Genomic DNA, 111493 nt, shown 5'->3' on the forward strand with positions numbered 1-111493 from the left:
ATCTCGCGCTCCTCGACCTGCGCCGGGGCCTTTTCCTCTACGGGCTGCTGGTGCGGCGCGGCGTCGGCGCGCGGGGCGGCGCCGCCCCCCCCCCCCCGCCGACGAGGTGCGCCGCCGGCGGGGGCACCCGGCCGCGCACGGTACGCTGACCCCGCTATGGCCTACCGTGAACCTGCCGACTCCGGCGATCGCGACCCCGAGCAGGGTCGACGGAGCTGGGTCGAACGCCGCCGCCAGAAGATCGCCGACGAGATCGCCCGGAACCGGCGCGGCGAGTACACGGTGCCTACCTGGGTCCTCACCCTGATCCTCGTGTTGATCGTGGGCGGCTGGCTCGCGCTGATCTTCCTGGTCTGAGCCGACGCGGCGTCTTCCTGGTCCGGGCCGATCCGGGGCCGGCGGGCGACCCGGGCCGCCCGACCGCTCGTCACCTCGCGGCGCTGCCGGCCGGTGCCGCAGAGCCGCCGGCCAGTGTCGCGGCGTGCCGGCCGGCCGCCGCGGCCGTGAGGAAGTACGCGTGGTCGGCGTCGAGACCCCGCCCCATCGTCGACAGCGGGACCGGGCTCGCCCGCAGCGCCTCGTCCAGCCCGTCCACGGGTACCCGGACGATCCGGTGCCGGGCGGCCAGCGGCGCCAGCGCCTCCTCGACGGCCCCGGCCAGCTCGGCCGGCAGCGCGGCGGGGACGACCAGGTCCGCGCCCGCGAGCGCGACCCGACCGTACGCGGTGACGCTGTGGTGGGAGAGCCCCCGGTGGCGGGTACGCGCGTCGGCATCCGAGATCCGCAGCGAGCCGACCGCCCGGCCGCCCAGCGTGGCGACCGCGTTGACCGTCTCGCCGACGCCGACGCCGGAGAAGCCCCAGCGGGTACCGGTGCCGAGGTTGCCCGGCCCCTGCGCGACGACCACCACGTCGGCGGCGAGGACGTGCCGGGCGGCGAGCAGCCCGGTGTACACGTTGGTCGCCTCCAGGTCGCCGCCGAACGCCTGGCCGACCGTCACCGTCCCGACCAGCTCGTCGCGCAGTCCGTCGAGGGTGCGGGAGAACCAGGCGGGCAGCGCGCCGCCGTCGGTCAGCACGTACGCGACGCGGGCGCCCGGCGCGTCGGCCCGGATCCCGGCGAGGACGGCGGGCAGCGCGGAGTGCAGGTCGGCGGTGACCACGGGCAGCCCGTCCAGGTCGTCGGCGTCGACCAGCGCCGCCCGGTGCGGCGAGGCCTCCTCGTCGACGCCGAGCAGGATCGGTTGCAGCGGCGTGTAGCGGGCCTTGACCAGGTGCCCGCCGTCGCGGGTGTCGCCGCTGCCCGGGGGGTCGGCGGGCAGCCGGTCGGGGATCGCCACGACCAGGGCGTACCCGCCGGTGCCGAGCCCCATCACGAGCGCGCCCACGTTGAGCAGCACCCGGTCGCCCGGCTCGGGCCGGCCGACCAGCTCCGGGTAGGCCAGGGCCCGTACGGTGCCGCCGGCGTCGGCGAGGGCCACCTCCAGTTCCACCGCGCCGCGCCAGCTCCGCCGTACCGCCGTCACCGTGCCGGATCGCCATCGCACCATGGCCGGCACGCTAGCGGCAGCCGGAAGCGGCCGGCCCGCCGGGGCGACCCGCCGCGCCGGGGCGGTCGCGGTGGTCGGATCCGTGGTCCGGGCCCGCCGGTCGCGGCGCCGCGCGGCCGGTCAGAGGTCCTGTTCGGCCGGACCGCGGGGCAGGCCGCCGCGGGTCGGGTCGAGGAAGACGTACCGGATGGCGGGGTAGCGCACCCGCAGGCGCCGCTCGGCCTCGTCGGCCGCGTTCTCGATCTCGGCGCCGCTCGCGTCGTCGGCGAAGTCGACCTTCGCGGCGACCAGCACGTCGTCCGGACCGAGCTGCATGGTCAGCAGGGTCTCGACCCGTTGCACCACCCGCATCCCGGTGAGCTCCTCGCGGATGGTGGCCTGCACGCCGCGAGGTACCGCCTGGCCGACCAGCAGGGAGATGTTGCTGCGGGCCAGGATCGCGGCCGTGACCAGCAGGAGCAGGCCGATGGCGACCGAGGCGACGCCGTCCCAGGCCTCCACGCCGGTCAGCTCGGTGAGGACCAGGCCCACCGCGGCGAACGCGATGCCGATCATCGCGGCGGTGTCCTCCAGGAAGACCGCCTTCACGGCGGTGTCCGCGGTGAGCCGCAGGTACCGCAGCGGGCTGATCCCCCAGCGGCGGGCGGCGCCGCGCACCTGCCGTACCGCGCGGGCCAACGAGACCGACTCGATCGCGGCGGAGACCGCCAGCACGAGGTACGAGACGAGGAAGTCGCCGCTCGGCTCGCCCCTGACGATGGTGCCGATGCCGTGCGTGATGGAGAAGCCGGCGCCGGCCACGAACGTGAAGATGGCGGCGAGGAAGGCCCAGACGTAACTCTCCTTGCCGTAGCCGAACGGGTGCCGCGCGTCGGCCGGCCGGGCGCCGCGGCGCAGCGCCACGAAGAGCAGCACCTCGGTGGTGGTGTCGGCGACCGAGTGCGCCGCCTCGGAGAGCATCGCGGCGGAGCCGGAGAGCAGGCCGGCCACCAGCTTCGCCAGGGCGATCGCGAGGTTCGCCAGCCCGGCGACGATGACCGTACCGAGGCTCTCGGAGTTCTCGGGACTGTCCGCTGTCGCCGCCGCTTCCGCCATGATCCCCAGCCTAGGCCGGCCGCCCGATCGCCGATCAACCGACGCCCGATCGGGCCGGCGGCGGGGCGGACGCGGCGGTGACGTGCCGAATGCCGGACGCGTACCGGCGCGGGTGCGCGCGGCACTGGCCGACACTGCTAGCGTCTGGTATGTGTCGCGGACCCGCACCGAACGCCTGGTCAACCTGGTGATCTGCCTGCTCTCCACGCGGCGGTTCCTCACCGCCGCGCAGATCGCCGCGACCGTGCCCGGCTACGAACATGATCCGGAGGACCCGCGCGACCACGAGGCCTTCCAGCGCAAGTTCGAGCGCGACAAGGCCGAGCTGCGGGAACTCGGGGTGCCGCTGGAGACCGGCACCGCCAGCGTATTCGACACCGAACCCGGCTACCGGATCGCGCACCGGGAGTACGCACTGCCGGAGATCCCGTTGGAGCCGGACGAGGCCGCCGCCGTCGGCATCGCCGCCCGGCTGTGGCGGCACGCCGGCCTCTCGGCCGCCGCCACCTCCGGGCTGGCCAAGCTGCGCGCCGCCGGCATCGACGTCGACCCGGACGCCACCCTGGGCATGGAGCCGGTGGTCACGGTCGACCCGGCCTTCGGTCCGCTCACGGCCGCGGCCCGGGACCGCCGCACGGTCAGCTTCGACTACCGCGTACCGGACCACGACGCCGCCACCAGCCGCCGGCTCCAGCCCTGGGGCGTGGTCTGCTGGCGGGGCCGCTGGTACGTGGTCGGGCACGACCTCGACCGGGACGCCACCCGCTGTTTCCGGCTCTCCCGCATCGTCGGCGCGGTCCGGGTCACCGGCCAGCCGGGCGGCTACAGCCCGCCGGCCGGGGTGGACCTGATCAGCCACGTGGCGCACTTCTCCGGGCCGGTCGAGCGCAGCGGCCGGGCCACCGTGCTGGTGCGCCCCGGTCGGGCCGCGGGCCTGCGGCGCTGGGCCCGCGAGTGCCGTACCGGTCCCGACGGTGACCGGCTCGTGCTGCCGTACGCCGATCCCGAGTCGCTCGCCGGCAAGCTGGTCGGCTACGGTCCGGACGTGCGTGTGCTCGATCCGCCGGAGGTCCGCGAGGCGGTCATCCAGCAGCTCAAGGAGATCGCCGCGCGGCACGACGAGGTCGTCACGGCGGGGGCGCCGGCATGACCGGGCCGAACCCGGAGCGGAGCGCGGCGGCGCCCGCCCCGCGTACCGCCGCCTCCCGCAACTCGGCCGACCGGCTGGCCCGGCTGCTCAACCTGGTGCCGTACCTGCTGGCCCGCCCCGGCATCGAGATCGCCCAGGCGGCGGCCGACCTCGGGGTCACCGACCGCCAGCTGCGCGAGGACCTGGAGCTGCTCTGGGTCTGCGGCCTGCCCGGCTACGGCCCGGGCGACCTGATCGACATGGCGTTCGACGGTGACCGGGTCACCATCACCTACGACGCCGGCATCGACCGGCCGCTGCGGCTGACGCCGGACGAGGCGCTGGCGCTGGTGGTGGCGCTGCGGATGCTGGCCGAGACGCCCGGGATGGACAACCGCGACGCGGTGGAGCGGGCGCTCGCGAAGATCGAGCACGCGGCCGGTGACCTGGCCGGCGCCCCGGTGGCCGTGCGGATGCCCGGCGACGGCGACCGGGTGGAGGCGCTGCGGGGCGCGGTGCAGCGCCGCCGGGCCCTGCGCATCACCTACTACACGCCGGTACGCGACGAGAGCACCGAGCGCACGGTCGACCCGATGCGGGTGCTGATGGTGGACGGCCGGGCGTACCTGGAGGCGTGGTGCCGCCGCGCCGAGGCGGTACGGCTGTTCCGGGTCGACCGGATCGACGCGCTCACCGAGCTGGGCGAGCCCGCGGCCCCGCCGCCGGAGGCCCGCCCGCACGACGTCAGCGGCGGCGTGTTCCGCCCGGACCCGAGCCTGCCGCTGGTGACGCTGCGGATCGGCCGGGGCGCCCGGTGGATCACCGAGTACTACCCGTGCGAGTCGGTCGAGCCGGGCGTCGCGTCGGCCGACGGGAGCCCGGCCGGCGAGCAGTGGCTGGTCTCGCTGCGCGTCACCGACCTGGCCTGGGCGCGCCGCTTCGTGCTCGGCCTCGGCCCGGAGGTCACCGTGGTCGCCCCCGCCGAACTGGCCGAGCGGGTACGTGACTCCGCCGCCGCCGCGCTCGACGCCTACGGCGCGTACCCGGCGCCGGCGGTCACCACCCACTAGGCTGACCGCGTGGTGAAGTGGATCGTGCTCGCGGTCGTACTCTTCGCGCTGCTCGTCCTGGCCCTGGCGGTCCGACCGGTGCTGGGCCGGTTGGCACCGCTGCGGCGGGCGGCGCTCGGGCTGCTGCGGCGCCAGGAGCAGGCGGAGTCGTTGCAGGCGGGCGCGCTGGCGCTGCAGCAGCGGATCGAGGAGCTGCAACGGCAGGCCGAGACCACCCAGGAACGGCTCGTCACCATCCGCGCGAAGCGCGGTCACTGACGGGTTCCCCGGACGGGTGAGGGGAGCCGCCGGGCGCCGGGCGAACGGCGCCGAGCCGGCCCGGAACGGGATCGTGTCGCCGACGGAAACGGCTGGTCGAGTGGGTTGACGTGACCTCGACGATTGGTCAACACTTCATCGGCTGGTCAAACCCGTCATACGCCCAGCCGGTGGCACGAGCCCGCGCCCCACGTACGATGGGCTCGTAACACCCCTCACACTTGCCGACGATCGACTGGAGCTTTCCATGGGTGCCCTCAAGCCGTGGCACATCGCCGTACTGGTGGTCGTGTTGATCCTGCTGTTCGGCGCGAAGCGGCTCCCCGACGCGGCCCGCTCGCTGGGCCGCTCGCTGCGGATCATCAAGGCGGAGACGAAGAGCCTCGCCGACGACGACCGCGACCTGGCCGAGAAGGCCGACGCGCAGGCCGCCCGGCAGCCGCTGCCGCCGCAGCCCGCCCAGCAGCCGCCCGCCGCGCCGCCGGTCGCCGACCAGGTGCAGCGCGCCCGCGACAACTGACGCGGAGGCCCGAGCGTGGCCTTCGGCCTCAAGAAGCGCGGCCCGAGCAACTTCGAACGGGCCGCCGACGGCTCGATGACACTGATCGAGCACATCCGCGAGCTGCGTACCCGGCTGTTCCGTGCCTCGTTGGCGATCGTGGTCGGATTCGCGGTGGGTTTCTGGCTCGCGGATCCGGTCTTCGAACTGCTCAAGCAGCCATACTGTGACCTGCCGGGCATCCTGACGCCGGAGGGCAAGTGCCCGATGGTGCAGCTCGGGCCGGCGGACGGGTTCCTGCTCAAGCTGAAGATCGCGCTGTGGGTGGGCCTGATCGTCGCGGCCCCGGTCTGGTTCTACCAGCTCTGGGCCTTCATCGCGCCGGGCCTGCACCGGCACGAGCGGCGCTACGCCTACTTCTTCACGGCGATCGCGGCACCGCTGTTCGCCGGCGGCGCGGTCCTGGCCTACTTCGTGGTGCACAAGGGCCTGGAGTTCCTGCTCTCGTCGGGCGTCACCGGCCTGGACACCCAGCTCGAGGTGACCCGCTACATCTCGTTCGTCACGAACCTGATCCTGCTCTTCGGGGTGGCGTTCGAGTTCCCGCTGGTCGTGCTGATGTTCAACTTCGTCGGCCTCGCCAGCGCCCGGCGGCTGCTCGGCTGGTGGCGGGTCGCGATCTTCGTGTTCTTCCTCTTCTCGGCGGTCGTCACGCCCACGCCGGACCCGTTCGGCATGACCGCGCTGGCGTTCTGCCTCTCCGTGCTCTACTTCGGTGCGGTGGCGGTGGCCTTCGTCAACGACAAGCGGCGCGGCCGGGGCCGGGAGGTCTACGCCGGGCTGAGCGACGACGAGATCTCGCCGCTGGACGACGAGCCGGAGCCGGTCGAGGCGGCACAGCGGGTGGAGAGCACCACCCCGGTGGCGCCGCCGCAGCCGATCGAACGGCGCTACGACGACATGACCTGAGCGGTCACGCCGCCGACGGAACTCCCACCGCCCGGTGCCCGGGGCAGAAAACCCCGGACACCGGGCGGTACCGTGCTCGCCGTGACCGCACCTGATCAATGTCCGGCAGCCGTACCCGGTGCCGCCCCGCCCGCCGGTCCGGTCGCGGTACTGGTCAACCCGGTCGCCGGGCGCGGACGGCACGCGGGGCTGCTCCCCGTGGTGCTGGACCGGCTCGGCGCGGCCGGCCGGGGCGTACGACTGCTGACGCCCGCCTCGCCGGCCGAGGCGCTGGCGCAGTGCCGGGCGGCGGTCGCCGACGGCGTCGCGGCGCTGGTGACGGTCGGCGGCGACGGTACGGTGCACCTGGCCCTCCAGGCGGTGGCCGGCACGCCGACGGCGTTCGGGCCGGTGCCCGCCGGTACCGGCAACGACTTCGCCGTCCAGACCGGGTTCCCGGCCGATCCGCTGGCGGCGGTCGAGGTCGTCGCCTCGGCGCTGGCGGCCGGGCGGACCACCCCGGTCGACCTGGCTCGGATGACGGGCCCCGACGGCGCCGAGCGCTGGTACGGGGCGGTCCTCGCGGCCGGCTTCGACGCGATCGTCAACGAGCGGGCGAACCGGATGCGCTGGCCGCGCGGGCCCCGCCGGTACGACCTGGCGATCCTGGTCGAGCTGGCCCGGCTCCGGCCGCGCCGCTACCGGCTGAGCCTGGACGGCGTGTCGCACGAACTCGACGCGGTGCTGGTGGCGGTGGGCAACTGCGCCAGCTACGGCGGGGGAATGCGGATCTGCCCGGACGCCGATCCCACCGACGGGCTGCTCGACGTGGTGCTCGCCGGGCGGGTCGGTCGCGGCACCCTGATGCGGATCAAGCCGAGGGTGTACCGGGGCACCCACGTCGAGCATCCCCTGGTCTCCAGCCACCGGGCCCGTACGGTCGAGCTGGCCGCCGACGGGATCGTCGGGTACGCGGACGGGGAGCGGGCCCTGCCCCTGCCGCTGACGGTGACCGCCGTCCCGGGCGCGGTACGCCTGCTGCGCTGAGCGCCGCGCGGCGCGGTGGCCCGCCGGCCGGCCGGGGTGCGCCGCGTCGGACGGCGGACGGCTCCGTCGTCTGCCGCGCTGAGCGCCCGCGCCGGCTCAGTCGTCGCCCGCCGCGGGCTGGGCGGGCGCGCCGGGCGGATCCTCGGCCCCGGCCGGGCCGGCGAGCAGCGCCTGGAAGGCGGGGCGCAGCGCCTCGGTGATCTGCTCGGTGGTGGCCTCGCGCAGCGCGTCGAGCTGGAGCAGCTGGTGCCCGATGGTCAGGCCGACCATGCTGGTGACGACCAGGGCGGCGCGCAGCCGGGCGTCCGGCCCGCCGATGGCCTCGCTGGTCCGTTCCACCTGCCGGTCGAGGGCCGCCCGGACCGACTCGTTCGCCTCGGGATGGGTGAGCATCGAGCGGAGCATGGCCAGCGAGGTCTCCGGCAGACCGCTGATCTTCATGCCGAGGGTGGCGAGCATCAGCTCGGTGAGCTGTTCCGGGCTGGCCGGCAGCGGCCGGTCGTCGGCGCCCTGCGCGGCCCGGCTGAAGAGCTCCTGCTTGGCCCCGAAGTACTGCATCACGAGCGCGGGGTCGACGCCGGCGGCGGCGGCGACGGCGCGGATGGTGGTGCGCTCGTAGCCGCGCTCGGCGAAGAGGGCGCGGGCGGCGGCGAGGATGCGGGCCTCGGTCTGCCGGCGGCGCTCCGCCCGGCTGGTCGGTGCGGTGCTCACGGCGCCGACTCTACCGGTGTTGAGCGCGTTGACCGTTCGCTCTACACTTGTTGAGTCAACGCTTGTTGAGCGAACGGAGAGTCCTTCATGCCCGGAACCGCCCCGACCCTTCCCGGACCCCGCGAGGTCCTGGCCCGCTACCACCGGGCCATGCTCGACAAGTCCGCCGACGACCTCGCCGACCTCTACGCCGAGGACGCGCTGCACGAGTTCCCGTTCCTCTTCCCGCGCATGCCGAGGCGGTACCGGGGGCGCGAGGAGGTGCGCGCGGGCTACCGCGCGGCCTGGGGCGCCACGCCGGCCCGGCTGGAGGAGATCCGGGGCGTGGTGGTGCACGAGACCGCCGATCCCGAGGTGATCGTCGTGGAGCAGGAGGTGGCGGGCACGCTCAGCACCACCGGCCAACCGTTCGCCGCGGCCGGGCTGCTGGTGCTGCGGGTACGCGACGGCCGCCTCACCCACGTGCGCGACTACCTCGACGGCGTGGCCCTACTCGCCTCCCTCGGCGATGGCGAGGTCCAGCACGGCGGTCAGACCGTTCGCGAGACCGGCCTCGGCCGCGGGTAGCAGCAGCGTGGCGCAGCCGGCCCGGACCGCCCCGGCGTCCGCCGGCGTGTCGCCGACCATCAGCGTCCGCTCCGGGTCCACGCCGAGCATGCCGCAGGCGCGCAGGAAGATGCCGGGATCGGGCTTGCAGCGGCCGATCTCGTACGACAGCGCGAACGCGTCGACCAACTCGGTGAGGCCCCAGGCGTCGAAGAGCGGACGCGGATCGAAGCCGATGTTGCTCACCACCGCCACCGGTACGTTCACCGCCCGCAGGGCGCGCAGCGTGGCGGCGGTGTCCGCGTACGGCAACCAGCCCTCGGGGCGCAGCAGCCGCTCGTAGAGGGCCTCGGGCAACCCGTCGATCCCGGTCTCGACCGTGGCCGCCAGCCCGGTGTAGGCGGCCCGGTGGGCGTGCGGGTACAGGTCCCGGTCGGCCCAGACCTCGGCCAGCCGGGGTGGCACCCGGGCCGGCAGGGGCCCGCCGGCCCGGCCCGCCATCACCAGCCGGTCGGCCAGCGAGGTGGCCCGGGTGCGGTCGAGGATCACCCCGCAGTCGGCGGCGGCGGCGAGCACCCAGGCGACCGGGTCCTCCACCTGCGCCAGGGTGCCGTGGAAGTCGAAGAGCACGGCGTCCAGCGGCCGGCGCGGCGGCTTTCCGGCGGTGTCGCTGGCGGGCCCGCTGGGCGTACGAGGCTTGGGCGGTTCGGCATGGTCCGGCACGTGGTGCACCCTACCGACCGGGTCCGACCGGACCGCTCCTCGGCCTCGCTGCGTACGGCGGGCGACTACGCATTAATCTTGCTGGTATGTCGAGCCCCGCCGAGCGGTATGCCGCGGCACGCCGCCGGGCCGCGCAGGCCAGCAGTTTCCCCGCGCTTGAGGAGTTCGCCCTCGATCTCGGGTTCGACCTCGACGACTTCCAGCGGGAGGCGTGCCAGGCCCTGGAGCGGGGCAGCGGCGTGCTCGTCTGCGCCCCGACCGGCGCCGGCAAGACCGTGGTCGGCGAGTTCGCGGTACACCTGGCCCTGCGGGCCGGGTCCGCCCCCGGCGCGGACGTCTCCCGCCCCACCGCGGCACCCGGGCCGGTCGGCGCCGACGCGGCCCCCGCCGGCGCGGCGCCCGCGCCGGCGGTCACCGGCGGCCGGGTGCCGGCGGCCGGCATCCCCGGCCCGGTACGCAAGTGCTTCTACACCACGCCGATCAAGGCGCTGTCGAACCAGAAGTACCACGACCTGGTGGCCCGGCACGGCGCCGACCAGGTCGGCCTGCTGACCGGCGACAACGCCATCAACGGCGACGCCCCGGTGGTGGTGATGACCACCGAGGTGCTGCGCAACATGCTCTACGCCGGCTCGGCCACCCTGGAGGGCCTGGCGTACGTGGTGATGGACGAGGTGCACTACCTCGCCGACCGGTTCCGCGGCGGGGTCTGGGAAGAGGTGATCATCCACCTGCCCGAGTCGGTGACCCTGGTGTCCCTGTCGGCCACCGTCTCCAACGCCGAGGAGTTCGCCGACTGGCTGGTGACCGTACGCGGCGAGACCGAGGTGGTGGTCAGCGAGCACCGCCCGGTACCGCTGTGGCAGCACATGCTGGTCGGCCGGCGGATGTTCGACCTGTTCCACGACGCCGACGCGGCCCGCAAGCACGACGTGCACCCGGAGCTGCTGCGCTACACCCGGGAGACGATGCGTCGGCTCGACCTGGGCGAGGGGCGCGGCGCCAGCCCGGGCTGGGGCCGGCGCGGGCCCCGGTGGCGCGGCCCGCTGCGCGCCGAGGTGGTGGAGCGGCTCGACCGCGAGGGACTGCTCCCCGCCATCCTGTTCATCTTCAGCCGGGCCGGCTGCGACGCCGCCGTGCAGCAGTGCCTCGCCGCCGGCCTGCGGCTGACCACTCCGGACGAACGCGCCGAGATCCGCGAGGTGGTGGAGCGGCGGATCACCACCATCCCGGGCGAGGACCTGTCGGTGCTCGGGTACTGGGAGTGGCTCGACGGCCTGGAGCGCGGCCTCGCCGCGCACCACGCCGGGATGCTGCCGGCGTTCAAGGAGGTGGTCGAGGAGCTGTTCGTCCGCGGGCTGGTCAAGGCCGTCTTCGCCACCGAGACGCTGGCGCTGGGGATCAACATGCCGGCCCGCTCGGTGGTGCTGGAACGGCTCGTCAAGTTCAACGGCGAGGCCCACGTCGACCTCACGCCGGGGGAGTACACCCAGCTCACCGGTCGGGCCGGCCGGCGCGGCATCGACGTCGAGGGGCACGCGGTCGTCATCTGGTCGCCCGAGGTGGACCCGCGGCACGTCGCCGGGCTCGCGTCCACCCGTACCTATCCGCTGCGCTCCAGCTTCCGACCCTCGTACAACATGGCGGTGAACCTGGTCGGCTCGGTCGGCGCGGCGCCGGCCCGTACCCTGCTGGAATCGTCGTTCGCGCAGTTCCAGGCGGACCGGTCGGTGGTCGGCCTGGCCCGGCAGGTGCAGCGCAACGAGGAGACCATCGAGGCGTACGGGGCCGAGGCCGCCTGCCACCACGGCGACTTCGACGAGTACTTCGGGCTGCGGGTGGCGATCGCCGACCGGGAACGCGCGCTGAACCGGCAGGGGCAGAGCCAGCGCAAGGCCGCCGCGGTCGAGTCGCTGGAGCGGCTGCGGGTCGGCGACGTGATCCGGATCCCGTCCGGCCGCCGCGCCGGCCTCGCGGTGGTGCTCGACCCGGGTACCGGCGGGTTCGGCGAGCCCCGGCCGCTGGTGCTGACCCAGGACCGTTGGGCCGGACGGGTCACCGCCGGCGACTTCACCGTTCCGGCCGAGGTGCTGGCCCGCATCCGCGTACCGAAGCACTTCAACCACCGCTCCCCGGCGGCCCGCCGCGACCTGGCGGCGGCGGTGAGCGGTACCGGCCTGGACCGGCACCCCGGGCGGCGCCGGCGCTCCCGGCCCGCCGGCGACGACGACCTGCTCGCCCAACTCCGCGCCGACCTGCGCCGGCATCCCTGCCACGCCTGCCCGGAGCGGGAGGAGCACGCCCGCTGGGCGGAGCGGCGCTGGCGGTTGCAGCGCGACACCGACGAGCTGCGCCAGCGGGTGGCGGGGCGGACCGGCTCGCTGGCCCGCACCTTCGACCGGATCTGCGCCCTGCTCGCGGCCCGCGGCTACCTCTCGGCGGACGGGGAGGTCACCGACGCCGGCCGGATGCTCGGTCGGATCTGGACCGAGGCGGACCTCCTGGTGGCCGAGTGCCTGCGCCGGGGCGTCTGGGACGGGCTGGCCCCGGCCGAACTCGCCGCCGCCGTCTCCGTGATCGTGTACGAGGCCCGGCGCGACACCGACGAGCGGGCCTCCGTACCGCGCGGCGGGGTGGCGGAGGCGGTCGACGAGACGCTGAAGCTCTGGGCGGAGATCGAGACCGACGAGGCGTCCCGCGGCCTGGAGGCGACCCGCGAGCCCGACCTGGGCTTCGTCTGGCCCATCTACCGTTGGGCCCGCGGCGAGGCGTTGGCGAAGGTGCTGGCCAGCGGCCACAGCCTCGACGGCGAGATGCCGGCCGGCGACTTCGTCCGCTGGGCCCGGCAGGTGGTCGATCTGCTCGGCCAGCTCGCCGACTCGGCCGGCGCGTCCGCGGAGCTGCGCGCCACCGCGCGCTCGGCGATCAGCGCGGTCAACCGGGGCGTGCTCTCCTACAACGCGGTCAGCTGAACAGGAGCCTCGCGCGGTCGCTCGGGATCCTCCCGCTGCTCAGCGGGGACTCCCGCGCGGTCGTGCGCGGTCCTCTCGCTGACCAGCGGAGTCCTCTGGCGGGCGGGCTCGGCGCCCCTCACGCCGCCGCGTCGGTGAGCGCGTCGACCAGCCGGCGGCACGGGCTGGCCAGATTCCACTTCTCGGCCAGCTCCAGCAGTCGGGCCTCGTCCACCGGTGCCGCGGGCAGCGCGGTGGAGAAGTCGGGCAGGGGCACGTCGAGCGCGACCCGGACCACCTTCGGCGCGACCGCCAGGTAGTCGCGGGCGGCCTCGAGCTTGGTCCGCAGGCCCGGCGCGAACCCGGAGGCCGGGTCGCCGAGCGCGGTGAGGATGCCGTCCAGGCCGCCGTACCGGTCGACCAGGCGGGCGGCGGTCTTCTCGCCGACGCCGGCGACGCCCGGCAGGCCGTCGCTCGGGTCCCCGCGCAGCGCCGCGAAGTCGGCGTACCCGGTGGCCGGCACCCCGTACCGGGCCCGCACGGCCGCGTCGTCGTAGTCCTCCAGCTTCGCCACGCCCCGGCCGCAGTAGAGCAGCCGGATCGGGTGCGCGTCGTCGACGAGCTGGAACAGGTCCCGGTCCCCGGAGGCGACCTCCACCGGGCCGGGCTGGGTGACGGCGAGCGTGCCGAGCACGTCGTCGGCCTCGTAGCCGGCGGCGCCGACGGCCGGGATGCCGATCGCGGCCAGCACGTCCAGGATGAGCGGCACCTGGGGGACCAGGGTGTCCGGTACCACCTCGCCGCCGGCCGGCGCCACCCGGTGCGCCTTGTACGACGGCAGCAGCGCCACCCGCCACGCCGGCCGCCAGTCGTGGTCCAGCGCGCAGACCAGCCGGTCCGGTCGGCGGGTACGGATCAGCGTGGCGAGCATGTCCAGGAAGCCGCGCACGGCGTTGACCGGGCTGCCGTCCGGCGCCTTGGCGGCGGACTCGGGGATGCCGAAGTAGGCCCGGAAGTACAGGCTCGGCGCGTCGACGAGGAGCAGGGGGCGTGGCGCGTTCACACCGGACAGCCTGACACAACGGCGGCCGGCCGGGGTACGCGGTGCCCACCGCCGGCCGGGGGTGTCGGGCGGCGCCGGTCCGGCGGATGTGCCGCCCGGGTGCGCCGGCCGCGTCACCGGCTCGGGCGGTGGCGACGCATAGGTTAGGGTGCATCGGAGGCGACGAATATCCGGAGTAGCTGGTTTGCGGAGAACGCTGAACCTCCCGCGCGCCGGGGCGCCGAACGGCACCGGCGCCTACGCCGGGCTGCTGCGGCACCGCCACGGCCGCCGGGTCGCGCTGGCCGCCCTCGGCGCGCGCCTGCCGCAGGGGATGACCGGTATCTCGGTGCTCTTCCTGCTGGTGGAGCGGGAGGGCGTACGGGTGGCGGGCGCGCTGGCCGCCGCGTACACCCTGGCGCTGGGGCTGGCCGTGCCGGCGACCGGCCGGCTGGTCGACCGGTTCGACCCGGGCCGCGTCGTCCGCTGGAGCGTGCTCGCCCACACCGCCGCGACGGCCCTGCTGCTCCTGGCCGCCTTCGGCGCCGCGCCGCCACCGGTGACCGCCGCCGCCGCGGCACTGGCCGGCGCGACCACGCCGCCGCTCGGCCCGGCGGTACGCGCGCAGTGGACGCGGCTGCCCGGGGCCGTGCAGCGCGCCGGGTTCGCCCTCGACGCGATCTTCCTCGACGTCTGCCTCATCGCCGGCCCGGTGCTGGCGTCCGCCCTGGTGGCGGTGCACGCCGCGCTCGGTGTCTGCGCCATCCTGCTGGTCACCTGGGTCGGCGCCGTCCTGCTCGGCCAGCTCGTCCCCTCGGCCGGCGCGGCCTCGTCGACCCCGCCGGCGGCGGGTGGTGCGGTGCTAGCGTCGGCGGGCCGGGACCGCCCGACCGGCCGGCTCGGACCGCTGCGCGTCGCGGCCTACCGCCGGGTGGCCGGCCTGATGGTGCTCGCCAGCTGCGCCATCGCCGCCGTGGCGGTCGGACTGCCGGCGCTCGCCGCCGTCCGCGACGCGCCGTGGGCGGCCGGTCCGCTGGTCGCGGCGTTCTCCGTGGGCAGCATCCTCGGCGGTCTCTACTGGGGCCGACGCGGGCACCGGGCGCCCGGCGGCGAGCGGAGGGCCGGGGAGCGGACCGGCGGCCTGGTCCCGCCCTTCGCCGCGCTGGCGCTGACGCTGGCCGTCCTGCCGCTGGTCGGCCCCCATCCGGTGGCGCTGCTGGTGGCCGCCCCCGTCGCCGGGTTGCCGGTCGCGGCGGTCCTGGCCAGCCTCGCGGTCGAGGCGGCGGCACGGGCGCCGGAGGGTACCGCGACCGAGGCGCAGTCCTGGCTCGTCTCGGCCAACACCCTCGGCTCCGCCGCCGCCGCGTTGCTGGTCACCACCCTGCTCGGCCACGGCCATCCGAGCTGGGCGCTGCTCGCCCCGGTCGGCCTGGCGCTCGTGGCCGCGCTCGCGGCCCCGCTCCTCGTTCCGGGGCGGGACGCGGGCCGCCCAGATCAATAGAATGTCCTCCATGTCTCTCGCAGCTCTCGCCGCCGTCGCCATCGACGAGGTCACCCGTCTCGGCCCGCAGTTCGCCGACGTCCGGGCGGTCGACGACGAGTCCGAGTCGGTGGACGTACGCGACGGCCGGGTCGAGCGGGTCAGCCGGTCCGCCAGCCGGGGGGTGGGTATCCGGGTCCTGGTCGACGGCGCCTGGGGGTTCGCCGCGACGGCGGACCAGGACGGCGGGGCGGTCCGCGACGCGGCCCGGCTGGCGGTGGAGCTCGCCCGGGCCAGCGGCCGGGTGGCACACGAGCCGGTCCGGCTCGACGACTCCCCGCCCTGCCAGGGCGGCTACGTCACGCCGCACCGGACCGACCCGCTGGAGATGCCGGTCGCCGAGAAGACGGAGTACCTGCTTGCCGCCACCGCGGCGGCCCGCGAGGTGCCGGGGGTGTCGCTCGTGGAGGCCAGCACGGACGCCTGGCGGCGTCGGACCGTGTACCGGTCCAGCGCGGGTGCCGCCATCGAGCAGACGGTGCTGCACGCGGGCGGCGGGCTGGTCGCGTACGCGGTCGGCGGCGGGGAGTCCCAGCGCCGGTCGTACCCCACCGCGTTCCGGGGACAGTTCTTCAGCGGCGGGTGGGAGGGGGTGCTCGCGCTGGACCTGCCGGGGCACGCGGCGGCCACGGGACGCGAGGCCGTCGCCCTGCTCGACGCGCCGGAACTGCCGAGCCGGCCGGAGGCGACCGTCGTCCTGGACTCCTCGCAGCTCGCCATGCAGATCCACGAGTCGATCGGGCACCCGTTGGAGCTGGACCGCATCCTGGGCATGGAACAGGCGTACGCCGGCGGCTCCTTCGTCCGGGTCGGTGACCGGGACCGGCTGCGGTACGCCTCCCCGATCGTCTCCGTCACGGCCGACGCGACGACCCCGGGGGCGCTCGGTACGTTCGGCTTCGACGACGAGGGGGTCCGGGCCGGCTCCGCGCCGCTCATCTCCGGGGGCGTCCTCGTCGGTTTCCTCAGCAACCGGGAGACGGCGGCGGCGGTCGGGCTGGCGTCGAACGGCACCGCCCGAGCCGACTCCTGGGGCAGCATCCCGCTCATCCGGATGAACAACGTCTCGCTCGCGCCCGGCGCCGACGACGCCGCGGGCCTCGCCGAGATCGTGGCGGCGACCGACGACGGTTTCCTGCTCCGCACCAACCGCTCCTGGTCGATCGACGACCGCCGGACGAACTTCCAGTTCGCCTGCGAGGCCGCCTACGAGATCCGCAACGGGTCGCTCGGGCGGCTCTACCGCAACCCCACCTACGCCGGCCGTACGCTCGACTTCTGGCGCTCCTGCGACGCGCTGGGCGGGCGCTCGGACTGGCGGGTCTGGAGCGTGCCGATCTGCGGCAAGGGGCAGCCGTCGCAGCTGGCCCGGGTCGGGCACGGGGCGCCCACCGGCCGGTTCCGGGCGGCGGTGGGGATCCGATGATCCGCCACGGGGCCGACCGCCTCTTCGCCCTGGCCGAGGCGGCGCTGCGCCACCCGGGCCCGGACGAGGTCGAGGTGACCCTCGCCCGGGAGCAGGTGGCGCTGACCCGGTTCGCGGACAGCCGGATCCACCAGAACGTCCACCGGCTCGACCACCACGTCCGGGTGCGGGTGGTGCTCGACGGCGGCGCGGCGGGAGCGCGGGTCGGCTCGGCCACGTCGGGCCTGCTCACGCCGGAGGGCGTACGCCGGGCGGTGGACCGGGCGTACGAGATCGCCCGTACCGTTCCCGGAAATCCCGACTTCGCCGGCCTGCCGGACGGCGGGGCGGCCTACGCCTCCGTACGCCGGGACGACCTCGACACGGCGGGGTGCCCGCCCGCGCGCCGGGCCGACCTCGTGGCCGCGGTGCTGCGGTCGCTGCCCGGCGGCGTCAACGGCGCCGGCGCCCTGGAGACGGGCGCGAACGAACTGGCGGTCCTCAACAGCCGCGGCGTGCGGGCCTACCACGCGGGCACCCGGGCGGCGCTGAGCGTGCTCGCCACGGCGGCCGACTCCACCGGATACGCCGAGGGCGTGGCGGTCGGGCTGGACGGTATCGACCCGGTGACGCTGGGCTCCCGGGCGGGGGAGAAGGCACGGCTCGGCGCCCGGCCCAGGGAGCTGGCGCCGGGCAGCTACCCGGTGGTGCTGGAGCCGGGCGCGACCGCCGTGCTTCTGCACCGGCTGGCGCACGCCTTCGCGGGCCGGGCGGTACGCGAGGGCAGCTCACCGCTGGCCGACCGCCTGGGCCGGCCGATCTGCGCGCCGTCGGTCACGCTCGTGGACGACCCGCTCAGCCCGGCGCTGCCGGCCGCCCCGTTCGACGCCGAGGGCGTTCCCCGGCGCCGGACCAGCCTCGTGGACCGGGGCGTGGCGGCGGGCCTGACGTACGACTCGGCGGCGGCGCGGCTGAGCGGGGTCGCCTCCACGGGCCACGCGCTGGCGCCGCCGAACCCGCTCTCCGGGTTGCCGACCCACCTGGTCATGGCGGCCGGGTCCGAGACGACGGAGTCGTTGGTCGGCCGGATCGACCGCGGCATCTACGTCACCCGGTTCCACTACACCAACGTGGTGCATCCGGTACGCACGACCGTCACCGGTACCACCCGTGACGGCACCTTCCTGATCGAGAACGGCAAGCTCGTCGGCGGGGTCCGCAACCTGCGGTTCACCCAGTCGGTGCTGGCGGCGCTGTCCGGGGTGGAGGCGATCGGGCGGGAGGGGCACGTGACGAGCGAGCGGTTCTACGGCGACGCCTACGCGCCCCCGCTCTGCCTCTCCTCGTTCACGTTCACGTCGGCGTCGACGCACTGAGCCGACGCGTCCCGCTCCCACCCGGTCGCCCGTACCCGCTCGGTTCCGGTCGCCTCACGCGCCGCGGCGCCGCGCCGAGACGTCCTCGACGTCGCTGGCGAACCGCCCCACGGCCCACGCCACCGCCTGGCAGTTGCGGTCGAACTCGGCGACGTTGATGTTCAAGAGGTCGTCGCAGGGCTGGTGGTAGCAGGGGTCGAACATCTCGCCGGCCGTACCGCCGTACCGCGCCGCCTGCTCGGCGGACTTCGCCTGGTAGGTGCCCCCGTCCAGGCCCCCGACCGGGATGCCGGCGTCCGCGAACGGCCAGTGGTCGGATCCGATGCTGTACAGGTCCACGGTCTCGTAGGCCAGCCCGCGGCTGCCGTAGTAGTCGGTGAGGACCCGCTCGACGGCCCCCGAGCCGGCCGGTGGCGGCGTCCCGCCGGGGTGCTCGGCGTCGTCACCGTCGACGATGAAGCGCGCGAAGTTCGGCGACGCGATCAGCTCGTAGTTGAGGTACAGCGAGATCCGTCCGCGCTGCTCGGCGTCGAGCTGCTCCAGGTAGTACCGGGAGCCCACCTCGATCAGCTCCTCGGCGCCCCACCAGGCGAACCGTACCTTGTTGCGGACCGCGCGCTGCTCGGGCGCCAGGCGGATCGCCGTCTCCAGCAGGGCCGCCGCGGCGGCGGCGTTGTCGTTGATGCCCGGCGCCTCGGTGACGCTGTCCAGGTGCGCTCCGGCCATGACGACCCGGTCCGGCCGACCGCCCGCCGTCTCGGCCAGGATGTTCTCGGTCACCGCCCGTACCGGGTGCGCCGCGATCTCCAGCCGGATCCGCACCTCGCGGACCGCCGTCTCCCCGGCGAGCCGCTCCGCCGCCCGCTGCGTCACGGTCCCGACCGGCACCGAGACCGCGGCGGGGTCGAACAGGTACGCCCGGTAGATGTTGTCCGGCCGGACCGTCGGCATGTAGAACAGCACCGCGACCGCCCCGAGCGCCACCGCGACCTGCTGCTGCACGACGAAACCGCAGCTGGCCCTCGGCAGCACGACCACCGCCCCGGTGACCCGCACGCCGGCGTAGTCGGCCTGCTCGCACCCGGGCGTGGGGTCGACGACGCCGTCGTGCGAGGTCGGCAGCACCCGTACGGGTGCCTCGACGCCGCCCGGCGGGGTCGTCGGCGACCACGTCATCGCGAGCACCCGCAGCGGTACGGGCGGCTCGGACAGGGTCACCGCGCGCTCGGTGTCGACCCGGTAGTACTCGAACGGCACCGGCTGGCGGGTCACCTCGTACCCCGCGCGCCGCAGCCGTCCCACCAGGTAGTCGGCCGACGCGGCGAAGCCCGGGGTGTCGGCGGCGCGGATCCCGCCGTTCGCGTCGGCGGCCGACTGCCAGGCGCGCAGGTGGCGGAGGGCCCCCGCCGCCCGCGTCGACCGTTCCAGCCGGTCGGCGAGCTGGTGGCCGGAGCTCGCCGCCGTGCTGTCCGCCCGACCGTACGCGGGGTCCCCGGCGGCGCCGGACGCGGCGACGACGAGGGCGACGACGACGGCGGTCAGGGGTGTGGACCAGCGCATGTCTTCTCCTTCCGGTGGTCGGGGCGGTGCCGCGGGGCGCGCCCGCGACGGATCACCGCCCCCGCAGGGGTTCGTGCTGCCGGACGGGCCCGCGGCGGGGCGCCGTCCGCGCAGGGGTTCGTGCCAGGCCCTGGCCGGCGGTCGGTCACCGTCCCGGACGCGGGGTTCGCGTGACGTCGCGGCCGGCGAACGCGGCCAGCCGGTCGGCCGGGTGGAGCGCGTCGGTGGCGGGCCGCTCCTCGGCGAACGGGCGGCCCGGGCCGCGCGGCAACGAGCGGCGGCGCAGGATGTCGAGGCAGGCGCGGCAGAGCGCCGGATCGAGTTCGGCGTTCTGACCGGTCGCCCGGGCCAGGTCCCAGCCGTGTACCAGCAGTTCGATGAAGCGGGTCCGCACCAGCTGGTGACCCGGTTCCGGTCCGCCGGGGGTGAGGAACTCGCCGGTTGGCACGTCGTCGCGGGCGAACTCCGCGACCAGCGCGGCGAGGGTGGTGTGGAACGCCTCGACCGGGTCCTCGCCGAGCACGAACTCGTCCCGGTCGGGTACGGGCCGGCGCGTGACGATCGCCAGGAACCGGAGGTTGCCGTTGACGACGTGGTTGACGAGGCCGCGTACGTCCCAGTCGGGGCAACCGGTCGGGTCCGTCCACTGGCCCGGCCGCACCCCGGCCAGGAGGTCGGCGAAGACGACGGCGGCGTCCTGGTGCAGTTGTCGCGGATCGCGCTGCGCGTCCACGGGTGGTCCGGAAGGCTTCTCCATCGCTGCGCTCCGTTGCCGGGTCGTTGTGGTGGTCATGGCCTGGCGGGCCGCGGTCGGCGGGGGCCGTCGGCCGCCGGGGTGATCACGGCGCGCCCGCGACGTGCACGGTCGTCGCCGCGAGCAGGAAGACGTCCGGGCGGCGCAGCACCCCCTCGGCGGCCTCCGGATCGAGCAGGCGCGCCAGTTGGGCCCGGTCGTCGGCGTCGATCCGGTCGCCGAGCAGGTCGCGCATCCGGGCGAGCATCACGCGTACGTGGTCGCGGGCCTCGTCGTCCAGGGGAGCGGGCAGGTCGACCAGGAAGCTGCGGCTGCGGCGCGGCCGCAGGCCGGCCGCCGCCAACAGGGCCGGCCAGTCGTCCGCGCGCCGGACGCTGCCCGGCGCCGCGTCCCGGCGTTCGGTGAACCAGTCCTCCATGAGCGCGTCGAGGCGGGCCTGGAGACCGGGTCGGCCGATCCCGGTGTCGCGGGGGAGGAAGCGGCTCGGCAGGCCGCCCTCGGCGACCGCCAGCAGCCCGCCCGGCGAGAGCCGGCTGCCCAACCGGGTCAGCATCGCCACCTGGTCGCCGAAATGGTGCACGATGCTGCTCGCCCAGACCAGGTCGGCGACGGGCAGCTCGGTGCCGTCGGTGAGGTCGAGCTGCCTGGTGCGGACCCGCCCGCCGAGCCCGAGGCGGGCGGCCCGGGCCTCGGCGCGGGCCAGCAGCTCCGGTCGGATGTCGACCGCGATCACCTCGGCCTCCGGGAACTCCCGGGCCAGCAGGCAGCTGGTCACCCCGGGACCGGATCCCACGTCGAGGACCCGTCGCGGCGGTGCGCCCGCCGTCAGCTCCGCGAGCCAGCGGGCCGCGGCGAGCTGCCAGGCGGAGCGTACGTGCGCGAGCTGCTCCAACTCGTCGGCGACGGCGGCCCAGTCGACGGTCTGCGGCCGGCTCATCGGCGGGTACCCACCCGTCGCGCCGCGGCGGGCCGCCGTGGCGGCCGGGTGTACCGGAACGCCGGGCCGTTGACGAACGGGTATCCATCGATACCCTTCTGGGTACGGGGAGCCGGATCCATCATCTCGGCCACCTGGTCACGACCTCGGGGAGACGAGTATGGATCATCCGATCGGGCAACTCTCGGTTCCTTCCTCCAACGGATCCTCCGAATTCGCGGCGCTGGCCGACGCCCTGACCGAGGCGCAGCTGCGCCGCAAGCGGGGGGCCAAGTGGGGCGAGACCCCGCCGGGCGTCCTGCCCGCCTGGGTGGCCGACCCCGATCTCCCGATCGCCCCGCCGGTGGCGGCGGCCCTCCGGGCGGCGGTCGACGGCAACGACCTCGGCCATCCGTACGAGGATCCGGCGCCCGCCCGGGCCTGGGCGCGCTGGTCTGCCCGGCGGTACGGCTGGGAGCCGGACGTCAGCTACGCCAGCGGGCACGGCAACGTGGTGGCCGCCATGGCCGCCTGCATCGACCTGCTCACCGCCGCCGGGGAGCCGGTGATCGTGCCGGTGCCCACGTACCCGCCGTTCCTGCTCGCCGTCCGGGACCTCGGCCGCACGCCGCTGCCGGTGCCGTTGCGCGTCGACGAGTCGGGTCGGGACGTGTTCGACCTCGGCGCCGTCGCGGCGGCGCTGCGGGACGGCGCGCGCCTGGTGCTGCTCTGCTCGCCGCACAACCCGACCGGTCGCTGCTGGTCCGCCGACGAGCTGGGGGAGTTGGCGGAGCTGGTGGTCGCGCACGAGGGCTGGCTGGTCAGCGACGAGGTCTTCGCCGACGTGACGCTGCCCGGTGCGCGGCACGTCCCGACGGCGTCGCTCGGCGACGCGATCGCGGCCAGGACCGTGACCGTGACCTCGGCCAGCAAGGCGTTCGGGACCGCCGGCCTGCGGTACGCCCTGGCCGTGGCGCCCGACGCGGACCTGCACGCGCGGATCTCCCATCGCCGGTACACCCGCGGGGCGACCGCCAGCCTGCTCGGCGCGGTGGCCGCCGAGGCCGCCTGGCGGCACGGCGACCGGTGGATGGACGACGCGGTGCGCTACCTCGACGCCCGCCGTACCGACCTGCTCGACGCGCTGCCGCGGTTGCCTGGGGTGCGGTGCCGCCCGCCGGAGGCGACCTATCTGTCGTGGTGGGACCTGCGGGAGACCCGCTTCGCCGCCGCGCCCGCCCGGGAACTGCTCGCCCGGGCCCGGGTCCAGCTCTCCGACGGCGAGCCGTTCGCCGCCGCGGGCTTCGCGCGGTTCAACTTCGCCCTGCCGCGCCCCCTGCTGGCGCAGGCCCTGGACCGGCTCGCGGAGGCCTTCCGGGCGTGAACCCGCCCGGGGGTCAGTCATCGGCCCGGAGGCACACCGGTAGCGTCGCCAGCCCGCGCAGGGTCGGGTTCGGTTCCCGTACGGGCGGCGCCGTGAGCCGGACCACCCGCAGGGCCGCGAGTTCGGACAGCAGCACGTCCGCCTGCGCGAAGGCGAGCGCCGCGCCCAGGCAGGCGTGCGCGCCACGACCGAATCCGAAATGCGGATTCGGTGTGCGCGACAGGACGAGGTCGTCGGGATCGGCGAAAATCGCCGGGTCCCGGTGCGCCGCCCCGAACAGCACCACGACCCGGTCGCCGTGCCGGACCTGGCGTCCACCTATCCGGGTATCCGTGGTGGCAATTCGCTCCTGCGCCTGGAAAGGGGTGTCGTAGCGGAGCAGCTCGTGCAGCGCGACGGTCCGTTCGCGGCCCGGGAGCCCGGCGAATTCCCGCATTTTTCCGGGATGTCGCAGCAGCGTGTGCACGGCATTTCCGAGGAAACGTTGCCCGGTGTTGAGCCCGGCCAGCAGGACGGCGCGCAGCGAATTCATCAGCAGGTCTGCCCCGACTTCGCGGTGCGCGTCTCGGCTCCGGAGGAAACCGAGTATTCCCTCCGTCGGGCCGGATTCGTACTCCGCGCGTATCAGGTCGGTGAGCAGCGCCCGTGCTTCGAGACCCGGCCGTTCCCGTTCCGGCGCGACTCCGGCGATCATGCTTCGCACCACCGCGGTGGAGGCCGTGCGGAACTCCTCGCTGCGGGAGAGGTCACCGCCGAACACCGCGCTCACGGAGAAGGTGGCGAGCGGCACCGCGAGTTCGGTGACGAGGTCGACCTCGTCGCGGTGGGCGAGTTCCGCGAGCCGCTGCCGCACGTACGGCACCAGCTCCTGCCGGATGGCCGGTACCCGCTGGGCCCGGAACGCCTCGGCGAGCAGCCGCCGGACGGGTAGCTGGTCGGGCGGGTCGAGGGTCTGGACCGTGATCGTCTGGGGCTCCATGGGCACCCCGGCGCGCCGGTAGTCGGCGGCGAAGGTGGCGGAGTCCTCGACCACCCGCAGGCAGTCGCGGTACGTGGTGAGGACCCACGCCGAGAGTTCCGGGTGCCAGTGCACCGGGTCCACCGAACGCATTATCCCATAAACCCGATAGGGATTATCGATGAATTCGGCCGACAGCGGATCGAAGAGCCCGCCGCCGGCGGCGTCCGAAGTGCCGGCCGGACCGTACACTTCTTCGCCGGTAATATCCATCTCCTGCCTCCGCAAATCCGTCCGTCCTCCGTGTGTGGCCGCTGGCGCCCCGGATCGGGGCACGCCGCCACAGCGGGCGTATTCGAGCGTCGGTCGTGGTAATGGCGCGCAGGCCCCCCGTCGGTGATGATCGCATCCTGCGTCGGCGGTCGGCCGGAGGCAAATTGAAAGGCTCCATCGTTCATAACATGAAAAAACCGCGCGGGGTTGCATTGACACCAATCGCTTGCGGGGGTAAGCCTGGCGGCAGCTCCTCGGCCGTGGCGTGCAACGTGCCGACGGGGGCAAAGGGTTATCTGGGGAGTCAGGGGAGCGCCCCTTTTCACCCCGCTTGTCCGCCGACAGAGAGGGGTCTTCGCCATGCGCCACTACTACTGATCAAAACGGGTGTGCCGCCACGTGTGCGAGGTCGCCGCGTGGCGGCATGCCGCTCGGTTTCCGCACCGTGCGTGCCCATCGGCTGCCACCGCAGGACCGCTGTGCGCCCATCGACCACCGCCGCCGGACCGACCCGAGTCGGGGCCCGCAGCGCCCCGTCGCGCGTTCCGGCCCGAGACCGAGGATGCCCCATGACCGCACTCCCGCCACCTCCGCCGACGCTGCGGGGCGACGCAGCCGCCGTACGCCTCGCCACCGACATCGACCCCGCGCCGCTGCGGGACGACCTCCGCGCCATCGAGCAGGGGCCGTGGGACCACCAGCGTCCCTACTCGGCGGGTCGGGTCGGCGACCCGATCGCCGCCGGATGGACCTGTTTCCCGCTGCACAGCCCGGGTGGCCGGGCGGACCGGACCGACCCTGGCGGTCCCGGGACGGTGCGCTTCGGCGCGACGCCAGCGCTGGCGCGGATGCCGTCGTTCGCGCGGCTGCTCGACCGCATCCCCGGGGAGCTGCGGGCGGTGCGCCTGCTCGCGCTCGACCCGGGGGCCAGCCTCGACGAGCACTCGGACGAGTTCATCGGCTTCGGCTACGGGCAACTGCGGCTGCACGTGCCGATCGTGACCAACCCGGACGCGCTGCTGTTCATCGAGGGCCGCAGCTACCACTGGCGCCCGGGTGAGCTCTGGTACGCGAACTTCGCCCTGCCGCACTACCTGCGCAACGGCGGCGCCACCCGCCGGATCCACCTGGTGGTGGACTGCATGGTCAACGACGCCATGGTGGAGCTCTTCCCCGACTGGTTCCGCCGGAACCTCGAATCGATCCCGTACGTGAGCAACCGGCCCCGGCTGCCCGTGGATCCGGAGCTGGAGGTCCCGCCGTTCCTGCTCCCCGCGGTCCTCGGCAAGGACCTGCTCGCCCACGTCACCGACGCGCCCAGCGGCGACGCCGACGGGGTGCGCACCGAGGTGACCACCGGTCCGGACGGCCCGCTGCTGCGTACGGCGGAGGGGGTCGAGTGCCTCCTGGTCCGGGTCGGCCCGGCCGAGTACCGGTTCGAGGGCTGGACGGAGGAGCGGACGCTGGACTTCGGCGCGCTGCCGGACCGGGTGCTGCTGCACGACCGCAGGAACTGGCGGCACCGCGTCTGGGAGTGCCCGCGGCTGCCCGCGTAGCCCGGGCGGCGGCCGTCGGGGGATGCTCCGGGGGGTCGGTCCGCGCCGCGCGCCGTCGCGGGGAACCCGGTAGGGCACCCGCGACGGGGACCCTCAGCGAGGTCGCCGGTGTCGCGGGTGCCCCGCCGCCGGGTCAGCCGAGGGTGAGGATGCCGTCCGGCAGTCCGGGCATCTCGACCGCCAGCCAGATCGGGCGCCAGGCGGGCAGCTCGTGGTAGCGCCGCAGCTCGGCGAGGCCGCTGAGCCAGCCCAGCCAGCCGTCGTACGGGGGCCGCTTCTCGTCGAAGCCGCTCTCCACCAGGGTGAGCCTGGTGGCGCCGCCGGAGTCCGCCAGCTCGAAGGTGGAGACCTGGTCGCTCCAGGCCAGGCTGATCCGCCGGCCGTGTTCCAGCGCGACGATGCGGGCCGGCTGCGGGTCATTGTCGAACCCGCCCATCGCCCATCGCCCACCGACGTGCGGTTCGAGCTCCATCCTGGCGCCGAACCACCGGCTGAACTCGTCGGGGTCCGTCAGCGACCGGTACACGTCCTCGGGCGGGGCGGCGATCGTGACCTCGGCCCGCAGTTCGGGCGAGGTGAGGTCGACCGGCCCGGTGAGCGCGCGCCCGGCGAGATGGTCGACCAGGTTCGCCAGGGCCAGCGACCAGTAGGTGTGCATGAGGCCCCGGCTGCCGGTGTCGGTACCGGAGAGGACCTCGGTCCAGCTCGGCAGGTCGGTCTGGCTCAGGGTGAGGATGGTGGCGTCCGCGTCCTCCTCGGCGAGGTCGATCTCGACGACCGTCTCCGTGCCGTCGAGCGTCCAGGCGAACCGGACCGTACGCTCGTCGACCCGCAGCGGGTGCTGGCGGGGCTCGTCGCCCTCGGGCGTGGAGCGGCCCCAGAACTCGTACCGGCTGGGCAGGTCGACCTCGGCGTACTCGGCCAGCCAGGCGCGCAGGGCGGCGCCGTCGGTCAGCGCGTGCCGTACGCGGGCCAGGGGCGCCGGGACGCGCAGCCGCAGCCGCATCGTGCCGCCGGTGGCGTGGTCTTCGCTCATGTCTCTCCCTTGGGATATAGGGCCACGGCGAGCTTGAAGGCATCCCCCTCCGCGCCGCCGTACCGGGTGAACAGGTCCTGCAGGGTGGCGCGCAGCTCGGCGAGGAACTCCGGCCGCAGCTCCGGGCGGATCCGGATCTCGCCGGAGACGCCGATCGAGGGGAGTTCGGGTGCGTCGCGGTCGAGCGCGGCGATGTCCGCCTGGACCTCCTCCATGAGGTCGAGCAGGTAGCCGAGGCTGAGCTCGTCGCGCTCGCGGCGCCCCCCGAGTCGGCCGACCAGGCGGGGCGAGAGCCAGTACGCGCGGGCGCTGGCCTGGTAGACGCCCTCCTGTACGCCGCGCACCTTGTGCGTGGCGACCTGGCTGACCAGTCCCGCCTCGACCAGTCGTCGTACGTGGTAGTGGACCCGCTGCGGGGTCTGGTTGAGCGCCGCCGCGACCTCCGTGCAGGTGTGCGGTTCGGCCAGTTGCCGCAGCACCTCGATGCGCTGCGGCTTGAGCAGGGTCTCGGCCTGCTCGATCTGCTCCAGGTACAGGACGTCTCTCATCGCAAAAAGTATCCTGAACGTTCAAGAGAACTTTTGCAATAGCTCCCCTCGTCGATCTAGGGCAAATCCTCGTTGTTTGATCTCCAATCACGCCGATTTGCCCTAGATCGACGAGGCTGTCGGGCGCCGGCGCGCAGGCTCCCGAAAGCGGTGTGCCGAAAACACCCGAACGACCGTTAAGCTGACCGCGTGCGGATCGACGACCTCTATCCACCGGAGCGGCTGGCGCGCGCGCAGCGCGCCACCGCCGCCGCCGGCCTCGGCGCCCTGCTCCTCACGCCCGGCTCCGACCTGCGCTACCTCACCGGCTACAACGCGCACGCCCAGGAGCGCCTGACCTGCCTGGTGCTGCCCGCCGAGGGTGAACCGACACTGATCGTGCCGACCCTGGAGCGCCCGGCGGCCGAGGCGTCACCCGCCCCCGGCACCGGCGTACGCATCGTCGACCATCCCGACGGCACCGACCCGTACCCGTTGGTGGCCCGCGCGCTCGGCGGACCCGCCGGCACGGTCGGCCTCGGCAACCGGATGTGGGCCGAGCAGGTGCTGGCGCTGCGGGCCGCGCTGCCCGGCGCCGAGCAGCGCCTGGCGGGTGAGGTCCTGCGCGAGCTGCGGATCCGCAAGTCGGACGCGGAGGTGGCGGCGCTGCGCGAGGCGGGCGCGGCGATCGACGCGGTGCACGCCCGGATGGGCGAGTGGCTGCGCCCCGGCCGTACCGAGACCGAGGTCGGCGCGGACATCGCCGCGGCGATCCGGGAGGCCGGCCACGCCACCGTCGACTTCGTCATCGTCGCCTCCGGCCCGAACGCGGCGAGCCCGCACCACGAGACCTCGCACCGCCGGATCGAGGCCGGCGACCCGGTGGTGGTCGACATCGGCGGCACCATGCCCTCCGGGTACTGCTCCGACTCGACCCGCACCTACCTGGCCGGCGGCGACGTGCCCGGCGACTTCGCCGGGTACTACGCGGTGCTGCACGCCGCCCAGCGGGCCGCGGTCGCCGCGGTACGCCCCGGCGTCACCGCCGAGGCCGTCGACGCGGTCGCCCGGGACCTGATCACCGAGGCCGGCTACGGCGCCGCCTTCCTGCACCGCACCGGGCACGGCATCGGGCTGGACGGGCACGAGGAGCCGTACCTGGTCACCGGCAACCCGCGCCCGCTGGAGCCCGGCATGGCCTTCTCCATCGAGCCCGGCATCTACCTCGCGGGCCGGCACGGCGCCCGGATCGAGGACATCGTCGTCTGCACCCCGGACGGCGTCGAACGGCTCAACACCACCGCCACGGAGCTCGTCCCGCTATGACCGTCGACCGGATCCTGCCCAGCGAGGAGGCGTACGACCTCCTCGCGCTCGCCACCGAACTCGCCGACCGGGAACTGGCCCCCCGCGTCGCCGAGCACGAGGCGCGCGGGGAGTTCCCCCGCGAGCTGCTGCGCACCCTCGGCCGGTCCGGGCTGCTCGGACTGCCGTACCCGACCGAGTACGGCGGCGGCGGCCAGCCGTACGAGGTCTACCTGCAGGTGCTGGAGGTCCTGGCCGGGCGCTGGCTGGCGGTCGCCGAGGCCGTGAGCGTGCACACCCTCTCCTGCTACCCCGTCGCCGCCTACGGCACCGAGCAGCAGCGCAAGCTCCTGCCGGACATGATCGGAGGCGAGCTGCTCGGCGCGTACTGCCTCTCCGAGCCGCAGGGCGGCTCGGACGCGGCGGCGCTGGCGACCCGGGCCCGCCGCGACGGTGACCACTACGTCGTGACCGGCACGAAGGCGTGGATTACCCACGCCCACAGCGCCGACTTCTACAACATCTTCTGCCGCACCGGCGGATCGGGCGCCGGCGGCATCTCCTGCCTGCTCGCCGACGCCCGCACCGCCGGCATCGTCCCGCAGGCGGCCGAGAGGACGATGGGGCTGCGCTCCTCCCCGGTCGCGCAGATCGCCTTCGACGACGCGCGGGTACCGGCCGACCGGCTGGTCGGGCCGGAGGGGCACGGCTTCACCATCGCGATGACCGCGCTGGACTCTGGGCGGCTCGGCATTGCGGCGTGCGCGGTCGGTCTGGCCCAGGCAGCCCTCGACCACGCGGTCGGCTACGCCCGGGAACGCGAGCAGTTCGGCCACCGGGTGATCGACTTCCAGGGGCTGCGGTTCATGCTCGCCGACCTGGCCACCCAGGTCTCGGCGGCGCGGGCGTTGACGCTGGCCGCCGCCCGGCTGCGCGACGCCGGCCGGCCGTACTCGGTCGAGGCGGCCAAGGCGAAGCTCTTCGCCACCGACACCGCGATGCGGGTGACCATCGACGCGGTCCAGGTGTTGGGCGGCGCCGGTTACGTCGCGGACCATCCGGTGGAGCGGTACCTGCGTGAGGCGAAGGTGCTCCAGATCGTCGAGGGCACCAACCAGATCCAGCGCCTGGTGGTGGCCCGCTCGCTGGCCGCCTGAGACACCCGTCCACCCGGCGCCCGGCCGCCGGGTGAGCCGGGCCGCCGGTCACCCGGCGACCGAGTCCTCCCCGGGGGGCCCGACCGCCGGGTATCCGCGACGGCGCCGTACACCGACCGCCGGGTACGCGCTCCCGAGGGTTCACCGACCGGCGCGGTGCCGCAGCGCCGGGGCCATCCGCAGCAGCACCACCGCGCCGAGCACGCCCGTGGCGGCCGTGCCCCACCACAGCACCGCCGGCCCGGTCGTGGCGAACAGCCCGGTGGTCACGGCCGGACCGAGCAGCCGGGCCAGGGAGCCCGTCCACATCAGGGCGCCCTGGTAGCGACCCTGCGCGCCGTCGGGCGCCAGGTCGGCGCCGATCCCGCCGGCCACGATCCCGCCGATCACCTCGCCCACCGACCAGACCGCGGTCGTCGCCACGTACTGCCAGGCGCTGTGGGCCAGGCCGGTGGTGGCCACGCCGACGCCGACCACGCACCAGGCGGCCGCGAGCACCGGGATCCGGGGCAGCCGGGACAGCCGGGGGTAGAGGAACGGCTGGAGCCCGACCACGAGCAGCGCGTTGACCGCCGCGGCGGTGCCGAAGACCGCGGGGGAGAGGCCGTCGAGGCGTACGGCCAGCGGGATCGCGAACTCGGTCAGGCTGTAGACCGTCTCCTGGGCGAGGCTGAGCAGCACGAAGAGGATCATCAGCCGGTCGCGCAGCAGCAGGCCGTAGCCGCTGCCGTGCGGCCGGCCGGACGGGTGACGGGCCGCCCCGGCGGCCGGTCGGGACCCGTCGCGCGGGATCCCGACCGCCACCAGCAGGGCGAAGGCCAGCGAGGTCGCCGCGTCGATGAGGAAGAGCAGGAGGAAGCCGTGGGCGGCCAGGAAGCCCGCCAGCGCGGCGGCGCAGGCCGCGCCGATGTTGATGGCCCAGTGCAGCAGGCTGAACGCCCGGGTACGTCGCGGCCCGGTGACCGAGCCGGCGAGCAGCGCCCCCGCCGCCGGCGGGTAGATCTTCCCGGTCGCGCCGACCGCGAGCGCGGCGGCGGCCAGCAGCGGCAGCGTCGGCGCCGCGAAGAGCGCGCCGAGGCTCGCGGGGGCGAGCAGCAGGCCGGCGAGCAGCGCGGAGCGGGCCCCGATCCGGTCCGCGAGCCAACCGCCGAGGACGGCGCCGGCCGTGCCGCCGAGCCCGAGGGCGAGCACCACCGCCCCGGTCGCGCCCGGTGCGATGCCGCGCGCGCCGAGGAAGAAGACGAGGAACGGTACGACGGTGGCCCCGACGCGGTTGACGATCGTCCCGGCGATGACGATCCAGAACGGGCGGGGCAGCCCGCCGAAGCGCAGCGCCAGCGCGGCCCGCAGCGCTCCCGCCGCGGCCGGTGGCCGTCCGGCCGCACGCGGCCCGTCGGTGGCGCCGGCGGCCGGGGTGGTGGTGCGCACGGCCTCGGGCGCCGGCTCCGTGGTGAGTTCCGTGGTGGTCATGGCAGCAGCTTCGACGTTCGCGCCGGCCCGCAGTAATGTTTCAGCCGTGGCTGAATCTTCGGTACCCGGGGGGTCTTCCCGGGCGCGGGCGGGGCAGCGGCGGCGGGCCGGTACCCGGGGGACGCGGTGCTGACCGTCGAGCTCTCCGCGGGTGACATCGGGCGGATCCGGTTCGGGCTCTCCTGCCTCTGGGAGGTCGCGTCCAGCTTCCACGTGCTCCGCAGCCCACGGGAGCACGCGGTGCACCTGCCCTGGGCGCGCCGGGTGGGGCCCCGGCTGGCCGCCGCAGGGCTGGCGCCCGGCGGCGGCAGCCTGCTCGACGGCCTGATCCCGCCCGGGCCCCGCTACATGCCGGACTTCCTGACCCCGCCGCCGGCGACGCTCGCCCCGCAGCTCGACGCGGAGCTGGAGGTGCTGCGCGCCACCCCGGCCGAGACGGTCCGCGCCGAGCTGGACCTCCTGCAGGTGCCGCACTCGCCGGCGGTATGCGCCATGTACGCCGATCCGCCGGCCGGCCTCGCGCGCCTGGTCGAGGAGATCCGGGCGTACTGGCCGATCGCGCTGGCCGAGGAGTGGCCGCGGCTGCGCGCGCTGCTGGAGGCGGAGGTCTTCCACCGGGCCCGGCTGCTGGCCGAGGTGGGCGCCGCCGGCCTGCTCAACAGCCTGCACGATCGGGTCGGCTGGAACGAGAACACCCTGTCGGTGGCGCACGGGTGGTGCTCGGGCGCGACGGTGGTCGCCGGCGCCGGGCTGCTGCTGGTGCCGAGCGTCTTCGTCTGGCCGGCGGTGCGTACCGTCGCGTCGCCCAGCAACCCGCAGCTGGCGTACCCGCCGCGCGGCGTCGGTACGCTCTGGGAGAGCGCTTCGGCCGCGCCGCAGGCCCTCGCGGCGGTGATCGGCCGGTCGCGGGCGCAGTTGCTGGTGGAGCTGGAGTCCCCGCTGTCGACGACCGAGTTGGCGCGCCGGACCGGGCTGTCGGCCGGCGGCATATCCCAGCACCTCGGGGCGCTGCGCACCGCCGGCCTGATCAGCGCGCACCGTGCCGGGCACGCGGTGCTGAACATGCGTACCGCCACCGCGGACGCGTTGATCGCGGCGGCCGTCACCGGCTGACCCGGCCGCGTTCCCGGGCCCGCGCGCTGCCCGGGCACCGCGCCGGATCGACGCCCGCGACGGCGTGCGGGCCGTGTCCGGAAATCGCCGGGTCCGGGCGCCTGTCGCCGTCCGCCGCGACCGCCCGGTAGGTTGCTCGCGTGGAGGAGATCGATCGGGCCATCGTCGCCGCGTTGTCCGCCGACGGCCGGCTGTCCTACACCGACCTCGCGGAGCGGGTCGGCCTGTCGGTCTCCGCGGTGCACCAGCGGGTACGCCGCCTGGAGCAGCGCGGTGTGATCAAGGGGTACGCGGCGCGGGTGTCGCTGGAGGCGCTGGACCTGCCGTTGAGCGCGTTCGTCGCGATCCGCCCCTTCGACCCGTCCCAGCCCGACGACGCGCCGGAGCGGCTGGCCCACCTGCCGGAGATCGAGTCGTGCTACTCGGTGGCGGGGGAGGACTTCTACCTGCTGCTGGTCCGGGTGGCCAGCTCGGCCGAGTTGGAACGGCTGCTGCAGGAGATCCGTACCTCGGCGAACGTCACCACCCGGACGACGGTGGTGCTCTCCACCCCGTACGAGGGGCGGCCGCCGCGGATCAGTCTCGCGCCGGAAGCGGGGGAGCGGGCTGGTTCCACCGCAGGATGACCGGGCGGTCGTGTTCGTAGCCGAGCGCCGAGACGGTGGCGGTGTCGAGCCGCAGCTTTCCGCCGCCGGCGGCGGTGAGCCCGATCCAGCGGGCGCCGGCCACCCGCAGGCTGTGCCCGTGCGCGACCAGGGCCACGTCGCCGTCCGCCAGCGCGACGCGGGCGCGTTCCAGCACGCGGTCCAGCCGGGGGCCGACCTCCTCCGGTGACTCGCCGCCGGGGCAGCCGTCGGTCCAGAGGTCCCACCCGGGCCGGTCCTGGTGGATCTCCGCGGTGGTGATCCCCTCGTACTCGCCGTAGTTCCACTCGCCGAGGTCCTCGTCGACGTCGGTGACGGCCAGCCCGGCGAGTTCGGCGGTGCGCAGGGCTCGGCCGCGCGGGCTGGAGATGACCGCGGCGAAGGTACGCCCGGCCAACCCGGCCGCCAGCGCGAGCGCCTGCCGCTCGCCGACCTCCGTGAGCGGGATGTCGGTGTACGAGGTGTGCCGTCCGGTACGGCTCCATTCGGTCTCGCCGTGCCGGACGAGGATGATCTCAGCCACCCGGCCAGTCAATCACGGATCGGCCGGGGCGGCCCCGCATTACACCTAGCATCCTAGGATGGGTTACGCGGCGTGCCCCACCGCACACGGTCAGAGGTTTTCACCGGGCCCGACCGGGCACACCAACGGAGAGCGACATCGGGCCCCGGACTGGGGGGCCCGACCAGCCAGAGGGAGTCGAGATGAGCCTCACCGACAAGGCGAAGAACAAGGCCCAGCAGCTGATGGGCGCCGCGAAGGAGAAGGCCGGCGACCGGACCGACAACGAGCAGATGCGGGGCGAGGGCGCCAGGCAGCAGAGCGAGGCCCGCGCGAAGCAGGCGGGCGAGAACGTCAAGGATGCCGGCCGGAACGTGAAGGAAGCCTTCGACCGCTGACCGCGCGGTGGGATGGACTTTTCGCGGTGCGGATACGACGTGCCCCCCGGACCTGGTCCGGGGGGCACGTCGTATCGGGCGGCCTCAGGCGGCGGGTTCGGCCGCCCGCCGGGTCCACCAGGCGCGCCCGGACTCGGGGAGCGTGTCGATCGGGTCGTAGTACTCGTACCGCTTGCTGAGCGCGCCGCCGTCGGCGGCCTCGATCGAGGTGCGGTAGTTCTTGGTCCAGTACGAGATGCCGCGCTCGCGGTCGTACTCGGTGAGCATGTGGACCCAGCGCTTGCCGACGAAGGGCACGTCGCAGACGATGCGCGGGGTGGCGTAGCCGGGCAGGTAGCCCATCATGTCGTGCTGGAGCTGCTGGGCGTGCCAGACCGGTACCCGCCAGTGCTCGGCGTTGGGGATCATGTCGCACATGTAGAAGTAGTACGGCAGGATGCCCGCCTCGCCCTGGAGGGCGAAGCAGAGGTCGAGCAGGTCGGGTGCGGTGGCGTTGACGCCGCGCATGAGCACGCCCTGGTTGCGGACGTCCCGTACGCCGACTTCGAGGGCGGTCTGGGCGGCCCGGGCGACGAGCGGGGTCAGCGACTGGACGTGGTTGACGTGGGTGTGGATGGCGAGGTTGACGCCGCGGCGGGCGGCGGTGCGGGCGACGCGCTCCAGTCCTTCGACGACGTCGGGTTGGAGCCAGTGCTGGGGCAGGCCCATGAGCGCCTTGGTGGCGAGCCGGACGTCGCGGATGGTTTCGATCTCCAGTAGCCGCATGAGGTACGACTCGAGGTTGCGCCAGGGGACGTTGGCGACGTCGCCGCCGGAGACGACCACGTCGCGTACGCCGGGGTGGGCGCGCAGGTAGGTGATGTGCGCGTCGTACCGGTCGACGGGCTTGAGGGTGAGTTTGAGCTTGTCGACCTGGGGGGTGGAGTTGCCGACGAGGTCCATCCGGGTGCAGTGCCCGCAGTACTGGGGGCAGGTGGAGAGCAGTTCGGCGAGGACCTTGGTGGGGTAGCGGTGGGTGAGGCCCTCGGCGACCCACATGTCGTGTTCGTGGAGCGAGTCGCGGGTGGCGTAGGGGTGTGAGGGCCAGTCGGTGCGCCGGTCGGAGGCGATCGGGATCATGTAGCGGCGGACCGGGTCGGCGCGGAACGTCTCGGTGGTGACGGGGCCGTCGGGCACCATGGTGTTGATCATTTGTGGTGGTACGAGCATCGACATGGTGGCCCGGGTGGCCTGGTCGGTGGCGAGGTCGGCGTAGAAGCTCTCGTCGACGAGGTCGCCGAGGACGGCGCGGAGCTGTTTGGCGTTCTTGACGCAGTTGGCGCGCTGCCACTGGGCGGATTCCCACTGTTCGCGGGTGACGTGGCGCCAGCCGGGGTAGCGGGTCCAGTCGGGTTCGACGAGTTGGCGGCGCCGGTATTCGTATGGTTGGCCGGCGGTGGGTGTGGCCGTGTGGTCGGTGCCGTTGCGGGGTCGGGGAACGGCCTCGATCGGCTGGGTCTGGGTCATGGCGCCTCCTCTGTCCCGCGGTTGATCACCCGGGGGAAGGCTACTGGAGAATTTGCGGTACAGAAACTATCCTGCCGGAAGTTTTCCCGTCGCACGAGCGGCGCCGGACAGACTGTCCGGCCCGGGCGGTGGTCTGGAGTACGGGCAGTGGTCACGAGGAGGTCGCCATGACGTCACCGGTCGGTCTACATCGCGTGCTCGAACCGGCGGGGGTGCTGCCGCAGGCGGCGTGGCGGCTCGACGCGCGTGCGGAGGTCGGCGCCGACGAGGTGCGGATCCGGGTGGAGCGGCTCAACCTGGACGCGGCGAGCTTCCGGCAGCTCGCGCAGAAGCACGGCGGGGACGGGGCGGCGGTACGGGCCGAGGTGCTGGAGATCATCTCCACGCGGGGCAAGATGCACAATCCGGTCACCGGTTCGGGCGGGATGCTCATCGGTACGGTCGAGGAGGTCGGCCCGGACTCGCCGCTGCCGGTGCGGCCGGGTGACCGGGTGGCGACCCTGGTGTCGCTGACGTTGACGCCGCTGGCGGTGCACGACGGGCTGGCCGGTTGGGACGGGCTGGGCGAGCAGGTGCCGTGCGCGGGGCACGCGATCCTGTTCGCGCGGTCGATCGTGGCGGTGCTTCCGGACGACCTGCCGGCGGAGTTGGCGCTGGCGGTGCTCGACGTCTGCGGCGCGCCGGCGTTGACGGCCCGGGTGGTGGGCGGTCACGTGGTGGCGGGCGCGGGGACCGGCGCGCTACGGCGGGGCGTGACGGTGGCGGTGTTGGGCGGTGCCGGCAAGAGCGGGTCGTTGGCGCTGGCCGCGGCGTCGCGCGCGGGTGCGGCCCGTACGGTCGGGGTGGTGCCGGTGGCGGCGGAGCGGGACCGGCTGGTGGCCGCGGGGCTGGCGGACGAGGTGGTGCTGGCCGACGCCCGGGATCCGGTGGCGCTGTCGGCGGCGGTGCGGGAGGCGTTGGGCGGGCCGGCGGACGTGACGGTGGTCTGCGTGGACGTGCCGGGGTGCGAGCACGGGGCGGTGCTGGCGACGGCCGACGGCGGCACGGTGATCTTCTTTTCGATGGCGACGAGCTTCGCGGCGGCGGCGTTGGGTGCCGAGGGGCTGGCGGCGGACGTGACGATGCTGGTGGGCAACGGGTACGTGCCGGGGCACGCGGAGTTGGCGTTGTCGTTGGTGCGGGAGGTCACCGGCGTGCGTCGGTTGTTCGAGGCGCGCCTGCGGGCAGACTGATCACATGACGATTCCCTCGATGCCCTCCGGTGGTCCTTCGGTGCTGTACCGGGGTGGGTTGCTGCACTGTCCGGCGGATCCGGGGGCGACGGCCCTGTTGGTGCGCGACGGGCGGATCGCGTGGGTGGGTGCGGACGCGGACGCGCCGGCCGCCGACGAGGTGGTGGAGCTGGACGGGGCGTTGGTGACGCCGGCGTTCGTGGACGCGCACGTGCACACGACGGACACGGGTCTGGCGTTGTCGGGGCTGGACCTGTCGGGGACGCGGTCGGCCGCCGAGGTGTGTGCGGCGGTGGCGAGGTTCGCGGCGGGGTTGCCGGCGGACGCGGTGGTGTTGGGGCACGGTTGGGACGAGTCGGGGTGGGCCGATCGGCGGCTGCCGGACGCGGCGGAGCTGGACCGGGCGGCGGGGGGTCGGCGGGTGTACCTGTCGCAGGCGTCGATCCATTCGGCGTTGTGTTCGTCGGCGTTGCTGGCGGCGGCGCCGCAGGTGGCGGCGGCGGCGGGGTACGACGCGTCGGGGTGGTTGCGTCGGGACGCGCATCACGTGGTGCGGGCGGTGGCGCTGGGTTCGGTGTCGGCGGCGCAGCGGCGGGCGGCGCAGCGTACGGCGTTGCGGCGGGCGGCGTCGTTGGGGATCGCGGCGGTGCACGAGTGTGGTGGTCCGGGTACGTCGGACGAGGCGGATTTCGCCGGGGTGCTGGCGTTGTCGGGCGACGGCGGGCCGGAGGTGTACGGCTACTGGGGTGAGCTGCTGGGGGCGGCGAAGGCCCGGGAGTTGGGTGCGGTGGGTGCGGGTGGGGACCTGTACGCGGACGGGGCGTTGGGGTCGCGTACGGCGCACCTGTCGGAGCCGTACCTGGATGGTGAGCCGGGGGGTGTGGGGTTCGGGTACGTCTCGGCGGATCAGGTGCGGGCGCATCTGGTGGATTGCGCGTCGCACGGGGTGCAGGGGGGTTTCCACGCGATCGGTGACGCGGCGATCGGGACGGTGTTGGCGGGGTTCGCGGCGGCGGCGTCGGAGCTGGGGGTGGACCGGTTGCGGGCGGCGCGGCACCGGATCGAGCACGCGGAGATCGTGAACAAGCGGCTGATCGCGGGGTTCGTGGATTTCGGGATCGTGGCGAGCATGCAGCCGGCGTTCGACCGGTTGTGGGGTGGGGCGGACCGGATGTACGCGTCGCGGTTGGGGGTGGCGCGTTCGCTGGAGTCGAACCCGATGGGGGCGATGCACGGGGTGGGGGTGGCGTTGGCGTTCGGTTCGGATTCGCCGGTGACGCCGTTGGATCCGTGGGGGTCGGTGCGGGCGGCGGTGTCGCATTTCAATCCGGTGTTGCGGATGAGTGTGGCGGCGGCGTTCGCGGCGCACACCCGGGGTGGTTGGCGGGCGGTGCACCGGGACGCGGAGGGGGTGTTGGCGCCGGGTGCGCCGGCGACGTTCGCGGTGTGGTCGGCGCCGGCGGGTGTGTCGCGGGGGTTGCCGGTGCTGGTGGCGGAGGATCCGGAGGTGCGGGGGCCGCAGGATCCGACGCCGTTGCCGGTGTGCCGGCGCACGGTGCTGCGCGGTGCGGTGATCTACGAGGAGGGTGTGCCGTCGTGATGGTAGGTCTGGTCGGGGTGGTGTCGGTTCGCCGGGGTGCGGGCCGGTCGGGTCGCGGGGTGTCGCGGTGAGCGGCGGCGGGCCGGTGGGCGGGAAGTTGGGTCTGGATCCGGCGGTGGTGGCGCGGGCGCGGGAGTTGGCGCGGCGGGCCGGTCAGCCGGTGGTGGATCTGGCGCGTAGCCACACGACGGTGTCGGTGGAGCGGGCGGTGTTGCGGCTGGCCGGGGTGGGTGGTGCGGATCCGGACGGGATTCCGTGGGTGAACCGGTTGGTGGACGCGGTGGTCGCCGATGTGGGGTTGTCGCACGGGGTGGCGGTGCCGGTCTTCGACGCGTTGGCGCGGGAGTCGCTGGACGATGTGACGTTGTTGGCGCAGCGGGCGGCGGCGGGGTCGGTGCGGTTCGAGGTGCCGTCGGGTCGGGCGGCGACGGCGGCGCGGCGGGCGGCCCGGCGGGCGGTGGCGGCGGGGATCCGTCGGGTGGACCGGCGTCGGGTGGAGCGGGAGCGGTTGGTGCGCCGGTGGGGGGATCCGCCGCGGCGGCCGTGGGTGTATCTGATCGTGGCGACGGGCGACATCTACGAGGACATTCCGCAGGCGCAGGCGGCGGCGCGGGCGGGCGCGGACGTGATCGCGGTGATCCGGTCGACGGGTCAGTCGTTGCTGGACTACGTGCCGGAGGGGGCGACCCGGGAGGGTTTCGCGGGGACGTACGCGACGCAGGAGAATTTCCGGCTGATGCGGGCGGCGTTGGATGCCTCGTCGCGGGAGTTGGGTCGGTACGTGCGGCTGACGAACTACGCCAGTGGGTTGTGCATGCCGGAGATGGCGGTGCTGGCGGGGTTGGAGCGGCTGGACATGATGCTCAACGACTCGATGTACGGGATTCTGTTCCGGGACATCAATCCGATCAGGACGTTCGTCGACCAGCGGTTCTCCCGTCAGGTGCACGCGCGGGCGGGGATCATCATCAACACCGGTGAGGACAACTACCTGACCACCGCGGACGCGGTGGAGGAGGCGCACACGGTGACGGTGTCGCAGCTGCTGAACGAGTTTTTCGCGCACGAGGCGGGGTTGGCGGACTGGCAGTTGGGGTTGGGGCACGCGTTCGAGATCAATCCGGAGGTGCCGGAGTCGCTGCGGCTGGAGTTGGCGCACGCGTTGCTGGCGCGGGAGTTGTTCCCGGACGCGCCGTTGAAGTGGATGCCGCCGACGAAGCACATGACCGGTGACGTGTTCCGGGGCAACCTGTTGGACGGGTTCTTCAACCTGGTGGGGGCGCTGACGGGGCAGGGGATCCTGTTGGTGGGGATGATGACGGAGGCGGTGGTGACGCCGTGGCTGTCGGATCGGGACATCGCGCTGCAGAACGTGCGGTACGTGTTGGGTGCGGCCGGCGGGTTGCACGAGGATTTCGTGCCGGCGCCGGGTGGGTTCGTCCAGCGGCGGGCGGGGTTGGTGTTGGACGAGGCGGTGCGGTTGCTGGAGCGGATCGTGGACGATTCGCTGTTGACGGCGATCGGGGAGGGCACGTTCGGGATCATGCGGCGGCCGGCGGACCGGGGTAAGGGTCTGGACGGGGTGGCCGCGCACGCGTCGGACTACTACAACCCGGCGACGGAGATCCTGGAGGCCGACGCGGCCGGGGGTGCCGTGGTGGCGGCGGGGGTGTCGGCGTGAGCGGGCCGGTGGTGCGCCCGTACGGGGACACCACGGGCGACGGCATGGTGCAGGTGTCGTTCACGTTGCCGGTGCCGCACGACAAGCGGGCCGAGGGTGCGGCGCTGCAGTTGGCGGCGAAGATGGGGATGGATCCGGCGCTGCTGGTGCACGCCAGGGCGATGGGGGACGGGTTCACCTTCTTCGTGGTGTACGGGCGGGTCAACCATCTGGTGGACCTGTCGGCGGTGCGGGTGGTGGAGCGGGACTTTCCGTTGCTGCCGGCCAAGGAGATAAACGCGCTGGTGAAGCGGCGGTTGCGGCGCAAGCTGACGGTGGTGGGGGCGTGTATCGGTACGGACGCGCACACGGTCGGCATCGACGCGATCCTGAACGTGAAGGGCATCGCCGGGGAGAAGGGCTTGGAGTACTACCGGGAGTTGCGGGTGGTGAACCTGGGTGCGCAGGTGAGCGTGCCGGATCTGGTGGAGGCGGCCCGGGCGGAGCGGGCGGACGCGGTGCTGGTGTCGCAGGTGGTGACGCAGCGGGACGCGCATCTGCACAACACGCGGGAGATGTCGGCGGCGTTCCGGGAGGCGTTGCCGGCGGGGCGGCGTCCGCTGCTGGTGGTGGGTGGTCCGCGGTTCGACGAGGCGATGGCGGCCGAGTTGGGGGTGGACCGGATCTTCGGTCGGGGTACGACGCCCCGGGAGGTGGCCAGCTACCTGGTGCACGCGTTGGTGACGGGCAACGGTCGGGGAGGGCGGTCGGGTGAGTGATCCTCGGGTGGGTGTGTCGGTGACGCACCGGCGGTACGTGCCGTACTCGCACGCGCACTACGCGGGTTCGCTGGTGGACGGGGCGTACGCGCTGGGGTTGTTCGGGGACGTGGCCACGGAGGTGTGCATCCGTACCGACGGCGACGAGGGGTTGTTCGCCTCGTACGCGGACGTGCAGTTCCGGGCGCCGGTGCGCGCCGGTGACGTGGTGGAGGTGACGGCGACGGTGCGCCGGGTCGGTACGCGCAGCCGGACGTTGGACTTCGAGTGTCGGGTGGTGTGCCGGGGGCGGCCGGACCGGGGCGGGTCGGCGGCGGAGGTGTTGGATCCGCCGCTGGTGGCGGTGACGGCGACCGGCACGGTGGTGGTGCCGCCGGCGGGGCAGGCGCCGGGCGCGGTGCCCCGGCCGCTGTGACCCCGGCCGGGGACGGCGCGGGGCCGGGCGGGGCGACGGCGGCGGCGGGCGGGTACGCGGTCTGCGCGGACGTCGGTTCGACGTGGACGAAGGTGGCCCTGGTGGGGTTGCCCGACGGCCGGCTGCTGGCCACGGCGGCGCGTCCGACCACGGCCGGCACGGACGTGCTGCGGGGTCTGGACGCGGCGGTGGCCGCGGCGACCGCGGCGCTGCCGCCCGGGGCCGGTACGCCGGTGCCGGGCGGCTGGTACGTCTGCTCGTCGGCGGGCGGGGGGCTGCGCCTGGCGGTGGTGGGTTACGAGGAGTTGGTGACGGCGCGGGCCGGGCAGCGGGTGGGCCTGTCGGCGGGCGCGCGGGTGGTGCACGTGGCGGCGGGCCGGCTCGACGGGGCGGGGCTGCGGGCGGTACGGGCGGCCCGCCCGGACGTGTTGCTGCTGGTGGGTGGTACCGACGGCGGCGACGCGGAGGTGTTGACGCACAACGCGACCCGGTTGGCGCGGGCGCGGTGGCGTACGCCGGTGGTGCTGGCCGGCAACGTCGACGCGCGCGAGGAGCTGGTGGGGCTGCTGGCCGGGGCGGGGGTTCCGGTGACGGTGGCCGACAACGTGCTGCCCCGCATCGGGGTGTTGGCGCCGGCCTCGGCGCGGGCGGCGATCCGGCGGGTGTTCCTGCGGCACGTGATCGGCGGTAAGGGGTTGTCGCGGGGTGGGCGGTTCGCGTCGCTGGTGCGCGCGGCCACCCCGGACGCGGTGCTGTCCGGTGTGGAGCTGCTGGCCGACCAGCTCGGCGGGGACCTGGCGGTGGTGGACGTGGGTGGGGCCACCACCGACGTGTACTCGGTGCTCACCCCGGACGAGCGGGACAGCGGGCCGGGTCGGGCGGCGGCGGGGACGCTGTGGCGGGCCCGTACGGTCGAGGGTGACCTGGGGATGCGGTGGAGCGCGCCGGGGGTGGTGGCCGCGGCGGTCGCGGAGCGGCTGCTGGGCGCGGACGAGGCGGCGGGGTTGGCGGCGGAGGCGGCCGTACGGGCGGGTGAGCCGGGGTTCGTGCCGGTGGACGAGGCGCAGCGGTCGACCGACCGGCGGATCGCGGCGCTGGCGGCGACGGTGGCGGTGCGTCGGCACGCGCGCGGCGACGGTACGGGGGTGCCGGCGCGGGACCTGCGGGACGTGCGGCTGCTGATCGGGTCGGGGGGTGTGCTGCGTCACTGCGCGCCGGGGGAGGCGGCGGCGGTGCTGTCGACGGTGTTGACCGACCACGCCGGTGGGTGGCCGCTGCCGCGGGCGGCGGGTGTCGTGGTGGACGGCGCATACGTGCTGGCGGCGGCGGGTCTGCTGGCGGCGGAGCATCCGGGTGCGGCGTCGGCGCTGCTGCGGCGGCACCTGGCCGGTGGCTGAGCCCGCCTCCGGGGGAAGACTCGCCGGGGCCGACACGCCGGGCGGCGGGAATCGACTGGCCCGGGGCGGTTGACAGTCATCGGGGGGCATAACGTACCGTCTTTGAGTCCTACTACGGGAAGCGGCTGTTGTTCGCTTCGTCCCTTCGTCCGCTGGCCGAGCGACCGGTACGTGTGTCAGTGGTCGCGGCGGCCAGGTCCAGCGGGCGGGGGTCGGCGGGGCGGCGCGAACCGGCCGCGCTTACCGGTGTACGGGCAGGGCGATGTGCGCGGCCAGTAGACAACGGCCTGACGGGGACAGCCAGTCCGCGTCCGGTCGGTCCGAAGGTCGTGGCGGGTCTGCGCTGCCGCACCGGCCGGGGAGGGCCTGGGAGCATCGGGGCGTGGCCGTCGGCCGCGCCCCGATTTTCGTTCCCGCCCGCCGGGGTCGACGAGGAGCGGCTTTTCCCGCGTGTCCGGTCGGCCCGTGGCTGGGCCGGGGTCGGCGCGGTGGGTAGCCTTCGGCGGGTGATTTCTGCGTCGCCGGCGGGCCGGTGACGCCCGGGTGGAGCGGGTGGCGCGGGTGACGATGGTGGTCGACACAGCCGGTGAGACGGCCGGTACGGACGGGTCCGGGCGTACGCCGCGGCCGGCGCGGGGGGCGTTGCCGCTGCCGGTGGCGGTGGTGGCCGCGGTGGCCGCCGGGTTGGCGCTGCTGGTGGCGTTTCCGCCGTACGGCTGGTGGTGGCTGGCGCCGGTCGGGGTGGCGTTGCTGGCCGCCGCGACGCACCGGCGGCGGTTGCGCGGCGGTGCCGGGCTGGGCGCGTTGACCGGTCTGGTGTTGTTCGCCCCGCTGCTGGAGTGGACGAACCTGCACACGGGGCTGCTGCCGTGGCTGCTGTTGTCGGCGTTGCAGGCCGGCTACCTGGCGCTGCTGGGGTTGGCCGGGGCGCTGACCAGTGCGCTGGTGGAGCGGGCCCGCTGGTCGTGGCCGCTGGTCACCGGGCTGCTGTGGGTGGCGCAGGAGGCGCTGCGGGACCGCACCCCGTTCGGGGGGTTCCCGTGGGGCCGGTTGGCGTTCAGCCAGGACGACTCGCCGCTGCTGCGGCTGGCCGCGCTGGGCGGGGCGCCGCTGGTGACGTTCGCGGTGGCGCTGGCCGGCGGGTGCCTGGTCGCGGCCGGTTGGGGGCTGTGGCGCCCGCCGGCGCCGCGACCCGCGGCGGGCGTCGACGGCGGGAAGGTCTCCGCTGCGCGGGCCGGTGCGGCGCGCCGCTGGGGGTGGCCGGTGGGGGCGCTGGCGGCGGCCGTGGCGGTGGTGCTGGCGGGGCTCGCGACGCCGGTGGGTGGCGCGGGCGGCGGCGGCACCGCGGTGGTGGCGGTGGTGCAGGGCAACGTGCCGCGCCTGGGGCTGGACTTCAACGCCCAGCGCCGCGCCGTGCTGGACAACCACGTCAACGCCACCGTGCAACTGGCCGAGCGGGTCGCCGCGGGCCAGCAGCGGCAGCCGGACCTGGTGGTCTGGCCGGAGAACTCCTCCGACATCGACCCGCTGACCTATCCGGACGCGGCGGCCCGCATCTCCGAGGCCGCCGACGAGATCGAGGCGCCGATCCTGGTGGGCGCGGTGCTGCTGGGACCGGGCAGCGGACAGGTGCGCAACGCGGGACTGGTGTGGCGGCCCGGTACTGGCCCGGACGAGCAGCAGTTGTACGTCAAGCGGCACCCGGTGCCGTTCGCCGAGTACGTGCCGCTGCGCAAGGTGGCGCGGATGGTCAGCAAGGAGGTCGACCGGGTCCGGTCGGACTTCGTGGCCGGCGACCGGCCGGGGGTGCTGCGGGTCGGCCCGGTGGTCCTCGGTGACGTGATCTGCTTCGAGGTCGCCTACGACGACGTGGTCCGCGACACCGTCACCGGCGGCGCGCAGGTACTGGCGGTGCAGACGAACAACGCCACCTTCGACGAGGCCGAGGCGCGCCAGCAGTTGGCGATGGTGCGGCTGCGGGCGGTCGAGCACGGTCGGGACGCGTTGATGGCCTCCACGGTCGGGGTGTCCGGGTTCGTCAGCCCCGACGGGCGGGTATCCGGGGCCACCGGGTTCAACACCGACGCGGTGGTGGTCCGGCAGATGCGGCTCGGTGACGCCCGCACGGTGGCCACCCGGGCCGGGGTGTGGCCCGAGGTGGTGCTGGTCGGGTTGGCCGTGGCGGTGCTCGTCGCGGCGGTGCCGGGCCGGCGCCGGTGGGGGCTACCCGGATAGCCGACGGGGGACGCCGGGGCGCCGGCAGATGCGGAGGAGCGGTGAGCGAGGCAATCGGGGGGGATGGCCGGCTGACCGGTTATCCGGGCGTCGGCCGCGTCCTGGTCGTGATCCCGACGTACAACGAGGCCGACAACGTCGAACCGATCGTGCGGCGGCTGCGCCTGGCGGTGCCCGAGGCGGAGGTCCTGGTCGCCGACGACAACAGCCCGGACGGTACGGGGGACGTCGCCGCCGGCCTGGCCGCCGCCGACGAGCGGGTGCACGTGCTGCACCGGCCCGGCAAGCAGGGGCTCGGCGCGGCGTACGTGGCCGGGTTCGGGTGGGCGCGTGACCGGGGTTTCGACGCGGTGGTGGAGATGGACGCCGACGGTTCGCACGCCCCGGAGGAGTTGCCCCGGCTGCTGGAGGCGGCCCGCGACGCCGACGTGGTGATCGGTTCGCGCTGGCTGCGGGGCGGTCGGGTGGTGAACTGGCCGTGGCACCGGCAGGTGTTGTCGCGCTGCGGCAGCCGGTACGCGCGGATGGTCCTGGGCATGCCGGTGTCCGACGCCACGGGCGGTTTCCGGGTGTACCGGGTACCCGCCCTCGAAAAGATCGACTTCGAGTCGGTGACGTCGCAGGGGTACTGCTTCCAGGTGGAGCTGTCCTGGCGGGCGCACCAGGCCGGGTTCCGCATCGCCGAGGTGCCGATCACGTTCGCCCAGCGGGAGCGGGGCGCCAGCAAGATGAGCCCGGCGATCATCGGTGAGGCGCTGTGGCGGGTGACGGTCTGGGCGGCGCGGGACCGGATCTCCGCGCGCGAGACGCGGCGGGCGGCGGCCGAGCCGGTACGGTGGCCGTAGCGGCCCGGTGGCGCTCGGGTGGCCGGGGTCGCGGGGTGGCGCGCACGTGTCATGCTCGATGGGCGGGTCGTGCCGGTTCGCCGGGTCGGGGCCCGCGCCGGGTGTCGTGCCGCGGATGCGGATGAGGTGAGATGCGCCGAGGACTGAGGCTGGTACCGGCGGGACTGCTGATCGGGGTGGTCGTCGAGATCGCCGTCTTCGTCCTGCTCGGCCGGTGGATCGGGTTCGGGTGGACGTTGCTGCTGGTGCTGGCGGTGTCCCTGACGGGGTTGGCGCTGCTGCGGCGGGAGGGAATCCGCGCCTGGCGGGGTTTCCGGGCGGCGCTGAACGCGGGGCAGCCGCCGGGGCGGCAGGCCACCGACGGGCTGGTGGGGCTGGCCGCCGGGCTGCTGCTGGCGGTACCGGGGCTGGTCAGCGGCGCGGCCGGCCTGCTGCTGCTGGTGCCGCCGGTGCGGCGGCTGGCGCGGGGGCGGGTGCAGGGCGCGGCCGAGCGGCGGGTCTCCTCCGCCGTCGCCGGTGACCTGTTCGGCCCGCGGCGGGTACGGGTGCGACGCGGGCAGCCGGACGCGGCCGGGCCCGGCGACGGCGCGCCGCCACCACCGCCGGCGGCGGGGACCGGTCCGGCCATCGAGGGTGAGATCGTGGAGCCGCGCGGCCGCTGAGGCCTGGTCATCGAGACGGGCTCCGGACCGGCGCGGCCACTGGCCCGCCCGGCGCTCGGGCAGGGGTCGAACCGGGCGCCGTCGCGGTGCTTTCCGGCACCGGGTGGGGTTCGGGCAACCAGTCGCGGCCGGGGGTGTACTCCAGCCAGCGGTTGCGTTCGGCCTCGGCCACGAAGGCGCTCACCACGGTGTCCATCAGGGGATGCCCGTAGCTGGGCCACAGCAGCGACCACGCGTACAGCGGGGTGGGGTCCTCCAGCGGAACCAGCCGGATCCCCGGGGTGTCGGGAAGCGGCACGTCGGCTGGGAGCAGTGAGAAGCGGCGCGGGTCGGCGGCGACCTCGGCGAGGAAGTGTTCCAGTCCCAGGTTGGTCCCCTCGGCGTGGTCGCGGACGCCGAAGTGCGCGGCGAAGTGACGCAGGAAATCCAGCCGGTCCAGCGCTCCTGGGGTCCACAGCACGCTGCCGCGCAGCTGCTCGGGCCGCAGCACGGGCTCGGCCGCCAACGGGTGGTCCGCGCCGAGGATCGCGTCCACCGGTTCCAGCCGTACCAGCCGGTGCGTCAGTCCGACGGGCAGGGGCGGGTGGACGCGGCCGAAAGCCGCGTCGACGTCGCCGCGCAGCAGCGCGGCCGTCGCCGACGGTTGGTCGCGCGCGTGCCCCAGTTCCAGCCGCAGCTCACCGGAGCGGGCCGCCACGTGCGCGACCGTGCGCATCGGAGCGTACAGGTGACCCCAGACGTCGATCCGCAGCGGCCGGTGCGGATCCCGCACCGCGGCCACGGCCAGGTTCGCGGCGGCCAGTGCCTGCCTGGCCGGTCCGAGGAAGCGTTGCCCGGCCTCCGTGAGCCGTACTCCGTGACCGAGACGATCGAACAGCCGCGCGCCGAGCCGCGATTCCAGGCCCGCGATCCGTTTGGACAGCGCCTGCTGTGAGATCGACAGCTCCTCGGCGGCCCGCCCGAAGTGCCGCCGCTCGGCCGCGAACAGGAACGCGCGAACCTGCGCCATGTCGAGATCCATGGCTCGGACCTTAGGTGACAACCGATGGTTGTCGCTTGTCTTCGATCGTTGTTGGCTCCGCCCGCGGGGGCGCTCGTACGGTCGCCGGCATGAAGAGATTGGTTCCGACCGGCGACCGGGCTCGTCCGGTGGTGTTCGCCGAGGACGCCCAGCCGCTCGCGGCGCCGCACGAGGCGTTGATCAGGGTCGAGGCGTTCGCGCCGAATCGCGGCGAGACGTTCCTACTGGAAGATCCGCGTCCGGGCGTCGTTCCCGGCAAGGACGTCGCCGGACTGGTGGTGCAGGCGGCGGCGGACGGCTCCGGGCCGCCCGTCGGCGCCCGGGTGGTGGGCCATCCACCGTCGGGTGGCTGGGCCGAGTACGCGGCGGTGCCGACCCACTCGCTTGCCGTGCTGCCCGACGACATCAGCGCCGTGCGGGCCGCCGCGCTGCCGCTGGCCGGGATCACCGCGCTGCGGTTGCTGCGCGTGGCCGGCGCGGTGACGGGCCGGCGGGTGCTGCTGACCGGCGCCTCGGGCGGGGTGGGGCACTACCTGACGGAGTTGGCCGCCGCCGCGGGTGCGGACCTGACCGCGGTGACCGCCACAGCCGCGCGCGGTGAACGACTGCGTGAGCGTGGCGCGGCGGCAGTCGTGCACGCGGTGGCCGACGCGCCGGGCCCGTTCGATCTGGTGTTCGAGTCCACCGGTGGTGCTGATCTTCCGGTCGCGCTGTCGAAGCTGGTCCCCGGAGGCACGCTGATCTGGTTCGGTCAGGCCAGTCGCGCGCCGGTGACGCTGAATTTCTTCGACATCCTGGCCGGGCCGCAACGGGCCGTGATCCGGCATTTCCACTATGCGGGCGCGCCGTACGGCGAGGATCTGAACACGTTGGTCCGGCTGGTGGGCGACGGGCGGCTGCACCCGGAGATCGACCGCGTCGCCGACTGGAGCCAGACCGCCGAAGTCCTGGTCGACCTGCGCGAACGCCGCATCCGCGGCAAGGCTGTCCTGACCACGGGAGGGGTGCGATGAGCGTCGAGGAGTTCGTCGCCGCCAATTTCACGCGCGCCACCGGGGCGGGCCTGGACCCGCACGAGTACCAGCGGGTGACCGGCGAACTGGCATCACTGGACGGCTGGGGTGAGGCGTTCGTCCGCGCCGGGCGCTCGCACCTGGTCCGCGCGCGGGAGGCGGCCTCGCCGATCTCGGCGGGCGAGCACTACCAGGTGGCGGCGCGATGGTTCCACTTCGCCACCCTGGCGCCGCAGGCCGGGCAGGCGCTGGCCGCCGCCGAGGCCGACGCCGCCATGGGCCGCGCCCTGGCTGTCCTGGAGCCGCACGCCCGGCGGATCGAGGGGCCCGGCTTCACCGGCTGGCTACGCGGTCGCGCCGATTCCCCGATCACCGTCATCGTCGTGCCCGGCCTGGACTCCAGCAAGGAGGAGTTCCACGCCGTCACCTCGGCCCTGCTGCGCAGGGATGTGGCGGTGTTCGCGATGGACGGTCCCGGACAGGGCGCGCTCGCGTCCACCTCGACCGTCCGGCCCGACTACCATCAGGTGATCGGCCGGGTCATCGACGCGCTCGGTGTCGACCGGGTCAGGCTCGTCGGGCTCAGCCTGGGCGGCTACTACGTGGCCGAGACCGCTGCCTGGGAAACCCGCGTCGCGGCCGTCGCCACCGTCAGCGGCCCCTTCCGCCTGGACTGGGATGGCCTTCCGACCCCGGTACGGGACCTCCTCACCCGGCGCGCCGGCGGGGCCCGGCCGGCCCGCGACTTCGCCCGCCAGGTCGACCTGTCCACGCTGGCACCACGCATCACCGTCCCGCTCCTCGTGGTGGACGGCGGCCAGGACCTCATCCCCGGCGTGACCAACGGCGAGCGGCTGGCCCGCCTGGCGCCGCACGGCGAATACCTGCTCGTCCCGCACGGCGACCACCTGCTCGGCAACGCCCGGCCCGACTGGCTGCCCGCGACCGCCGACTGGCTCTCCGGAGAACCCAAGTGAACCGATTCGTCGACAAGGTCGCCCTGATCACCGGCGGCACCAGCGGCATGGGACTTGCCACCGCGCACCGCCTCATCGCCGAAGGCGCCCACGTGATCGTCACCGGTCGTACCCCGCGACGCGTGGACGCCGCCGTGGCCGAACTCGGCCCACGCGCCCTGGGCGTGGCGGCCGACGCCGCCGACCCGGCCGGGCTCGACGCGGTCATGGACAAGATCAAGACGCGCCACTGCCGCCTGGACGTCCTCTTCGCCAACGCTGGCGTGGGCACCTTCCTACCCTTCGCCGACATCACCGAGGCGGACTTCGACCACGCCGTCGGCGTCAACTTCAAAGGTGTGTTCTTCACCATTCAAAAGGCGCTGCCGCTGCTGGCCGACGGCGGCTCGATCGTCATCAACGCCTCCTGGACCCTGACCGGGGCAACGGCGTCCTGACGCTGTACTCGGCGACCAAGGCGGCGGCGCACAACCTGGCTCGTACGCTCGCCGCCGAACTCGGCCAGCGCGGCATCCGGGTGAACTCCATCAGCCCGGGATACATCGACACGCCGATGTATCCCGCTGCCGCGTTGAGCGAGGCGGAGGTGGCGGCCGTGACGGATCGAGTCGTCGCGCGCCGGTTCGGCCGTCCGGAGGAGATCGCCTCAGTGGTGGCGTTCCTCGCCTCCGCCGAGGCGTCCTACATCAACGGCCAGGACCTGGTCGTCGACGGCGGCCTGGTAGCCGCTGTTCCCGCCGCGTCCGTCAGCTGACGAGACGGGAGCATCCCCCGCCCGGGTAGCCCTCCGGCCCGGCCACCCGAAAACCCGTACGCCCCGCCGGCGAGGTCGCCGGCGGGGCGTACGAAGGTCTTCCCGGTGTGCTCAGATGCGCCCGCGGCGGGTGCGTACCTCCTCGAGCCGCTCGGCGAGGATGTCCTCGAGTTCGGCGATCGAACGACGCTCGAGGAGCATGTCCCAGTGGGTGCGCGGCGGCTTGGCCTTCTTCTGCTCCGGCTCGCTGCCGTCCACCAGCCGGGCGACGCTGCCGTCGAACTTGCATTCCCAGGTCATCGGTACCTCGGCGTCGACGGCGAAGGGCACCTCGAACTGGTGACCCTTGGCGCAGAGGTACTCGCGGGTCTGGCGCGGCGCGAGTTCCGTGTTGCGGTCGGACTCGTAGCTGACTGCTCCCAGACGGCTTCCGCGAAGCATGCGCTCGCCCATGATCGGCTTTCCCCTCGGTCGTGGTGCTGTTCCAACAGGTGTAACGATGTGCACCGGGCGGGCGATTCCCCGCCGCCCGGTACGGACGGTGCGGCTGGCCGGGGACGCCTCCGGTCGACCCGCCATCACCCGACGTGATCGGCCCCCCGCGTCCCAAACCCTCCGAGCTTAGCCGGAGCCGTGGGACGGGCGGCCACTTCACCGGCCAAACCAGGACTCGCGGGCGCGAATCGCGACCCAACCGTTATCACGGGCCAACCGGCGGGGTCCGGTCGCCGTGACCTTCCGGTCACCTGACGTCCCCGGCGGCCCCGGCTATTCCCGTATCGCGCCCGAGACGGTGGCGGCCAAAACGTAGCGGCGGACCGCCGCGCGGTGGCACCGACGGTCACCGGGGCGGGTCGTGCGCCGTCCCGACCGTCCGGCCGGCGCGCCGGGTCAGGCGTCAGCCACTGGTGCGGATGCTGCCGATGGTGCCGGTGGTGCCGATGCGGCGTCGGGGGCGCGCAGGCCGGCCAGCGCCGCGGCCAGCTCCCCGACCTGCGCGGAGAGCTCGCCCACCCGGGCGTACGCGCGGTCGCGGTCCCGCTCGGCGGTGGCGAGCCGGTCGGCCACCTCGGCGAGGCGCGCCTCGGCGGCGACGGTCGCCTCCCGGGCGGCGGCGGCCCGCGCGGTCAGCTGGTCGCGTTCGGCGGCGAGCCGGTCGAGGCCGCGACGGGCGTCCGCCAGCGTGGCGGCGGCCTCCTCGGCGGCCCGGCGGGCGTCCGCGTCGCGCCGCCGCGCCTCGTCGGCGGCCCGCTGCGCGTCCTGACGCGCCGCCGCCTCGGCCGCGCGCGCCTGGCCGGCCTCATCGCGCAGGCGTTCGGCCTGGGCGAGGGCCTCGGCGGCGGCCCGGCCGGCCCGTTCGGCGTCGGCCCGGGCCGTGTCGCGTTCGCGGGTCAGCTCCGTGACCGCCCGTTCGGCGGTCTCGGCCCGCTGCCGCTGGCCGCCGGCGTCGCGGCGGGCGGCGTCGCGGTCCTGTTCGGCCTGGGCGCGCAGCGCGTCGGCCGCGCTGGCGGCGTGCCGGGCCTCGTCGCGGGCGGAGCGGGCCGCCTCGGCCTCGGCCCGCGCGGCGGCGGCGGACGCGCCGGCCCGCTCGGCCTCGCGGCGGGCGGCGTCGCGGTCGGCCGTGGCGTGCCGCGCCGCCTGCTCGGCGGCGCTGGCCGCGTCGCGCGCCGTGTCGGCCTCGCGGCGCGCCTCGTCGCGTTCGGTCTGTGCGGCGGCCACCGCCGCGGCGGCCTCGGCGCGCACCTCGGCCAGTTGCCGTTCCACGCCCGCCGGGGAGAGTTCGGCGTGCAGCGCCTCGGTGAGGGTCTCCACCATCTGGTCGAGCCGGTCGACCACCTCCCAGGTGCGGGAGACCTGCCCGGCCAGGCCGGGGGCGCCGCGGTGCCGCATGCGGACGTTGCGCGAGGCCCGCTGGCAGGCGCCGTCGTTGTCCCGGCAGTAGCGGAAGGGCCGGCCCGCGCCGGCGCGCTGCGGTACCGGCCGTCCACAGTGGGCGCAGGGCCGGGTTTCGGTGGGACCGTCCGGGGTGGTGACCTCGTCGCGCATAGCCGAGGCAGTCTAGGCCATGCCGGCCCGGCCGCCACCCGGGCCGACCCGGTGGGCGGCCGGGCGGGTGCGGCGCCGGCCGGCGGGCGGCTCAGATCTCCCGGACGAAGACGATGGCGTCGGCCCGGTCGATGGTGGCCGGGTCGAGGGCGAGGTAGGTGTGGTCGGCCGGTACGCGCGCCGGCGGCGTGCGGTCCAGGGCCGCGGCGAGCCGGCCGGCATCGACGACGGCGCGGGCGTGGGGCAGCCGCGACAGCAGCCCTTCGAGGGTGTCCGGCGCGGGCACGTCGTCCCCGCGCGAGCCGAAGGTGGCGGCGGCGAAGGCGTACCGGTCCCCGAGGCGGGCACCGACGATGGCACCGGCGCTCCACCACTGCCGCCCCTCGCCGGCGAAGTGCAGGCGGCTGCGGTCCCGTTGCAGGTGCAGGTTGTGGGCGAAGGCGAGGGTGGGGCCGCGACGGGTCTCGTGGCCGAGGATGGCGTCGAGGTTGTCGGCCATCATCGCGTCACGCAGGCGCATGAGCGCGTCGATGCGGGTGGGCCCGGTCTCGGCCATGCCGGCGTGGTAGCGCAGGAGCCCGGCGGCGGTACGGCCGTACAGGTCGGCCCGCCACCAGTCGTCCGGGGAGGTGGCCGCGCTCAGCTGCGGGGCGTACGCGGTGAGCAGCGCGCGCAGGTCGTCGGCGAGCAGGCGCAGGCGCATCGCCTCGGGGGTGCGGCCGACGGAACGGGTGGGGTCCGTGAGGGCGGCCGGGTCGATCCAGCGCTCGTCGGGACCGAGCAGTTCGTCGAGGGTCTCGCGGTCGCCGGCCAGATCGAGGTGGGCGGCGAGGTAGTCGTGCAGCCCGGTCAGCGCCGGGCGGGGACTGTCCGGACCGGTGATCTCCAGGGGGCCGTCGAAGCCGTAGAAGCGCACCCGCTCGGGCCGCGGACGCCCCTCGTTGTGGGCGCGCATCCAGCGCAGCAGTTCCCGGTTGGCGGGCGAGGCGCCGAAGCCGTGGCTGAAGCCGAGGTCCATGGCGTCGTCGAGGGTGCCGACGCCGTCGGTGACGTACGCGTCGGCGACCAGGGCGCCCAGGCAGTCGGTCTCCAGGGCGATCGAGCGGTAGTTCTGGTGCGCGACGAGGTGGCGGAACAGCTCGTTGCGCAGCTCCAGGAAGGCCTCGACGCCGTGGGTCGGCTCGCCGAGGCCGAGCAGGCGGGTGGCGGGGGACAGCAGCGCGGTGAGGGCCTCGCCGGTGAACTCGCGCGCGGCGGCGCGGATCGGGTCCGTCATTCCTTCAACTGTATCGTTGAACCACGTGTGTAAGCTTTCGCGCGATCTCGTGCCGTCCGACCGGGACGTACCCTCAACGGCACGGTACAGGAAGCGGCGGCCCGCCCCCGCCGCCGACGGGTCGGGGCGGCGACGGTCGGATGTGGACGGAGCGTGGGGGATGGGCGATCCGGCGACCGGACTGCGGTCGGTGGACCTGGCCCGGCTGGTCGGGGTCTCGACCCAGCAGATCCGCAACTACGTCGACGCGGGCGTCCTGCCGCCGGTGACGCGCAGCCCGGCCGGCTACCGCCGCTTCGAGGCACGCCACCGCCGGGCCCTGCTCACCTACCGGGCGCTGGGCCGGGGGTACGGGTGGGAGACGGCCAAGGCGGTGCTGCGGGCGGTACACGCCGGTGACGTGCCGCAGGCGCTGGCGCGCGTCGACGCCGCGCACGCCGGGCTGCACGAGCAGCGGCTGTCGCTGCGCGCCGTCGGCGAGGCGCTGGAGGCGGTCGCCGCGCGAGGCGCGGGGGAGGCGGTCCCGTCCCGTGGCCCGCTGCGGGTCGGGGAGCTGGCCCGGCGGCTCGGGGTACGCGCCTCGGCGCTGCGGGTGTGGGAGTCGGCGGGGCTGCTGGCGCCGGCCCGGACGCCCGGCACCGGCTACCGCAGCTTCGGCCCCGCCGACGTCCGCGACGCCCAGATGATCAAAATGTTGCGGCAGGGCCGCTATCCGCTGGCCCAGATCCGACCCATCCTCGACGGCCTGCGCCGCACCGGCAGCAGTGAGGCGCTGCGCGCGGCGATCGCGGACCGCCAGCGGGAGCTGGCCCGGCGTACGAAGGGCATGCTCGCCGCCGCCGGTGCGCTGCACGGGTACCTGGAGGAGTTCCCCGACCCGCCGCCGGGCGCCGGCCGGCGGAGCGAGGGCTGACGGCCGGCGGAGCCGGGGAACGCGAACCCGAGGCGGGCGTCGTGGCGGGTCAGAGCAGCGACCGGCCGGTCGGGGCCAGCCGCAGCACCTGCGGGGCGGCCCGCTCGACCCGGGCCAGCGCGGGAAGGATCTCGTCGCGTACCTCGGGGTCGTCGGCCAGGCGCGCGCGGTGCCGCCGGTGGGTCTCGTCGTCCGGGTACGACCCCAGGGTCACCACCACGTTCTCGCCGGTGCGCACCGGCAGTCGCGGGAACGTGTTGACCGCCGGTTCCGTGCCGAACACCGCCAGCGGCGCGGGACCGGTGCGGCCCAGCGCCGGCACGAGCCGGTCCCGGACCAGGCCCGGCCCGGGGCCGGGCACCTCGGCGCGTTCGGCGTCCGGCGGGAAGGACCAGACGGTGGCGACCAGCAGCCGCCGTGGTGCCGGGGCCCCGACCGGGGGCCGCCGGGCCGGGTCGACCGTGACGCCGGTGCCCGGCCCGGCGGGCCGCAGCAGCAGCACGTCGTCCGAGTCGACCATCGTCGCGTTGGCCTGGTCCCGGTGCGCCGCCCAGACGGGTCCGTCGTAGAAGGCGGTCAGCGCGCGCTGTCGGCTGGTCATGTCCGCGAAGCCGCGCAGCCAGACGAACCGGTCGGGGTCGTCGAGGTCGCGGAACTGGCCGAGTACGGTCATCCCGACCCGCTCCTGGCTCTCCACGAACTCCCGGTCGAACAGGTCGATCAGCTCGTCGCGCCGGCCCGGCCGCAGCGTGTACCGGCGCAGCTCCACCACCGCGGGCGAGGCGGGCGCGCTCATCCGACCGGCTCCGAGCTGGCCGGCGTCCGATCCGTGGCGGCCGGCGCCCCGACCCGGGCGAACTCCATGATCCAGTTCGTTTCCCAGGTCGCCCCGCCGTCGACCGAGAAGGCCTGCTCCCAGCGCGCGGAGACGGGCGTGATCCGCGACCAGATGAACCGGCACCGTACGGGTCGGCCCTCGTGGCTGTCGTCGCCGTGGAACTCGCCGTACCCGTCGGCGGTGAACCGGCCGACGATCGGGGGCGTCAACCGCCCGTCCCGGCTGCTGACCCAGTTCAGCGACCACAGCCGGGTCTGCGGGTCGTACAGGCGCAGCGTCAGCCCGGAGAGTCCCTTCGTCGGGAAGCTGATCTCGTCGAGGTTGGCGGCGCCGCCGAAGAGCGTGCCGTGGCAGACGGCCACGCCGGGGAACTCGTCCCAGTCGGACCCGCCGGACAGCGGCGATACCAGCCGCCGGTTCGTCACCTGCCAGCTGCCGATGAGGAAGTCGAAGTCGCCCACGCCCGGGCGGTCGGGGGAAGAGCTGCTCATCCGCGTCGTCTCCTGTCGGTCGATGATCCCGGGCCCGCTGGCCCGGCCGGGAACGCTAACCCCGCTCCACTGACATCCGCTGTCAGTGGAGACCGGCATACTTCCGAGGTGCGCGCGAGCCGGTTGCTGTCGATCCTGTTGCTGCTGCAGGCGCGCGGCCGGCTGACCGCCCAGCAGCTCGCCGACGAGCTGGCCGTCTCGGTCCGCACCGTGTACCGGGACGTGGAGGCGCTGGGCGCGGCGGGCATCCCGCTGTACGGCGAGCCCGGTCACGACGGCGGCTACCGACTCGTCGACGGCTACCGCACCCGGCTGACCGGTCTCACCGGCGGTGAGGCCGAGGCGCTGTTCCTGGCCGGCCTGCCCGGCCCCGCCGCCGACCTGGGGCTCGGCGCGGTGCTGGCCACCGCCCAGCTCAAGCTGATGGCCGCGCTGCCGGAGCCGTTGCGCGACCGGGCCGAGGAGCTGCGGCGGCGGTTCCACCTGGACACCTCCGGCTGGTACGCCGAGGCCGAACCGACCCCGCACCTGGCGGCGGTGGTGGAGGCGGTCTGGACCCAACGGCGAATCCGGATGCGGTACCGCCGCTGGGCCGAGCCGCAGGAGGTGACCCGTACCGTCTCGCCGTACGGGCTGGTGTGCAAGGCCGGCCGCTGGTACCTGGTCGCGGGCGAGCCGGAGTCGATCCGCACGTACCGCGTGTCGCAGATCCTGCGGGTCCAGCTGCTGCCGGGCCCGTGCGAGCGGCCCGATGGGTTCGATCTCGCCGCGCACTGGGCCTCCTACCTGGGCGACTTCGACGCGCGGCGGCACCGCGGCCAGGCCCGGGTGCTGCTCGCCCCGGGGGTGCTGGAGCGCCTGCCGGACCTGGTCGAACCGGCGGTGGTTCGGGCCGCGCGGGCCAGCGTCGGCACCCCGTACCCGGACGGGCGGGTCCCGGTGACCATCCCGATCGAGTCGGTCGGCCACGCCGCCGGCATGCTGCTGCGGCTCGGCACCGACGTGGAGGTGCTCGCCCCGGCCGAGCTGCGCGCCACGATCGCGTCCACGGTCGCCGCGCTGGCGGCCACCTACGCCGACCCGGCCACCTACGCCGACCCGGGCGGCGGCGCCGGCCGGGCGTAGGCGCGCGGTCAGGCCGCCTGGGCGGCCATGGCGAGGCGGGTCTCCTCGGCGACCAGGTCGGCGTTGATCGCCGCCCCGGCGCTCAGGCCACCCGCCGCCGCCGTGACCACCTGGGCGAGCGGGTCCGCCGCGTTGCCGGCCACCCAGACGCCGGGCACCTCGGTGGCGCCGGTGGCGTCGGCCGGTATCCGGCTGCCGATCACGTGCTCCCCGCGCCGCTCGTCGACCGGCCGCAGGCCCAGCGTGGCCGCCACGCCGGCGCGCGCGGTGAACCGGGGCGCCACCACCAGGGCCTGGCAGGCGACGGTACGGCCGTCGTGCAGCCGTACGCCGGTCAGCCGGTCGTCGCGCACCTCCACCCCGGTGACCTCGCCGGCCACCACCGCGATGCCGCGGGCGGCCAACTGGGCGCGCTCCGGTTCGGCCGGTGGGTCCGCCACGTGCCGCAGCAGGGTCACGTCGGCGCTCCACTGCCGCCACAGCAGCGCCTGGTGCACGCTCGCCGGGCCGGTCGCGAGCACCGCGATCGCCTGGTCGCGTACCTCCCAGCCGTGGCAGTAGGGGCAGTGCAGCACGTCGCGGCCCCACCGCTCGGCCAGGCCCGGCACCGGCGGCAGCTCGTCGACCAGGCCGGTGGTCACCAGCAGCCGGCGCGCCCGCACCGTCCGACCGTCGGCGAGTTCGACGGTGAAGTCGCCGTCCGGGCCGTCGGCGCGCCGGGCCGCGGTCACCGTGCCGGTGACGGTCTGCCCGCCGTAGCCGGCGACCTCGGCCCGGCCGGCGGCGAGCAGCTGCGCGGGCGCGACGCCGTCGCGGGTCAGGAAGTTGTGCACCCCGTCGGCCGGGGCGTTGCGCGGCGCGCCGGCGTCGACCACGAGCACGCGCCGCCGGGCCCGCGCCAGGGCCAGGGCCCCGCTGAGCCCGGCGACGCCGCCCCCGACGACCACCACGTCGTACCGCCGGGCCAGCTCCGTACCGTTGTTCGTTGTCATTGTCTCCGCCCTTCCGTCGTGACCGGCCCGACCGGCGGGCCGGGACCGTGCCCCGGGGGCGCGGCGTGCGCCCCGGGCTGGCAGAACCGTCCCGCGCCGGCCCTCGGCTTGACAAACAACGTTGCCGGATCGGCAAATGAACGGATGAGTGACGACGATGCCGGACCGGACCGGGACGACTCCCTCGACCAGGTGCTCGGGGCGGTCGGCCCGAGGCTGCGGGCGCTGCGCCAGCGGCGCGCCACGACGCTGGCGCAGCTCTCCCGCGCGACCGGCATCTCGGTCAGCACCCTGTCGCGGCTGGAGTCGGGCCAGCGCCGCCCCACCCTGGAGCTGCTGCTGCCGCTGGCCCGCGCCCACCAGGTGGCGCTGGACGAACTGGTCGGCGCCCCGCCGACCGGCGACCCCCGCGTGCACGCCCGCCCGGTGACCCGGCACGGCCGGACGTACCTGCCGCTGACCCGCCGGCCGGGCGGTCTCCAGGCATTCAAGATGATCATCCCGCCGACGCCGGCGAGCGAACCGCAGCCGCAGGTGCACGAGGGCTACGACTGGATGTACGTGCTCTCCGGGCGGCTGCGCCTGGTGCTGGGCGAGCACGACCTGATCCTCGCCCCGGGCGAGGCCGCCGAGTTCGACACCCGTACCCCGCACTGGTTCGCCAACCCCGGTCCCGGCACCGCCGAGGTCCTCACCCTCTTCGGGCCGCAGGGGGAGCGGCTGCACGTCCGGGCGCGCCCGCGTGACCGCTGAGTCGGCCGCCGTGGGCTACCAGGTCGGTCCCGAGGGCAGGTCCGCCAGTCCCGGCGTGGACAGGTGCAGTACCTGGTAGCGCTCGGTGGCCGCCGGATCGGCGGTGACGGTCTCGCGCCACAGGACGAACCGCAGCAGCTGCCAGTGGTGCGGGTCGACGGCGAGGGCCGCGGTGTGCACGTCCTCGTGCCGGGCCAGCGTACGAAGCTCCTGGATCTCCCGCTCGATGCGGGCGGCCAGGCCCAGGCCGGTGCCCTCGGGGTCCGGATCGGCGGGGATCGGGACGAGCCGTCGCGAGGCGGCCCGGGGAAGGCCGGCCCGGGCGGGACCGGGGTGGCAGGCGACCCCGGTCCAGTGCCGGACGACCGGGCGGCCGAAGTCGCGCACGATGTTCTGGAATCCGCCGCCGCCGAGCAGGAACCGGGCCATCTCGCCGGTGTTGTGCCAGAGGTAGAACGGGGCGTACTGGTTGACCGGTGAGTCGTCCACGCCGCGTTCGCGGATCACGTACGCCTTCAGCCCGAGCCCGGCGCGGTCGTCGAGGACGCGCCCGCCGACGGCCACGCGCTCGCGGATGATCCGCATGTCGTAGTCGGCGGGCAGGGTGATCTCGTACTGCTTCGCATACATGAGCGCCTACCTGTCGCCGGGGGAGGTGTGGGCGGCGAGCAGGTTCAGCACGCCGGTGATCGCCTGCTCGAACGGTGCGGTGGAGTCGGCGGCGCGGGCCAGCACGTAGCCGCCCTGCAGGACGGCGACGACGGTCGCGGCGGTGGTCGCCGGGTCGAGCGCGGGGCCGAACTCGCCGCGGTCGCGTCCCTCGGCCAGTACGTCGGCGAGCCGTTCCCGCAGCCAGGAGAGGGTCTGCTCGACCGGCGCCCGCAGGTTCGGGTCGGCCATGACGTCGGGGTCCTGGGTGAGGCGTCCGATCGGGCAGCCCCGGAGTACGTCCCGTTCGCGCCGCAGGTAGGCGGTGACGCGTTCGACGGCGGTGCCGGGGGCGGCGAGCTGGGCCTCGGCCTTGGCGCGCATCTCCTCGGCGGTGCGGTTGATCGCGGCGAGCGCCAGGTCGGGCTTGCCGCTGAAGTGGTGGTACATGCTGCCCTGCCCGGCTCCGGCGCGTTGCTGGATGGCCCGAGGGCTGGTCCCGGTGTAGCCGCGTTCCCACAGCAGTTCCCGGGTGCTCTCGACGAGGCGTTCGACAGTGTCCACGCGAGCACTATACATACTAGTAGGTACACCGCCCGGCCCTCACACACCTGCCGCCACCGCGGCGCCCAGCCCCAGCAGCACCACACCGGTGGTCACGGTGATTCCCCGCAGGGCGGTCGGCTGCGACACCAGGGCCCGCCCTCGGCTGACGGCCCAGGTGAGCAGCATGTACCAGGAGGCGCTGACCAGCGCCCACAGGGCTCCCAGGGCGACGGTCGACAGGAACACCGGGCCTTTCGAGGTCACGAACTGGGGCAGCACCGAAACGGCGAACACCCCCGCTTTGGGGTTGCCGAGGTTGGTCATCAGGCCGGTGAGATATCCGCCCGCGAAGCCGGTACCGCGACCGCCCTCGTAGGACGGACGGGTGGAGACGGTGGTGGTGAGCGCGGTCCATAGCGTCTTCGCCCCGAGGACCATCAGCACGACGCCGCCCGCGATCCGGAGCAGCGCGTACGCGGTGGGGCTGGCCAGCAGGACGGCGGACAGCCCGGCCGCGGCGGCCGTGGACCACAGCAGGAAGCCGCTGGCATTGCCCGCGAGCGTGCCTCGGAGCGTACGTTGGCCGCCTTCCAGAACCTGCCGGATCATCAGGGCCGAACTCGCGCCGGGCAGCATCGCCAGCAGCAGGGTGGTGGCGACGAAAACGGGCACATGCGTGGGCATGGCAAAGAACCCCTTCCGGGATTGCGGCCGATGGGTGTACCACCAGGCTTCCCGCCTCGCGCCCCTAAGAGAAGTTAAAAGAGAAGTGTGCAGCGTTAGGATTAGTGAATGCTGGTGGATCCGGGACAGCTGCGGCTCATCGCGTTGATCGAGCGGCACGGCTCCCTGACGGCGGCGGCGCACGCACTCCAACTCACGCCCGCGGCGGTCACCCAACAGGTGGCCAAGGCCGAACGCGACTGGCAGGTACCCCTGGTCATCCGTGGTCCTCGCGGAGCGACGCTCACCGCGGCCGGTGCGCTGCTCGCCTCCCACGGTCGAACTGTCGAGGAGGCATCGGACCGGGCCGAGGCGGAACTGGCCGCACTGCTCGGCCACCTCTCGCTCCGTCTGCGGATCGGGACGTTCCAGGCGGCTGCCCTGCACCTGCTGCCACCGGCCCTGACGACGCTGAGACACCGCCATCCAGACGCCGACGTCTCCGTCGTAGACGTGGTCTCCGGACGCGGAGTGGACGAGATCAGCGCGGGGCGCCTGGACGTGGCCATCGTCGCGTCCTGGGGCACGCCGCTCGCGCCGCCCCCGCACGTACGGGCCCACTCGCTCCTGTTGGATCCGATGGTCGTGGTTCTCCCCGATGACCATCCACTGGCCACCGGGCAGCCCACGGGCGCCGAACTTCACCTGGAACAGCTGCGCAACGAATCGTGGGTCTCCATCCTGGCCGGCCATGCCGCCCGCGAGCAGTTCCACGACGCGGCCCGCGAGGCCGGCTTCACTCCCACCGTGCGGTTCGAGACCGAGTCCTACGACGTCGCCCAGGCCCTCGTCGGCACAGGCATCGCGGTGGCCCTGGTCTCGCGCCTGGCCCTGACCCACGCGCCCGGCACCACCCATCGCGAACTGGCCCGCCCGAGGCCCTACCGCCAGCTCTACGCCGTGACCAGAACCGACGCCAGCCTCACCCCGCTCGCGGACATGCTCATCGACCTCCTGCGTGATGTCGCCCGCGACATCACCGCCACCTGGGCGTCTCCCCGGCGGGAGAAGCAACGCCGATCGAACTCACCGCGCAGGCCCTGAACGGCCCCCGAGCCGGCCGGCAGCCGCCCGCCCCGCCGGCCGGCTCGGACCTGCCCGGTCACGCCACGCGTCGTCGCGCGATCGCCGCCTCCAGGTTGTCGAGCTCGTCGCCGCGGTGGGCGCGGTGCTGCCGCGTCCAGGTCTCGTCGTGCAGCGGATCGACCGTCAGGACCACCCGCGTACGGTCGCCGGCGGGCGCGATGTCGACGGTCGTCAGATGCTCGTACGGCTCGTGGCCGGGCACGAAGTCGACCAGTGACAGGTAGGCGAGGCGGCTCCCCGGCACCACCTCGGTGAACGTCTTGCGCACCTCGCTCGACAGCGGCATGCCGGCGTCCCGCAGGAACGCGACCTGCGCCGGCGCGGTCGCGGTCATCGTGTACCGCAGCCCTCCGCCGGGCCGCAGGTCGAGTTCGCCCACCCGGGTCTCGAAGCCGGCGGGGGCGAACCACTCGTCGAGGCCGGCGGCGGTGGTCCACAGGTGCCAGACCAGCTCCGCCGGAGCGTCGTAGCTGCGCTCGAACCGGGCGGCGTCCGGGTGGGGCGTGGGCTCGGTGGTCATCGGGGTCCTCCAGAGGGTGCTGCCGCCTCGTCCCGGGCGGGTCCGCCGTCATGACGAACGGCGACGCGGCCGACGGACACCACCGGCGCGGAAATCTTCCCGACGCCCGCTGTCCGTCCACGGCGAGGCCGTTCGTCCGATACTCGATACCGGCATCGACCCGCACCGGGAGGACTCATGCAGTACGCGTTGTTGGCCTACTCCCCACCGGAGGAGACCGACCGGGCGACGCGTCCGATTCCGGCCGGCCTCGCCGACCAGCTCGCGCGGCCGAGCGTCACCGGCTGGGCCCGCCTGCACGCGGACGCCTCGGCCACCACGCTGCGCAGCGACGACGGACGGACGCTGCTGACCGACGGGCCGTTCGTCGACAGCAAGGAGTACCTCGCCGGCCTGATCCTGATCGAGGCCGACGACCTCGACGGGGCACTGGCTATCGCCGACGAGCTGCTCCAGGAGGCCAGGCCCGGCACGGCGATCGAGGTGCGGCCCGTTCTCGCCGGACGTTTCCGTGGCGCTTGACGCGGTCTTCCGCGATCAGTGGGGCCGGGTGCTGGCCACGCTGGTCGGGATCCTCGGCGACCTCGAACTGGCCGAGGAGGCGGCCGCCGAGGCGTTCGCGATCGCGGCCGAACGCTGGCCACGGGACGGGGAACCGACGAACCCCACCGGCTGGCTGGTCGCCACCGCGCGCAACCGCGCCATCGACCAGCTGCGCCGCCAGCGGACCCTGGCCGCCAAGACGAGGCTGCTCGTCCGCGACGTCGAGACCGGGCCACGGGAGGCACTCATGGACGACGCCGCCACCATCCCCGACGAACGGCTGGAGCTGATCTTCGCCTGCTGTCATCCGGCGCTCGCCCTGGAGGCGCAGGTGGCGCTCACCCTGCGCACGCTCGGCGGCCTGTCCACCGACGAGATCGCGCTGGCCTTCCTCGTCCCGCCCGAGACCATGAGCAAGCGACTGACCAGGGCCAAACGCAAGATCCGCGACGCGGGGATCCCGTTCGCCGTACCGCCCGCCCACCGGCTGCCCGACCGGCTCGCGGCCGTCCTCGCCGTGGTCTACCTCGTCTTCAACCAGGGGTGGGGCGGCGGGCGGGTCGACCTCGCCGCGCAGGCGATCCAGCTCGGCCGGGCGCTCGCCGAGCTGATGCCGGACGAACCCGAGGTCCTCGCGCTGCTGGCGCTGATGCTGCTGCACGACGCGCGCCGGGCGGCCCGCCTGCGCGACGGGCAGGTCGTACCCCTCGACGAGCAGGACCGCGCCCGGTGGGACCGGCGGCAGATCGACGACGGGCGGGCGCTGCTGCGGCGGGCCGTGGCACGCGGGGGCGGCGGCCCGTACCTGGTGCAGGCGGCCATCGCGGACCTGCACCTGTGCCAGCCCCGCGACTGGCGGCAGATCGCCGCCCTGTACGCGACGCTCGCCCGGCAGACCGGTTCCCCGGTGGTGGAGATGAACCGGGCCATCGCCGTGGCGGAGATCGACGGGCCCGCGGCCGGCCTGGCCATCCTCGATCGCCTCGACCTCCACCACTACCGGTACTACCACTCGACGCGGGCCGAGCTCCTGCGTCGCGTCGGCCGCGACGGCGAGGCCCACCACGCATACCGCCGCGCGCTCGATCTCGCCAGCACCGAGCCCGAACGGCGTTTCCTCGCCGACCGGCTGGCCGAGACGGCGCCGCCCGCCGCGAGCCGAACCGACCGCGCCGGCACGTGACCGCCGGAACACCGCTGGTCGGTACGCGCGCCGCCGGGACGCGGCCGGCCGGGCGCGGGATTTTTCGAATCAACCGGGTTCCGGGTGTCGAGAAGACGGCGCCGGCTCCGTCCCAGGGGCGCGAACGGCCATCAAGGGCCACGTCAGGAAGAGGGAGAACCACCATGAAGTACCTGCTGCTGAAGCACTACCGGGGCGCCCCGGCCGCGGTCAACGACGTGCCGATGGACCGGTGGACGCCCGAGGAGGTCGACGCGCACGTGCAGTACATGCGCGACTTCGCGGCCCGCCTGGAGCGGACGGGTGAGTTCGTCGACGGCCAGGCGCTGGCGCCCGAGGGCGCGTTCGTGCGGTACGACGGCGAGGGACGCCCACCGGTGACCGACGGCCCGTTCGCCGAGACCAAGGACCTCATCGCCGGCTGGATGGTCATCGACGTGGAGTCCTGGGACCGCGCGGTCGAACTGGCCGGGGAGCTGTCCGCCGCCCCCGGTGCCGGCGGCCGGCCCATCCACGAGTGGCTGGAGGTCCGACCGTTCCTCACCGAGATGCCGACGGTCACCGAGTGAACGAGTCCCTGCTGCGGGAGCTGGTCCCCGCGGTGATCGGCGTCCTCGTCCGGCGCGGAGCGGACTTCGCGTCGGCCGAGGACGCCGTGCAGGAGGCCCTGATCCGGGCGTTGGAAACCTGGCCGGACGATCCGCCGCGCGATCCGAAGGCGTGGCTCGTCGCGGTCGCCTGGCGCAAGTTCCTCGACGCCGCCCGCGCCGAGGCGTCGCGGCGGGGGCGGGAACTCGTCGTGGAGGCCGAACCTCCCGCCGGTCCGGCGCCGGGTACGGACGACACGCTGCGGCTCTACTTCCTGTGTGCGCACCCCACCCTGCCCCGGGCCTCGGCCGTCGCCCTGACGCTGCGCGCGGTCGGGGGCCTGACCACCCGGCAGATCGCGGCGGCGTACCTCGTCCCCGAGGCGACCATGGCGCAGCGGATCAGCCGGGCCAAGCGGCGGATCGCGGGGCTGCCGCTCGACCAGCCCGGTGACCTCGGGACGGTGCTGTGCGTGCTCTACCTCGTCTTCAACGAGGGCTACGGCGGAGACGTCGACCTGGCGGGCGAGGCGATCCGCCTCGCCCGCCAGCTCGCCGCCCTGACCGACGAGCCCGAGGTCGCGGGGCTGCTCGCGCTCATGCTGCTGCACCACGCCCGCCGCGCGTCCCGCACCGGCCCGGGAGGTCGTCTCGTACCGCTGGCCGCCCAGGATCGGTCGCGCTGGGACACCGGCATGATCGGCGAGGGGGTGACGATTCTGCAGGCGGCGCTGGCCCGCGACCGGCTCGGCGAGTACCAGGCACAGGCCGCCATCGCCGCCCTGCACGCCGACGCCCGCACGACAGCCGAGACGGACTGGGTGCAGATCGTCGAGTGGTACGACGAACTGCTGCTGCTCACCGGCAGCCCCGTGGTACGGCTCAACCGCGCGGTGGCGGTCGGGGAGGCCGACGGACCGCAGGCCGGCCTGGCCGCGCTGGCCGAGGTGAGGCCCGACCTGCCCCGTTACGCCGCGGTGGCGGCGTACCTGCACGAACGCGCCGGTGACCTCGACTCCGCCGCCGAGCTGTACGCCGAGGCCGCCCGCGCCGCCACCAGCGTGCCCGAGCGCGACCACCTCACCCGGGAGGCCGCACGGGTACGGCAACTGCCTCGCCCGTGAGTACGCGTTGGTAGGTCGACGACAGGTTCACCGGGACTCCGCATCGCGCCAGGGCCTGCGCCCCGGCCCGGTCGGGTGCGTGCCGGTGACGCCCATGACCACCGAGTAGAGGCTGGTCTGCGCCGCGATGAAGAGGCGGTTGCGCTTGGCGCCGCCCCAGGTGATGTTGGCGACCGGCTCGGGGACGTTGAGCCGCCCGATCAGGGTGCCGTCGGGGGCGTAGCAGTGCGGTCAAGCCGAACGGAGAGTGGTGGATCACATCGATCGCGTCCTGCTGGCGCAGCTCCAGCAGGACGCCACCCAGTCCTACGCCACGCTGGGCCAGGCGGTGGGCCTCTCCGCCGGTGCGGCTCATGAACGCGTACGCAAGCTGCGGGAACGCGGCGCGATCCGGCGTACCACCGTCGAGGTGGACCCGGCGGCGGTGGGCAACGCCGTCCTGGCCTACGTGATGGTCAGCTCGGTCTCCTGGATGGGTGATTCGGCGACGAACTTCGCCGCGGTCCCCGAGATCCTGGAGGCGCACATCATCGCCGGCAGCGCGACGGTGCTGGTGAAGGTCAGGACCGCGACCACCGCACAGCTGCAGGACGTACTGCGCCGGATCTACGCGATCGACGGGGTCAGCGGGACGCAGGCCACGGTGGTGCTGGAGACGCTCTTCGAGCGGCCGGTCTCCCCGCAGGTCGCCGAGCGGGAGTGACCTCGCGCCACGCCCGCCCTGATCACCCGAGCCTGGCGGTCCCGACCCCGGCGCACCCGGGTCGAGCGCGACGACGCCAGCCCCGTCAGGCCGTCCGCCAAGCCGAGTTCACGAGCCTGCTCGCGCCCGCCGGTGGCAACCGCCGAGCCGCGTTCCCTGGTGCTGCTCGCTCGCAACGGCGAAGGCGCAGAGGAGCGTCGCAGCGGCGAGGCTGCCCCAGAGGGCGGCCTCGCCGTGGGCGGCGAGAGCGGTGATGACCGCCGGGGAGACGGCGAGGCCGAGGCCGGTCGAGAGCTGGAAGCGGGCGAGGGCGCGCCCCACGACATGGGCCGGGGCGAGGGCGGTGACGAGCGCGGTGGCGCTGCCGGCGTAGATGATCTCGCCGATGGTGCAGACCACGGAGACCGCGGCGACGGCCGGGGCACTCCAGCCGTGTCGCAGCGAGGTGGCGGCGAGGAAGCCGAGGTACGACGCGGCGAGTACCACGCCGGCGAGCGCAAGCACGGTCCGCCGGGAGAAGCGCGACATCAGGACGGTGACCGGCACCTGCAGGGTGACCACCAGCACCGTGTTCGCCACGAAGATGGCGGCCGACCAGGCCGGGGACGCGTGCAACTGGGTCACCAGGACCAGCGGGAGCGCGATCTCGGGGACGTTGAGGCAGAAGACGTAGACCACGTTGGCGGCCAGCAGCACGCGCATCCGAGGTGCGCCCCCGTCGGCCCTGTCCCTGGCCGCAGTAGCGGCCGGACACGTCTGCACGTGGACCGACCAGGCCAAGGTCGCCGCGGCGAGATAGGCGAGCCCGGTGACGACTGCCAGCGCCCGCAGTGCGGTGGTACCGCCCGCCAGGCATGCGGTGGCGAGGAGGGCGCCCGCGCCCAGGCCGGCGTTGCGCAGGGCGCGGCCTCCCGCGAGCGCGGCGTCGCGTTCGCGGCCGTGGGCGACCGTGGCCACGAGCGCCGCGTGGGCGGCCGGCCATGCCTGGTTGCCGATGCCGAGGAAGAGCGCCGCCGTCGCGAACAGCCAGACGTGCCGCGCCGGGGTGGCCAGCAGCAGCGCCACACCCAGCACCCGCACCAGCATCGACGCTGCCACGACCGTGCTGCGCGCGCCCCGGTCGAGCCATCGGCCGACCGCGGGCATACACACCAGACCCACGACGACACCGACCGTCATGGCGATGCCGGTGGCCGACGCGGACAACCTCAGCACCGTCACCCCGTAGAGCAGCAGAAAGGGCCGCAGCAGGCCGGTACCGAGCGCGTCCACGGCCAGGGCGACGGCATAGCGGGGACCGCCGGAGGCGCGGACGAGGGCGCGCGGCTGGATGCTGGTGGTGGCTGTCATGGCGTCAACGGTGCGTTCGGCCGCCGGGACGACCGCGTCGATTGACGGACACCGTCAACCGACGCGGTCGTCGGCCACCCGACCAGCAATGATGGGGGGATGACGGTGCGGATCGACATCGGTGGCCTGCCACCCGGGCGACTGCGGTTCGCCGCCTCCCCGCTGGCCGAGCTGACCGCGATGCTGCACGTGCTGGCCGAACCCGGGCATCACCCGCGGCTCGCCGGCTGGGCCGGGGACGTCTGGGCTGGGCTGCGGCCGGAGCTGGCCGAGCGGCTCAGGGAGGCGGAGTTCCTCTGGCGTTCCTCACGGGCCGACTTCCTGGTCCCCGCCCGTCCCCGGCTGACCCTCGCCGAGGAGTTGGACGACGTAGACCGGATCGACGACGAAACGTACGTGACCGCCGCGCTCGTCACCACGTGCGGCAGCAACCGGGTCCACTTCGCCGCGCCGTCGCCGCTCGTCGACGCGACGGCGCGTGAGCGGGCCCTGGACCTGGCCCAGGCACGCGGCGCGCTTCAAGAGGCCTTCGCGGAACGGCTGCTCGCGGACCCGGCCGCCGTGCGGGCACGGGTGCGTCACACCCTCGAACAGTGCGCCGAGGCATTCTTCGACGCCGCCTGGGCAGATGTCGCCGTGCGACTCGCCGCCGACCTGCGCCTGAAGAACGACCTGCTGAAGCGCCGGGGCATCGGGGCGGCGCTCGCGTCGGTCTCCAGCGCCGTCACCCTGGCGCCGGACGGCAACCGCATCATCGTGGACAAGCTGCAGGACAATGCGACCGCCGCCCGCGGTACCGGGGTCACCTTCCTCCCCAGCGTCTTCGGCCGGCCGCACCTGGTGGTGGTCCACGCGCCCGGCTGGCAGCCGGTGGTGCAGTACCCCGTGGCCGAGGCGGGTCCATCGGAGACGGTATCGCTGGAAACGGTGACGCTGCGGCTGGAGGCGCTCGCGCATCCGGTGCGGCTGCGGCTGCTGCGTACCCTGGCCCGCGGCCCGCACACGACCGGTGAGCTGGCCCACGCCTGGGATCTCTCGCCCCCGGAGGTTTCCCGCCACCTCGCGGTCCTGCGCCGCGCGGGCCTGCTCACGACCCGGCGACAGGGTCGTTACGTCCGCTACACCCTCAATCTGCCCGATCTGACGGCGCTGGGAGCCGACCTGCTGGCGGCCGTACTGCGCTGAGTCGCTCCCTCGCGGCCCGGTCGCGTAGCCCGTGGGACGGGCCGGCGCGCTCGCGCCGGCGCGCCATCAGCGGGGTGGGGGTGCCGGTAAGGATCGCGTCGCCAGCCGCGAAACGAACACGCCCAGCCCTGATCGCTGCCGCTCAGGGGGAGGTTTGTCCGTCGTCGTGTTCGGCGAGGTGGCGGTAGAGGGTGGCGTGGCTGACGCCGAAGGCCGCCGCGACCCGCTCGACCGGTTGGCCGGCGGCGAGAGCGGCCCGGGCCGTGGCGCACTGGTTCGGGTCGAGGTTGCGGGGTCGGCCGGGCTGCCCGCGCTGGGCCTCGGTGAGACCTTCGGGTGCGCCCGCACCGGGGGACGCCGTGAATGTCTGCACGTAGTCGATGGCTGTCCACAGGGTGTCTTTCAGCGGGGCGATGTCGCGGGCGACCTGGGCGAGGAGCATGCCGCCCTGGAAGGAGGAGAGCAGGAGATAGGCCAGTCGGGTGGGATCCGCCTCGACGCTGAGGCGGCCGAGCCTCTGCATCCGTTCGAGCCCATCCCGGAAGATGTCTCTCCACTGCTCGAACGCGTTCGCGAGTTCCCCGCGAACGTCGAGGTCGCTCTTGATGATCTCGCTGGCGAGCGAGCCGAGGCTGCAGCCTTCCTGGTAGGAGCGCTCGTAGGCGATGTAGAAGCCCGCCCATTCCCGAAGGGAGTCGAGGCTTTCGAAGTGGGTGAACCGCTCACTGCGATGGAACGTGAGGACCCGCTCGGCCTGCCACTCGATGACCGCGAGGACGAGGCTCTCCTTGGTCGGGAAGTAGTGGTTGAGCTGTGACCCGCTGATGCCTGCCGCGCGACGGAGCTGCTCGTTGTTCGTCGCGTGGACGCCCTTGGTGTAGATCAGCTCTGCGGCGTGTTCGAGGATGCGGGCTCGGGTCGCCTGCCCCTTGCCCGTGAGCTTCTGCCGCACCCGAGCTTCCGCTGTGGTTCCCATGACACCCACGATATCCCAGATTGGGCTTGACGGCCCATACTCGCGTCAGGTTGACTGCCACTAGTGGGCTAGCAGGCCCAAAAAGCGGCGCCAGAGCCGACGAGCACGAGATGTACGGAGGCACCCATGAAGGCAATCGTCGCGATGGATCGGGCCGCGGAAGCGGCCGGGATCACGCTCGCGGAGCGGCCTGAGCCGACGCCGGCGATCAACGATGTCGTCGTTGAAGTCCACGCGTCGGGCTTCGTCCCCGGGGAGTGGGAGTGGCCTTCGACCTGGGTCGACCGCTCCGGTCACGATCGCGTCCCGGCGATCATCGGCCACGAGTTCGCCGGGGTGGTCTCCTCCCTCGGCTACGGCACGACGGGACTCTCGCTGGGGCAGCGGGTGTTCGGGATCACGGACTGGCACCGCGACGGAACGCTGGCTGAGTACGTGGCCGTGGAGGCACGCAACCTCGCGCCACTGCCGGGGAACGTCGACTTCACGGTGGGCGCGAGTCTGCCGATCTCCGGCCTGACCGCGTGGCAGGGCCTGTTCGAGCACGGTCGTCTCCAGGCCGGGCAGAGCGTCCTCGCCCACGGCGCCGCCGGCGCCGTCGGGTCGGTGGTGGCGCAGCTCGCCCGGGAGTTCGGCGCCTACGTCATCGGTACCGGTCGGGCGGCGGACCGCCAGGCGGTGCTCGACTTCGGCGCGAACGAGTTCCTCGACCTCGACCACGAGGATCTCCACGACATCGGCGGGGTCGACCTGGTCTTCGATGTCATCGGCGGTGATGTCCAGAGGCGCTCGGCGAGCATCGTCCGGCCCGGCGGGACGCTGGTGTCGGTGGTCGGACCTGTCGAGGCTCGCCCCGTCGACGGCCTGGCGGTCGACTTCGTCGTCGAGTCCGTTCCGAGTCAGCTGGTGGAGATCGTCGACCGGGTGCGAGACGGGCGCCTGCGCACGCACATCGGAACAGTCGCGACCCTCGACGACGCCATCCCCGCGCTCAACCCGACCGAGCGGCGCAAGGGCAAGACCGTCATTCGCGTACGCCCCTGAGCGCCCTGGATCAGGTCGCGCTCGTTCGACAACGCCAATGTGGCCGCCGGCCCGACGCAAGGGCGCTGGGCCGACAGCTGTGTCGGTTCAGACTGCTCGGTAGCGTGTGGCCAGCTCGGGGCTCTGCGCACCGAAGGCGGCGAGGTTTGCCTGGAAGACCGCGTCAAGGAGGCCGGCGTCCTCGACGCCCGGGGCGCAGACGATCTCGCCCAGTTCCAGGCCGCGCAGACTGGCGGTGACGACCTCGTCGGCCGTCATGCGGGGCACCCTGCTCATGTCCAGGCCCTGGCGCTCGTGGAACTCGGTCGCCACCACGCCCGGGCACACGACCTGTACGTTGATCCCGGTGCCCTCCAGCTCGGCGCTCAGCGTCTGGGAGATGGCGACGAGGTAGGCCAGGCTGCCGGCGTAGACGGCGCGACGGGGCATCTGGGAGTGTGGGGCGGGGCCGCTGAAGGCGATCATGCCAGCCACGTTGATGATGGTGCCTTGGCCCCGTTCCCGCATGCCGGCGACCACGGCGCGGCTGAGCATGGTGGGGGCGAGGACCTTGACGTTGACCAGTTCGGCGGCCTTGTCGGCGGGGAGCTGGGCGAGGGGCATGTAGTGGGCGACGCCTGCGTTGTTGACGAGCATGGTCAGCGGCTCGGTGGCGCAGATCTCGGCGACCGCCTCGATACCTGCGGTGGTGGACAGGTCGGCGGCCACGGTCTTGACCTTGACCTCGGGGTGTGCGGCGACGAACTCTGCCAGGCGGTCCCTGCGCCGGCCCACGACCACCAGGTCGTAGCCGCCGGCGGCCAGCCGTTCGGCGAAGGCTCTGCCGATGCCGGAGGTGGCGCCGGTGACGAGTGCGAGGTTGCCCACTGTCCTTCCTTCTTTCTGTGGTCGGCCGTGGCCGCCACGGTCATCGCCCGGCGCCCTTCCGTTGGATGCGCACCGGCAAGAGGTGATTGTTGTGCGTTCTCGTGCCTCAAGCCTGCGAAACGGCCGGGCGAGCAGCCAGACGTCCGGTCTTCCTGGGAACGCCGGTACCAGGAAGACCGGAGTCGGGGCGGGCACACTGACAGTCATGGCGACGACGGAATTCGGGCAGGCGGTGCGCCGGTGGCGAGAGCGGGTCTCGCCGGAGGCCGCCGGACTTCCCGTCGGCGGCCAGCGGCGTACCCCGGGGCTTCGACGCGAAGAGCTGTCCCAGCTGGCCGGGATCTCGGTCGACTACATCACCCGACTCGAACAGGGCCGCGCCACCAACCCGTCGCGACAGGTCATCGAAGCCCTCGCCAGAGCCCTACGGCTGTCGGGCCCTGAGCGCGCGCACCTCTTCCGGCTGGGCGGGCTGCAGCCGCCGGGACCGGACAGCGTGCCCGCGTACCTCACACCCAGCGTGCAGCGCGTACTGGACCGGCTGACCCACACCCCTGTCGCCGTCTTCGACGCCGCCTGGACGCTCCTGCTGGCCAACCCGCCCTACGCCGCCCTCATGGGCGACCCGTCCGGATGGCGCGGCCACGAGCGCAACGCGGTGTGGCGCAACTTCCTCGGCTCCAGCGACCGCGTACGGCACACCTCGCGGTCACGGCACGCCCTGCAGCGCGCCTTGACCGCGGACCTGCGCACAGCCACCGCCCGCTACCCGGCCGACCAGCGGCTCCACGGGCTGGTCGCTGAACTGCTCGCACGAAGTGACCGGTTCGCCGAGCTGTGGGATACCGGCCTCGCCGGTAACCACGAAGCCGCCCGCAAGACGATCGACCACCCGCACGTCGGCGCCGTCACCCTCGACTGCGACATCCTCACCGTGGCCGGCAGCGACCTGCGCATCATGGTCTACACCGCCGAACCCGGCACCGAGGACGCCGAGCGTCTCGCACTGATCACCACCCTCGGGATCCACGCACTCGTCGGCTAGCAAGCCGAAACGTTTGCCCGTTCCGTCAGCGACGGAGCGATCTGACCCGGATGTTCCTCAACCCCCGCGTCCCGCGCCCGGAACCATGCCGGGCAATTATCGGATTACCAATATTGGTAATCCGATAATTGCCTCCTGGTAGCGGGTCAAATCGGGCAGATCGCCGCTACACCATAATGACCGTTATGGTGTAGCGGCGCGCGTCGGTCGTGTCGGGCGGTCGCCGTTCGGCTGATCCGGTCGCGGATGCCGCCGGAAGCGCTGGCGACACCTCGGCTCTGTCTCCTAGTCGGTGGCGATCCGGTGGTCGTCGTCGACGTGGGCGAGGAAGAAGCTCCGGATGTCCTCGGCGAGCAGTTCGGGCACCTCCATGGCGGCGAAGTGCCCGCCGCGCTCGAACTCCGACCAGTGCCGGATGTCGTAGATCCGCTCGGCGAGCGGTCGTACCGACTGGGTGATGTCGTGCGGGAGCACCGCCACGCCGACCGGTACCGGGCACGACTCGGTCCGCCGTGGGGCCTCGCGGTGCAGCCGCGCGGAGGAGGCCGCGGTGGCGGTCAGCCAGTAGAGCGTGATGTTGGTGAGTATCCGCTCGTCGCTGACGGGCGAGCCGGGGTCGGTCCACTGCGCGAAGCGCTCGGCGATCCAGGCCAGTTGGCCGACCGGCGAGTCGGTCAGCGCGTACCCGATGGTCTGCGGGGTGGTGGCCTGCAGCGTCTGGTACGGCGGACGGTTCGCCATCAGCTGGCGTACCTTGTCCAGCCGGGCCTCGTCGGTCTCGGACAGCTCGACGCCGGCGTCGGGGAGTGGCCGGGTCGGCAGGTAGTTGACGTGCACCCCGACGACCCGCTCGGGTGCCACCGCGCCGAGCGCCAGCGATATGCCCGAGCCGAAGTCGCCGCCCTGCGCGCCGTAGCGCTCGTACCCGAGGCGGCGCATCAGCTCGGCCCAGGCCCGCGCGACCCGGACGATGTCCCAGCCGCGTTCGTGGGTGGGACCGGAGAAGCCGTAACCCGGGATGGACGGGATCACCAGGTGAAAGTCGCGCGACAGCGGCTCGATCACGTCGAGGAACTCCAGGAACGAACCGGGCCAGCCGTGGGTGAGGATCAGCGCGAGCGCGTCCGGTCTCGACGATCGGACCTGGACGAAGTGGATGTTCTGGCCGTCGATCTCGGTGGTGAAGTGGGGCAGCTGGTTGAGTGTGGCCTCGTGCTCGCGCCAGTCGTAGCCAGTGCGCCAGTGTTCGGCCAGCTCCTTGAGCCGGGCGAGCGGGAAGCCGTAGTCCCAGCCGGCGTCGGCGACCTCGTTGGGCCAGCGGGTCCGGGCGAGTCGGTCGGCCAGGTCGTCGAGGTCGGCCTGGGGGATGGCGATGCGGAACGGGTTGATCATGTCTCGACTCCAGGGGGATCCATAACGTTAGTACCACTAACGTTTACTGGCCGAACGGTACCACGATCGTTAGTGCTCCGAATGGTTCGTTAGGGTTGTCACATGGAGAACCCGTCCGAGGAGGCGCCCGCCCGGTGGGAGGGCCTGCCCAGCTGGCTGCTCAGCCAGACCGCTCACCACTCGCACCGCCTGGTGGCCGAGGGGTTCTCGTCCGTGGGCGCCCGCGGCTACCACTACCGCCTGCTGGCGACGCTGGAGGAGTCCGGCCCGGCCAGCCAGGCCGCGCTGGGCCGCCGCAGCGGCATCCACCTCAGCGACATGGTGGCGACGGTCAACGAGCTCGCCGATCGCGGACTGGTCGAACGTACCCCGGACCCCGCCGACCGCCGGCGCAACATCATCTCACTGACCGCCGCGGGCACGCTGCAGCTGCGGCGACTGGAGCAGCGGCTGGCCGAATGCCAGGACGAACTGCTGGCTCCGTTGTCACCGGAGGAACGGCAGCGCTTCACCGAACTGCTGTCCAGGCTGTTGGACCACCACAACCGGAGAACCGCCGCCCCGGACGGGTCGGGGCGCTGACCGGGTCGAGCCGGGTCAGATGGCGGTGAGCAGCGCGGCCAGCGGCCGTGGCAGGACATCCCGGCCGACGGCCGTCTCCACCAGCAGCCGGGCGTAGCGCGACTTGCGGTGCGAGCCGCTGCCCAGGAACCGGCGCATCTGCGCCTCGGGTCGCCGGCCGCGCCAGGCGGGCTGGTTCTGCAGCGTACGGAACGACCCGAGGTCGCCCTGCGAGTCGAAGAGCGCCTCGACCCGCGCGGCCCCCACCGCGCGGATCAACTCGTCCTCCAGGTCCTCGACGCAGACGTAGAAACCGAGGCGCTCCAGGTCGGCGCGGGTACGGGGTGCGCCGACGTGCGAGGCGGTCAGCCCGCGCCGGAACACCTCCTCCTCGTGCCGGTCGCACAGGCCGGCCAGCCGTACCCGGGTGGCGAGCGGGCCCAACGTCGCCAGGAACCGGCCGATCGCGTGCGCCCCACCGATCGGTACGACCGCGACCCGCTCCGCGTCGAGGTCCCGGCCGCGGCACGTCGCGGCCGTCTCGACCGCGATCTGGTCGCTGATGCCCTCGACGAGTACGACGGTCAGGGCGTTGTCGACCCTCGTCATGGCGTTGGCGGTCGCCCGGACCGGGGCGGCCGGTCCGGTCACGTAGCCGTCGAGCGCCCGTCGGGCCAGCTCACGGCGGGTGGCGGCGTCCATGCTGGTCGTCCGGTCCCGCTGGGCGGGCGTACGAGCCGGACGGGCGTCACTGGCCAACGCGCCCGTCGATCCGCTCGCGCAGCAGGTCCACGTGCCCCATGTGGCGGGCGTACTCCTCGACCAGCCCGACCGGCATCCCGCGTTGGCAGCGCAGGGCTTCGACCAGCGTGGCGCGTTCGTCGCCCAACCGTGGTCCGTGCTCCCGCGGGTCGTCGTCGGACGGCTTGCCGTCGGCCGTGAACATGTCCGCTCGCCGGATCGTGGCCATGACGGCATCGTCGGACGACGCCGGGGCCGGCGACAACCGATTAACGGCGGAGGGCAACAAAAACGGCAAGGAAGCCGTTGCTCCTTGCCATCTCCAACGTATAGCACGCCCCGGGTCTTGCGGCAAGACCCGGGGCGTGGCGCAGAATCGTCGGCCGAGGCCGGGCCCGCCGGGGGGCCAGGATTCCCGCCGGAGACACGAGTGGAGGGCTGTGTGATCGACGTGATCGTCGCCGGCGGTGGGCCGACCGGCATGATGCTGGCCAGCGAGTTGCGGCTGCACGACGTGCGCGTGCTCGTGCTGGAGCGGCAGGCCGAGCCGACCCGGCAGGTCCGCTCGCTCGGCCTGCACGTACGCAGCATCGAGATGATGGACCAGCGCGGACTGCTGGAGCGGTTCCTCGCGCACGGCAAGCCGTTCGTCCGAGCCGGCTACTTCGCCGCGATCGACAAGCCGTGGCCCGCCCGGCTGGACAGCGCGCACCCCTACGTCCTCGGCATCCCGCAGCCGCGCACCGACCGGCTGCTGACCGAGCGCGCCACCGAACTCGGTGCCGAGATCCGGCGCGGCCGGGCGCTGGTCGGGCTGAGCCAGGACGAGCACGGGGTCACCGCCGAGCTGGCCGACGGTACGCGGCTGCGGTCGCGGTACCTCGTCGGCTGCGACGGTGGCCGCAGCACGGTCCGTAAGCTGCTCGGCGTCGGTTTTCCCGGCGAACCGGCCAGCATGGAGTGGCTGCTGGGCGAGATGGAGGTGACCGCGTCGCCGGAGACGCTCGCCGCCGTGGTGGCCGACGTACGCAGGACGCACAAGGGGTTCGGCGTCGGCCCCTCCGGGGACGGGCTGCACCGCGTCGTCGTGCCCGCCGCGGAGGTGGCCGAGAACCGTTCGGTCCCGCCGACCCTGGAGGAGATCAAACGGCAGCTGCGGGTGTTCGCCGGTACCGACTTCGGCGTGCACTCACCGCGCTGGCTGTCCCGCTTCGGCGACGCCACCCGGCTGGCCGAGCGCTACCGGGTCGGCCGGGTGCTGCTGGCCGGCGACGCGGCGCACGTCCACCCGCCGCTGGGCGGGCAGGGCCTCAACCTCGGCCTCCAGGACGCGTTCAACCTCGGTTGGAAGCTGGCCGCCCAGGTCGCCGGCTGGGCGCCGGAGGGGCTGCTGGACAGCTACCACACCGAGCGTCACCCGGTCGCCGAGGACGTGCTCGACACCGTACGCGCGCAGAGCGAACTGATGTCCACCGCGCCGGGCCCGCGGGCGCTGCGGCGGCTGCTGTCGGAGCTGATGGACTTCGAGGAGGTCAACCGGTACCTGATCGAGAAGGTCACCGGGATCGGGGTCCGCTACGACCTCGGCGCGGGCCACGACCTGCTCGGCCGGCGGATGCGAGACGTGCGGCTGCGCCGGGGGCGCCTCTACGAGCTGACGCGCGGCGGCCGGGGACTGTTGCTCGACCAGACCGGCCGGCTCTCCGTCGCCGGCTGGGCGGACCGGGTCGACCACGTCGTCGACGTCAGCGAGGAGCTGGAGGTACCCGCGGCGCTGCTGCGTCCGGACGGCCACGTGGCCTGGGTCGGTCCCGACCAGCGGGGGCTACGCGACCAGCTGACCAGGTGGTTCGGGGCCGCCCGCGGCTGAGCGCGCGGTCGCGGCCCCCGGGACCGCGCCGCCGGCCCGGCGCGCGCCGCACTGGCGGGGCACCGGCGACCCGGCCGGCCGCTCAGCCGCCGGTCGGGCCGCCGGCCAGTTGGTCGCCGAGCGGGCTGCGGCGGTACAGCACGTGCCGGCCGTCGCGGGTGCGGGTGACCAGTCCGGTCGCGTGCAGCACCCGCAGGTGCTGGGAGACGGCGCTGGGTGTGACCGCGAGCCGGCGGGCGACCTCCACGGTCGCCAGCGGCTCGTCGAGCAGCCCGAGCAGGCGCGCCCGGGGCGCGCCGAGCAGCGACGTGAGCGCGCCCGCGTCGGGCGCCGGCGGCGGCGCCCACAGGGTCGCCACCCCACGGCAGGGGTACGCCAGCAGCGGCGGTTCGTCCGGGCTGACCGGCGGGGCGGGCTTGTGGGCGAAGACGGAGGGCACCAGCAGCAGACCGCGTCCGGACGCCGCGACACGGTGCCTGCCGATCATCTTGTCGATGTGCAGCACGCCGTCGTCCCAGCGCAGGTTGCGGTGCATGTCGGCGAAGAGCAGCCGCGCGCCGCCGACGGCCAGTTGCCGGGCCCGGTAGGTCATGTCGGCCTCCAGCAGCAGCCGCAGCCGTGGCCAGGTCGGTCGGATGGCGATCTCCCAGTAGCGGTGCAGCAGGTCGCAGATGGTCTCGCGGAGTTCGGCGACCGCCGTGTCGCCGGCCGCGGTGACGTCCCGCAGCACGTCGGGGAGGCGACCGCGTACGTACACCGCGAGCAGGTCCCGGCGTACGACGTCGGCGGGGGTGCGGCGTACGGCGGCCAGTTCGTCCTCGAACGTCGCGGCGAAGCTCGCCGGTCGGGGGGTGAGGAAGTCCGGTATGCCCCGGTCCGGCCCGACCAGGGCGAGTAGCAGTTCGGTGTCGAGCGCGTCGAGCCCGCCGAGCACGGACCGGCGCCACGGCAGGTGCAGCGCGTACAGGCCGGGTTCGCGCAGCACCCGCAGGCTGAGCACGGTCTCGTGGATCGGGGAGATCGCGAACCGGGTGTCGGCCAGGTCCTCGACGCCGAGCGCAAAGCTGATCATTTAGCCGTACGCTACATCGTTTTGGTGGTGCCGCCGCATGCCGTGGACTTCCCGGCATGACAACCACGGGCAACACCACACCGCCCCGGTCCGGTACGGCGATCGTCGCCGGCCGGACCGCGGTGCCGGCGGCCGTGCCGGCGACCCCGGCGCGGGGGTGGCCGGCGTGAGCCGCCGGATGCTGGTACTCCTGGCGGTCACCTGCGGGGTGGCCGTCGGCAACGTCTACTTCCCGCAGGCGGTCGGCCCGCTGGTCGCCTCCGGCCTGCGCGTCGACCCCGACTCGGCCGCCCTGGTGGTGACCGCGGTGCAGTTCGGCTACGCGGCCGGCGTGTTCCTGCTGGTACCACTCGGCGATCGATTGTCGCACCGGCCGCTGGTGGTCACCCTGCTCGGCCTCACCGGGTCGGCGCTGCTCGCCGCGGGCGTCGCGCCGGCGCTGCCGCCGCTGGTCGGCGCGAGCGCCCTGGTCGGCGTCACCACCGTGGTCGCGCCGATCATCGGGCCGATGGCGGCCGGGCTGGTCGCCGACGACCGGCGCGGGATGGTCAGCGGGGCGCTGCTCAGCGGCTCGATCGGCGGCATGCTGCTGTCCCGTACCGCCGCCGGGGCGCTCGGCCAGTGGTGGGGGTGGCGCGCCCCGTACCTGGTCGCGGCGGGGTCGGTGTTGCTCATCGCGGTCGTCCTGGCCCGCGTACTGCCGGCGACCCGGCCGCCGTCCGGGCAGCGGTACCCGGCGCTGCTGGGCCGGTCGCTGCGGCTGCTGGCCAGCGAACCCGAGCTGCGCCGCTCCTGCCTTTACCAGGCGGCCGTCTTCGCCGGTTTCTCGGCGGTCTGGACCGGGGTGGCGCTGCTGCTGACCGGGCCGGCGTACGGCCTGGGCGCCCCGGCGGTCGGGGCGCTCGCCCTGGTCAACGCGGCAACGATGGTCTGCACCCCGATCGCCGGGCGGCAGGTGGACCGCTGGGGCAGCGACGCGGTCAACCTCGTCTGCCTGTTCGGGGTGCTCGCCTCGGCGGTCGTGCTCGCCTTCGGCGCTTTCGGCGGGGCACCGGGCCTGGTCGCCCTGGTGCTGGGCACGTTGCTGCTGGACGTGGGCATGCAGTCGGGCATGGTGGCCAACCAGGTGCGGATCTACTCGCTGCGTCCGGACGCCCGTAGCCGGCTCAACACCGCCTACATGACCTGCGCCTACCTCGGCGGCAGCGCGGGTTCCTGGCTCGGCGTGCGCGCCTGGGCGCACTTCGGCTGGTCGGGGGTGTGCGCCCTGCTCGGGTCGCTCGCCGTGGTGGCGCTGGCGCGGCACCTGGCCTGGACCCGGGCCGCCCGACGGGCGCCGGCCGCGCTCGCCGCCCCGCCGACCTGACCGGCGACGGGTCCGGACGGCCCGGGGTCCGGCCACGGGCGGGTCGGCGGGCGCCCGCGGGAAAAATGGGAGGCATCCGGGCGGGCCGACGGTGGACCATCCTGGCCATGCACCGCATCAGGTCGCCCCGGGTCGAGGACGCCGCCGCGATCCACGAACTCATCCGCGCGTATGAGACCGAGGTGCTCGGCGCACCGGACATGACGGTGCAGGACGTCGCCGACGAGCTGAGCGAACCCGGTTTCGACCCGGACCGCGACGGCTGGCTGGCGTACGACGACGCGGACGGGCGGATCGACGCCACGTCGTGGGCGTACCGCAACGGCGACAGCGACCTGGTGGACGTCGAGGTGATCGTCCGACCCGGTGTGGCGGGGTTGGCCGAGCGGCTCTGGCCGCTGGTGCTCGGGCGCGCCCGTGAGCTGGGCGCCGAGCGCGGCCACGAGGCGGTCACGCTGCATCTCGGCATCCACGCGACGGACCGGGCCAAGCGGGCGATGGCGCGGGAGCGGGGGTTCGCGCCGGGTACCAGCTTCCACCGGATGCGCATCGACCACGAGCCTCCGGTCGAGGCACCCGTCGCCCCCGCCCGCGTCACGTTGCACACCGGCGAGCGCGACGAGGTACGCCGCGAGGCGCACCTGGTCCACCAGCGCGGGTTCGCGGCGCACTTCGGTTTCGTACCGGTCGACTACGACCTGTGGTACGCGCGCCGGCAGGCGCACCGCGCCACCGACTGGAGCCAGCTCACCCTGGCCCGGCTCGACGGCCGCCCGGCGGGCGTGGTGATCGGCAGCAACCAGTTCCTGCCCGACGAGGACTGCGGCTACGTCGCCACGCTCGCGGTGCTGCCGGAGTTCCGGGGCGCGGGGCTGGGCCGGTTCCTGCTGCGACACGCGTTCGCCGCCGACGCCGCGCGGGGCCGCAGGGGCACGATCCTGCACGTCGACGCGGAGAACACCACCCCGGCGCTGGGGCTGTACGAGTCGTCGGGGATGCGCCGGGTGATGGCGATCGAGGTGTGGCGCCGACGGCTGTGACCCGCACACCCAGCCCCGGCCGGGGTGTGCGGGTCAGGCCACCGCGGATGCCCGCCGGTGCGGCGGTTCGGTCCGGTCGGGTGGCTCGATGCCCAGGTGCCGGGCCAGCGCCGCGCGGCCCGCGTCGGTGACCTTCACGGCGCGGCCGCTGCCCACGCGGATGATCCACCCGGCGGTGAAGGCGTGCCGGCACAGCGCCGCGCCGACGGCGCCGGCCAGGTGCGGGCGGCGCTCGGTCCAGTCGAGGCAGGAGCGCAGCACGGGCCGGCGACCGCCGGCGGGCACGGCGATGCCGAGCTCGGCCAGCCAGGCGTCGCCGTCGGCCGTGAGCGCCAACCCGCGGTCCCAGGCGAGCATGCCCCTGCGGGTCATCGCGTCGGTCATGGCGACCGCGACCGTACCGGCCAGGTGGTCGTAGCAGGTGCGGGCGTACGCGAGCGCGTGCCGACGGTGCGCGGCGGACAGCGACGTCACCGGCGTGGGCCGCGGACCCGCGGCGGCCGTCACGGCCTCGATCAGCGCGGCCGTCTCGGGGTCGGCGAGTCGCAGGTAGCGGTGGCGGCCCTGCCGGTGCTGGGCGAGCAGTCCACCGGCGACCAGCCGGTCGGCGTGCTCGCTGGCCGTGGAGACCGCGACCCGCGCGTGGCGGGCCAGCTCGCCGACGGTCCAGGCCCGCCCGTCCAGCAGCGCGAGGCAGAACGCCGCCCGGGTACGGTCGGCCAGCAGCGCCGCCCACGACGCCAACGCCAGGCCGTTGCCCTCGGTGTCCATGCCTCCGAGCATGCCGCACGATCGCTTCGGCGCGCGCCGAAGCATCCCCGCCGTACGGTCGGCGGCCATGAGCACGCCCGACGACACGCACCTGACGATCACCCCGAAGATCCTGTACTTCGGTACCCCGGTGGTGCTGTTGAGTACCGAGAACGACGACGGGACGCCGAACCTCGCCCCGATCTCCTCGGCCTGGGCGCTGGGTCAGGCCGTCGTCCTCGGGATCGGCGCGGGTGGCCAGAGCGCGCACAACCTCGCGTCCCGTCCCGACATGGTGATCAACCTGCCGGCGGCGTACCAGTGGGAGTCGGTCGAGCGCCTCGCGCCGCTGACCGGCCGCCATCCGGTACCGGCCCACAAGCGCGACCGGTTCCGGTACGAACCGGCGAAGTTCGCGGCCGCCGGGCTGCGGCCGCAGCCGTCCGAGCGGGTACGGCCGCCGCGCGTGGCCGACTGCCCGTTGCAGTTGGAGGCCCGGTCCCGGCAACTGCGGGCCGGCGCCGGCGGCGAGTTCCTCATCGTCGAGGCGCAGGTCCTGGCCGTACACGCCGACGCCCGGATCGTCGTACCGGGAACGGACCACGTCGACCCGACCGCCTGGCAGCCGTTGATCTACAACTTCCGGCACTACTTCGGCCTCGGCGCCCAACTCGGGCACAGCTTCCGCTCGGAGACCCCGTACGCCGGGCTGACCGTGCCGGAGCGGCGGTAGCCGGTCACCCGTCGAGGAGCAGGTCGACCGCCTCGCGGACCGAGTCGACGGCGAACTCGGGCACCGCACCGGTGAGCGGATCCGGCGCGGCGGGCCGGCTCGACTTGTAACCCCACGAGGGGTATACAGGGGTTATCAGGCGGCGTCCGGGTCGGCGGGCCGCCGTCCACTGCCGTCGAAGGGGCCGTACGTGGTCAGGCGTGTGCTGCTGCTGGCGACCAAGGACACGATCGCGTACTCCCGCCGGCCCGGGCACGAGGCCGTGGCCGACGGCGCGCGGCTGCTGCGTACCGTCCCCGCGGAGCTGCTCACCGCCCGGGTCACGGTCGAGGACGTGCTGACCGAACCGAGCTGGGACATCTCCCCGGCGAGCATGCTGGCGCTGGCCCGCCGCGCCCGCGACGGCATCCTGCTCGACGGGTACGACGGTGTCGTCGTCGTGCACGGCACCGACACGCTGGAGGAGACCGCCTTCCTCGCCGACCTGCTCGCCGGGGCGGCGGCGACCCGGGGCGGGATCGTGCTGACCGGGGCGATGCGCCACCTGGACGACCTCTCCAGCGACGGTCCACGCAACCTCGCCTCGGCGATCACCGCCGCCGCCGACCCGCTCCTGGCCGGCCTCGGCGTGGTGGCCTGCCTCAACGACGAGCTGCACGCCGCCCGCTGGGTGACCAAGGTGGACGCCACCGGCGTGGCCGCGTTCTCCTCCGCGCCCTTTCCCACCCTGGGCCGGGTGGTCGACGGGCACGTCGAGCTGCTGGGCACCGCGCCGCCGCGCCCGCCCCGGGCGACCGGCGAGCCGGAGTCCGACGTCGCGCTCGTCAAGACGTACCCGGGCATCGACCCGGCGCTGCTCGGCGCGGTCGTGGACGCCGGCGCCCGCGGCGTCGTGCTGGAGGGCACCGGCCTGGGCCACATCCCGGCCAGCCTGCTGACCACCGTCGCCGAGCTGACCGAGTGGGACATTCCGGTCGTGGTGGCCTCGCGCTGCCGTACCCGGGAGGTGGACCTGGCCGAGCTCGGGCCGCTCACCGGCCTCGCCGCCGCCGTCGGCGCGATCGGGGCGCGCGGGCTCGCCCCGAACAAGGCGCGCGCCGCGCTGATGGTGGCGCTCGGCGGCGGCGGCGCCGTACGCGCCGCCCGCGACTGGTTCGGGCAGCTCTGACCCGCCCGGGCCGGGTCGGGCGCCTCGGCGGCGGTCAGTCGAGCAGTGCCCGTTCCCAGCGCGCCTCGCGCCGGGCGAGGTACTCGGCGTCGGCCCGCCAGACGTCGCCGTGCCCGGTACGCCACAGCGTCTCCCAGGGCCGCACCCCGCGAGCGGCCTGCTCGGCGAGGAAGTCGTGCATCGAACGGGCCCGGCGGGCCAGCATCGGTACCAGCCGCCGCCGCTCCCGCTCGTCGTCGAGCCCGTACGCGTCGACGAAGGCCCGCAGCCGCCCCGGCGGGTCGGGCCGGCGCAGGGCCGGGTCGGCGACCAGCGGCACGAAGCCGTGGATCGCGTAGGCGAGGTCCCACAGCCGGGAACCCGGCGCGGCGCCGTCCCAGTCGATGAAGACCCACCGCTCGCCCACGACCAGGTTCCACGGGGCCAGGTCGTGGTGGGCGATCAGCTCCGTGCCCTCGGACGGGATCAGCACCTGCCAGCGCGCGTCGGGCGGGGGAGTGAAGCCGGTCACCGCGTCGTGGAAGTCGCGGATCAGCCGGGCCACCCGGGTCAGCCGGTCGACCGGGTCGAGCAGGTCGAACCGGTGCGGCCACGGCACGTCGCCGGGGGCGTAGGTCAGCACCTCCCGGCCGCGTTCGTCCAGCCCCAGCGGGCGCGGCGCGCCGGTGAAGCCGACCTCGTGCAGGTGTGTCAGCAGCGCGTGCACGGCCGGGGTCCATGGTCCGGCGGGTCGCCGTACGGTGTCGCCGACGCGGACCACCCCCGCGCTGACGTTGCCACCTGTCAACGGTCCCTCGGGCGCGTGCACGCCGTGCAGTATCCCGCCGCGGGCCCGGGCGGGGGCACCGAATATCCGCCCGGCGCGGCGCGCCCCGTTCCCGGGCCGGCGGCGGGTTTCGTGTCGTCTCGGTGATCTGCCGATGGCGGTGCGTTTTATCGAAAATGCACGATTTGGTTTGCTTGGGCGCGCCGCTACCGTCGCGTCAGCACGGGCTGAGAACCTTTCTCACATGCAGCGCCCCACTGCCCTCGCGCCCCGTTCGGCGGCGCGCGCCGCCCTCGCCGGCGGTCCACTCGACTTCACCGACGCCTGGCTGCGCAACCGCCGGCTGTCGGAGCACACCCGCGCCGCGTACCGGCGGGACATCACCGGCTGGCTGACCTGGTGCGCCGGCCGGGAACTCGACCCGCTGCGGGCGAACTTCCTCGACGTCAACGAGTACGCCCGCGCGCTGGAGTCGCAGGCCGACCCGCGTACCGGCCGGCCCCTGACCGCCGCCACGGTGGCCCGCAAGCTCTCCGCCCTGTCGAGCTGGTACGACTTCCTGGCCAAGCTGCGGGCGGTCGAGGCCAACCCGGTGGCGGGCGCCGACCGGCCCAAGGTCAACCGGGACCACTCGGCCACGGTGGGGTTGACCCCGGAGGAGGTCGACGCGCTGCTCGCCGCGGCGGACGCCGACACCGGCCCGACCGCGGCCCGCAACCGGGCCGCCCTGGCGCTGCTGGCCGACCTGGGCCTGCGGGTCGGGGAACTGGTCTCCCTGGACCTGGCCGACCTCGGGCACGAGCGGGGACACCGCAGCGTGCGGTTCGTCGGCAAGGGCGGGCGGGCCCGCCGCCGGGCGCTCGCCCCCGGCACCGCGTATGCCGTGGACGCCTACCTGGCGCTCCGCGCGGCCGCCGAGCGGGTACCGGTCGACCGGCTCACCGGGCCGCTGCTGGTCACCTCGACCGGTGGCCGGCTGGACCGGCACGCGGTGTTCCGGCTGGTGCGCCGGCTCGCCCAGGCTGCCGGCATCCCGGCCTGGGCGAAACTCTCCCCGCACTCGCTGCGGCACGCCTTCGCCACCACCGCCCGCGCCGAGGGGGTGCCGCTGGAGGACGTGCAGGACGCGATGGGCCACGCCGACCCGCGGACGACCCGCCGGTACGACCGGGACCGGCACAACCTGGACCGCGACCCGGCGTACGCGATCTGGGCCGCCCGCGCCCGCCGCCGCTGACGCGCCCGCGCGGCCGGGTCCGCTACCGGCCGGCGACCTCGGCCCCGGCCGCCCGGCCCCGGTCCGGCACCCCCGCCGGGTCGCCGCCGGCCGAGGTTGCCCTCCCGTCCGGTGCGGCGCCGCGGTAGAGGTCGGCCAGGGCCGTCGCGGTGGCGGCGAACCGGGCGCGCAACTCGGCCGGGGCGAGCACCTCGACCTCGGCGCCGAGCTTCAGCAGCTCGATGTGGCCGTGCTTGACCGACTCGATCGGTACCCGGGTGCGCAGCCAACCCGAGGCGTCCGGCGGGCCGGCCGCCGCGCGGGCGCCCCGGGCCATCGCCGGCGGGAACACGAACGCCATCAGCTCCAGGGCGGCCGGGGTCATCCGTACCAGGGCCTCGTCGCGGTAGACGCCGCGCTCGTACCGCTGCGACCAGTCGCGCCAGAACTCGGTCAGGTCGAATTCGGCCGGCCGGTCGAACGTCTCGTCCAGCAGGGTCGCCTCCAGCACCGCCCCGGCCCGGTACGTGCGGATGTGCTCGCCGGCGCGGGCCACCAGGTACCAGCGGCCGGCCTTGAGCACCACGCCCAGGGGTTCCAGCCGCCGGTTGACCTCCCGGGGCGTCTTCCAGCGCCGGTAGCGGATCTCGATCATGCGCCCGTGCCAGACCGCGTCGGCCAGCAGCGCCAGGTGCGGAGTGGGCTCGTCGGTGCGGAACCAGCCCGGCGCGTCGAGGTGGAACCGCTCGCGGACCCGCGCGGCGCGGTCGCCCAGCTCCGTCGGCAGGGCGGCGAGCAGCTTCAGCTCGGCGGCGGCGAGCACGGAGCCGAGACCGAGCTCCGCCGCGGGGCCGGGCATGCCGGCGAGGAAGAGGGTCTGCGCCTCGTCGACGGTCAGCCCGGTCAGCCGGGTGCGGTACCCGTCGAGCAGCTGGTAGCCGCCGGCCGGGCCGCGGTCGGCGTAGACCGGTACGCCGGCGGCGCCGAGCGCCTCGGCGTCGCGGTAGATGGTGCGGACCGAAACCTCCAGCTCGTCGGCGAGTTCCTGCGCGGTCATCCGGCCCCGGGTCTGCAGGAGCAGCAGCAGGGAGAGGAGTCGACTCGCACGCACCCGGCCACGCTATCCCCGGCCGCCCCCGGCGCCGGAGGCGGCCGGGGGACGGGTCAGCCCTGCGGTCGCAGGCAGATGCAGAACGGCTGACCGGCCGGGTCGGTGAGCACCCGCCACCGCTCGCCGCCGGGCTGGAAGTCGGGCTTGGCAGCCCCGGCGGCCCGGCACCGCGCCTCGGCCCGGTCGAGGTCGTCGACGTACACGTCGAGGTGGTAGCGCTTCTCGGCCGAGGTGTCGGGCCACCGGGGCGGCTGGTACCCCTCGACCCGGCCGAAGCCGATCGCGCGGTCCCCGTCGCCGATCATCGCGTACTCGTCCGCACTGTGGGTGATCTTCCAGCCGAGCAGGCGGTGGTAGAACTCGGCGTGGGCGCGGGGGTCGGGACTGTCGAGGTTGACCATGATGAGGTCGCCGATTGCGGTCATGACGGGAAGTCTGCCGCCGGTACCTGCCAGTTCCCGTCAGGTACCGGCGCTGATCTTCTCCGCTCCGCGCCCGCCCCGCCGATCTAGGGCAAATCGGCGTGATTGAAGATCAAAACACAAGGATTTGCCCTAGATCGACGGGGCTAGGGCGAGGCGAGGGGCGGGGCGGGGGTGGGGTCAGCAGAGCGTTTCCAGGTGGTGGTGCGCGTCGGTGGCCACATCCTCGCCGCGCAGCCAGCGGCGCGCCCAGAGCCGGGCGGCCACCTCGGCCAGCTCGTCGCCCCAGGCCGCCTGCTCCACCAGGGCCGCGGCGGCCAGCGCGTACGCCATCCGCAGCGCCAGGCCGCGCGCCCCGGCGACGACCGCCGCCGCCGTCGGGTCGGCCCGCACCTCGGCCACGGCGGTACGCAGCGCGGCGGTGGCGCCGGCCACGGCGTCGGCCAGCGCCGGGTTGAGCGCCCGCGCGAGGTCCTCGGCCGCGTCGAGGCGCGCCAGCAGCGGCTCTGCGGCGTTCTCCCGGACCAGGGCGCGCAGCACGTCCAGGGCCAGCACGTTGGTGGTGCCCTCCCAGATCGGCAGCACCTGCGCGTCGCGCAGCAGCCGCGGTACGCCGGTGTCCTCGACGTACCCGGCGCCGCCGAAGCTCTCCACGTACTCGCTGGCGGCGGCGACCGCCAACCGGCCGGTGGCGAGCTTGGCCAGCGGCGCGACGACGCGCAGCTCGGCGGCCGCCTGCGGATCGGCGCCGACCTCGACCCGGCCGAGCAGGCCGAACGCGTGCCCGGCCAGGGCGAACGCGCCGGCCGCGTCGACCGCCAGGGTGCCCAGCGTGGCCCGGTGCAGCGGCGAGGCGCCGAGCGTGCCGCCGGCCACCTCGCGGGCGTCGGCGTAGGCGCGCGCGTACGCCAGCCCACGGCGCATCCCGCCGGCCGCGGCGGCGGCGTTGTGCAGCCGGGTCACCACGACGAGGGTCATCGCCCGGGCCAGGCCGGGCTGGCCCGGGTCGCCCAGCGGCAGCGCGTACGCGTCACGCAGGCCGATCTCGGCGGTGGGCAGGGCCCGGGTGCCGAGCTTCTCCTTCAGCCGGTGCACCCGCACCCCGGGTGCCGGGGCCGCCGGGTCGCTCCCCGCCGGGGCCAGCGGCGAGTCGGCCGCGTAGCGCGGCACCAGGAACGGCACCAGGGTGCGGCTGCCGGGGCCCGCGCCCTCGGGACGGGCCAGTGCCACCGCCATCGCCGAGTCGGCCGCCGAGCAGAACCACTTCTCGCCGGTCAGCCGCCACGACCCGTCGCCGGCGTCGCGCGCCGTCGTGGAGGAACGGGCCAGGTCCGAGCCGCCCTGCGACTCGGTCATCCACTGCCCGCTGGTGATCGCCGTGGCCGGGTCGGTGCTGGTCAGCCGCGGCAGCCACGCGTCACGCAGCCCCGCGTCGACGTCAGGGAGGCTGAGCAGCGCGGCCGCGCCGTCGGCCATCGCCACCGGGCAGGAGAAGGTCGCCGACTCCGGCCCGTACAGGTGCAGCAGCGCGTGTTGCACGACCCGGGCGGCCGCCCCCCACCTGGCGCGGGCCTCGGGCAGGTAGGGCAGCGCCACCACGGCGTGCCGGGCGGCCGCCGCGCGCTGCTCCTGCCAGCCGGCCGAGGTCTCGACCCGGTCGACGCGCGCGCCCCACGGGTCGTAGCGGCGCAGCGTCGGCGGGTGGGCCTCGGCGTCGGCGTGCGCGGCCCGCAGCGGGCCGGCGACGTCGGCGGCCAGCGCGGCGAGCCGGCCGGCGGCGGCGCTGTCGCCCTCGGCGCCGAGGTGGCGCCGCAGCCAGGACCGCAGCAACCGGTCGTCGGTGTACGGGTCGGCCGGCGTGGGCACCGGTTGCACGAAACGGGGCATGTCTGCTCCTGGGCCGGGTCGAAGGGTGGCGGTGCGGGATCCGCCGACGGTAGACCACCGGGGCCGCGCCGGCACGCCACCGTCGACCCGGCCGGGCCGCGCGCCGGCTGGTCGGTTCGCCGCCGCGATCGTCGTGCTGTCTCTACCTTGAAACCCATGGCGTACGAGCAGGGGCACGGTGGCCGTGGGCGCCGCCGCCGGGTCGGGCGCGGGGTGCTGCTCTCCACCGGCGTGCTGCTGCTCGTCTGCTGCGTCGGCGCGGCCGGGCTCGGCGCGTGGAACCTGCAGGCGGTGCTGCGCGCCTCCGGCCCGGCCCGGCAGGCCGCCGACGCGTTCCTGGGGCAGCTGGTCTCGACCGAGCCGGCCGCCGCCTACGACCGGCTGTGCGCGGACACCCGGGCCCGCTGGACCCGGGAGGCGTTCGCCCAGCGTGTGGACGCCCCGCCGCGGATTCTGCGGTACCGCATCGGCGACGTCGCCGTGGCCACCCGCGGCGGCAAGCCACAGGGGACCGTCACCGCCGAGCTGACCCTGGAGTCGGGCGCGGTCTACCGGCGGGAGCTGACGGTGGTACGCGACGGCGACGACTGGCGGGTCTGCGGCAACCCGTACTGAGCGCGACCCGGCCCGGTCGGTCGGCGGTCAGGCCGGGTGGCCCGGTCCGAGGTCGCCGGTGCGGTAGTGACGCCGGCACAGCACCTGGTACCGCACCTGCGCGTCGTCGACGGTGTCACCGATCACCACCTGCTCGCCCTGCCGGGCCACCGACCCGCCGACGACCCGGGCGTTGAGCAGGCCCTGCCGCCCGCACCAGCAGAGCACCTGCACCTGGATCCGGGTCACCTCGTCGGCCAGCTCGAACAGCCGCCGCGCGGCCGGGAACAGGTACGACCGGAAGTCGGTGGCCAGGCCGAACGCGAAGACGTCGACGTCGTACCGGTCGACCAGCTCGGCCATCTGTTCGACGTGTTCCACCGTGTAGAAGCAGGCCTCGTCGCAGACCAGGTAGTCCACGCCCTCGTTACGTGACCAACGCTCGCGTACCAGGGTGCGCAGGTCCAGTTCGTCGGTGACCTCGATGGCCTCGTGGGCCAGGCCGATGCGGGTGGTGACCTGCGGTCCGAGCGAGCGGTCGATGCGGGTGAGCACGAGACCGCGGCGGCCCTGCCGGGCGTGGTTGTAGTTCATCTGCAACGCCATGGTCGACTTGCCACAGTCCATCGGTCCCCAGAAGAACCTCAGGGCGGCGCCGTGGCGGAGCCGACCGTCGCCGGCGGCGAGGCAGGCGACGGAGAGCGCGGTGTCGTCGGTGGTCACGGTCGGGCAGCCTAACCCATCGCCAGGACCCGATCTTGGTGGCGCGGGCCTGGCCGGAAGCGGCACCGCACCGCCCCCGGCCGGGCCCTCCGGTCCACCTCTCGGCGGGCCGGCGGCGCGCCGTCAGAGCAGCCGCGGCGGGGTGTTCCCGGCGGCCACCACCGCCCGGCGGATCGGTACCGCCAGCAGCAGCGCGAACCCGATCACGAAGAAGACCAGCAGGGAGACCAGCCCCACCCGGTAGCTGTTGGTGAGCTGGAACACCAGCCCGAACGCCAGCGGGCCGAGCCAGCTGGTGCCCTTGTCGCTGATCTCGTAGAAGCCGTAGTACTCGCCCTCCTTGCCGGCGGGGATGAGCTGGCTGAACAGCGACCGGCTCAGCGCCTGACTGCCGCCGAGCACGAGCCCGATGGCCGCGCCGAGCACCATGAACGGTACCGGGGCCTCGGCCGGCAACCGGAACGCCGCCAGGATCACACCGGTCCACAGCACCAGGCTGAACAGCACCGTCTTCCACGCCCCGACCCGCCGGGCCAGCGCGCCGAGCAGCAGCGCCCCGCCGAAGGCGAGGAACTGCACCAGCAGGATCGTCACGATCAGCACCGTCTGCGGAAGTCGCAGCTCCTCGGTGCCGTACTGGCTGGCCAGCGCGATCACGGTCTGGATGCCGTCGTTGTAGACCAGGAAGGCGAGCAGGAAGAACAGCGTCAGCGGGTACGCCCGCAGCCCCCGGATGGTGTGCCCGAGCTGCCGGAACCCGTCGGTGAGCACGTTGCCGCCCGGCCGGGCGTCGGCGGGCGGGCGCTCCCGCAGCCAGCGCAGCGGCACCAGCGTGAACAGCCCCCACCACACCCCGGCGGAGACGATCGACCAGCGGGCCAGGTCCAGGGTGCGCTGGTCGTCGCCGTCGACGCTGAGGGCCATCACCACGGCCAGGTTGACCGCCAGCAGCAAACCGCCGCCGAGGTAGCCCAGCGCCCAGCCGCGGCTGGAGATCGCGTCGCGCTCGTCCGGGCCGCCGAGCTGCGGCAGGAACGAGTTGTAGACCACCACACTGGCACCGAAGGCGATGTTGGCGACCAGGAAGAGCACCCCGCCGAGCAGGTACCGGTCGCCGGTGACGAAGGCCATCGCGACGGTGGCGCCGGCGCCCGTGAACGCCGCCCCGGCCAGCAGCCGCTTCTTGTGCGCCGACCGGTCGGCGACCGCGCCCATGACCGGCAGTACGAAGACGGTCAGGAACACCGACAGCGACACCAGGTACGGAAAGTAGGAGCCGGCCGCGACGGTGATGCCCAGCGGCCGCACCTGCCCGGCGCAGCTGTCCGCGCCGAGTTCACAGCCGGCCGCCCGCTCGGTGACGCTGGTCAGGAACGGCCCGAGGAAGACCGTGATGACCGTGGTGGAGAAGGCCGAGTTGGCCCAGTCGTAGAAATACCAACCGGTGCGCTCGCGGCGGGTGCTGCCGGAGGCGGCCGCCGCGGTGGGGGAGAGGGTCTCGGCCAATGCTCGGTTCCTTCTGGGGCGGGCGGGGGTCGGTCCGGGTGCCCCGGCCCCCTAGCGGTGCGGGTCCGGCGTCCAGTAACCGCGGCTGCGGTAGACGTCGCGCAGCACATCGACGTGATCGGTCATGATGCCATCCACACCGAGATCCAGTAACTCGTGCATCTCGGCGGGTTCGTCGATCGTCCAGACGTGCACCTGCAACCCGAGCCGGTGGGCGTACCGGACGAACCGCCGGTCGACCACCGGCACCCGCCCGTACCGCACCGGCACCTGGGCGGCCACCACCGACGGCGGCAGCGTGATCCGGCGCCCGGTCAGCGAGGCCATCCGCAGCCGCGCCACCCCGCGCATCCCCAGCGACGTCGCCACCTTCGGGCCGGCCAGGGTACGCAGCCGGGCCAGCCGGGCGTCGCTGAACGAGGCGAGCAGCACCCGCTCGCCGGCCCCGGTGCGCTCGACCACGCGTACCGCCGCGTCGATCGCGCTGTCGGCCTTCACGTCGACGTTGAAGCGCACCTGCGGCCAGTCGCCGAGGACCTCCTCCAGCCGGGGGATGGCGGCGGCCCCGCCGACCCGCACGCTGGCCAGGTCGGCCCAGCGCAGGTCGGCGATGCGCCCCCTGGAGCCGGTCACCCGCTCCAGCGTGGCGTCGTGGAAGACCACGGGCACCCCGTCGGCGGTGCTGTGCACGTCGGTCTCGACGTACCGGTAGCCCAGCTCGACGGCCCGGGTGAACGCCTCGGCGGTGTTCTCGTCGCCGCGCGCGGCACCGCCGCGGTGCGCGAACGCCAGCGGCGCGGGCGCGTCGAGGTACGCGAAGTCGTGCGGCACGCCGCCGAGTATGCCCCGCCCGGGTGACCGCCGGGTGGCCAACGCGCCCGTGCCGGGCGGACACCGCGCGGCCACCGGGTGACGGCCGCCCCGCCCCCGGTGACGGCGGCGGTTGCCGGCGGCCCGGGTCGGGCGGCGCCGGCCCGCTGCCGCACCGGCGGCCCGGGGATTACTCCGGTCGTGGAGGCGCCCAGAACCGGGCCAGCGCGCCGGTCGCCGGGTCCTCCGATCCGGCGAGCGCCGTCCACGGGTCGGCGTCCTCGGGCAGCGTCTCGCCCGCGTACCCGGTGAGCCCGTCCGGCGCGGGCGGCCCGAACTCCGCCGCCGCGTCGTCGGTCGCCGTGCGGTGCGGTGCCGTGGGGTCGGCCGGCCCGAACCCGGCCGGCGGGCCGGTGCCATCCGGGTCGGCGTCGGGCCCGCCGGTGCCGAGCAGGTCCGGGTCGGCCCACGGCGGCCCGTCGACGGGCTCGGGCGGGCTGTCCAGCTCCAGCGGTGGCGGGAACTCCGGCGCCGGCCAGTCGGCCAGGACCGGCTCCAGGTCCGGGTCGGTGCCGAACGGCGCGGCGCGGGGCCAGTCGTCCGCGCCCGGGTACGGGTCGTCGGGGTCGTCGCCGGCCGGTCCCAGCCCGGCCTCGTGGTACGGCTCGTCGCCGGTCGGCTCGCCGCCGGTCGGCGGGTCCGGCCCGTCGCCGGCCGGTCCCAGCCCGGCCTCGTGGGCGGGCTGTCCGGCGCCCATGCCCGCCTCGGCGAACGGTTCCCCGGCCGAGCCCATCCCCGCCTGGCCGGGCGGGTCGGTGGGCTCGCCCGGGCCCGCGTCCGGCCCGTACGGGTCGTCGGCGTAGCCCAGCGGCGCCGACGCCTCGGTGCCGGGCGCCCGGCCCGCGTCGTCGCCCAGGTGACCGAACGACTCGCGCGCCCCGGTCTCCCCGGCGTAGCCGAGCGGGTCGTCCGCCGGGCCGGGGTCCGCCTCCGTGTCGAGGCCCGGCTCTCCGGCGGGTCCCGCGTCCGCGCCGAACCCGTGACCGTCGAACCCTTCCGCGCCGGACCCGCGCGTGTCGTCGGGCTCGAACCGGCCCAGCTCGGCGGTGGGTCCGTCGTCGAACCCGCCGCCGTCGTCCGGCCCGTCCGGCGCGGCGCCCGTACCGTCGCCGTCGAAGTCCGGGCCGTCCTGCGGCCAGTCGTGCCACGGCCCCGTCATCGCGGCGGCTCCGGCCCGGCCACGGCGGGTTCGCGGGGTTGCCCGTCCGCCGGGGCCGTCTGCCCGGGCACCCGGCCGGGCGCGGCCCCACCGCCGGCTCCGCCCGTACCCGCGCCCGCCGGTGCCGGCAGTAGCGCGCGGGTACGGGCCAGCACCTCGTCGACCTGCTTCACCCGGGCCCGCAGCGTCTCCCGCTCCGACTGCAGCGCCGCCCGGCGTCGGGCGCGCTCGGACCGGTCGGCCGCCAACGCCTTGTCGATCTCGGCGATGTGCTCGTCGAGCTGCCGCAACCGCCGTTCGATCGCGTCGTCCAGCGCCACCGTCAGGGCGTACTGCAGGTCGGTGAAGCGGTGGGTGATCTCGTCGGAGAGGGTGGCGCGGGCCTCGCCGAGGACCTCCCGCAGCCAGGCGCGGGCCTGCTGCCGGTCGGCCTGCACCCGCCGCCGGTGCAGCACGAACGCGCCGGTGGCCAGGGCCAGCCCGACACCGGCGAACGGGATCAGCAGCCCGCCGCCGACCGCCGCGCCCACGCCCAGCGCGGAGACGCCGGCCATCGCGCCCCGGCCGGCCATCAACGCCATCCCGCCGACCGAGAGCGCGACCAGCAGGTTGTCCTGGCCACCCTCGCGCTGCGGCCGCCCGCCCAGCGCGTGCCGCAGCGTCGCGTTGATCCGGTTCAGCACGAACCCCAGCTCGTCGGCGGGAAACACCTGCGCCAGGGCCCGCTCGCCGACGGTACGGAACCGGGCCTGCAGATCCTGCGAGAGCCGTACCGACAGCGCCTGCAGGGCCCGGTCGAGTTCCTGCGGCAGGTCACGGATCCGCTCGCCGCGCCCGGAGTCGATCCGGTCGAGGAACTCCTGCTGGGTCGAGTGCAGGTACGCGCGCAGCATCCCGGTCGCCTCCACCCGGGCCCGCTGCGTCTCGCTGCTCAGCGTCAACGACCACTGCCGGGTCTCGGTACGCTTCCGCGCGGCCAGCGCGGCGCGTTCCTCGGTGGCCCGGGCCAGCTCCGCCGGGTCCGGGTCGCAGGCCCGGACCCGCTCGCCGAGACCCAGGTCCAGCCGGACGTACTCGCTGCGCACCGCGCGCAGCAGGTTCGCCTGCCCGAGCAGGTGCCCCTTGCCGGCCAGGTCGACCAGCGCGTGTTGCAGGTCGGCGACGCGCGACTCGCGGGCCAGTTCGGCGCCCGCCTCGACCGGCAGGGTCAGGGCCAGCTCGGCCAGGCGCGCGGAGACCGGGAACCAGGGCGCGGCGGCGAAGCGGGGCGCGTGGGCCCGCAGCTGCGCCCGGTTTTCCTCCCAGATGGTCCGCCAGCCCGGGTACGCGTCGGTCTTGGTCAGCGCGAACACCACGGCGTTGACCCGCTTGCTGGCCTCGACGAGGAAGTCCAGTTCCGGTCGGGACAGCGGCGCGGCGGCGTCCACGACGAACAGCAGGGCGGTGGCCCGCTCGACCGCGTCCAGGGTGATCTCGGCGTGTACCGGGTCGAGCCCGCCGGTGCCGGGGGTGTCCACCAGGCTCAGGTACCGCAGCAGCGGCGCCGGATGGGTCACCTCGACGCGCCGCGGCGGCGGTGTCGACTCGGGCAGCCGCCCCAGGTGGGTGGCCCAGTCGCGCAGGTCGGTCAGGGCCAGCGGCACCGGGTCCTCCCGGCCGGGCAGCCAGGCCCGCGCGTCGGGCGCCGGCCCGGGGCCGATCTCCAGGTACGCGGCGGTGGCCACCGCGGCGTCCACCGGCGACAGACCGGGCACCCCGATCAGGGCGTTGACCAGGGAACTCTTGCCGCGTTTCGTCTCGCCGACCACCACGATCGCCGGTCGGGTCAGGGTGCGCCGGCGCAGCCCGTCGATCTCGGCCGCCGCGTCGGCGTCGACGGTACGCAGGAACGCCAGCGCCGCGTCGAGGGCCCCGCCGAGCAGCTTGCCCAGCCCCGGATCGGGGCGGCCGGGCGTACCGGCCGGCGCGCCGCTCACCGTACGCCGCCCTCGGCGCGTACCCGCTGCGACAGCAGGTAGAAGCCGCGGTGGGCGACCTGGGCGACCCGCGACTGGGCCGGGCTGGCGCCGGCGACCGCGTAGACCCGCCACCGGGCGGCGGCCTCCAGCGCGGCGCTGGCCAGCTGCTCCGGCCCGGCGGCCGGCAGCGCCAGGATCCACCGGGCGTCGGTGGACAGCGCCAGCCGGGTCAGCTCCTGCTCCATCGGTTCGGGCAACTCCACCGTGCCGGTGCTGACCAGCTGCGCGACCTCCAGCAGCCGCAGCCGGTGGTACTCGGGCTGCTGCAACACCCGCTCGATCGCGTCGCGCAGCAGTTCCCGGTCGGCGGCCCGCGCGGTGTGGCCGGCGAGCCGCTCCAGGCTGGACAGCGCCCAGCCGGCCTTGATCGCGTCGGTGCGCCACCGGAACGCCTGGTCCAGGGTGTGCCGCAGCCGGGCGAACCCGGAGGCGGCGTGCAACGCCCGGACCAGCTCGCCGCTGGCCAGCCGCGGCTGCGCGACCAGCTGGGCCAGGGCGAACCCGACGCCGTACAGGTCGAGCAGGCGCAGCAGCCGTTCCCGCCGCTGCCGCGGCACCGGGCAGTCACGGGAGGTGAACAGGTCCACCGAGGCCAGCAGCACCGTCCGCTCGGCCGCCGGCAGCCCGGCCAGGACCCGCAGCGCCTCGCAGTCGGCGGCGGTCAACCGGCCGGCCTCGGTCGTCTCGGCCAGCAGCCCGACGACCGGCACCACGTCGGCGACCATCCGCCGCAGCACCCGGGCCTGGTCGGCGGCGAGCGGCTCGGCCGTCGGCCACGGGTCGGCGCCGCCACCGACCAGCTTGTCGACCTTGTTGAACAGGCCGAGGGAGTTGACCGGGTTGCCCGACAGCCGCGCCGACGCCGACCGGAACGCCTCCAACGCCCGCACGTCGTCGGCGCGTACCGACTGGGTGAAGACGTACACGACGGCCTCCGCCCCGGAGATCGCGCCGGCCGAGTCGTCGTCCACGTCGTCGTCGAGCGGCCCCAGCGACCCGCCGGTGAGCAGCCGCTGCGCGCCGGCGCTGACCGACGTGTTCGTCGAGGCCAGCCCCGGGGTGTCCAGCACGGTCAGGTCGCGCAGGCGGTCGCTGGTGAGCGTCACGTCCACGAAGGAGATCTCCGCCCGCGCCACGCCCAGCCGCTGCGGAATCATGCCCGTCTCGTCCAGCGGCAGGCTGGTGCGGCTGCCGTCGCGGCGTACCACGTCGACCCGGTCGGTGGTGCCGTAGCGGAACTGGGTGACGACCCGGGTGCACTCGCCGACCTCGGTGGGCGCCACCCGCCGCCCGATCAGCGCGTTGACCAGGGTGGACTTGCCGGCCTTCAACCGTCCCGCGAGGGCCACCCGCAGCGGCTCGTCGAGGCGGCGGCGGACCGCGCCGACCTGGGCGCGCGTGTCGGTGCCGAGCCGCGGCGCCACCTCGTCGCAGAGGGCGGCGACGCGGGCGCCGAGGGGACCTGGACCCATCGCTCGTCAGCCGGCGGTACGGTCGGTGACAATGGCATCCAGCCGCAGGTCATCCGCGCTCATCTCGGTTGACGTCCCTTTCCGACCCGACGGCGGGGCGAGGCGCCCCTGCCGGACCTGACACGACACTATGAATATCCTGCCGGCGCAGGATCCCACGTTCGTGCCACCGTCTCACATCCGCGGTGGCCGCGAATCCTGGCGGGGAGGCCCAGTGCGTCACGTTCCCGGCGGTACGCCCGCCGGTCCCACCGCCCCCGACACCATGGCGGCCGGCCCCGGTGGCGGCCGCCCCACCGCGCCCCGGCCCGGGGGCGGGACGGACCCCGCCGACGGGGCCGACCGGCTCGTCGGGCGGGCCGCCGCGCTGCTGACCCGGCCGGGTCTGGTGGTGCTGCACGGCGGCCCGGGTGCCGGCCGCACCCACGCGCTGCGGCGGCTCGCCGACGCGTTCCACGGCCCGGTCTTCGGTGGCAACGCGCTGGCCAGCCTCCGGTCGGTGCCGGCGTTCGCGCTCAGCCACGCCCTGCGGGTACGCCTGCCGGCGCACGACCCGGCGCTGCTGGTCGAGGCGGTCCGGGCGGTGGTACGCGGCGGGCTGCTGCTCGTCGACGACCTGCAGTGGGCCGATCCGGTGACCGTGGCGGCGCTGGGGCCGGTGGCCGAGCACTGCCGGGTGGCGGTGGCGCTGCGCACCCCGCACCGCCTGCCCGACGCCGCCGTGGCCGCGCTGCGCGCCGCCGCCGCGGGCTGGCTCGCCGTGGCGCCGCTGGACGCCGCCGGGGCCACCGCGCTGGCCCGTACCGTCGCGCCTGGCCTGGCCGCGCCCGCGGTGGCGCGGGTGGTGCGCCGCGCCGGTGGGACACCGCTGGCGGTGACCGCCCTGGCCCGGCACGCCGCCCGCCACGGCACCGACGGCGACCCGGACCGGGCTGCCCCCACCGGCACCGCCCCCGACGGTGACCCCGCCACGACCGACCGGCTCGCCGCCCCCGGCGGTGACCGCGTCGACCTCGACGACGACGGGGGCCCCGGCCTCGACGGTGGCCTCGACGAGCTCACCCACGCGGTCGCCACCGCCCTGGCCGACCTGTCCCGGCCGGCCCGCACCGCCATGGCCGCGCTCGGCCTGCTCGGCCACCCGGCGCCCGCCGCGCTGCTCGGCCCCGGCGTCGCCGAGCTGACCGGGGCCGGCCTGGTCACCGCGGCACCCGACGGCACCGGCGTGGCGGCCGTCTCCCCGTACACCGCCGAGGTCGCCGCCGGGCTGCTCGACGACCAGACCCGCCGCGACCTGCACCGGCGGCTGGCCGACCTCGTCCCGCCGGCGCGGGCGGCCCGGCACCTCGCCGCGGCCGGCGAACCCGCCGCCGCGTACCGGGCCGCGGTGACGGCGGCCACGACGGCCAGCAGCGCCGCGCACCGCGCCGACCTGCTCCTGTTCGCCTGCGACCTGCCCGGCGTCACGCCCGCCCCCGCCGACCGGCTCGCCGCCGCGCGCGCCGCCCTGACCGCCGGCCGCCCGGCCGCCGCCGCGGCGGTGCTGGCCGGCGTCGACGGCGCGCACGCCGCCGCCACCCGCGCCGAGGCGCTGCTGCAACTGGGCGACCTGGTCGGCGCCGCCGCCACGGCCGCCCGGATACCGGAGCACGCCGAGCCGGACCTGGCCGCCGCCCGCGACCGGATCACCCTGCTCACCCGGCTCGCCGGCGACCCCTCGGCCACCGCCGGCGAGTCGCTGGCCGGCCTCGTCGCCCGGCACGGCCCGGCGCCGACCCATCCGGGGCTGCGCGCCGCCCTCGCGGCCGCCGGCGCCGCCGCCCGGATCCCCGGCTGGGAGGCGGCGTTGGCCACGGCCGCGTCCGCCGCCGGCACCGCCGGGGACACCCTGGCGGCCCGCTGGAGCGCCTGGCTGCTGGTCGAGACCCTGCTCGCCGACGGGCGGCTCACCGAGGCCGCCGACGCGGCCGGCACGGCGGCGGACGCCTGCGCGGCCGATTCCGCCTACGGCTGGCAGACCCGCTTCCTCGCCGCCCGCCTGTGGTGCGAGGCCCTCACCGGCGGCCCCGGCGGCGACGACGTGGCCCGCCGCGCCGGCGACCTGACCGACCGGACCCTGCCGGCGCTGGCGCGCGGCTACGCGGTGGCGGCGGCCGCCCTCGTGGAGGCCGACGGCGGGTTGCTCGCCCCGGCCCGGGCCCGGCTGGCCGCCACCACCGGCGTACCCGCGCCGGCCGGGCCGGTACTGGACTGGGTCGGCCGGGAGGCGGCCTGGCTGGACGGGCAACCGGAACGGGCCGTGGCCCCACCCGCCGCCGACCGGGCACCCCTGGTCGACGGGCTGTGCCGGATCACCGCCCGCTGGGCGGCCCACGACGGCGCCGCCGCCCCCGCCGACGACGGGCACAGCCGGCTGCCACCGGTGCGGCGGACCCTGACCGCCTGGACCGCCCCGGAACGGTTCGACGCGGCCGCCGCCGCCTGGCGCGGTCTGGCCGTACGGGAGGAGGTGCGCTGCCTGCTCGCCCGGGGGCTGCTCGCCGACGTACCGCAGCGGGCTGTCGAGGCGCTGCTGGCCGCCGAGGCGCTGGCCGAGCGGGCCGGGCTGGTGGTGCTGCTGGGCCGGGTCCGGCGGGCGCTGCGCCGGCACGCGGTACGGCGCGAGGAACGCGGCCCACGCGCGGGCACCGACCTCACCGACCGGGAACGGCAGGTGCTGCGGCTGGTCGCCGCCGGCGCGCCGAGCCGGCGCATCGCCGGGCAGTTGGGCATCTCCGCGCAGACGGTGGAGACCCACATCCGGGCCGGCATGCGCAAGCTGGGGGCCCGCACCCGCACCGAGGCCGCTGCCCGGGTGCTGGCCCAACCGGTGGTCGGCACGGCCCGCGTACCGCCGCCCCGGCCCCCCGAACCGGCACCGGGCGACGCCGCCGTCCCGCTCGCCCACGGCGGGCCGACCCGATGAGCACCCCCCGGCCGCCCCGCTACGTGCTGACCTCGATGACCGAGGCGACCCTCGTGCTGCGCCGGCTGGCCCGGCAGGGCTGGCAGACCCGCGAGGGGTTCGCGCTGACCGACACCGCCTGGGACGTCAGCGCCCGCCGCCTGGTCCGCTACGGCCGGGTCGACGACGCGGAGACCGTACGGCTGGCCGTGCTCGCCTCCGCCCGGGGCGCGGGCGTGGTCGCGGTCACCGACCCGGCCGGCGAGCCGGGCCGCGCGCTCCTGGCCGACCTGGGCCGCCTCGGCCCGGTGTCCCGGGACCCGCGGCCGGAGCGGACCCCGGGCGCGCTGGCGGGCGGACCGGCCCCGCTGGTACCGGAGCAGCGGGCGCTGCTGGAACGGCTGGCCAACGGCGAGACCATCGCCGCGGCGGCGGCCGCCGAGTTCCTGTCGCTGCGTACCGCCAACCGGCGCATCGCCCAGGCCCGGCAGGCGCTGGGGGTGGCCACCACCCGGGAGGCGGTGCTGGCGTACCTGCGCCAACGCGACCGCGACCACCCGTCCGACCCGGATCCCGGCCCGCGGCGTTGAAGGAGGGCGCTGAGGGAGTCAGCCCGCGTCCTCGGCCCGTGCCGGCGGCCGGCGGTGCTGCCGCCGCAGCGCCACCGGCCGGCTGGGGTCCGCGTGCCGGGGCAGGTCCGGCTCGTCGGGCCGCAACGGCGCCAGGGTGGCGGTGAGCGCGTCGATGATCCGGTCGGTGGCGTGCCGGGCGGCCCCGGGCGCGACCGGGTCGAGGTCATCCAGGTCGATCGGGGCACCGAAGTGGACCCGGATCACCGGCCGGCGCCGCACCGACCGGGCGACCGCGCGCAGCAGCCCCTTCGGCGCGCCGTACGGCAGCACCTCGTGCGCGCCCCACTGGGCCACCGGCACCACCGGCGCGCCGCTGGCGAACGCGAGCCGCGCGGTGCCGGTCTTGCCGCGCTCGGGCCACATGCCGGGGTCGAGTCCGATGCGCCCCTCCGGGTAGACCAGCACCACCGAGCCGGCGGCGACGGCGGCCGCGGCGCTGGCCAACGCGTCGCCGACGGCGGGGGTGTCGCGGTCGACCCGGATGTGGCCGCTGCGGCGCATCACCGGGCCGACCACCGGCGCCCGGAACAGCCCGCCGGTGGCCATGATCCGGGGCGCGACGCGGCGGACCCGGCAGGCGGCGGTGAGCACCACCGGGTCGAACGGGCTGATGTGGTTGGCGGCGAGGATCACTGGGCCGTGCCGCAGGTGTTCGGGCAGGTCGCCGGTGACCCGCAGCCGGGCCAGGGCATTCACCACCACGCGGGCGAGGACCTGCAGGACGTGCCAGAGGCGGGGGGCGCGCCAGGGCGCCGGGGGTGTGCTCTCCATCAGCGGACGATCGTCGCACGCCGCGCGCCGGCCCGGATGGTCCGGGCGCGCGGACGATCCGGGTGCGTCCGGGTGGTGCGCGCGCCGGGGGAGCGCGGGCAGGGGAGAGGCGGCTCACCCGAGCCTCATCTACGACGTGAGGTAGTATTTACTACACCACGTCGTAGATACTGGGGGTCCCGTTGGACGCGCTCGATGTCGCCCGGTGGCAGTTCGGCGTCACCACCGTCTACCACTTCCTCTTCGTACCGCTGACCATCGGCCTGTCCCTGCTGGTCGCCGTCCTACAGACCCTCTGGCACCGCACCGGCCAACAGCGCTACCTCAAGCTCACCAAGTTCTACGGCAAACTCTTCCTGATCAACTTCGCGATGGGCGTGGTCACCGGCATCGTGCAGGAGTTCCAGTTCGGCATGAACTGGTCGGACTACTCCCGCTTCGTCGGTGACGTCTTCGGCGCCCCGCTGGCGATCGAGGCGCTGCTGGCGTTCTTCCTCGAATCCACCTTCCTCGGACTGTGGATCTTCGGCTGGGACCGGCTGCCCCGCCGCGTCCACCTCGCCACCATCTGGGCCGCCGCGATCGGCTCCACCCTCAGCGCCTACTTCATCCTCGCCGCCAACTCCTGGATGCAGAACCCCGTCGGCTACCGGATCAACCCCAGCACCGGCCGCGCCGAACTCACCGACATCTTCGCCGTACTGACCAACAAGGTCACCCTGGTCACCTTCCCGCACACCCTCGCCGGCTGCTTCCTCGTTGCCGGGGCACTGATCACCTCGATCGCCCTCTGGCACCTCATGCGCGCCCGCCCCGCCACCGCCGACCCGGCCACCACCCCCGGCCGCGCGGCCACCCCCGCCGACACCGATACCGGCCCCGGCCACGGCGGCACCACCGCACCGGCCACCACCACCGCACCGGCCACCGCCGCCGACCCGACCGGCGACACCGCCGCCTTCCGCTTCGCCGCCCGCTTCGGCGCCTGGATCACCCTGCTCGCCGCCGCGGCCGTCGTCATCACCGGCGACGCCCAAGGCAAGATCATGACCCAGGTGCAGCCCATGAAGATGGCCGCCGCCGAAGCCCTCTACCAGACCGAGAAACCCGCCTCGTTCTCCGTACTCACCATCGGCAGCCTCGACGGCAGCCGCGAACTGTTCGCCATCAAGATCCCGTACCTGCTGTCCTACCTCGGCACCGGCGACATCCACGGCCAGGTCCGCGGCATCAACGACCTCCAGGCCCAGTACGCCGCCCAGTACGGCCCCGGCGGCTACACCCCGATCATCCCGGTCACCTACTGGAGCTTCCGCTTCATGATCGCCTTCGGGCTGGCCGCCGCCGCCATCGCCCTACTCGCCCTCTGGGCCCAACGCCGCGGCCGCACCCCCCGCAACCGCTGGCTACTACGCGCCGCACTCGTCATGCCCGTCCTACCACTGATCGCCAACTGCTTCGGCTGGATCTTCACCGAGATGGGCCGGCAACCCTGGGTCGTCTTCGGCGAACTCCTCACCCGCGACGGCGTCTCCCGCAGCGTCTCCCTGACCGAGGTACTCACCTCCTTCACCACCTTCACCCTCATCTACGCCACCCTCGCCGTCATCGAGGTACGCCTCCTGCTGCGCTACGCCCGCGCCGGCCTACCCGACATCACCCCACAACCCCCACAACCACACGACAGCACCGACGACGAGGACCGACCCCTCGCCTTCGCCTACTGACCCGCCCGAACACCCCCACCCGACCGCACCGACGCCCGACCGCAGACCGGAGCCCACCGTGGACCTCACCACCGTCTGGTTTCTCCTCATCGCCGCCCTGTTCACCGGATACTTCGTCCTCGAAGGCTTCGACTTCGGCGTCGGCATGCTGCTCCCGATCCTCGGCCGCGACGACCGCGAACGCCGCGTCCTCATCAACACCATCGGACCCGTCTGGGACGGCAACGAGGTCTGGCTCATCACCGCCGGCGGCGCCCTCTTCGCCGCCTTCCCCCAGTGGTACGCCAGCCTCTTCTCCGGCTTCTACCTGCCGCTGCTACTCATCCTCGTCGCCCTCATCCTGCGCGGCGTCGCCTTCGAATACCGCCACAAGCGACCCGACGCCGCCTGGAAACACCGCTGGGACGCCGCCATCACCTTCGGCTCCGTCGTGCCCGCCGCCGTCTGGGGCATCGCCTTCGCCAACATCCTGCGCGGCGTACCCCTGGACCCCCACCACGACTACACCGGCGGCCTACTCGACCTGCTCAACCCGTACGCCCTGCTCGGCGGCGCCACCACCACCGCCCTCTTCCTCACCCACGGCGCCGTCTTCCTCGCCCTCAAGACCACCGGCGACATCCGCCACCGCGCCGCCCGCACCGCCACACGCGCCGGCACCGCCGCCACCATCCTCACCGTGCCGTTCCTCGCCTGGACCCTCACCATCCGGCACACCCCGGCCGCCGTCGCCCTCGCCGCCGCGGCCGCACTCGCCCTCACCGCCGCGCTGGCCGCCACCCGCGTACGCCGAGAGGGCTGGGCCTTCACCGGCACCGCCGCCGCCATCGCCCTGCTCGTGGCCACCCTGTTCACCGCACTCTTCCCGAACGTGCTGCCCTCCACCGTCGACGCCGCCGGCACCCTCACCGTCACCAACGCCGCCTCCAGCCCCTACACCCTGAAGATCATGACCTGGGTGGCGGCCATCTTCGCCCCCGTCGTCGTCGCCTACCAGGGCTGGACCTACTGGGTCTTCCGCAAACGCATCGGCGTGGCCAACATCCCCCCACACTGACCCCGCCCGGGGCCCCGACGCGAGCCGGTTACCCACGCCCCCGTCAGTAGCCGGCGTCGGGAGCCGGCGCGGCGGCGGTCGGCCCCTCGCCGCGTTCGCGGGCGGCGTAGTCGTCGAGGATGACCTCGGTGGCGGTGGCACCGAAGCGGGTTGCGCCGGCCCCGTGCAGTTCGAGCAGCGTGTCGAGGGTACGAACGCCGCCGGCGGCCTTGACCTCGATATGCGGGGAGACGGTGGCGCGCATGAGCCGGATGTCGGCGAGCGTCGCGCCGCCGGAGGCGAAGCCGGTACTGGTCTTCACGAAGTGCGCCCCGGCCCGTTCGCTGAGGCGGCAGCCGAGGATCTTCTGTTCGTCGGTGAGGTAGGCGTTCTCCAGGATGACCTTGACGACCCGGCCCTGGGCGGCGGCGACCACGGCGGCGATGTCGTCGTGGACATAGGCGGCGTCGCCGTCGCGCAGACGGCCGACGTGCAGCACCATGTCGATCTCGTCGGCGCCCGCCTCGACCAGCTCACGAGTCTCGGCGACCTTGGTGCTGGTACGGGTGTCGCCGTGCGGAAAACCCGCGACGGCGCCGACGAGCACCCCGGTGCCCGCGAGCGCGGCCGCGGCCAGCTCCACGTCGGAGGGGCGCACGCAGACCGAGGCGACGGCACGGCCGGCGGCGATGTCGCAGCCACGCCGGATGTCGGTGGTGGTCAGCTCAGGACGCAGCAGCGAATGGTCGATCATCTTGGCGATGTTCATCGGGCCTCTCCTGACTGAGGTGGCTGCACGGCGAAGGCGACGCGCAGGCTGTAGCGGTCGCCGACATAGCGACTGACGGTGTACTCCAAGGGAGCTGAGTGCTGGTCGACGACAAGGCGGGTCTCGACCAGCAGTGGTTCGTCGGCCGGCACGTGCAGGCGCTCGCCGTCGACACCGGCCCGCTGGGCTGTCAGCGTCGAGGAGCCGAGCGTGGGACGCAGACCCCGGTCGTGCAGGGCGCGGTGTAGCGAGCCGGTTTCCAGGTCGACGTCGAGCAACGCCGTCAGGTGCGGCGGGAAGCAGGCGTACTCGATGGCCAGGGGGATGTCGTCGGCGAGCCGGACGCGCACGATCGAAACGACTCGCGGCGCCGCGGCGGCCAGGTGCAGCATCGCCGCCTCGGCGGACGATGCCGCCCGGACTTCGCCCGCCACCAGGCGTGACGCCGGAATGCGACCCCAGGCGCGGATCTGGTCCTGGAAGCTCATCAACGTCCCGGCCGCCCGCGGTTCAGGCGGCTGCCGCACGAAGGTGCCCCGCCCCTGGATCCGCTCGATCAGCCCGTCGGCCTCCAGCGCGTTGAGCGCCGCGCGGACCGTCATCCGGGCAACCCCGAACTCGGCGGCGAGCGCCGGCTCAGCGGGCAGCACATCCCCGGGCCGCGCCCGGGACAACCGGGCACGCAACTCCCGCTCGATCCGCGCGTACAGCGGCGCCCTCACCATTCCCTGCTCCTCTAGGTCGTCTAGACAACCTAGGAGCCGCCGCAAGCAGAATCAACCACCCGTGAGCTTCTGACGCCCGCCACCTGCCCTCCGCAGCATCGAGCGAGTCGAGCCAGGCCAAAAACCCGACGATACGTAAAAGCCCTGCCCGCCGGGAGCGCACCGAGGCCTCAATCGAGTGACCGGCCCACCCAGGCGGGTGGGCCGGTCACTCGACCAACCAAAACCAGGGCTCAGCCGGCGTCGCGCAACTCCGCCAACCGCGCCTCGATCTCGGCCAACTCCGCCCGCAACTTCTCCGCCTGCTGCTCCGCCTCGGCCCGCTCCGCCGACATGATCTGCTCCACCGCCTCGTGCACCCCCGGCACGTCGATCAGCGCCACCATCTTCAACGCTTCCGCCGGCTTGATCACATACGGCTTCGCCAGCGCCTTCGTTCCCTGCGACGCCGCCACCGTCCACTCCCCATCGGCGTACGCCAACGTCACCGTCAACCCCGCCGGCCCCTTCGGCCGCACCGCCTTCGCCACCTTCTTCGCCGGCCTGGCCTCCGCCGCCGACACCGGGGGAGTCTCCACCGTGGTCACCGCCACCTCCTCACGCAACGCCGCCACCGGCGACCTGACAACCTTGAACTCCGGCTCCGGCGCCACCTGCGCCACCGGCTCCGGCTCCTGCTCCGGTTTCGCCTCCGCGCGCCGACCCGCCCCCTTCGGCGGCACCGCCAGATCGGCGGGGGAGAAGGGCAGCTCGTCGCGGCCGAACCGCACCACCACCCACTCGTCCGAGACCGCCGGGTCGGTCAACTCCACCACCTGACCCAACTGCCCGGCGATCTGCCCCGCCGACTCCGTGAACATCACCTTCGGCTTGCGACCACCGGCCAGCGTGTCGCGGATGTGCTCCAACTCCTCATCGGACAACCCTGAAGCGGCGGTATGCGCGGCAGCCATCGGACCCTTCTTCCGTACACGTGTTTGATTCCTGCCTTACTACCAGGCAGCCCCGACAACGTCGAGATCGACACGCCAGCCTTCCCGACCGCCGCACCGCGCCGCCACGGTAGCCTCACGCGCACACCGCACCCGCCGGAGGGGGACACCATGGCACCGGTCACCATCGTCACCGGCGGCAGCCGCGGCATCGGCGCCGCCACCGTCCGCCGCCTCGCCGCCGCCGGCCACGACATCGCCCTGTGCTACCGCGCCGACACCGACGCCGCCACCGCCGTCCTGCGCGACGTGCACGCCGCCGGCCGCCAGGGCATCGCCGTACCCGCCGACACCACCGACCCCGACCAGGTCGCCGACCTGTTCGACGCCGCCGCCGCACTCGGCCCACTCACCGGACTGGTCAACAACGCCGGCGTCACCAGCACCATCGGCCCCTTCGTCGACCTCACCCTCGCCGACCTGCGCCGCGTCGTCGACGTCAACCTCATCGGCTACATCCTCTGCGCCCAACACGCCGCCCGCCGCATGACCAGCGGCGGCGCCATCGTCAACGTCTCCTCGGCCGCGGCCACCCTCGGCAGCCCCGGCGAGTACATCCACTACGCCGCCGCCAAGGCCGCCACCGACACCCTCACCATCGGCCTGTCCAAGGAACTCGGCCCCCACGGCATCCGCGTCAACGCCGTCTCACCCGGCCTCATCGACACCGAGATCCACGCCCTGTCCGGCGCACCCGACCGCGCCACCCGGCTCGCCCCCGGCGTACCGCTGGGCCGCCCCGGCCAACCCGACGAGGTCGCCGCCGCCATCGCCTGGCTACTCGGCCCCGACGCCTCCTACACCACCGGCGCCATCCTGCGCGTCGCCGGCGGCCGGTAGCCCGAGCATGCCTGACCCGCTCGACCCGCTGTCCGCGAAAGCAGCTGGACTCGACGCGAAGGCTCACCTACCTTGGCTCTCACCCGCACGTGAGGACTCTGCCCGCATGACGCCGCCCGCGCTCTAAACCTGACCTTCTTGCGCATCGGTCGCCGACGTCGCCGTCGGCTCGGTTTCCCATGTCTTCCGTCAGGTCTTTAGAGGGATCATGTCTTCACGTTCTCGTACCATGCTGCTCTGGGCGTTCCGGCGTACCCGCCTGCCGCTGCTCGCCCCTCGCCGCGTGGCCCGCCATTCCACCCGCGCCGCTACCGGCGGCGGCACGTGCCGCGTCAACGCCAACGGCGAACTCTTCGACGTCTGCCTCCTGGTCAACCGCGCCTCCTGCGACCGCACCAGCAAGTCCACCGGCCACGACCGCATCCCGGTTCGCTCCTCGGTCCCAGCCCTGCCGACCGAGCACTCCGCCAGCAGAAGCAGAATCATTTTCAACGCCGACGACCGCTCCTGGGTCCCTCGGCCCCGGCTTCTCAGCCGACCCCCGGGCAGTGTCATCCAGGCAGAAGAACCGCTCCACCTCCGCCTGCGACGGCTCACCCGCAACCCGCCCGTACGCCGTGGGTCGATCGCCAGTCCGGAACCGCGTCGGCGCGGGCGATCAATTCAGGGCCGCCAACGGGCCGCGGGCAGCCCGACGCTGAGGGCCAATTCGCGTTCCGTTCTTCCTCGACCCCCGTGGCGCTAGGACCTGTCCTGCCGATCATGTCGAGCCGAGGCGGGATTCAGGCGGCGGCGCGGGCCGCGTCGCACGCGAGCCGCGCCGCCGGCCGCCGCCGGCAAAGCGGAGATCCGTCCGGATACCGGTGCGGTATCCGGACAGATCGACAACGCAGCCGGCCGTCGTCCGGGCCCGGCCCAGGGTGGCGATGATCGGCAGGACAGGGGCCTGCCAGGCGGGACGCGGGTGGGCCGACCCGATGGTGGCCGGCGGCGCGCCGATCGCATCGTAGGGACACCCCGCCGGGTAGTCGGTCTTGACGCTGCGCAGCGTCAAGACCGACTACCCGGCGAAGGACGGACACCACCTTGCGGGCCGCCGGGCGCGCGGATGAGCCGCGTCGAAGATTCGGCCTTCTCGCCTGCTTCTACTCGCCCGAGCGAAGATTCGATAATGCACATTATGTCAACTAGCCGAGTTCGGGCGGTCCCCACGCCGCGCCGGACGCTCCTCGGGGACGCACTCGTGGTGCGGCGGTCCGCCGGGCGGCGTCGGTACATCTGAGGGTGGCGACGGGCCGACACCGCGCCGCCCGCGACCGCCGGGACGCCCGGCGGACCCGCGGAGCGGCGGTGATCGTCATCCGGTCCCTCGCCGGGCACCGGGCGGTACCGCCCGCCCCGGCAACGACCGCCGCGGGCGGCGTTCCGAGCCGCGCGTGTCCCCGCCCGGGCGACGCGCGTCCCTCTGCGGCCACCGGCTCGTCTGCGGTTTGCCGGGTATCGCCCGGAACGCGAAAATCATGCATAATATCCCTTATGCATGACAAAGCGGACGAACTGGTACTAACGCTCGTCGAGCAGTTCCTCACCGCCCGTGCCACCCGCAAGCCGTCGCCGCACACGCTGCAGGCGTACCGGCGGGACCTGCTGGCGATCGCCCGGCTGGTCGCCGAGGATCCCGCCACTCCCCTCCCCCTGTCCCGGCTGCCGATCTCCGCGTTGACCGCCCGTACGCTGCGGCGGGCCTTCGCCGGCTTCGCCGCGCCGCGCGCGCCGGCCTCGATCTACCGGGCGTGGTCGACCTGGAACAGCTTCTTCACGTTCCTCGTGGCCGACGGGGTGGTGGCGGGCAATCCGATGCCCGCGGTGGACAAGCCGAACCTGCCACTCCCCCTGCCCAAGCCGCTGCGGGGCGAGGACACGCCGGAGCAGCTGCTCAACGCGGTGGCGCGCCGGGACGAACGGCAGCGTCATCCGTGGCCGGAGCGGGATCTGGCGGTGTTGGCGTTGGCGCTCTGCGCGGGGTTGCGCCTGGCGGAGCTGTTGGCGTTGCGGGTGCGTTCGCTGGCGGGGCGGCCGGGTGAGCGGCGTATCGAGGTGGCGGGCAAGGGTGGGCGGGCCCGGGTGGTGCCGATCGAGCCGGAGTTGGACGGGGTGCTGGTCGGTTATCTGGACAGTCGGCGGCGGCGGTTCGGGGACCGTACGGTGCGGCCGGAGTCGGCGTTGCTGGTGGACCGGTACGGGGAGCCGTTGCGGCGGGGTGGGTTGCAGTATCTGGTGGAGTCGTGTTTCCGGCGCGCGGGGATCCTGGATCGGGTGCCGCGGGGCGCGCGGTTGCATTCGTTGCGGCACACGTTCGCGACGCGGTTGGCCGAGGACGGGGCGAGCGCGTCGGAGATCATGCGGTTGTTGGGGCATGCGAGTCTGGCGACGAGTCAGGCGTACATCGAGGTGACGGCGGATCAGCAGCGGGCGGCGGTGCGGGCGAACCGGACGAACCGGGCGTTGGGTGGGTTGTTTCCGGCGGGTGGCGCCGGGTGAGCCGGCGCCGGGTGCGGCGTGGTGTTACCGCGGTGCTACCGGGGTCGGTAGGATCGCGGTATGACCGCGAAGTTGAGTATCAGCGTGCCGGATGATGTCGCCGACTGGTTGGGCGAGCAGCCCAACGCGTCGGCCGCGGTGGCGGCGGCGGTGCGGGCGCAGATGTCGGCGGCCCGTACCGACGAGGTGCTGCGCCGGGCGGGGATCGTGGTGACCGAGGACGGCAAGGCGCGGTGGCGGGAGCGGTTGGCCCGGCCGATGCCGGCGGAGGTGCTTGACGAGGGCCGGCGGCTGTTGGAGGGGATGGCGTGACCGACGAGGTCGCGGTGGTGTTGGACGCCTCGGCGTTGCGGGCGTACGTGCACGGCGAGGTGGCGGTGGGTGAGCTGATCGCCGAGGTGGCCGAGGAGCGGCGGTTGGTGGCGGTGCCGGCGGCCTGTCTGGCGGCGGCGCACGTCGGGGTGGACGAGGTGGGTGCGGCCCTGTTGGTGCTGCTGGCGACGGCGCCGACGGTGCGGGTGCTGCCGTTGGGCGGGGACGGGTCGTCGGTGGCCGAGGAGGCGCGGCAGGTGGGGGTGTTGGCGCGGGCGGCGGCCGGTGACGTGGCGGTGGGGCACGCGGCGCGGGTGGCGATCGCGTGCCGGGCGCACTACGCGACGGCGGAGCCGAAGGTGGCGGCGGCGGTGTTGCCGGCGGGGTGGAGTGTGTTGGACGTGGGGGCGGCGTAGCGGGCCGGCGGCGGGAAGGGTGCGGCGGGCGTCGGGGCGGGTACCCGGACGGGCCGAGGCCGGCCCGTCCGGTCGGGTGCCGGCGGGTCAGCCGCGTACGTGTAGTCCGAAGCCCGTGCGGCCCGCGGGTTCCAGCCCCTCCCTCAGCTGCAGGGAGGGGATCTCGTAGTCGCCGAAGTTCTGCGGCCGGAACGGGATCGGCTCGGTGGTTTCCAGGGTGAGTAGGCGCTGTTTCCAGGCGTGGGCGACGGCCGGGTAGTCCTCGTCGGTGATGCGGTCGGTGCCGTACAGCACGAACGGTGGCAGGACCTCGATGCCCGGGTAGTAGAGGATGCCGTGGTGGATCGGGAACAGCAGGTCGTCGATGGGGCCGTTGATCCCGCGGGGTGCGTAGTGTGACTCGGGGCCGCCGGCGGTGACCGACAGCAGTGCCTTCCGGCCGGCGAGGGTGCCTTCGCCGAAGCGCTCGCCGTATCTGGTGTCGCTGTGCTCGCCGACGCCGTAGGCGAAGTGGTAGGTGAAGACCCGGTCGACCCAGCCTTTGAGGATCGCGGGCATGGTGTACCACCACAGCGGGAACTGGAAGATGATCGTGTCGGCCCAGAGCAGTTTTTCCTGTTCGGCGCGGACGTCGGGGGTGAGCGTTCCGGCGTCGAAGGCTCGGCCGGAGTCCCGGGCGACCCTCAGCGGGTTCGAGGCGTGGGGGCCGTAGTCGGCGGCGTCGACGACGGCCTTCCAGTTCATCGCGTACAGGTCGCTCACCCGTACCTCGTGTCCGGCGGTTGTCAGGGTGGCGACGGCGAGGTCCTTCAGCGCGCTGTTGAGCGACTTGGGCTCGGGGTGGGCGTACACGATCAGGGTTTTCATGGCACTCCTTCGGATCGGGTGCCTTCGACTCTGGCTGTCGCGGTCTCCGGTGTTCAGGGGCGCCGCTTCCGTCGGACGGGACTTCCTGGTACTGGCGGGACCACCTTCGCGGGTGGTACCGAGGTCATACTGGGGGCGTGGACGATCTCGCGGGGTTTCTGCGGACCCGGCGTTCCCGGGTCGACCCGGCGGCCGTCGGTATCCCCGCCGACCGGCGCCGCCGGGTGGCCGGGTTGCGCCGCGAGGAGGTCGCGCACCTGTCGGGGGTCAGCGTCGACTACTACGTACGTCTGGAGCAGGGTCGGGCGGTCCAGCCTTCGGAGCAGGTCCTCGACGCGTTGGCCCGTGTTCTGGGCCTGGACGAGACCGAACGCGGGCACCT

General features: G+C 74.4%; 109 protein-coding genes and 2 pseudogenes (1 of these 111 only partly in view). 61 read left to right on the top strand and 50 right to left on the bottom strand.

What is annotated here, in order from left to right; all coding sequences use genetic code 11:
• Positions 1-156 precede the first annotated feature (156 nt).
• The gene (locus AB0J86_RS08040; protein ID WP_363854306.1) at positions 157-357 is read left to right on the top strand and encodes a hypothetical protein; all 201 of its coding nucleotides are present in this window, start codon (positions 157-159) and stop codon (positions 355-357) included.
• Between the two features lie 70 nt (positions 358-427).
• Here the strand turns inward: AB0J86_RS08040 and AB0J86_RS08045 are convergent, their stop codons facing one another.
• A complete protein-coding gene (locus AB0J86_RS08045) occupies positions 428-1549 on the bottom strand; it encodes a DUF3866 family protein (RefSeq protein ID WP_363854309.1) in 1122 nt (373 codons plus the stop codon).
• 120 nt (positions 1550-1669) lie between these two features.
• Positions 1670-2644 (bottom strand): cation diffusion facilitator family transporter, encoded by a 975-nt coding sequence (locus tag AB0J86_RS08050; protein WP_363854311.1) that lies wholly within the window; start codon positions 2642-2644, stop codon positions 1670-1672.
• Positions 2645-2795: 151 nt separating this feature from the next.
• Between AB0J86_RS08050 and AB0J86_RS08055 the strand changes: the two genes are divergently transcribed.
• From AB0J86_RS08055 to AB0J86_RS08080, 6 genes are all read left to right on the top strand, one after another.
• Positions 2796-3794 (top strand): WYL domain-containing protein, encoded by a 999-nt coding sequence (locus tag AB0J86_RS08055; protein ID WP_363854314.1) that lies wholly within the window; start codon positions 2796-2798, stop codon positions 3792-3794.
• On the top strand, positions 3791-4843 hold the full coding sequence (locus AB0J86_RS08060; RefSeq protein ID WP_363854316.1) for a WYL domain-containing protein: 1053 nt from the start codon (positions 3791-3793) through the stop codon (positions 4841-4843). The genes AB0J86_RS08055 and AB0J86_RS08060 overlap by 4 nt, the downstream gene beginning before the upstream one ends.
• 9 nt (positions 4844-4852) lie before the next feature.
• Positions 4853-5101: a hypothetical protein gene (locus AB0J86_RS08065; RefSeq protein ID WP_363854319.1), complete on the top strand. Its 249-nt coding sequence runs from the start codon at positions 4853-4855 to the stop codon at positions 5099-5101.
• A 247-nt stretch (positions 5102-5348) separates the two neighbouring features.
• Complete coding sequence (gene tatA, locus AB0J86_RS08070) at positions 5349-5621, top strand: Sec-independent protein translocase subunit TatA (RefSeq protein ID WP_363854321.1); 273 nt, start codon at positions 5349-5351, stop codon at positions 5619-5621.
• A 15-nt stretch (positions 5622-5636) separates the two neighbouring features.
• Positions 5637-6569 carry a twin-arginine translocase subunit TatC gene (gene tatC, locus AB0J86_RS08075; protein WP_363854324.1) on the top strand — a complete coding sequence of 311 codons (933 nt, stop codon included), beginning with the start codon at positions 5637-5639 and terminating at the stop codon, positions 6567-6569.
• A gap of 81 nt (positions 6570-6650) precedes the next feature.
• A complete protein-coding gene (locus AB0J86_RS08080; RefSeq protein ID WP_363854327.1) occupies positions 6651-7595 on the top strand; it encodes a diacylglycerol kinase in 945 nt (314 codons plus the stop codon).
• A gap of 96 nt (positions 7596-7691) precedes the next feature.
• Here the strand turns inward: AB0J86_RS08080 and AB0J86_RS08085 are convergent, their stop codons facing one another.
• On the bottom strand, positions 7692-8306 hold the full coding sequence (locus AB0J86_RS08085) for a TetR family transcriptional regulator (protein WP_363854330.1): 615 nt from the start codon (positions 8304-8306) through the stop codon (positions 7692-7694).
• Between the two features lie 87 nt (positions 8307-8393).
• Between AB0J86_RS08085 and AB0J86_RS08090 the strand changes: the two genes are divergently transcribed.
• Entirely contained in the window at positions 8394-8873 is a 480-nt protein-coding gene (locus AB0J86_RS08090) for a nuclear transport factor 2 family protein (protein ID WP_363854333.1), read from the top strand.
• On the opposite strand, the gene AB0J86_RS08095 is transcribed toward AB0J86_RS08090, so the two are convergent.
• Entirely contained in the window at positions 8796-9575 is a 780-nt protein-coding gene (locus tag AB0J86_RS08095; protein WP_363854336.1) for an HAD family hydrolase, read from the bottom strand. The genes AB0J86_RS08090 and AB0J86_RS08095 overlap by 78 nt on opposite strands.
• Positions 9576-9661: 86 nt before the next feature.
• On the opposite strand from AB0J86_RS08095, the gene AB0J86_RS08100 reads away from it, so the two are divergent.
• Positions 9662-12547 (top strand): DEAD/DEAH box helicase, encoded by a 2886-nt coding sequence (locus AB0J86_RS08100; protein WP_363854339.1) that lies wholly within the window; start codon positions 9662-9664, stop codon positions 12545-12547.
• 118 nt (positions 12548-12665) lie between these two features.
• Here the strand turns inward: AB0J86_RS08100 and AB0J86_RS08105 are convergent, their stop codons facing one another.
• Positions 12666-13589, bottom strand: a complete 924-nt coding sequence (locus tag AB0J86_RS08105; protein WP_363854342.1) for a 5'-3' exonuclease — start codon at positions 13587-13589, stop codon at positions 12666-12668.
• A 184-nt stretch (positions 13590-13773) separates the two neighbouring features.
• Here AB0J86_RS08105 and AB0J86_RS08110 point away from each other — a divergent pair, with 184 nt between their 5' ends.
• From AB0J86_RS08110 to AB0J86_RS08120, 3 genes are read left to right on the top strand one after another with little or no spacing between them, the layout of a single operon-like run.
• Positions 13774-15069 (top strand): MFS transporter, encoded by a 1296-nt coding sequence (locus AB0J86_RS08110; protein WP_363854345.1) that lies wholly within the window; start codon positions 13774-13776, stop codon positions 15067-15069.
• A gap of 10 nt (positions 15070-15079) precedes the next feature.
• Positions 15080-16534, top strand: coding sequence for a TldD/PmbA family protein (locus AB0J86_RS08115; protein ID WP_363854347.1), 1455 nt, complete (start codon positions 15080-15082; stop codon positions 16532-16534).
• Positions 16531-17889 (top strand): TldD/PmbA family protein, encoded by a 1359-nt coding sequence (locus AB0J86_RS08120; RefSeq protein WP_363854349.1) that lies wholly within the window; start codon positions 16531-16533, stop codon positions 17887-17889. The genes AB0J86_RS08115 and AB0J86_RS08120 overlap by 4 nt, the downstream gene beginning before the upstream one ends.
• Before the next feature lie 54 nt (positions 17890-17943).
• Here the strand turns inward: AB0J86_RS08120 and AB0J86_RS08125 are convergent, their stop codons facing one another.
• The 3 genes from AB0J86_RS08125 to AB0J86_RS08135 all read right to left on the bottom strand — a co-directional run bounded on the left by AB0J86_RS08125 (position 17944) and on the right by AB0J86_RS08135 (position 21140).
• A complete protein-coding gene (locus tag AB0J86_RS08125) occupies positions 17944-19449 on the bottom strand; it encodes a M28 family peptidase (RefSeq protein WP_363854352.1) in 1506 nt (501 codons plus the stop codon).
• Positions 19450-19594: 145 nt separating this feature from the next.
• On the bottom strand, positions 19595-20206 hold the full coding sequence (locus tag AB0J86_RS08130; protein WP_363854355.1) for a TIGR03086 family metal-binding protein: 612 nt from the start codon (positions 20204-20206) through the stop codon (positions 19595-19597).
• Positions 20207-20288: 82 nt separating this feature from the next.
• Positions 20289-21140 (bottom strand): class I SAM-dependent methyltransferase, encoded by an 852-nt coding sequence (locus tag AB0J86_RS08135; protein ID WP_363854358.1) that lies wholly within the window; start codon positions 21138-21140, stop codon positions 20289-20291.
• 160 nt (positions 21141-21300) lie between these two features.
• On the opposite strand from AB0J86_RS08135, the gene AB0J86_RS08140 reads away from it, so the two are divergent.
• Positions 21301-22503, top strand: a complete 1203-nt coding sequence (locus AB0J86_RS08140) for an aminotransferase class I/II-fold pyridoxal phosphate-dependent enzyme (RefSeq protein ID WP_363854361.1) — start codon at positions 21301-21303, stop codon at positions 22501-22503.
• 13 nt (positions 22504-22516) lie between these two features.
• Here AB0J86_RS08140 and AB0J86_RS08145 read toward each other — a convergent pair whose 3' ends face one another.
• Entirely contained in the window at positions 22517-23734 is a 1218-nt protein-coding gene (locus AB0J86_RS08145) for a cytochrome P450 (RefSeq protein WP_363854364.1), read from the bottom strand.
• 569 nt (positions 23735-24303) lie between these two features.
• Here AB0J86_RS08145 and AB0J86_RS08150 point away from each other — a divergent pair.
• A complete protein-coding gene (locus AB0J86_RS08150) occupies positions 24304-25290 on the top strand; it encodes an aspartyl/asparaginyl beta-hydroxylase domain-containing protein (RefSeq protein ID WP_363854367.1) in 987 nt (328 codons plus the stop codon).
• A gap of 133 nt (positions 25291-25423) precedes the next feature.
• Here AB0J86_RS08150 and AB0J86_RS08155 read toward each other — a convergent pair whose 3' ends face one another.
• Together AB0J86_RS08155 and AB0J86_RS08160 are read right to left on the bottom strand one after the other, a co-directional pair.
• Positions 25424-26326 carry an SRPBCC family protein gene (locus AB0J86_RS08155; RefSeq protein ID WP_363854370.1) on the bottom strand — a complete coding sequence of 301 codons (903 nt, stop codon included), beginning with the start codon at positions 26324-26326 and terminating at the stop codon, positions 25424-25426.
• The gene (locus AB0J86_RS08160; protein WP_363854373.1) at positions 26323-26874 is read right to left on the bottom strand and encodes a helix-turn-helix domain-containing protein; all 552 of its coding nucleotides are present in this window, start codon (positions 26872-26874) and stop codon (positions 26323-26325) included. Before AB0J86_RS08160 ends, AB0J86_RS08155 begins: the two co-directional genes overlap by 4 nt.
• Before the next feature lie 189 nt (positions 26875-27063).
• Here AB0J86_RS08160 and AB0J86_RS08165 point away from each other — a divergent pair, with 189 nt between their 5' ends.
• Both AB0J86_RS08165 and AB0J86_RS08170 read left to right on the top strand, forming a co-directional pair.
• The gene (locus AB0J86_RS08165) at positions 27064-28179 is read left to right on the top strand and encodes a Xaa-Pro peptidase family protein (protein WP_363854374.1); all 1116 of its coding nucleotides are present in this window, start codon (positions 27064-27066) and stop codon (positions 28177-28179) included.
• Complete coding sequence (locus AB0J86_RS08170; protein WP_363854377.1) at positions 28176-29315, top strand: acyl-CoA dehydrogenase family protein; 1140 nt, start codon at positions 28176-28178, stop codon at positions 29313-29315. The genes AB0J86_RS08165 and AB0J86_RS08170 overlap by 4 nt, the downstream gene beginning before the upstream one ends.
• Before the next feature lie 141 nt (positions 29316-29456).
• Here AB0J86_RS08170 and AB0J86_RS08175 read toward each other — a convergent pair whose 3' ends face one another.
• A complete protein-coding gene (locus AB0J86_RS08175; RefSeq protein WP_363854380.1) occupies positions 29457-30785 on the bottom strand; it encodes an MFS transporter in 1329 nt (442 codons plus the stop codon).
• A gap of 126 nt (positions 30786-30911) precedes the next feature.
• Between AB0J86_RS08175 and AB0J86_RS08180 the strand changes: the two genes are divergently transcribed.
• Positions 30912-31898: a DUF5937 family protein gene (locus AB0J86_RS08180; protein WP_363854382.1), complete on the top strand. Its 987-nt coding sequence runs from the start codon at positions 30912-30914 to the stop codon at positions 31896-31898.
• Between the two features lie 140 nt (positions 31899-32038).
• On the top strand, positions 32039-32524 hold the full coding sequence (locus AB0J86_RS08185; RefSeq protein WP_363854385.1) for an Lrp/AsnC family transcriptional regulator: 486 nt from the start codon (positions 32039-32041) through the stop codon (positions 32522-32524).
• On the opposite strand, the gene AB0J86_RS08190 is transcribed toward AB0J86_RS08185, so the two are convergent.
• Positions 32475-33065 carry a histidine phosphatase family protein gene (locus AB0J86_RS08190; protein WP_363854387.1) on the bottom strand — a complete coding sequence of 197 codons (591 nt, stop codon included), beginning with the start codon at positions 33063-33065 and terminating at the stop codon, positions 32475-32477. The two genes, AB0J86_RS08185 and AB0J86_RS08190, sit on opposite strands and share 50 nt — an antisense overlap.
• 182 nt (positions 33066-33247) lie before the next feature.
• Between AB0J86_RS08190 and AB0J86_RS08195 the strand changes: the two genes are divergently transcribed.
• Positions 33248-33442: a CsbD family protein gene (locus AB0J86_RS08195; RefSeq protein ID WP_363854390.1), complete on the top strand. Its 195-nt coding sequence runs from the start codon at positions 33248-33250 to the stop codon at positions 33440-33442.
• Between the two features lie 84 nt (positions 33443-33526).
• Here AB0J86_RS08195 and AB0J86_RS08200 read toward each other — a convergent pair whose 3' ends face one another.
• Positions 33527-34948, bottom strand: a complete 1422-nt coding sequence (locus AB0J86_RS08200) for a lysine 2,3-aminomutase (protein ID WP_363854393.1) — start codon at positions 34946-34948, stop codon at positions 33527-33529.
• A gap of 167 nt (positions 34949-35115) precedes the next feature.
• On the opposite strand from AB0J86_RS08200, the gene AB0J86_RS08205 reads away from it, so the two are divergent.
• The 9 genes from AB0J86_RS08205 (at position 35116) to AB0J86_RS08245 (ending at position 45773) form a co-directional block, all read left to right on the top strand.
• A complete protein-coding gene (locus AB0J86_RS08205; protein ID WP_363854396.1) occupies positions 35116-36180 on the top strand; it encodes a zinc-binding alcohol dehydrogenase in 1065 nt (354 codons plus the stop codon).
• Between the two features lie 4 nt (positions 36181-36184).
• Complete coding sequence (locus AB0J86_RS08210) at positions 36185-37780, top strand: amidohydrolase (RefSeq protein ID WP_363854397.1); 1596 nt, start codon at positions 36185-36187, stop codon at positions 37778-37780.
• An 85-nt stretch (positions 37781-37865) separates the two neighbouring features.
• Entirely contained in the window at positions 37866-39461 is a 1596-nt protein-coding gene (locus AB0J86_RS08215; RefSeq protein ID WP_363854773.1) for a lysine 5,6-aminomutase subunit alpha, read from the top strand.
• A complete protein-coding gene (locus tag AB0J86_RS08220; protein ID WP_363854400.1) occupies positions 39458-40219 on the top strand; it encodes an OAM dimerization domain-containing protein in 762 nt (253 codons plus the stop codon). The genes AB0J86_RS08215 and AB0J86_RS08220 overlap by 4 nt, the downstream gene beginning before the upstream one ends.
• The gene (locus AB0J86_RS08225; protein WP_363854402.1) at positions 40212-40634 is read left to right on the top strand and encodes a hotdog domain-containing protein; all 423 of its coding nucleotides are present in this window, start codon (positions 40212-40214) and stop codon (positions 40632-40634) included. Before AB0J86_RS08220 ends, AB0J86_RS08225 begins: the two co-directional genes overlap by 8 nt.
• On the top strand, positions 40631-42031 hold the full coding sequence (locus tag AB0J86_RS08230) for a glutamate mutase L (RefSeq protein WP_363854404.1): 1401 nt from the start codon (positions 40631-40633) through the stop codon (positions 42029-42031). Before AB0J86_RS08225 ends, AB0J86_RS08230 begins: the two co-directional genes overlap by 4 nt.
• Positions 42032-42598: 567 nt before the next feature.
• Positions 42599-44266, top strand: a complete 1668-nt coding sequence (gene lnt / locus AB0J86_RS08235) for an apolipoprotein N-acyltransferase (RefSeq protein ID WP_363854776.1) — start codon at positions 42599-42601, stop codon at positions 44264-44266.
• A gap of 41 nt (positions 44267-44307) precedes the next feature.
• Positions 44308-45111 (top strand): polyprenol monophosphomannose synthase, encoded by an 804-nt coding sequence (locus AB0J86_RS08240; protein WP_363854407.1) that lies wholly within the window; start codon positions 44308-44310, stop codon positions 45109-45111.
• 131 nt (positions 45112-45242) lie between these two features.
• A complete protein-coding gene (locus AB0J86_RS08245; RefSeq protein ID WP_363854410.1) occupies positions 45243-45773 on the top strand; it encodes an FxsA family protein in 531 nt (176 codons plus the stop codon).
• Between the two features lie 7 nt (positions 45774-45780).
• Here AB0J86_RS08245 and AB0J86_RS08250 read toward each other — a convergent pair whose 3' ends face one another.
• On the bottom strand, positions 45781-46794 hold the full coding sequence (locus AB0J86_RS08250; protein WP_363854413.1) for a LysR family transcriptional regulator: 1014 nt from the start codon (positions 46792-46794) through the stop codon (positions 45781-45783).
• A 131-nt stretch (positions 46795-46925) separates the two neighbouring features.
• Between AB0J86_RS08250 and AB0J86_RS08255 the strand changes: the two genes are divergently transcribed.
• Genes AB0J86_RS08255 through AB0J86_RS08270 form a run of 4 tightly spaced genes read left to right on the top strand, consistent with a single transcriptional unit; the run spans position 46926 to position 49538 of the window.
• Entirely contained in the window at positions 46926-47807 is an 882-nt protein-coding gene (locus tag AB0J86_RS08255; RefSeq protein WP_363854416.1) for a zinc-binding dehydrogenase, read from the top strand.
• Complete coding sequence (locus AB0J86_RS08260; protein ID WP_363854419.1) at positions 47804-48784, top strand: alpha/beta fold hydrolase; 981 nt, start codon at positions 47804-47806, stop codon at positions 48782-48784. Before AB0J86_RS08255 ends, AB0J86_RS08260 begins: the two co-directional genes overlap by 4 nt.
• Positions 48781-49221: an SDR family NAD(P)-dependent oxidoreductase gene (locus AB0J86_RS08265; protein ID WP_363854422.1), complete on the top strand. Its 441-nt coding sequence runs from the start codon at positions 48781-48783 to the stop codon at positions 49219-49221. The genes AB0J86_RS08260 and AB0J86_RS08265 overlap by 4 nt, the downstream gene beginning before the upstream one ends.
• A 35-nt stretch (positions 49222-49256) precedes the next feature.
• Positions 49257-49538, top strand: a complete 282-nt coding sequence (locus AB0J86_RS08270) for an SDR family oxidoreductase (RefSeq protein WP_363854779.1) — start codon at positions 49257-49259, stop codon at positions 49536-49538.
• A gap of 111 nt (positions 49539-49649) precedes the next feature.
• On the opposite strand, the gene AB0J86_RS08275 is transcribed toward AB0J86_RS08270, so the two are convergent.
• The 3 genes from AB0J86_RS08275 to AB0J86_RS08285 all read right to left on the bottom strand — a co-directional run bounded on the left by AB0J86_RS08275 (position 49650) and on the right by AB0J86_RS08285 (position 52860).
• Positions 49650-49991: an RNA polymerase-binding protein RbpA gene (locus AB0J86_RS08275; RefSeq protein WP_363854424.1), complete on the bottom strand. Its 342-nt coding sequence runs from the start codon at positions 49989-49991 to the stop codon at positions 49650-49652.
• Between the two features lie 438 nt (positions 49992-50429).
• Positions 50430-51584 carry a hypothetical protein gene (locus tag AB0J86_RS08280; RefSeq protein ID WP_363854427.1) on the bottom strand — a complete coding sequence of 385 codons (1155 nt, stop codon included), beginning with the start codon at positions 51582-51584 and terminating at the stop codon, positions 50430-50432.
• A 91-nt stretch (positions 51585-51675) separates the two neighbouring features.
• Complete coding sequence (locus tag AB0J86_RS08285; protein ID WP_363854429.1) at positions 51676-52860, bottom strand: erythromycin esterase family protein; 1185 nt, start codon at positions 52858-52860, stop codon at positions 51676-51678.
• 160 nt (positions 52861-53020) lie between these two features.
• On the opposite strand from AB0J86_RS08285, the gene AB0J86_RS08290 reads away from it, so the two are divergent.
• The gene (locus AB0J86_RS08290) at positions 53021-53773 is read left to right on the top strand and encodes a MerR family transcriptional regulator (protein WP_363854432.1); all 753 of its coding nucleotides are present in this window, start codon (positions 53021-53023) and stop codon (positions 53771-53773) included.
• Between the two features lie 49 nt (positions 53774-53822).
• Here AB0J86_RS08290 and AB0J86_RS08295 read toward each other — a convergent pair whose 3' ends face one another.
• A complete protein-coding gene (locus AB0J86_RS08295; RefSeq protein ID WP_363854435.1) occupies positions 53823-54569 on the bottom strand; it encodes an NIPSNAP family protein in 747 nt (248 codons plus the stop codon).
• Complete coding sequence (locus tag AB0J86_RS08300; protein ID WP_363854438.1) at positions 54566-55102, bottom strand: hypothetical protein; 537 nt, start codon at positions 55100-55102, stop codon at positions 54566-54568. Before AB0J86_RS08300 ends, AB0J86_RS08295 begins: the two co-directional genes overlap by 4 nt.
• Before the next feature lie 108 nt (positions 55103-55210).
• On the opposite strand from AB0J86_RS08300, the gene AB0J86_RS08305 reads away from it, so the two are divergent.
• Positions 55211-56227 carry a WYL domain-containing protein gene (locus tag AB0J86_RS08305; protein ID WP_363854441.1) on the top strand — a complete coding sequence of 339 codons (1017 nt, stop codon included), beginning with the start codon at positions 55211-55213 and terminating at the stop codon, positions 56225-56227.
• Between the two features lie 8 nt (positions 56228-56235).
• On the opposite strand, the gene AB0J86_RS08310 is transcribed toward AB0J86_RS08305, so the two are convergent.
• A complete protein-coding gene (locus AB0J86_RS08310; RefSeq protein WP_363854444.1) occupies positions 56236-57219 on the bottom strand; it encodes an NAD(P)/FAD-dependent oxidoreductase in 984 nt (327 codons plus the stop codon).
• 144 nt (positions 57220-57363) lie between these two features.
• On the opposite strand from AB0J86_RS08310, the gene AB0J86_RS08315 reads away from it, so the two are divergent.
• A complete protein-coding gene (locus AB0J86_RS08315; RefSeq protein ID WP_363854446.1) occupies positions 57364-57972 on the top strand; it encodes an XRE family transcriptional regulator in 609 nt (202 codons plus the stop codon).
• 15 nt (positions 57973-57987) lie between these two features.
• Here AB0J86_RS08315 and AB0J86_RS08320 read toward each other — a convergent pair whose 3' ends face one another.
• From AB0J86_RS08320 to AB0J86_RS08330, 3 genes are read right to left on the bottom strand one after another with little or no spacing between them, the layout of a single operon-like run.
• Positions 57988-58602 (bottom strand): DUF4865 family protein, encoded by a 615-nt coding sequence (locus AB0J86_RS08320; RefSeq protein ID WP_363854449.1) that lies wholly within the window; start codon positions 58600-58602, stop codon positions 57988-57990.
• 6 nt (positions 58603-58608) lie between these two features.
• On the bottom strand, positions 58609-59184 hold the full coding sequence (locus AB0J86_RS08325) for a TetR/AcrR family transcriptional regulator (RefSeq protein WP_363854452.1): 576 nt from the start codon (positions 59182-59184) through the stop codon (positions 58609-58611).
• 39 nt (positions 59185-59223) lie between these two features.
• Positions 59224-59850: a LysE family translocator gene (locus AB0J86_RS08330; RefSeq protein WP_363854455.1), complete on the bottom strand. Its 627-nt coding sequence runs from the start codon at positions 59848-59850 to the stop codon at positions 59224-59226.
• Positions 59851-59958: 108 nt separating this feature from the next.
• Between AB0J86_RS08330 and AB0J86_RS08335 the strand changes: the two genes are divergently transcribed.
• Positions 59959-60933 carry a LysR family transcriptional regulator gene (locus tag AB0J86_RS08335; protein ID WP_363854458.1) on the top strand — a complete coding sequence of 325 codons (975 nt, stop codon included), beginning with the start codon at positions 59959-59961 and terminating at the stop codon, positions 60931-60933.
• Positions 60934-60991: 58 nt separating this feature from the next.
• On the opposite strand, the gene AB0J86_RS08340 is transcribed toward AB0J86_RS08335, so the two are convergent.
• Entirely contained in the window at positions 60992-61495 is a 504-nt protein-coding gene (locus AB0J86_RS08340; RefSeq protein WP_363854461.1) for an SRPBCC domain-containing protein, read from the bottom strand.
• A gap of 177 nt (positions 61496-61672) precedes the next feature.
• Here AB0J86_RS08340 and AB0J86_RS08345 point away from each other — a divergent pair, with 177 nt between their 5' ends.
• The 4 genes from AB0J86_RS08345 to AB0J86_RS08360 all read left to right on the top strand — a co-directional run bounded on the left by AB0J86_RS08345 (position 61673) and on the right by AB0J86_RS08360 (position 64932).
• Entirely contained in the window at positions 61673-62017 is a 345-nt protein-coding gene (locus AB0J86_RS08345) for a YciI family protein (RefSeq protein WP_363854464.1), read from the top strand.
• Positions 62007-63221, top strand: a complete 1215-nt coding sequence (locus AB0J86_RS08350) for a sigma-70 family RNA polymerase sigma factor (protein WP_363854467.1) — start codon at positions 62007-62009, stop codon at positions 63219-63221. The genes AB0J86_RS08345 and AB0J86_RS08350 overlap by 11 nt, the downstream gene beginning before the upstream one ends.
• A 164-nt stretch (positions 63222-63385) precedes the next feature.
• Entirely contained in the window at positions 63386-63790 is a 405-nt protein-coding gene (locus AB0J86_RS08355) for a YciI family protein (protein ID WP_363854470.1), read from the top strand.
• Positions 63787-64932 carry a DUF6596 domain-containing protein gene (locus tag AB0J86_RS08360; protein WP_363854473.1) on the top strand — a complete coding sequence of 382 codons (1146 nt, stop codon included), beginning with the start codon at positions 63787-63789 and terminating at the stop codon, positions 64930-64932. Before AB0J86_RS08355 ends, AB0J86_RS08360 begins: the two co-directional genes overlap by 4 nt.
• A gap of 27 nt (positions 64933-64959) precedes the next feature.
• Here the strand turns inward: AB0J86_RS08360 and AB0J86_RS08365 are convergent.
• A pseudogene (locus tag AB0J86_RS08365) lies at positions 64960-65160 on the bottom strand (hypothetical protein); the annotation flags it as partial.
• A gap of 19 nt (positions 65161-65179) precedes the next feature.
• On the opposite strand from AB0J86_RS08365, the gene AB0J86_RS08370 reads away from it, so the two are divergent.
• A complete protein-coding gene (locus tag AB0J86_RS08370; RefSeq protein ID WP_363854476.1) occupies positions 65180-65635 on the top strand; it encodes an Lrp/AsnC family transcriptional regulator in 456 nt (151 codons plus the stop codon).
• A 108-nt stretch (positions 65636-65743) separates the two neighbouring features.
• On the opposite strand, the gene AB0J86_RS08375 is transcribed toward AB0J86_RS08370, so the two are convergent.
• Positions 65744-66985 carry an MFS transporter gene (locus AB0J86_RS08375; protein ID WP_363854479.1) on the bottom strand — a complete coding sequence of 414 codons (1242 nt, stop codon included), beginning with the start codon at positions 66983-66985 and terminating at the stop codon, positions 65744-65746.
• A 99-nt stretch (positions 66986-67084) separates the two neighbouring features.
• On the opposite strand from AB0J86_RS08375, the gene AB0J86_RS08380 reads away from it, so the two are divergent.
• Entirely contained in the window at positions 67085-68170 is a 1086-nt protein-coding gene (locus AB0J86_RS08380; RefSeq protein ID WP_363854482.1) for a helix-turn-helix domain-containing protein, read from the top strand.
• Between the two features lie 142 nt (positions 68171-68312).
• Here AB0J86_RS08380 and AB0J86_RS08385 read toward each other — a convergent pair whose 3' ends face one another.
• Positions 68313-69146 (bottom strand): TetR family transcriptional regulator, encoded by an 834-nt coding sequence (locus tag AB0J86_RS08385; RefSeq protein ID WP_363854484.1) that lies wholly within the window; start codon positions 69144-69146, stop codon positions 68313-68315.
• 126 nt (positions 69147-69272) lie between these two features.
• On the opposite strand from AB0J86_RS08385, the gene AB0J86_RS08390 reads away from it, so the two are divergent.
• Positions 69273-70190: an NADP-dependent oxidoreductase gene (locus AB0J86_RS08390; protein ID WP_363854487.1), complete on the top strand. Its 918-nt coding sequence runs from the start codon at positions 69273-69275 to the stop codon at positions 70188-70190.
• An 87-nt stretch (positions 70191-70277) separates the two neighbouring features.
• Here AB0J86_RS08390 and AB0J86_RS08395 read toward each other — a convergent pair whose 3' ends face one another.
• A complete protein-coding gene (locus tag AB0J86_RS08395; RefSeq protein WP_363854489.1) occupies positions 70278-71057 on the bottom strand; it encodes an SDR family NAD(P)-dependent oxidoreductase in 780 nt (259 codons plus the stop codon).
• 205 nt (positions 71058-71262) lie between these two features.
• Here AB0J86_RS08395 and AB0J86_RS08400 point away from each other — a divergent pair, with 205 nt between their 5' ends.
• Positions 71263-72102, top strand: a complete 840-nt coding sequence (locus AB0J86_RS08400; RefSeq protein ID WP_363854492.1) for a helix-turn-helix transcriptional regulator — start codon at positions 71263-71265, stop codon at positions 72100-72102.
• A gap of 285 nt (positions 72103-72387) precedes the next feature.
• Here AB0J86_RS08400 and AB0J86_RS08405 read toward each other — a convergent pair whose 3' ends face one another.
• Positions 72388-73494 carry an epoxide hydrolase family protein gene (locus AB0J86_RS08405; protein WP_363854495.1) on the bottom strand — a complete coding sequence of 369 codons (1107 nt, stop codon included), beginning with the start codon at positions 73492-73494 and terminating at the stop codon, positions 72388-72390.
• 102 nt (positions 73495-73596) lie between these two features.
• Between AB0J86_RS08405 and AB0J86_RS08410 the strand changes: the two genes are divergently transcribed.
• Positions 73597-74076: a MarR family transcriptional regulator gene (locus AB0J86_RS08410; protein WP_363854498.1), complete on the top strand. Its 480-nt coding sequence runs from the start codon at positions 73597-73599 to the stop codon at positions 74074-74076.
• A 15-nt stretch (positions 74077-74091) separates the two neighbouring features.
• Here the strand turns inward: AB0J86_RS08410 and AB0J86_RS08415 are convergent, their stop codons facing one another.
• Positions 74092-74814, bottom strand: coding sequence for a TOPRIM nucleotidyl transferase/hydrolase domain-containing protein (locus AB0J86_RS08415; protein ID WP_363854501.1), 723 nt, complete (start codon positions 74812-74814; stop codon positions 74092-74094).
• A pseudogene (locus AB0J86_RS08420) lies at positions 74804-74899 on the bottom strand (DUF664 domain-containing protein); the annotation flags it as partial. The gene AB0J86_RS08415 and the pseudogene AB0J86_RS08420, both read right to left, overlap by 11 nt.
• A gap of 339 nt (positions 74900-75238) precedes the next feature.
• Here AB0J86_RS08420 and rox point away from each other — a divergent pair.
• Positions 75239-76666: a rifampin monooxygenase gene (gene rox, locus AB0J86_RS08425; protein ID WP_363854504.1), complete on the top strand. Its 1428-nt coding sequence runs from the start codon at positions 75239-75241 to the stop codon at positions 76664-76666.
• Between the two features lie 82 nt (positions 76667-76748).
• Here the strand turns inward: rox and AB0J86_RS08430 are convergent, their stop codons facing one another.
• Positions 76749-77738: a helix-turn-helix domain-containing protein gene (locus tag AB0J86_RS08430; RefSeq protein WP_363854507.1), complete on the bottom strand. Its 990-nt coding sequence runs from the start codon at positions 77736-77738 to the stop codon at positions 76749-76751.
• A 166-nt stretch (positions 77739-77904) separates the two neighbouring features.
• On the opposite strand from AB0J86_RS08430, the gene AB0J86_RS08435 reads away from it, so the two are divergent.
• Positions 77905-79104, top strand: coding sequence for an MFS transporter (locus tag AB0J86_RS08435; protein WP_363854509.1), 1200 nt, complete (start codon positions 77905-77907; stop codon positions 79102-79104).
• A 107-nt stretch (positions 79105-79211) separates the two neighbouring features.
• The gene (locus tag AB0J86_RS08440) at positions 79212-80144 is read left to right on the top strand and encodes a GNAT family N-acetyltransferase (RefSeq protein WP_363854513.1); all 933 of its coding nucleotides are present in this window, start codon (positions 79212-79214) and stop codon (positions 80142-80144) included.
• 33 nt (positions 80145-80177) lie between these two features.
• On the opposite strand, the gene AB0J86_RS08445 is transcribed toward AB0J86_RS08440, so the two are convergent.
• Complete coding sequence (locus tag AB0J86_RS08445; protein WP_363854516.1) at positions 80178-80915, bottom strand: winged helix-turn-helix domain-containing protein; 738 nt, start codon at positions 80913-80915, stop codon at positions 80178-80180.
• A gap of 67 nt (positions 80916-80982) precedes the next feature.
• On the opposite strand from AB0J86_RS08445, the gene AB0J86_RS08450 reads away from it, so the two are divergent.
• Complete coding sequence (locus AB0J86_RS08450; protein WP_363854519.1) at positions 80983-81627, top strand: flavin reductase family protein; 645 nt, start codon at positions 80983-80985, stop codon at positions 81625-81627.
• Between the two features lie 190 nt (positions 81628-81817).
• Complete coding sequence (locus AB0J86_RS08455) at positions 81818-82795, top strand: asparaginase (protein ID WP_363854522.1); 978 nt, start codon at positions 81818-81820, stop codon at positions 82793-82795.
• A 34-nt stretch (positions 82796-82829) separates the two neighbouring features.
• On the opposite strand, the gene AB0J86_RS08460 is transcribed toward AB0J86_RS08455, so the two are convergent.
• Positions 82830-83603 (bottom strand): phosphotransferase, encoded by a 774-nt coding sequence (locus AB0J86_RS08460; RefSeq protein WP_363854524.1) that lies wholly within the window; start codon positions 83601-83603, stop codon positions 82830-82832.
• Positions 83604-83805: 202 nt separating this feature from the next.
• Between AB0J86_RS08460 and AB0J86_RS08465 the strand changes: the two genes are divergently transcribed.
• Positions 83806-84798 (top strand): tyrosine-type recombinase/integrase, encoded by a 993-nt coding sequence (locus AB0J86_RS08465; protein ID WP_363854526.1) that lies wholly within the window; start codon positions 83806-83808, stop codon positions 84796-84798.
• A 22-nt stretch (positions 84799-84820) separates the two neighbouring features.
• On the opposite strand, the gene AB0J86_RS08470 is transcribed toward AB0J86_RS08465, so the two are convergent.
• From AB0J86_RS08470 to AB0J86_RS08480, 3 genes are all read right to left on the bottom strand, one after another.
• Entirely contained in the window at positions 84821-85888 is a 1068-nt protein-coding gene (locus AB0J86_RS08470) for a WYL domain-containing protein (protein ID WP_363854529.1), read from the bottom strand.
• A gap of 53 nt (positions 85889-85941) precedes the next feature.
• Positions 85942-86313, bottom strand: coding sequence for a VOC family protein (locus tag AB0J86_RS08475; protein ID WP_363854532.1), 372 nt, complete (start codon positions 86311-86313; stop codon positions 85942-85944).
• A gap of 177 nt (positions 86314-86490) precedes the next feature.
• On the bottom strand, positions 86491-88197 hold the full coding sequence (locus AB0J86_RS08480; protein ID WP_363854535.1) for an acyl-CoA dehydrogenase family protein: 1707 nt from the start codon (positions 88195-88197) through the stop codon (positions 86491-86493).
• Positions 88198-88353: 156 nt separating this feature from the next.
• Between AB0J86_RS08480 and AB0J86_RS08485 the strand changes: the two genes are divergently transcribed.
• Positions 88354-88812 carry a hypothetical protein gene (locus AB0J86_RS08485; protein ID WP_363854538.1) on the top strand — a complete coding sequence of 153 codons (459 nt, stop codon included), beginning with the start codon at positions 88354-88356 and terminating at the stop codon, positions 88810-88812.
• Positions 88813-88839: 27 nt separating this feature from the next.
• Here the strand turns inward: AB0J86_RS08485 and AB0J86_RS08490 are convergent, their stop codons facing one another.
• The 6 genes from AB0J86_RS08490 to AB0J86_RS08515 form a co-directional block, all read right to left on the bottom strand.
• On the bottom strand, positions 88840-89439 hold the full coding sequence (locus AB0J86_RS08490; RefSeq protein ID WP_363854782.1) for a thymidine kinase: 600 nt from the start codon (positions 89437-89439) through the stop codon (positions 88840-88842).
• Positions 89440-89637: 198 nt separating this feature from the next.
• The gene (locus tag AB0J86_RS08495) at positions 89638-91020 is read right to left on the bottom strand and encodes an MFS transporter (RefSeq protein ID WP_363854540.1); all 1383 of its coding nucleotides are present in this window, start codon (positions 91018-91020) and stop codon (positions 89638-89640) included.
• A 51-nt stretch (positions 91021-91071) separates the two neighbouring features.
• The gene (locus AB0J86_RS08500) at positions 91072-91851 is read right to left on the bottom strand and encodes a glycerophosphodiester phosphodiesterase (RefSeq protein ID WP_363854543.1); all 780 of its coding nucleotides are present in this window, start codon (positions 91849-91851) and stop codon (positions 91072-91074) included.
• 169 nt (positions 91852-92020) lie between these two features.
• Entirely contained in the window at positions 92021-93049 is a 1029-nt protein-coding gene (locus AB0J86_RS08505) for a hypothetical protein (RefSeq protein WP_363854546.1), read from the bottom strand.
• The gene (locus tag AB0J86_RS08510) at positions 93046-95025 is read right to left on the bottom strand and encodes a dynamin family protein (protein WP_363854548.1); all 1980 of its coding nucleotides are present in this window, start codon (positions 95023-95025) and stop codon (positions 93046-93048) included. The genes AB0J86_RS08505 and AB0J86_RS08510 overlap by 4 nt, the downstream gene beginning before the upstream one ends.
• On the bottom strand, positions 95022-96539 hold the full coding sequence (locus AB0J86_RS08515) for a dynamin family protein (RefSeq protein WP_363854551.1): 1518 nt from the start codon (positions 96537-96539) through the stop codon (positions 95022-95024). The genes AB0J86_RS08510 and AB0J86_RS08515 overlap by 4 nt, the downstream gene beginning before the upstream one ends.
• Before the next feature lie 214 nt (positions 96540-96753).
• On the opposite strand from AB0J86_RS08515, the gene AB0J86_RS08520 reads away from it, so the two are divergent.
• Positions 96754-99504 (top strand): LuxR C-terminal-related transcriptional regulator, encoded by a 2751-nt coding sequence (locus AB0J86_RS08520; RefSeq protein ID WP_363854554.1) that lies wholly within the window; start codon positions 96754-96756, stop codon positions 99502-99504.
• On the top strand, positions 99501-100073 hold the full coding sequence (locus AB0J86_RS08525) for a LuxR family transcriptional regulator (protein WP_363854557.1): 573 nt from the start codon (positions 99501-99503) through the stop codon (positions 100071-100073). The genes AB0J86_RS08520 and AB0J86_RS08525 overlap by 4 nt, the downstream gene beginning before the upstream one ends.
• Positions 100074-100091: 18 nt before the next feature.
• Here the strand turns inward: AB0J86_RS08525 and AB0J86_RS08530 are convergent, their stop codons facing one another.
• On the bottom strand, positions 100092-100886 hold the full coding sequence (locus AB0J86_RS08530; protein ID WP_363854560.1) for a lysophospholipid acyltransferase family protein: 795 nt from the start codon (positions 100884-100886) through the stop codon (positions 100092-100094).
• A gap of 182 nt (positions 100887-101068) precedes the next feature.
• On the opposite strand from AB0J86_RS08530, the gene AB0J86_RS08535 reads away from it, so the two are divergent.
• Together AB0J86_RS08535 and cydB are read left to right on the top strand one after the other, a co-directional pair.
• Complete coding sequence (locus tag AB0J86_RS08535) at positions 101069-102613, top strand: cytochrome ubiquinol oxidase subunit I (protein ID WP_363854562.1); 1545 nt, start codon at positions 101069-101071, stop codon at positions 102611-102613.
• Positions 102614-102671: 58 nt separating this feature from the next.
• The gene (gene cydB / locus AB0J86_RS08540; protein ID WP_363854565.1) at positions 102672-103670 is read left to right on the top strand and encodes a cytochrome d ubiquinol oxidase subunit II; all 999 of its coding nucleotides are present in this window, start codon (positions 102672-102674) and stop codon (positions 103668-103670) included.
• A gap of 43 nt (positions 103671-103713) precedes the next feature.
• Here cydB and deoC read toward each other — a convergent pair whose 3' ends face one another.
• From deoC to AB0J86_RS08555, 3 genes are all read right to left on the bottom strand, one after another.
• The gene (deoC, locus tag AB0J86_RS08545; RefSeq protein ID WP_363854567.1) at positions 103714-104418 is read right to left on the bottom strand and encodes a deoxyribose-phosphate aldolase; all 705 of its coding nucleotides are present in this window, start codon (positions 104416-104418) and stop codon (positions 103714-103716) included.
• Positions 104415-105143: a GntR family transcriptional regulator gene (locus AB0J86_RS08550; protein WP_363854569.1), complete on the bottom strand. Its 729-nt coding sequence runs from the start codon at positions 105141-105143 to the stop codon at positions 104415-104417. The genes deoC and AB0J86_RS08550 overlap by 4 nt, the downstream gene beginning before the upstream one ends.
• A 233-nt stretch (positions 105144-105376) precedes the next feature.
• Positions 105377-106096, bottom strand: a complete 720-nt coding sequence (locus tag AB0J86_RS08555; RefSeq protein WP_363854572.1) for a hypothetical protein — start codon at positions 106094-106096, stop codon at positions 105377-105379.
• A gap of 150 nt (positions 106097-106246) precedes the next feature.
• Between AB0J86_RS08555 and AB0J86_RS08560 the strand changes: the two genes are divergently transcribed.
• Positions 106247-106975: an SDR family oxidoreductase gene (locus AB0J86_RS08560; RefSeq protein WP_363854574.1), complete on the top strand. Its 729-nt coding sequence runs from the start codon at positions 106247-106249 to the stop codon at positions 106973-106975.
• 760 nt (positions 106976-107735) lie between these two features.
• Here AB0J86_RS08560 and AB0J86_RS08565 read toward each other — a convergent pair.
• Positions 107736-108029: a hypothetical protein gene (locus AB0J86_RS08565; protein WP_363854576.1), complete on the bottom strand. Its 294-nt coding sequence runs from the start codon at positions 108027-108029 to the stop codon at positions 107736-107738.
• 482 nt (positions 108030-108511) lie between these two features.
• On the opposite strand from AB0J86_RS08565, the gene AB0J86_RS08570 reads away from it, so the two are divergent.
• From AB0J86_RS08570 to AB0J86_RS08580, 3 genes are read left to right on the top strand one after another with little or no spacing between them, the layout of a single operon-like run.
• Positions 108512-109516 carry a tyrosine-type recombinase/integrase gene (locus AB0J86_RS08570; RefSeq protein ID WP_363854579.1) on the top strand — a complete coding sequence of 335 codons (1005 nt, stop codon included), beginning with the start codon at positions 108512-108514 and terminating at the stop codon, positions 109514-109516.
• 60 nt (positions 109517-109576) lie between these two features.
• Positions 109577-109828, top strand: a complete 252-nt coding sequence (locus tag AB0J86_RS08575; RefSeq protein WP_363854582.1) for a hypothetical protein — start codon at positions 109577-109579, stop codon at positions 109826-109828.
• Positions 109825-110244 (top strand): hypothetical protein, encoded by a 420-nt coding sequence (locus tag AB0J86_RS08580; protein WP_363854584.1) that lies wholly within the window; start codon positions 109825-109827, stop codon positions 110242-110244. The genes AB0J86_RS08575 and AB0J86_RS08580 overlap by 4 nt, the downstream gene beginning before the upstream one ends.
• 87 nt (positions 110245-110331) lie before the next feature.
• On the opposite strand, the gene AB0J86_RS08585 is transcribed toward AB0J86_RS08580, so the two are convergent.
• A complete protein-coding gene (locus AB0J86_RS08585) occupies positions 110332-111111 on the bottom strand; it encodes an NAD(P)H-dependent oxidoreductase (RefSeq protein ID WP_363854587.1) in 780 nt (259 codons plus the stop codon).
• Between the two features lie 137 nt (positions 111112-111248).
• Here AB0J86_RS08585 and AB0J86_RS08590 point away from each other — a divergent pair, with 137 nt between their 5' ends.
• Positions 111249-111493 carry the beginning of a helix-turn-helix transcriptional regulator gene (locus tag AB0J86_RS08590; protein WP_363854589.1) on the top strand. It continues 604 nt past the right edge of the window, so 245 of the gene's 849 nt are visible here — the first part of the coding sequence; its start codon is at positions 111249-111251; its stop codon lies beyond the right edge, outside the window.

The organism is Micromonospora sp. NPDC049559, assembly GCF_040676675.1.
In the GTDB taxonomy this organism is placed as follows: Bacteria; Actinomycetota; Actinomycetes; order Mycobacteriales; family Micromonosporaceae; genus JBFAPK01.

Coding starts and splice junctions, on each gene's coding strand:
- AB0J86_RS08145 (WP_363854364.1), bottom strand. CDS start 23,734: ATGGATATTACCGGCGAAGAAGTGTACGGTCCGGCCGGCACTTCGGAC.
- AB0J86_RS08430 (WP_363854507.1), bottom strand. CDS start 77,738: ATGATCAGCTTTGCGCTCGGCGTCGAGGACCTGGCCGACACCCGGTTC.
- AB0J86_RS08150 (WP_363854367.1), top strand. CDS start 24,304: ATGACCGCACTCCCGCCACCTCCGCCGACGCTGCGGGGCGACGCAGCC.
- AB0J86_RS08170 (WP_363854377.1), top strand. CDS start 28,176: ATGACCGTCGACCGGATCCTGCCCAGCGAGGAGGCGTACGACCTCCTC.
- AB0J86_RS08290 (WP_363854432.1), top strand. CDS start 53,021: ATGGGCGATCCGGCGACCGGACTGCGGTCGGTGGACCTGGCCCGGCTG.
- AB0J86_RS08285 (WP_363854429.1), bottom strand. CDS start 52,860: ATGACGGACCCGATCCGCGCCGCCGCGCGCGAGTTCACCGGCGAGGCC.
- AB0J86_RS08355 (WP_363854470.1), top strand. CDS start 63,386: ATGAAGTACCTGCTGCTGAAGCACTACCGGGGCGCCCCGGCCGCGGTC.
- AB0J86_RS08260 (WP_363854419.1), top strand. CDS start 47,804: ATGAGCGTCGAGGAGTTCGTCGCCGCCAATTTCACGCGCGCCACCGGG.
- AB0J86_RS08140 (WP_363854361.1), top strand. CDS start 21,301: ATGGATCATCCGATCGGGCAACTCTCGGTTCCTTCCTCCAACGGATCC.
- AB0J86_RS08120 (WP_363854349.1), top strand. CDS start 16,531: ATGATCCGCCACGGGGCCGACCGCCTCTTCGCCCTGGCCGAGGCGGCG.
- AB0J86_RS08390 (WP_363854487.1), top strand. CDS start 69,273: ATGAAGGCAATCGTCGCGATGGATCGGGCCGCGGAAGCGGCCGGGATC.
- AB0J86_RS08060 (WP_363854316.1), top strand. CDS start 3,791: ATGACCGGGCCGAACCCGGAGCGGAGCGCGGCGGCGCCCGCCCCGCGT.
- AB0J86_RS08125 (WP_363854352.1), bottom strand. CDS start 19,449: ATGCGCTGGTCCACACCCCTGACCGCCGTCGTCGTCGCCCTCGTCGTC.
- AB0J86_RS08570 (WP_363854579.1), top strand. CDS start 108,512: ATGCATGACAAAGCGGACGAACTGGTACTAACGCTCGTCGAGCAGTTC.
- AB0J86_RS08300 (WP_363854438.1), bottom strand. CDS start 55,102: ATGAGCAGCTCTTCCCCCGACCGCCCGGGCGTGGGCGACTTCGACTTC.
- AB0J86_RS08530 (WP_363854560.1), bottom strand. CDS start 100,886: ATGGAGAGCACACCCCCGGCGCCCTGGCGCGCCCCCCGCCTCTGGCAC.
- AB0J86_RS08195 (WP_363854390.1), top strand. CDS start 33,248: ATGAGCCTCACCGACAAGGCGAAGAACAAGGCCCAGCAGCTGATGGGC.
- AB0J86_RS08100 (WP_363854339.1), top strand. CDS start 9,662: ATGTCGAGCCCCGCCGAGCGGTATGCCGCGGCACGCCGCCGGGCCGCG.
- tatA (WP_363854321.1), top strand. CDS start 5,349: ATGGGTGCCCTCAAGCCGTGGCACATCGCCGTACTGGTGGTCGTGTTG.
- AB0J86_RS08450 (WP_363854519.1), top strand. CDS start 80,983: ATGAGCACGCCCGACGACACGCACCTGACGATCACCCCGAAGATCCTG.
- AB0J86_RS08245 (WP_363854410.1), top strand. CDS start 45,243: ATGCGCCGAGGACTGAGGCTGGTACCGGCGGGACTGCTGATCGGGGTG.
- AB0J86_RS08340 (WP_363854461.1), bottom strand. CDS start 61,495: ATGACCACCGAGCCCACGCCCCACCCGGACGCCGCCCGGTTCGAGCGC.
- AB0J86_RS08410 (WP_363854498.1), top strand. CDS start 73,597: ATGGAGAACCCGTCCGAGGAGGCGCCCGCCCGGTGGGAGGGCCTGCCC.
- AB0J86_RS08330 (WP_363854455.1), bottom strand. CDS start 59,850: ATGCCCACGCATGTGCCCGTTTTCGTCGCCACCACCCTGCTGCTGGCG.
- AB0J86_RS08205 (WP_363854396.1), top strand. CDS start 35,116: ATGACGTCACCGGTCGGTCTACATCGCGTGCTCGAACCGGCGGGGGTG.
- AB0J86_RS08405 (WP_363854495.1), bottom strand. CDS start 73,494: ATGATCAACCCGTTCCGCATCGCCATCCCCCAGGCCGACCTCGACGAC.
- AB0J86_RS08400 (WP_363854492.1), top strand. CDS start 71,263: ATGGCGACGACGGAATTCGGGCAGGCGGTGCGCCGGTGGCGAGAGCGG.
- AB0J86_RS08310 (WP_363854444.1), bottom strand. CDS start 57,219: ATGACAACGAACAACGGTACGGAGCTGGCCCGGCGGTACGACGTGGTG.
- AB0J86_RS08115 (WP_363854347.1), top strand. CDS start 15,080: ATGTCTCTCGCAGCTCTCGCCGCCGTCGCCATCGACGAGGTCACCCGT.
- AB0J86_RS08155 (WP_363854370.1), bottom strand. CDS start 26,326: ATGAGCGAAGACCACGCCACCGGCGGCACGATGCGGCTGCGGCTGCGC.
- AB0J86_RS08345 (WP_363854464.1), top strand. CDS start 61,673: ATGCAGTACGCGTTGTTGGCCTACTCCCCACCGGAGGAGACCGACCGG.
- lnt (WP_363854776.1), top strand. CDS start 42,599: ATGGTGGTCGACACAGCCGGTGAGACGGCCGGTACGGACGGGTCCGGG.
- AB0J86_RS08280 (WP_363854427.1), bottom strand. CDS start 51,584: ATGCGCGACGAGGTCACCACCCCGGACGGTCCCACCGAAACCCGGCCC.
- AB0J86_RS08515 (WP_363854551.1), bottom strand. CDS start 96,539: ATGGGTCCAGGTCCCCTCGGCGCCCGCGTCGCCGCCCTCTGCGACGAG.
- AB0J86_RS08320 (WP_363854449.1), bottom strand. CDS start 58,602: ATGTATGCGAAGCAGTACGAGATCACCCTGCCCGCCGACTACGACATG.
- AB0J86_RS08175 (WP_363854380.1), bottom strand. CDS start 30,785: ATGACCACCACGGAACTCACCACGGAGCCGGCGCCCGAGGCCGTGCGC.
- AB0J86_RS08135 (WP_363854358.1), bottom strand. CDS start 21,140: ATGAGCCGGCCGCAGACCGTCGACTGGGCCGCCGTCGCCGACGAGTTG.
- AB0J86_RS08585 (WP_363854587.1), bottom strand. CDS start 111,111: ATGAAAACCCTGATCGTGTACGCCCACCCCGAGCCCAAGTCGCTCAAC.
- AB0J86_RS08200 (WP_363854393.1), bottom strand. CDS start 34,948: ATGACCCAGACCCAGCCGATCGAGGCCGTTCCCCGACCCCGCAACGGC.
- AB0J86_RS08475 (WP_363854532.1), bottom strand. CDS start 86,313: ATGACCGCAATCGGCGACCTCATCATGGTCAACCTCGACAGTCCCGAC.
- AB0J86_RS08295 (WP_363854435.1), bottom strand. CDS start 54,569: ATGAGCGCGCCCGCCTCGCCCGCGGTGGTGGAGCTGCGCCGGTACACG.
- AB0J86_RS08555 (WP_363854572.1), bottom strand. CDS start 106,096: ATGGCTGCCGCGCATACCGCCGCTTCAGGGTTGTCCGATGAGGAGTTG.
- AB0J86_RS08375 (WP_363854479.1), bottom strand. CDS start 66,985: ATGACAGCCACCACCAGCATCCAGCCGCGCGCCCTCGTCCGCGCCTCC.
- deoC (WP_363854567.1), bottom strand. CDS start 104,418: ATGAACATCGCCAAGATGATCGACCATTCGCTGCTGCGTCCTGAGCTG.
- AB0J86_RS08560 (WP_363854574.1), top strand. CDS start 106,247: ATGGCACCGGTCACCATCGTCACCGGCGGCAGCCGCGGCATCGGCGCC.
- AB0J86_RS08040 (WP_363854306.1), top strand. CDS start 157: ATGGCCTACCGTGAACCTGCCGACTCCGGCGATCGCGACCCCGAGCAG.
- AB0J86_RS08480 (WP_363854535.1), bottom strand. CDS start 88,197: ATGCCCCGTTTCGTGCAACCGGTGCCCACGCCGGCCGACCCGTACACC.
- AB0J86_RS08160 (WP_363854373.1), bottom strand. CDS start 26,874: ATGAGAGACGTCCTGTACCTGGAGCAGATCGAGCAGGCCGAGACCCTG.
- AB0J86_RS08505 (WP_363854546.1), bottom strand. CDS start 93,049: ATGACGGGGCCGTGGCACGACTGGCCGCAGGACGGCCCGGACTTCGAC.
- AB0J86_RS08335 (WP_363854458.1), top strand. CDS start 59,959: ATGCTGGTGGATCCGGGACAGCTGCGGCTCATCGCGTTGATCGAGCGG.
- AB0J86_RS08465 (WP_363854526.1), top strand. CDS start 83,806: ATGCAGCGCCCCACTGCCCTCGCGCCCCGTTCGGCGGCGCGCGCCGCC.
- AB0J86_RS08250 (WP_363854413.1), bottom strand. CDS start 46,794: ATGGATCTCGACATGGCGCAGGTTCGCGCGTTCCTGTTCGCGGCCGAG.
- AB0J86_RS08445 (WP_363854516.1), bottom strand. CDS start 80,915: ATGGACACCGAGGGCAACGGCCTGGCGTTGGCGTCGTGGGCGGCGCTG.
- AB0J86_RS08380 (WP_363854482.1), top strand. CDS start 67,085: ATGACGGTGCGGATCGACATCGGTGGCCTGCCACCCGGGCGACTGCGG.
- AB0J86_RS08525 (WP_363854557.1), top strand. CDS start 99,501: ATGAGCACCCCCCGGCCGCCCCGCTACGTGCTGACCTCGATGACCGAG.
- AB0J86_RS08385 (WP_363854484.1), bottom strand. CDS start 69,146: ATGGGAACCACAGCGGAAGCTCGGGTGCGGCAGAAGCTCACGGGCAAG.
- AB0J86_RS08130 (WP_363854355.1), bottom strand. CDS start 20,206: ATGGAGAAGCCTTCCGGACCACCCGTGGACGCGCAGCGCGATCCGCGA.
- AB0J86_RS08275 (WP_363854424.1), bottom strand. CDS start 49,991: ATGGGCGAGCGCATGCTTCGCGGAAGCCGTCTGGGAGCAGTCAGCTAC.
- AB0J86_RS08090 (WP_363854333.1), top strand. CDS start 8,394: ATGCCCGGAACCGCCCCGACCCTTCCCGGACCCCGCGAGGTCCTGGCC.
- AB0J86_RS08315 (WP_363854446.1), top strand. CDS start 57,364: ATGAGTGACGACGATGCCGGACCGGACCGGGACGACTCCCTCGACCAG.
- AB0J86_RS08550 (WP_363854569.1), bottom strand. CDS start 105,143: ATGGTGAGGGCGCCGCTGTACGCGCGGATCGAGCGGGAGTTGCGTGCC.
- AB0J86_RS08485 (WP_363854538.1), top strand. CDS start 88,354: ATGGCGTACGAGCAGGGGCACGGTGGCCGTGGGCGCCGCCGCCGGGTC.
- AB0J86_RS08440 (WP_363854513.1), top strand. CDS start 79,212: ATGCACCGCATCAGGTCGCCCCGGGTCGAGGACGCCGCCGCGATCCAC.
- AB0J86_RS08210 (WP_363854397.1), top strand. CDS start 36,185: ATGACGATTCCCTCGATGCCCTCCGGTGGTCCTTCGGTGCTGTACCGG.
- AB0J86_RS08575 (WP_363854582.1), top strand. CDS start 109,577: ATGACCGCGAAGTTGAGTATCAGCGTGCCGGATGATGTCGCCGACTGG.
- AB0J86_RS08050 (WP_363854311.1), bottom strand. CDS start 2,644: ATGGCGGAAGCGGCGGCGACAGCGGACAGTCCCGAGAACTCCGAGAGC.
- AB0J86_RS08045 (WP_363854309.1), bottom strand. CDS start 1,549: ATGGTGCGATGGCGATCCGGCACGGTGACGGCGGTACGGCGGAGCTGG.